The sequence below is a fragment of the Streptomyces sp. GbtcB7 genome (assembly GCF_019091445.1).
In the GTDB taxonomy this organism is placed as follows: domain Bacteria; phylum Actinomycetota; class Actinomycetes; order Streptomycetales; family Streptomycetaceae; genus Streptomyces; species Streptomyces mirabilis.
Genome location: NZ_JAGXJM010000034.1, coordinates 1 through 113,603 on the forward strand (window position 1 = coordinate 1; position 113,603 = coordinate 113,603).

The following is a 113,603-nucleotide window of genomic DNA, read 5'->3' on the forward strand; positions in this document are numbered from 1 at the left end:
CGGGCGCCGGAGCCGCGGGGGCGGCCGGGGCCGGGGCGGCAGCGGCGGGGGCCGGAGCCGCGGGAGCCGGAGCGGCGGCCGGGGCCGCGCCCGGGGCACCGATGACGGCGAGCTTCGCGCCGACCTCGGCGGTCTCGTCCTCGCCGACCACGATCTCCAGCAGCACGCCGGCGACCGGCGCGGGGATCTCGGTGTCGACCTTGTCCGTGGAGACCTCGAGCAGCGGCTCGTCCTCCGCGACCTCCTCGCCGACCTCCTTCAGCCAGCGGGTGACGGTGCCCTCGGTGACCGACTCGCCCAGCGCGGGCAGCACGACGTCGGTACCGGAGGCGCCACCGGCCGGAGCGGCCGGAGCGGCGGCGGGGGCCGGGGCGGCCGGAGCCGCGGGGGCCTCGGCGACCGGGGCGGGAGCGGCCGGAGCCGGGGCCGGGGCGGCCACGGGCTCGGCGGCCGGAGCCGGGGCGGCGGCGGGCGCGCCCGTGCCGTCGTCGATGACGGCCAGCTCGGCGCCGACCTCGACCGTCTCGTCCTCGGCGACCTTGATGGAGGCGAGGACACCGGCGGCGGGGGAGGGGATCTCGGTGTCGACCTTGTCGGTCGACACCTCGAGCAGCGGCTCGTCGGCCTCGACGCGCTCGCCCTCGGCCTTCAGCCAGCGAGTGACAGTGCCCTCGGTGACGCTCTCACCGAGCGCCGGAAGGGTTACGGAAACCGCCATGGTTTCTGTTGCTCCTTACGAATGGTGCGGAAGTCTGTGGTCGTCGTCGCGCCCAGGGGCGACGCGATGACTGAAATCAGCCGGGGACTGGATCAGTCGTGCGAGTGCAGCGGCTTGCCCGCGAGGGCCAGGTGGGCTTCGCCCATTGCCTCGTTCTGCGTCGGGTGGGCGTGGATGAGCTGGGCGACCTCGGCAGGCAGCGCCTCCCAGTTGTAGATCAGCTGAGCTTCGCCGACCTGCTCGCCCATGCGGTCGCCGACCATGTGGACGCCGACCACGGCACCGTCCTTCACCTGGACGAGCTTGATCTCGCCCGCGGTGTTGAGGATCTTGCTCTTGCCGTTGCCCGCGAGGTTGTACTTCAGGGCGACGACCTTGTCCGCGCCGTAGATCTCCTTGGCCTTGGCCTCGGTGATGCCCACGGAGGCGACCTCGGGGTGGCAGTACGTCACCCGGGGCACGCCGTCGTAGTCGATCGGAACGGTCTTGAGGCCGGCCAGACGCTCCGCCACCAGGATGCCCTCGGCGAAGCCGACGTGCGCGAGCTGGAGCGTCGGGACCAGGTCACCGACGGCGGAGATGGTCGGGACGTTCGTCCGCATGTACTCGTCGACCAGGACATAGCCGCGGTCCATCGCGACGCCCTGCTCCTCGTAGCCGAGACCGGCCGAGACCGGGCCGCGGCCGACGGCGACGAGCAGGACCTCGGCCTCGAACTCCTTGCCGTCGGCGAGGGTGACCTTGACACCGTCCTGGGTGTACTCGGCCTTCGAGAAGAAGGTGCCCAGGTTGAACTTGATGCCGCGCTTGCGGAACGCGCGCTCAAGAAGCTTGGAGGAGTTCTCGTCCTCGACCGGGACGAGGTGCTTGAGGCCCTCGATCACCGTCACGTCGGTGCCGAAGGACTTCCACGCGGAGGCGAACTCGACGCCGATGACGCCGCCGCCGAGCACGATCGCGGACTGCGGGACGTGGTCCAGGACCAGCGCGTGGTCGGAGGAGATGATCCGGTTGCCGTCGATGACCAGGCCCGGCAGCGACTTCGGCACGGAGCCGGTCGCGAGCAGCACGTGGCGGCCCTGGATGCGCTGGCCGTTCACGTCGACCGAGGTGGGGGAGGACAGTCGGCCCTCACCCTCGATGTACGTCACCTTGCGGGACGCGATGAGACCCTGCAGACCCTTGTACAGGCCCGAGATGACCCCGTCCTTGTACTTGTGGACGGCCGGGACGTCGATGCCCTCGAAGGTGGCCTTGACGCCGAACTGCTCGCTCTCGCGGGCCTGGTCGGCGATCTCGCCCGCGTGCAGCAGGGCCTTGGTGGGGATGCATCCCCGGTGCAGGCAGGTGCCTCCGACCTTGTCCTTCTCGATCAGGGCGACGTCCAGGCCCAGCTGCGCCCCGCGGAGCGCCGCGGCGTAACCGCCACTGCCACCGCCGAGGATCACTAGGTCGAAAACGGTGCTGGCGTCGTTCGCCACGTCACGTCCTCCATGCATGTGCGCCACGCCGGTCTCCAGTGACCGGTCGGCGGCTGGTGTCCGGCCGCTCTTCTTCGGCCCTGTGGTGGGGGCCCTGTCCTGCCGAGAACCCATCTTCGCACTTGTCCGGAGCGTTCGAGACGCCGGGCCGGTGTGTGAGAAGTCGCACTGTCCGAATACAGGGGGTACCTCCGCGCCCCGACAGGGGGCACGGAGGTACCGCGCGACCGGCCGCGCTTCACCCGCGGCCGTGAAGCACCTCTAGCCGAGATCGCCCGCGGCGGTCAGCTCGGCGAGTCGCACCAGCGTCCGCACCGCAGACCCCGTGCCACCCTTCGGCGTGTAGCCGAACGGGCCGGACTCGTTGAACGCGGGCCCGGCGATGTCCAGGTGCGCCCAGGTGATGCCTTCGCCCACGAACTCCTTCAGGAACAGACCGGCGACCAGCCCGCCGCCCATCCGCTCACCCATGTTGGCGATGTCGGCGGTCGGGGAGTCCATCCCCTTGCGCAGGTGCTCCGGCAGCGGCATCGGCCAGGACTCCTCGCCGACCTCCTCCGCGGCCTCGACGATCGCCGTACGGAACGCGTCGTCGTTGGCCATCACGCCGAAGGTGCGGTTGCCGAGCGCGAGCACCATCGCGCCGGTCAGCGTCGCCACGTCGATGATCGCGTCCGGCTTCTCCTCGGACGCCTTCCACAGCGCGTCGGCGAGCACGAGACGGCCCTCGGCGTCGGTGTTGAGGACCTCGACGGTCTTGCCGCTGTACATGCGCAGCACGTCACCGGGGCGGGTGGCGGAACCGGAGGGCATGTTCTCGGCGAGCGCCAGCCAGCCGGTGACGTTGACCTCGAGGCCCAGGCGCGCCGCGGCGACCACGGCGGCGAAGACCGCCGCCGCGCCGCTCATGTCGCACTTCATCGTCTCGTTGTGCCCGGCGGGCTTGAGGGAGATGCCGCCCGAGTCGTAGGTGATGCCCTTGCCGACGAACGCGAGGTGCTTGGTCGCCTTCGGCGAGGTGTACGACAGCTTCACCAGGCGGGGAGCGGCGGCCGAGCCCGCGCCGACGCCGAGGATGCCGCCGTAGCCGCCCTTCGCCAGGGCCTTCTCGTCCAGCACCTGCACCTTGATGCCGTGCTCCTTGCCGGCGGCGGTGGCGACGGCGGCGAAGGCCTCGGGGTAGAGGTCGTTCGGCGGGGTATTGATGAGGTCGCGGGCGCGGTTGAGCTCCTCGGTCACGGCGGTGGCACGCGCGAGGGCCGCCTTGTACGCCGCGTCCCGGGGCTTGCCGCCGAGCAGGGTGACCTCGGCGAGCGGGGCCTTGCCGTTCTTCGCGTCCTTGCCGTTCTTGCCGTTCTCCTTGTAGGCGTCGAAGGCGTACGCGCCGAGCGCCGCGCCCTCAGCCAGGACGCCCGCGTCGGCGGCGTCGGTGATCGGCAGGGCGAAGACGGCCTTCTTGGCACCGGCGAGCGCGCGGGCCGCGGCACCGGCCGCGCGGCGCAGCGCCTCGGCGCTGAACGTGTCGTCCTTCTCCGGGACGGCTCCCAGTCCGACGGCCACGACGACGGGCGCCTTGAAGCCGGTCGGCGCGGGCAGCTTCGTCACCTCGCCCTCGCCGCCGGATGCGCCGAGGGTCTCCAGGATCCCGGCGAGTGCGCCGTCGTACGCCTTGTCCACGGCCTCGGCACCCGGTGCGACGACCGGGCCCTTGGCGCCCTTCGCGACACCGACGACGATCGCGTCGGCCCGCAGGCCGGACGCCGCGGCGGTGCTGAGAGTCAGAGCAGTCACTGTGGTGAGATCTCGCTTCCATTGTTTTGCTGCGGCCGAGTAGGGATGGGTCGACCGGGCCCTGACGAATGACCCTAGATCCGGCCTCAGGGAGTGTCTTTACCTGGGTGGCACATACTCGGGACGAGCCTACGCGCGCCGCCGGGTTTCGCTCATTCCTACGCTCGCTGGAAGTTCAGCCGAGGGAGAGCGCCACGAGGGCGGTGGTCGCCGCCGTCTCGGCGAGGCCGCCGAAGACGTCGCCCGTGATGCCGCCGAAGCGGCGGGTGCAGTGACGCAGGAGCAGTTCGGCGGTCGCGCAGGCGGCGAGGACGGCCAGGGGGGCGCGTACGAGGTCGTACGTGCCGAGGAGCGCGCCGGCGCCGGCCGCCGCGACGGTGACGGCGAGGGTCACCAGCAGGGCGCCGCGCACGGGCACCGTGCCCGCGACCGCGGCACCCAGGCCCTCGGGGCGGGCCGGGGGCACCCCGGTGCGCGCGGCCAGGGTGAGGGCGAGACGGGCCGCGGTCGCCGAGACGACGGCCGCGAGCACACCCCGCGCCCACGAGGCCTCGTAGGCCTGGAAGAGCGCGGCGACCTGCGCCAGCAGCACGAAGAGCAGGGTGATCACGCCGAACGGGCCGATGTCGGACTGCTTCATGATGCGCAGCGCGTCCTCGGCGGGCTTGCCGCTGCCGAGGCCGTCCGCGGTGTCGGCGAGCCCGTCGAGATGCAGACCACGGGTGAGCGCGGCCGGTACGGCGGCGGTGGCGACGGCGGCCAGCAGCGGGCCCGCGCCCATCGCGAGCAGCGTCACGCCCACCAGGGCCGCGCCCGCCCCGACGACCAGCCCGGCGACGGGGGCGCACAGCATTCCGCCGCGCGCCGCCTCACGGTCCCAGCGGGTGACCGTGACGGGGAGCACGGTCAGGGTGCCGAAGGCGAAGCGGAGGCCGTGGGGGAGAGGGGTCCTGGACACCGGCGCAGGGTACCCGGGGAGGTTGCGGGCCGACCGAGGACGGGTGCGGCGGCCGGGCGTGAGAGCCGCGGATAAAGTGCGCAATATGGGTCATTGGTTGCAGAGGAACATCATCGAACCGGGAAAGCTGCCGCTTCTGCTGGCACTCGCCTCCTTCGTGCTGACCTTTGTGATCACCCGTGTCATCGTCCGCCTCATCCGCGCGGGCAAGGGTCCGTTCGGCAACGTCAAGGCGGGCGGTCTGCACATCCACCACGTCGTGCCCGGTGTCGTCCTGACCGTGATCGGCGGCTTCGGCGCGGTGGCCAGCTCCCGGCACGGCGGCTTCGGCGCCGCCCTGTTCGCGGTGGTGTTCGGGATGGGAGCCGGGCTGGTGCTCGACGAGTTCGCGCTGATCCTGCACCTCGACGACGTGTACTGGAGCGAGGAGGGCCGCAAGAGCGTCGAGGTCGTCCTGGTCACGGCGGCCCTCGTCGGCCTGGTGCTCGGCGGGTTCCTGCCGTTCGGGGTCAACGACATGACCCAGGAGGAACTCCAGGACCGGGGCGGGGTCATCCTGAGCGTCGCCGTGAACTTCCTCTTCGCCCTGCTCGCCCTGAGCAAGGGCAAGGCCCGCATGGCGATCTTCGGCGTGATCGTCCCGTTCGTGGCCCTCATCGGCGCCGTCCGGCTGGCCCGCCCGGTCTCCCCGTGGGCCAAGCGCTTCTACCGCCGCAGGCCGCGCGCCCGGGCCAGGTCGATGCTGCGCGCCTACCACCACGACCGCCGCTGGTTCGGCCCGCGCCGCAAACTTCAGGACTGGATCGGCGGAAAACCGGATCCCGTCCGGCCCCTGCCCGGCCGCCGGTGAAGGCGACGGTGGCGGTGGTGGTGGCGGTGACGCAGGATCGAGATCCCGTACAGCACGAAGACCGCGGCGAGCGCGGCGATGTGCTCCTTGCCCGCGAGGTTCCCCTTGAACGCCACCTCGATCACCATCGCCGCGACCACCCCCCACCCCGTCCAGTAGGCGCGATAGCGCCAGGCGACGAAGACGGCGAGACCGACCACGGCCGCCGAGGGCCCGGTGTCCACGACCTGCGCGTCCGTCACGGGCAGCCCCAGCGGGTTGCCCGGGCTCAGTGAGATCGCCACGCGCGCGTAGAGCGTGCCGGCCAGTGTGGCGGCGTACGCGATGACGAGCATCCGCCACCAGCCCAGACAGATCTCGGCGATCCCGAACACGATGAGAAGTTGCAGCAGCGCGCCCCACACCGGCAGGTCGAGGGCCGGCACGAACAGGGAGAGCGGGGTGCGCAGCAGGGCCAGCCAGAGCGGCTCCTCGGCCCGCACGGAGCCGATGTCCTGCACGAACTGGAAGCCCCAGGGCTGGTTCTGCACGAACTGGAGGATGGCCGTCAGACAGACGGCCCCGAGCGTCACCGGCATCGCCCGCCATCGCTGTCCGGCGAGTGCCTCGCGCACGGTGACGTACAGCAGTCCCCATTCGGCGCGGGCGAGGCGGGCGAGGGTGTTCATGCAGCGGTCCCCATCCGTCCTGCCGTCCCGGTCCCCGTCCGGCAGGCTCTCCCCGTCTGTCCGGCCACCCTCATCGGTGCGACTCCAGGTGCCTGCGGTGCAGCCACTTCGGCAGTCCGGGTGCTTCGAGAAACCCCTCGGCGCGCGCGGCCGCGAGGCCGATGCGCAGCAGGTCCGCGCTCTTCTCGAAGAGCAGGAACCGGGGTTCCCAGATCGGCCGGTACTTGGCGTTGGCCCGGTACAGCGACTCGATCTGCCACCAGCGTGAGAAGAAGCTGAGCAGGGAACGCCACAGCCGCAGGACCGGCCCGGCACCGAGGCGTCCACCTCGTTCGAAGACGGAACGGAACATGGCGAAGTTGAGCGAGACCTGGGTGATCCCGATCTCCTGGGCGCGGCGCAGGAGTTCGATCACCATGAACTCCATCAGCCCGTTCTCGGCGTCCCGGTCACGCCGCATGAGATCGAGCGAGAGCCCCTGCGGCCCCCACGGCACGAAGGACAGCAGCGCCCGCAACTCCCCCTCTCCGTCGGTGCATTCCAGCATCACGCACTGCCCGTCGCCCAGGTCGCCGAGCCGTCCGAGCGCCATGCTGAACCCGCGCTCGGTGGCCCCGTCCCGCCAGTCGTCGGCACGTCGCAGGAGGTACTCCATCTCGTCGGCCGGGATGTCCTCGTGCCGCCGGATGCGCACCTCGTACCCGGCCCGCTTGACCCGGTTGTAGGCCTGCCGGACCGTGCGCATGGCGCGTCCCTCGAGGGTGAACTCGGCGGTCTCGACGATCGCCTCGTCACCGAGTTCGAGGGCGTCGAGCCCGTGCCGTGAGTAGACGGTCCCCGCCTCCTCGCTCGCTCCCATCACCGCCGGGATCCAGCCGTGCGCGCGGGCCTCGGCGAGCCAGGGCTCGATGGCGCCGGGCCACGCCTCCGGGTCGCCGATCGGGTCGCCGGAGGCCAGCGAGACCCCTCCGACGACGCGGTACGCGACCGCGGCTTTGCCCGTCGGCGACCAGATCACGCTCTTCTCCCGGCGCAGCGCGAAGTAGCCCAGCGAGTCGCGGTCGCCGTGCCGGTCGAGCAGGGTGCGCAGCCGTTTCTCGTCGTCCTCGGTGAGCGGGTCGACGGCGCGGCGGGAGCGGAAGGCGGCGTAGAACACGGCGAGGACCAGCAGGGTGCTGAGCACGTTGATGGTGACGTTGACCCAGTTGGCGATCTCCAGGCCGCGGAAGCGGGAGTCGTCGGCGGCGACGGAGACCAGTCGCAGGGCGCCGTAGCGCCAGCGGTCCCAGAAGGTCGAACGGTAGGCGTCCTGCGCGCTGTTGGTGACCGTCACCAGCAGCGCGGCGAGCAGGGAGGCGACGAGCAGTCCGCCGACGGCGACGGCCGCGGCGAGCTTGGGGTTCGACCGGTCGCCCTTCGCGTAGAACTCCCGGCGACCGATCACGAGCGAGACGACGAAGGCGGCGGTCAGGGCGATGGAGACCCAGTTCTGGGCGTACTGGCGGATCTCCGGGAACGTCATCGCGACGGCGAACAGCATCAGGAACAGTCCGCTGAGCACGAAGTTCAGGATCCACGCGGCCCGTTTGCGGCGACGCATCGTGATGGCCAGGAACATGGTGAACACACCCGACGCGAATCCCGCCGTCAGCAGGTACGGGGTGAAGAGGTTCTCGGTGTTGTGGCGCCGTACGTCCTGCCCGAGCGACACCCACGCGGCGCTGAGGAAGTTGATGAACGCGACGGCCCGCAGGTACCAGACCGCGAAGGCGGCGGCTCTGCGGGACGCCGTGGACAGGTGGTCCCCTTCACCCTGACGGGCCGGGACCCGCTCCTGATCAGCGGCAATTCGGGCATCTCCCATAAAGGGCGATGATATGGGGCGGGGTGCGTCGTGCGGGGGAGGGGCGGTACGGGTGATGCGGGCCGGGGATTTGTTGCGGGGTGGGTTTCGCTCCTAGTTCTTTGGTTGCGGGCCGGTGGGGGCTGGTCGCGCAGTTCCCTGCGCCCCTAAAAGCCTCGGGGTGGACGCCGTTCGAGGGCGAGGCCGTTCACTCGTTCTGGTCGGAGACCTCGGGCTCGGGCTCGGCCTCAGGTGCGGGGTCGGGCTCGGGAGTCGGAGTTTCCGGGAGTTCGGCGGAGAGGGCGGCGGCGGCCTGGACGAGGGGGAGGGCGAGGAGGGCTCCCGCGCCCTCGCCGACCGTGACGCCGTGGTCGAGGAGGGGTTCGAGGGCCATGCGGTCCAGGGCCTTCGCCTGGGCCGGCTCGCCGCTGTTCTGGCCGGCCAGCCACCAGTCCGGCGCCCGGAAGGCGACCCGCTGCCCCACGAGGGCACACGCGGCCGAGACGACCCCGTCGAGGATCACCGGCATCTTCCGCACCGCGCTCTGCAACAAGAACCCCGTCATCGCCGCGAGATCGGCGCCGCCCACCACCGCGAGCAGCTGCAGCTGATCCCCGAGCACCGGCCGAGCCCGCCGCAAGGCGTCCCGCACGGCCGCGCACTTGCGCATCCACGCGAGGTCGTCGATGGGCCGCCCGCCCCGCCCGGTGACCACGGACGCGTCGGTCCCGCACAGCGCCGCGACCAGCACGGCCGCCGCGGTGGTCCCGCCGACGCTCACATCGCCGAGCACCACCAGATCCGTACCGGAGTCCGCCTCCTCGTCCGCGACCGCGACCCCCGCCCGGAACGCGGCCTCGGCCTCCTCCGGGGTCAGCGCGTCCTCGACGTCGATCCGCCCCGACCCGCGCCGCACCCGATGCCCTGCGACCTCCGCGGGCAGCTCCTGCGGATCGCAGTCCAGCGCCATGTCGACGACCCGTACCGGCACGCCGAGCCGGCGCGCCAGCACCGCCGCGGGGCTCGCGCCCTCCAGGACCGCCCGCACCAACTGGTCGGCGGTGCCCGCGGGCCGCGCCGACACACCGAGTCCGGCGACCCCGTGGTCGCCCGCGAACAGCACCACACGCGGGTGCTCGATCGGCCGCACCGGCACCGCGGACTGCGCCGCCGCCAGCCACTCACCCAGTTCGTCGAGGCGGCCCAGCGCCCCGGGCGGCACGATCTGGCGTTCCCGGCGCGCCTCGGCGTCCCGGCGCACGCCTCCGTCGGGGCGCTCGATCAGATCGGTGAAGTCGTCGAGATTAAGCGAGCTCATTCGCCGAACAGTACCGGCAGCGATCGAACACGTCCGCGCCACGTCGTTGCGCCCCGGATCACGATCCGCTACGTACCGTTTGTGTCGGATTGTCCTACGGCTCGCTCGCGTGCCCCGCCGTCCCCCCACCCTGCCGTCCCCAGGAGCGTCCATGCCCCCCACGCCACCCCCGAGCGCCGAGCGCCGCGCCGCCTACGCGGCCGAACTCGCCCAAGGCACCGACCGGTTCCACGAACCGCGCCGGGAGGACTGCCCCTGGTGCGGCTCGAAGCGGCTGCGCACCCGGCTGCGGACGCCGGACCAGGTGCAGCGCAAGCCCGGCACCTTCGTCGTCGACGAGTGCGCGGACTGCTCCCACGCCTTCCAGAACCCCCGGCTCAGCGCGGAGGGGCTGGCCTTTTACCACCGGGACTTCCACGAGGGACTCGACGGCCTCACCGACCGGCTCCTGGGCGCCCGCGGCAGCAGAGGGCGCCACCGGGCCGCCGCCCGCGCCCTGCTCCGCCACGCCGAGCCGGAGAGCTGGCTCGACGTCGGCACCGGGCACGGGCACTTCCCGGCCGTCGCCCGGGAGGTCCACCCGTACACGTCCTTCGACGGCCTCGACCCCACCCGGCGGGTCGAGAAGGCACGGGCGGCCGGGCACATCGAGGAGGCCCACCGAGGCCGGCTCACCGACCCCCGGATCATCGGGCGGCTGAGCGCCCGCTACGACGTCGTGAGCATGTTCCACCATCTGGAGCACACCCGCGACCCGCGCGAGGAACTGCGCGCCGCCCTGACGGTCCTGCGGCCCGGCGGTCACCTCCTCGTCGAAGTGCCGGACCCCGACTGCGCGTTCGGCGCGCTGCTGGGCAGGTGGTGGGTGTCGTACGGCCAGCCGCGCCATCTGCACCTGATGCCGCTGTCCAACCTGCTGGGCGAACTGGAGTCCCTCGGCTGCGAGATCGTCGCGACGGACCGCCGCGAACCGCACATCCCGTACGACCTCGCCGGCGCCCTCGCGCTGGCCCTCGGCCGGGTCCTGCCCGACCTCGACGCTCCCTGGCGCCCCACCCCGCCGACCTCGTTCCAGCGCACCCTGCACGCGGTCCTGGCCCGGGCGAGCGTCCCGCTGCTCGCCTCGGCCTCCGCCCTGGACCACGCGATGGCCCCGGTCTTCCGCCGCACCCGCTTCTCGAACGCCTTCCGGATCATCGCCCGCAGACAATCCTGAGGCCCGGTCAGCACTGGTCGGCCCCGGTCGGCTCCGGTCAGCCCCGCAATGCCAGCGCCTGCCCCGCCACCACCAGCAGCACGTGCTCGCACTCCGCCGCGAACCCCGCGTTCAGGCGGCCGAGTTCGTCGCGGTAGCGGCGCCCGGAGGCGGTGGCGGGGACGATGCCGGAGCCGACCTCGTTGGAGACGGCGACGAGGGTGCGGCGCGTGTTGCGGACGGCGGAGGTGAGTTCCTCGACGCGGGCGCGCAGCGCGCGTTCGCCGCCGCCGGCCCACTCCGCGTCGTCCCACGCGTTCACGGAGTCCATCGCGTCCGTGAGCCAGAGGGAGAGGCAGTCGACCAGGAGGGGAGGCCCGGAGCCCTCCAGGAGCGGCACCAGGTCGCAGGTCTCCACCGTGCGCCAGGAGCCGGGCCGCCGCTCACGGTGGACGTGCACGCGCGACGCCCACTCGTTGTCCCCGCCCCGGGACCCGCCCGTCGCCACGTACAGCACCCCGGGGAAGGACTCCAGACGCCGTTCCGCCTCCACCGACTTGCCCGAGCGCGCCCCGCCGAGCACGAGGGTGCGGCGCGGTACGTCGGGTACGTCCTCGTAGACGCCCACGTCCAGCGTCGTCCCGTCCGGCACCGCCCGCGCGCCCGCCGCCGCGAGCCGCCGCCGCAGTTCGGGGCCCGGCGGCACGTCGTGGTCGAGGTGGACCGCGATCACGTCCGTCGTCGGCCCGACGGCCCCGACCGCGCGCAACTTCGCCAGGGCGTCCGGCCGCCCCACCACATCGGCGACCACCATGGCGTACGAGTCGCCGTTCTCCTCAAGTCCCGCGGGCGCCGCGCCCGGCGGCAGATACAGCAGCCGCTGTCCGTCCGGTCCGGTCACCGCGTACCCCGTGCCGGGCGAGTCCATCGGCACCGCCCGCACCCGGTGTCCGGTCAGCAGCGCCAGCTCGCTGCCGTCGGGAACCCGTACGGGCTGCGGGAGCCCGGCCGGCACCTCGACGGCGGGCCCGTCGTGCGGATGCGAGAGCAGCACCTGCCGTACACCGCCCAGCGAGTGCCCGGCGCGCGCCGCGGCGAACGCGGCCCCAGGCGTGAGGTCGAGCAGCAGGGTGCCGTCCACGAGCAGCGCGGTGGCCGCCCGCGCGTCCTCGCCGAGCGCACTCGCACAGGCCGCACAGGGACAGTCGGGACGGGGCAGGCCCTCGGGGGCGCCGGTGCCGAGCAGAGTCAGTTCCACGCCCTGATTTTCCCGTGTCACCGTGGGTGGCGCGCGTTCGGGTACAGCGCCCGTAGGCGCGCGGGGCCGTTCACGACCCGCGACGCGTGCCGCGACTCGCGATCTTCTGTTCCGCACCCGGCTCAGCGCCTAGGCTTCGGACGGGAGCCGGATCTTGTGCGGCTTCCGCTGTGCAGTGTGCTCACACCTGGGAGGCGTACATGGCGGCATGGACGTGGCGGTTCGAGAAGTCCGACGGGACAGAGGTCCAACCCGCGGTACAGCCCGAGGAGTTCACCACACAGGGGGATGCGGAGTCCTGGATCGGCGAGGTCTGGAAGGACCTCCTGGAGGGCGGTGCGGACCAGGTGTTCCTCTTCGAGGACAGCACGAAGATCTACGGGCCGATGAGCCTGCACGCCGAACCGGAGTAGGCCGGCCGGGGTTGCCGGGACCGCTCCCGGCAACCCCGTTCGCCGTGCGTCAACCCCTCGCCGTCGCCTTCACCCCCGTACCTACTGCTCGCCCAGCCGCACGCCGACCGTCCGCTCGGCCGCGCCCCGGACGAAGGTCACCCGCGTCCGCTGGCCCGGCTTGTCGGCCGCGAGCGCCTCGGCGAGCGAGGTGAGGGTGGTGATGTCGTTCGTGCCGATCCGGGTGATGATGTCGCCGGGCCGGATGCCCGCCGTGTCGGCCGCGCCGCCGGGCTTCACCTCGACCACGGCGACACCCGCGGGCGTATAGGTCTCGTCGAGCACGGTACGGCCGGTGATGCCGAGCGCCGCCCGTCCCGAGTCGGTGACCTTGCCGGTCCTGATGATCTGGTCGGCGATCGTCCGCACCATCGAGGCGGGGATCGCGAATCCGATACCGGGCGCCGTGCCGCCCCCGAGGCTCGGGTCCGTCGCGGCCAGCGTGGGAATGCCGATGACCTGCCCGTTCAGGTCGACGAGCGCGCCGCCGCTGTTGCCCGGGTTGATCGCGGCCGACGTCTGCACCATGTTGGCGATGGTGGCCCCCGTCCCGCCGTCGGCGCTGCCCTCGCTGACGGTGCGCCCGGTCGCCGACACGATGCCCTGGGTCACGCTGGACGACAGCCCGAGCGGCGAGCCCATCGCCAGCACGATCTGGCCGACCTCGACCTTCTCCGAGTTCCCGATGGTGGCCGCCTTCAGCCCGCTCGGCACCTTGTCCAGCTTGATGACGGCGAGGTCCTGGCCCGGGTAGGTGTACACGAGCTTGGCCGTCAGCACGTTCTGGCTGTTGGCCGTCGTCACCCTGAACGTCTTCTCGCTCCCGACCACGTGCGCGTTGGTGACGATGTGTCCCTGGCCGTCGTACACCACCCCCGAGCCCAGTTCGTCGCTCGCCTGGATCTGCACCACCGAGGGCAGGACGTTCTTGATCACCTTCAGGTACGCGTTCTGCAGGTCGTCGGCCGCGAGCGGGACGACCGCCTGCGTCGTCCCGTCCTTCGTCCCGTCCTTCTTAGCGGGTGCCCCGGCGTCGGAACAGCCGGAGAGCAGGGCGGCGGCGCAGGCGAGGGCGGTGATGACGAGGGCGGTTATGGGGAGCAGCGGACGCGACACGGGGGCACGGGTGGCAGCCATGTCCCGAGTGTCCCTTTCGCGGCTCTGCTCCGGCTCGCGGTGCAGGGCCGAACAGGGGGCGATCAGGCAGCGATCGGTCTTGTACGCCGCAGGGATCGATCAGCCGCGTACGCCGCAGAGATGCAGCAGGGCCGCCACCCGGCGATAGGGGTCCGTCCGCCCGGCCCGCTCCTCGGCGGCCAGGAGAGTTTCCACGTCCTCGGGGACGGGGGTCCCGTCGGGCGCCGTGTCCGTGAAGACCCGCACGCCGTACCAGGCGTGCAACGCCGCCCCGATCCCCGCGAGCGTCGACGTCAGCGTGGCGAGCCGGTCCGCGCGGACGGCGAGGCCGAGCCGATTGACGTAGGCGTCCGTGTCGAACGCGGCCAGGGTCGCCGTCCAGTCGCCGGACAGGCCCGGCCGCATGGCCAGCGCGTCGGCGTTGCGCACCAGCAGCGAGAGCAGCCCGCCCGGGGCCAGCATCCGCGCCAGCCCCGCGAGGAGCGGGTCCGGCTCCTCGACGTACATGAGTACGCCGTGGCACAGCACCACGTCGAAGCTGCCAGGCAGGAAGTGCACGCCCGTCTCGCGGCCGTCGCCCTCGATGAGCCGCACCCGGCTCCGGATGCCCTCGGGCTCGGCGGCCAGCGCCTCCCGGGCCACGGCGAGCATCTTCGCGTCCTGCTCGAGGCCGGTCACCTGATGCCCGGCCCTGGCCAGCCGCAGCGCCTGCGTGCCCTGGCCCATTCCGACGTCGAGCACCCGCAACCGCTGCCCGACCGGGAACCGGCCGGCTATCTGCTCGTCGAGCTGCCGGGCCACCAGCTCCTGTCGTACGACATCACGCAGCCCGCCCAGCTTGCTCAGCCAGGCATCCGCCGCGCCTCCGGAGAACGATGTCGCGCTCAGGGCCGCTCTCCGCGCTTGACCTGCGGCTTCGGCAGCCGGAGGCGACGCATCTGGAGAGTACGCATCAGCGCGTAGGCGACCGCGCCCTTCTTGGGCACGTCGGGGAAGCGGGCGGCCAGCTGCTTCTTCAGGCGGATCGCGATGCCGATCGAGTCGACCACGATCATCACGATCACCACGAGCCACAGCAGCAGCGCGATGTTCTGCAGCGAGCCCACCCGCACCATGCTCAGCACGAGGATGACCACGGCCATCGGCAGGAAGAACTCCGCGACACAGAAGCGCGAGTCCACGAAGTCGCGTGCGAACTTCCGCACCGGCCCCTTGTCACGGGCGGGCAGATAGCGCTCGTCGCCGTTGGCCAGGGCCTGGCGCTGCTTCTCCATCTGGACACGGCGCTCGTCGCGCTGCCGCTTGGCCGCCTCCTTGCGCGTCGTCGGCGTCTGGGCGACGCTACGACGCTGGGTCTGGGCCTCACTGCGCTTGGGCGTGGGGCGGCCCTTGGGGGCCTGCGGGTCACGGGTCTGCTTGGAGTCGGTCACCTGCGCCTTGTCGGCGGGGGCCTTCTCTTCCTTGGCACGGCTACGGAACACAAAACCCAAGGGTACGGGGTGCGGCGGCATGGACGTCATTCGAGTGGGGAACGATCCGGCAACACCGTACGTCTGTAGTGGGACAGAGGGGACGTTGTGTACGGGTGGACCCCGAGTCCCACCTACTCCCTACGCCGGAGCGGTGCCGTACGCAGTCGTCCTTGGGGATGAGCGCATCCGTCCCCGAACAGTGCGGTAATGGATGCAGGGCCCGTACTGTGGGTTCTGTTGCAGTACCTGGAGCTGGAGTCCGTCAGAAGGGGGCGCGCGAAGCCCATGAGCGGTGTCATGAAGCGTATGGGGATGATCTTCCGCGCGAAGGCGAACAAGGCCCTTGACCGGGCCGAGGACCCGCGCGAAACCCTCGATTACTCGTACCAGAAGCAGCTGGAGCTGCTGCAGAAGGTGCGCCGCGGCGTCGCGGACGTGGCGACCAGCCGCAAGCGCCTCGAACTTCAGCTGAACCAGCTACAGAACCAGTCCACCAAGCTGGAGGACCAGGGCCGCAAGGCGCTCGCGCTCGGCCGGGAGGACCTGGCCCGCGAGGCGCTCTCCCGCCGTGCGGCGCTCCAGCAGCAGGTGACGGACCTGGAGACGCAGCACCAGACCCTCCAGGGCGAGGAGGAGAAGCTCACCCTCGCGGCGCAGCGGCTCCAGGCCAAGGTGGACGCCTTCCGCACCAAGAAGGAGACCATCAAGGCGACCTACACGGCGGCCCAGGCGCAGACCCGCATCGGAGAGGCCTTCTCCGGCATCTCCGAGGAGATGGGCGACGTCGGCATGGCGATCCAGCGCGCCGAGGACAAGACCGCGCAGCTGCAGGCCCGCGCCGGCGCGATCGACGAGCTGCTCGCCTCCGGTGCGCTCGACGACCAGTCCGGTCTGGCCAAGGACGACATCCAGAGCGAGCTGGACCGGCTCTCCGGTGGTACGGATGTAGAGCTGGAACTGCAGCGCATGAAGGCCGAGCTCGCCGGTGGTTCGCCGCAGCAGGCGATCGAGGGCGGCACGGGACAGTCCACGTCGCAGTCCCAGCCGCAGGACACCCCGCGCTTCGACAAGCAGTGACCCACACCTAGGGCGCCTGAGGAGGGCGACATGATCGTACGGATCATGGGGGAGGGGCAGGTGAGGTTGGACGACAGCCACCTCACCGAACTGAACAAGCTGGACGACGAGCTGCTCGCCGAGATGGAGAGCGGTGACGAGGCCGGCTTCCGCCGCACCCTGACCACTCTTCTGGACCAGGTCCGCCGCCTCGGCGCTCCGCTTCCCGACGACGCCCTCGAACCCTCCGACCTCATCCTGCCGTCCCCCGACGCGACCCTCGAAGAGGTCCGCGCCATGCTGACCGACGAGGGCCTGATCCCTGGCTGACGGTTCCCTCCGGGGGTTGAGCGGGGGGAGCTCCTCAGCTCCGGGGCCGCCCGGCTCGCCCACGCAGTTCCCTGCGGCCCTGACCGGGGCTGCGCCCGCGTCCCCCGCCCACCCGAAGTCCTTCGGCTGCGGGCCGTGGGGGCTGGGCGCGCAGTTCCCCGCGCCCCTAAAAGCCTCGGCTCGCCCTCGTTTTCAGCCCGTCCGGCGTTTGAGGACGAGGCCGTTCAGGCCGATGGGGGTCTGGGGGCGGAGCCCCCAGGTGGGACGGGTAAGGGCGGCGGGGGCGAGAAACGTTGGGGTCCGGTGGCGACCGTTCCGCCCCCTGCAAGGGCCCCGTACCGTAAAACGAGTGAGCACTCTAGAGCGCACGAAGTGCAGACTCCGCGCGCATCCGATGGCACTGGACGCCACCCTGGCGGCCGGCGTACTCGTGACGATGATGGCCAGCTCCTTCGTCGACCCCCACGGGGAGAACGGAGCGACCTGGGGCACGCACACCCCGAACGTCCTCAGCCTCACCCTCATGGTGCTCAGCGCCGCCGCCCTGGTGTTCCGCCGCCGCGCCCCCAGAACCATCCTCGCCACGACCGGCGCGTTCTCCGCCGTGGAACTGGTCGCCAGCGACCCCAGAGCCCCGGTGGTGATGTCCGCCGTCGTCGCCCTCTACACCGTCGCCTCGGCCACGGACCGCCCCACCACCTGGCGCGTCGGCCTGCTCACGATGACGGTGCTGACGGCCTGCGCGATGCTGGTCGGCCCCCTGCCCTGGTACGCGCAGGAGAACCTCGCGATCTTCGCCTGGACGGGCATGGCCGCCGCCGCGGGCGACGCCGTACGCAGCCGCCGCGCCTTCGTGCACGCCATCCGCGAACGCGCCGACCGCGCCGAGCGCACCCGCGACGAGGAGGCCCGCCGTCGGGTCGCCGAGGAGCGGCTGCGCATCGCCCGCGACCTGCACGACGTCGTCGCCCACCACATCGCCCTCGTCAACGTGCAGGCCGGAGTCGCGGCCCATGTGATGGACAAGCGCCCCGACCAGGCCAAGGAAGCCCTCGCGCACGTCCGCGAGGCCAGCCGCTCGGCCCTCAACGAACTGCGCGCCACCGTCGGCCTGCTGCGCCAGTCCGGCGACCCCGAGGCCCCCACGGAACCCGCCCCTGGCCTCGCCCGCCTCGACGAACTCGCCGACACCTTCCGCAACGCCGGACTCCCCGTGGAAGTCGCCCGCGCCGACCACGGCAGCACCCTCCCCGCCGCCGTCGACCTAGCCGCGTACCGCGTCATCCAGGAAGCCCTCACCAATGTGCAGAAACACGCCGGCCCGGAGGCGAAGGCCGAGATCAGCGTCGTACGCGTGGGACCGAACGTGGAAGTGACCGTCCTCGACAACGGACCCGGGCAGGACGACGGCCCGGAGGAGGGCGGCGGGCACGGGCTGCTCGGGATGCGCGAGCGGGTCACCGCGCTCGGCGGCACTTGCACGACCGGTCCCCGCTACGGAGGCGGCTTCCGGGTCCATGCGATCCTTCCGGTCAAGAACCGCACCGCGCCCGCCCTGGGGGACTCCGCATGACCATCCGTGTCCTGCTCGCCGACGACCAGGCGCTGCTGCGCAGCGCGTTCCGTGTCCTCGTCGACTCCGAGCCCGACATGGAGGTGGTCGGCGAGGCGTCCGACGGCGCGGAGGCGCTGCGGCTCACCCGGGAGGTCCGCGCCGACGTGGTGTTGATGGACATCAGGATGCCGGGCACCGACGGCCTCGCCGCCACCCGGCTGATCAGCGCCGACCCGGGACTCGCGCACGTACGGGTGGTCATGCTGACGACCTTCGAGGTCGACGAGTACGTGGTGCAGTCGCTGCGGGCCGGCGCCTCCGGCTTCCTCGGCAAGGGCGCGGAGCCGGAGGAACTGCTGAACGCCATCCGGATCGCGGCGGGCGGCGAGGCACTGCTGTCCCCGGCGGCCACCAAGGGGCTGATCGCCAAGTTCCTCGCCCAGGGGGACGGTTCGGACGAGGGCCGGGACTCCGCCCGGGCGGAGCGGCTCGAGGCGCTCACCGGGCGCGAGCGCGAGGTGCTCGTCCAGGTCGCGGGAGGACACTCCAACGACGAGATCGCCGAGCGGCTGGAGGTCAGCCCGCTCACCGTGAAGACGCACGTCAACCGGGCCATGGCCAAGCTCGGCGCCCGCGACCGGGCCCAACTCGTCGTCATCGCCTACGAGTCGGGCCTCGTACGCCCGAGGGTGGACTGATCTCCGCGTTACGGCAGCGCCAGCATCCGCTCCAGCGCCAGCTTCGCGAACGCCTCCGTCTCCTTGTCCACCTCGATGCGGTTGACCAGGTTGCCCTCGGCGAGGGACTCCAGGGTCCACACCAGGTGGGGGAGGTCGATGCGGTTCATGGTGGAGCAGAAGCAGACCGTCTTGTCGAGGAAGACGATCTCCTTGTCCTCGGCAGCGAAACGGTTCGCCAGGCGGCGGACCAGGTTCAGCTCCGTGCCGATCGCCCACTTGGAGCCGGCCGGGGCGGCCTCCAGGGCCTTGATGATGTACTCCGTGGAGCCGACGTAGTCCGCCGCCGACACGACCTCGTGCTTGCACTCGGGGTGGACGAGGACGTTCACGCCGGGGATGCGCTCGCGGACGTCGTTCACCGAGTCCAGCGAGAAGCGGCCGTGGACCGAGCAGTGGCCGCGCCACAGGATCATCTTGGCGTCGCGCAGCTGCTGCGCGGTGAGGCCGCCGTTCGGCTTGTGGGGGTTGTAGAGGACGCAGTCCTCCAGGCTCATCCCCATGTCGCGGACGGCGGTGTTGCGGCCGAGGTGCTGGTCGGGGAGGAAGAGGACCTTCTCACCCTGCTCGAACGCCCACTCCAGGGCCCGCTGGGCGTTGGAGGAGGTGCAGATCGTGCCGCCGTGCTTGCCGGTGAACGCCTTGATGTCGGCGGACGAGTTCATGTACGAGACGGGCACGACCTGCTCGGCCACCCCGGCCTCGGTCAGCACGTCCCAGCACTCGGCGACCTGCTCGGCCGTCGCCATGTCGGCCATGGAGCAGCCGGCGGCGAGGTCGGGGAGGACCACCTTCTGGTCGTCGGACGTCAGGATGTCCGCGGACTCCGCCATGAAGTGCACACCGCAGAAGACGATGTACTCGGCCTCCGGGCGCGCGGCGGCGTCGCGGGCCAGCTTGAAGGAGTCGCCCGTGACGTCGGCGAACTGGATGACCTCGTCGCGCTGGTAGTGGTGGCCGAGCACGAAGACCTTGTCCCCGAGTTTCTCCTTGGCCGCGCGGGCCCGCTCCACGAGGTCCGGGTCGGACGGCGAGGGCAGGTCTCCGGGACACTCGACGCCGCGCTCGCTCCTCGGGTCGGCCTCACGGCCGAGCAGCAGCAGGGCGAGGGGCGTCGGCTGTACGTCGAGCTCCTGGGTCTGGGCGGTGGTCACGACACGCACCCTTTCTGTTCTGCGGCTCGCTTGGATCACGGGGGCGATCCAGCGGGACATTCGGACTAGCCTTTTCGTCGAAATGACGCTATCTATCATAACCGCTTCACGTCATGTTGACGATGCCCATAGTGTCGATGTGACGTGAATCCCGGAGGTTGTCCACAGGCCGCTGTCCGCTCTCCGGCGCGTGTGCGAGCATGGGAGGCGAGAACGGAAAGCCCACGGAAAGGCAGACTCTCGGCCCGGAATGAATCCGCGGCCCCGGCGGTTGCAATCGTCGGCAAGCAGTCTCCGTACAACCCGGGAGAGAAGCAGATGTCCGTATCGGACGAGAAGACCACCGTGAGCGACGGCATCATGCTGTCCGACGCCGCTGCGGGCAAGGTCAAGGCCCTGCTCGACCAGGAAGGCCGCGACGATCTGGCGCTGCGCGTCGCCGTTCAGCCCGGCGGCTGCTCCGGTCTGCGCTACCAGCTCTTCTTCGACGAGCGCTCCCTCGACGGCGATGTCGTCAAGGACTTCGGTGGCGTCAAGGTGGTCACCGACCGCATGAGCGCTCCGTACCTGGGCGGCGCGTCCATCGACTTCGTGGACACCATCGAGAAGCAGGGCTTCACGATCGACAACCCGAACGCGACGGGCTCCTGCGCCTGCGGCGACTCCTTCAGCTGAGTCCCGGCCAACTGCGAACGCGTCACGCGTACGAAGGCGGCGTCCCCCTCCGACAGGGACGCCGCCTTCGCGTATCCGGGGCCCTACGCGGAGCCACCCAGCCCGCTCCCGCTCGCGTGGCTACCGTGCCTGAGGCGTCTTCATCGCGGCGCCGGCCGGCTTGCCCTCCGGGATCGGCGTGCCGTCGGACCCGACGACCTTCCGGTCGCCGAGCGGCTGGTCGAGGTGCACCGTCTTCTCGTACACCTTGGCGATGAGGATGCAGATCTTGCCCTGCCACGGTGTCTCGGTCACCTTGACGGTCACCTTGTCCGTGCTCTCGCTCGCGGAGGCGGAGTAGTCCGCGCACACCCCGCCCGTGAAGCTCACGGTCAGGTCCTTGCCGTCGGCCGTGTAGCCCTGCACCTTGACGTCACGGGACGTCGGCGTCGCGGTGGGCCGCGGGCTGGGGGTGGCCGTCGGCGTCGGTGCCGCGGTCGGCTCCGGCGAGGCCAGGTACTTCGGGGCGACCGCCGGATGCGTCACCGTGAAGGCGGAGTCCGTGCCCGTCGGCCGTACCTCGAACAGCCAGGACGGCACCAGTGTCTGGTGCCCGGACACGAAGTGCGAGGCCAGCCCGAAGACGGCCTTCTCGACGGCCACCGACTCCCGCTTCGGCACCGCTGTCGACGCGCGGCACGGCGTCTCGTCACGGTCCTTCAGCGGTACGGCACTGGCGCAGCCGCCGGGTCCCATGCGCTCGCCGCCCGGCGTCGCGAGAGAGGCCGGGCCGTTCATCAGGTCCAGGGTCTTGCTCGCGCTGATCACGGGATACGTGTCTCCCTCGACCGGCGTCTTCAACTGGCCGTTGCCGCCCACCACCTGGCCGTCCGGGCCGACCTGGACGCCGGTCGTCCAGCCGTACGTGGGCAGGCCCCCGACCTTCGGGTCCGCGTTCACCACCCGTACGGCGCCCATGAGCTGGCTCGCGTCCAGCTTGGCGTCGTCCTGGCCCAGCGCCTTCAGCACGGGCACGGCGGCCTTCTTCGCGGCGGTCTCGGTCACCGCGTGGCTGCTCGGGGAGCCGGGGTCGCTCGTGCACACGGCGCCCTTGCAGTTGTCGGTGCCGGGCGTGTACCGGTTGAACGTCCAGGTCCCGGGGGCCCGCTGGTTCACCTGGAGGCTGGGTCCCGAGCCGTCCTTGTCCTGGCCGACCTTCCAGGTCTCGCCGGTGAGCTTCGGGGTGCCCGCGATGTCCAGGGCCTTCGCGAGGCGGGCCACCTCTGCCGCCGTGACCTCGCCCTTCGCCGCGTAGACGGGCGCGGAGTCCGGGCCGGCGGGCAGGGTGCCGTTCGCGTGGTAGGTCGCGCCGTAGGGGTTGGGCTCACCGGGCGCGATATCGCCCGTACCGCCCGTGCCACCCGTACCGCCCTCGGTGTAGCCGTCCAGGACCAGCGGCGGGGGAGTGCCGTCGGCGCCGGGGCTCGCGGAGTGGTCGCGGTCGCTTCCGCCGCCGGACGCGGTCGCGGCGAAATAGGCCCCGCCGCCCCCGACGAGCAGCACCGCGGCCGCGACGGAGGCGACGGCCGCCGGGGAATGACGGCGGCGCGGCTTCGCCGGCTCGCCGCCGTCCTCGGGGGGCTCGGGCGCTTCGGTCTCGGGTCGCTCGGTGCTCACCGCATCGCTCCTTCTGGTCGTACACCGCATCCCCTTTACGGGGGACAGCGATGGGACGCAGCGGGGGAGCGCACGGTTCCCTGCGGGCGCCGTTCGGGGCCGCCCTTTTCGAGGACCTTTCGGGTCCTGTCAGTCGCCGTAGTCGGACATCGCGTCCAGCAGGCGGGCGGACGCGGGAGGCACGGTCACCCCGTGGATGCGCGACGGGGACACGGGAAGGTCGGGACGGGAGATGATCGGGTCCGGTGCCGCCCAGTCCCGGGCCAAGGCGCCGTCGCCGCGCAGCGACGCCAGATCGCCTTCGAGGTCGTGCGGAGCGGAGCCGTGGACCTTGCGGTTCGTCATGACGGAACCGTATGCACGCCGAGTGTTACGAAGAAAGACCTACTATCGGGTAGTTTTGACCGCTTCAGAGGGCACGTGTCGACCGGGTAGCGTGAACTGTCAATCCCCTTCCGTCGCAGGAGCGTGTCCTCGCCGTGCGTATCGCAGTCACCGGCTCCATCGCCACTGACCACCTCATGACCTTCCCCGGCCGTTTCGCCGACCAGTTCGTCGCGGACCAGCTGCACACGGTCTCCCTGTCCTTCCTGGTCGACAACCTCGACGTACGCCGGGGTGGCGTCGGCGCGAACATCGCCTTCGGCATGGGACAGCTGGGCACCCGGCCGATCCTGGTCGGGGCCGCGGGCTCCGACTTCGACGAGTACCGGGCGTGGCTCGACCGCCACGGCGTCGACACCGACTCGGTCCGGATCTCCGAGGTGCTGCACACCGCGCGCTTCGTGTGCACCACGGACTCCGACCACAACCAGATCGGCTCCTTCTACACGGGCGCGATGAGCGAGGCCCGGCTGATCGAGCTCAAGTCGGTCGCGGACCGGGTCGGCGGCCTCGACCTCGTCCTGATCGGCGCCGACGACCCGGAGGCGATGCTCCGCCACACGGAGGAGTGCCGCTCCCGCACGATCGCCTTCGCCGCCGACTTCTCGCAGCAGATCGCCCGTATGAACGGCGACGAGATCCGGATACTGCTGGACGGGGCGACCTACCTCTTCTCCAACGAGTACGAGAAGGGGCTCATCGAGTCCAAGACCGGCTGGAGCGACGAGGAGATCCTGTCGAAGGTCGGTCACCGTGTGACGACCCTCGGCGCACGGGGCGTGCGCATCGAGCGGGCCGGTGAGGACCCGATCGAGGTCGGCTGCCCGGACGAGGAGCGCAAGGCGGACCCGACGGGCGTCGGCGACGCGTTCCGCGCCGGTTTCCTCTCCGGCCTCGCCTGGGGAGTCTCCCTGGAGCGCGCCGCCCAGGTCGGCTGCATGCTCGCGACGCTGGTCATCGAGACGGTCGGCACCCAGGAGTACCAGCTCCGCCGCGCCCACTTCATGGACCGCTTCACCAAGGCGTACGGCGACGACGCGGCCCTCGAGGTCAGGGCCCACCTGGCCTGATCACCGAGGTCAGGGCCCACCTGGACTGATCAGGACACTCCTCCGGCCGACCGTCTAGGACACCCGGCGGACCACATAGGCGAAGCCGTGGTCCGCCGGCTCCTCCCCGACGTACTCCTGCCCCCGCATCTCGCACCACGCCGGGATGTCCAGCCGGGCGGCCTCGTCGTCCGAGAGGACGCGAACCGTGCCGCCCACCGGCACGTCCCCGATGACCTTGGCCAGTTCGATGACCGGGATGGGGCAGAGCTTGCCGAGGGAGTCCACCACGAGCGCGTCGGAGTCGGAGGGGGACGGGGAGGGTGGCGCCGACGCCGTCGGGGCGCCGAGTTTCTCGCGTACGTCCGCGACCGCGTCCGGCAGCACCGACAGGAACCGGTCGACGTCCTCGGACGGCGTACCCGGTGGCAGCGAGACCCGGACGTTGCCCTCGCTCAGGACGCCCATCGCCTTCAGGACATGGCTCGGGGTCAGCGTGCTGCTCGTGCAGGAGGAGCCGGAGGAGACGGAGAAACCCGCCCGGTCCAGTTCGTGCAGGAGCGTCTCCCCGTCGACGTACAGGCAGGAGAAGGTGACGATCCCCGGGAGACGGTGAACCGCGTCCCCGACCACCTCGACGTCCGGGACCAGTTCGGGCACCCGTACGCGGATCCGTTCCGTCAGTTCCCGCAGGCGCGCGGCCTCCGCGACCGCCTCCGCCCGTACCGCGCGCAGCGACGCCGCCGCGGCCACGACGGCCGGGATGTTCTCGAAGCCCGCCGCCCGCCCCGACTCCCGCTCGTCCACGGGCCCTTGGGGAGCGAACCGCACCCCCTTGCGCACGACGAGCAGTCCGACCCCCGAAGGGCCGCCCCATTTGTGAGCACTTGCCGTCAGCAGGGACCAGTCGCCCTCCACCCGGCGCCAGGGCAGTGACTGCGCCGCGTCCACCAACAGCGGCACCCCCGCCGCCCGGCACGCCTCCGCGACCTCCCGCACCGGCTGCTCCGTGCCCACCTCGTGGTTGGCGGACTGGAGGCACGCGAGCGCGGTGTCGGGGCGCAGGGCGGCGGCGTAGGAAGAAGGGGAGACGGTGCCCGCGCGGTCGACCGGCACCGTCGTCACCGAGCCGCCCGCCGCCTCGTGGACCTCCGCCGAATGGAGTACCGACGAGTGTTCGACAGCTGACACGATCAGGTGGCGTCCGGCGCGCCGGCGGCCCGCCAACGCACCCTCGATCCCGGAGTGCACCGCCCGGGTGCCGGACGAGGTGAAGGTCAGCTCGTCCGGACGGCACCCCACCGCCTCGGCCGCCGCCTCGCGCGCCGCGTCGAGCAACAGCCGGGCCCGCCGCCCCTCCCGGTAGAGCCGCGCGGGATCGGCCCACCCCTCGTCGAGCGAGGCCTGCAGGGCCTGCCGGGCGACGGGATGGAGAGGAGCAGCGGAAGCAGCATCGAAGTAGGCCACACCCCAACGCTAAAGCCCCGCTCACACCAGCGCCCCAAAGGGGCGCGAGGAACGGCGCGACAAGCCACAACGAGCCCGCAGCCGCCGAAGGACCTGGTCGACCGGGCTATGAGGCACCCGAACCCCCCGTCAGAAAGCGACCCAGGGCGGGGCATCCCACCCCTTCAGAGTGACCCGCGGCGCGTTGGGCACCCTCCCCGCGCGACCCCAAATAGCGTCCAGTAGGGTTTGGTCCGCATAAACATCCAAACCCCTGCCCGACGCAGGGCGGCGACCGACCAGCGAGAAGGCCGCAGCCGACCGCGCGGGCGAGACTCTCGGGAAGGCGCTACGTGAGTCCCAACGGCTCCGACCGCTCGCCGCGGCGCCCGATGCGGCGGAAGCTGCTGCAGGCACTGACTGCGGGCCTGGTCCTGGCGACCGCCACCGGTTGCACATACAAGGACTTCCCCCGCCTTGGTATGCCCACCCCGACCACAGAAGAGGGTCCGCGGATCCTCTCCCTGTGGCAGGGGTCCTGGGCGGCCGCGCTCGCCGTTGGCGTGCTGGTGTGGGGCCTGATCCTGTGGAGTGTGTTCTTCCACCGGCGCAGCCGCACCAAGGTCGAAGTTCCTCCGCAGACCCGGTACAACATGCCCATCGAGGCGCTGTACACGGTAGTCCCGCTCATCATCGTCTCGGTGCTGTTCTACTTCACCGCCCGCGACGAGACGAAGCTCCTCAGCCTCAAGACGAAGCCCGACGTCACGGTCAACGTGGTCGGCTATCAGTGGAGCTGGGGCTTCAACTACATCGAGGACGTTCCCGGTGTCACCGGCAACGCCAAGATCGACCCGAACCTGGCCGCGATTCCGGACCGGTTCAAGAAGGACTTCCCGGCGAACGCCGGCGGTGTCTACGAGGTCGGTACGCCGGGTGAGCGGAACCCGCAGACGGGCAACCCCGGTCCGACCCTCTGGCTGCCCAAGGGCAAGACGGTCCGCTTCGTCCTCACTTCGCGTGACGTCATCCACTCCTTCTGGGTGGTGCCGTTCCTGATGAAGATGGACGTCATCCCGGGCCACACCAACTCCTTCCAGGTGACCCCCAACAAGGAGGGCACCTTCCTGGGCAAGTGCGCCGAGCTGTGCGGCGTCGACCACTCCCGGATGCTCTTCAACGTGAAGGTCGTCTCCCCCGAGCGCTACGAGGCCCACCTCAAGCAGCTCGCGGCGCAGGGACAGACCGGTTACGTCCCGGCCGGCATTGAGCAGACGGGCCACGAGAAGAACCGGGAGACGAACAACCTGTGAGCATCCTCAACGAACCTCAGGGTGCCGGGGCAGCCGAAGACTCGTACGAGAACGAGCTGCCGGTGCGGCGCAAGCAGCCGGGCAACGTCGTGATCAAGTGGCTCACCACCACTGACCACAAGACGATCGGCACGCTCTACCTCGTCACGTCGTTCGCGTTCTTCTGCATCGGTGGCGTCATGGCGCTGCTGATGCGCGCCGAACTGGCTCGCCCCGGCACGCAGATCATGTCGAACGAGCAGTTCAACCAGGCGTTCACGATGCACGGCACGATCATGCTGCTGATGTTCGCGACGCCGCTGTTCGCCGGCTTCACGAACTGGATCATGCCGCTGCAGATCGGCGCGCCCGACGTGGCGTTCCCGCGGCTGAACATGTTCGCCTACTGGCTCTACCTGTTCGGCTCGCTCATCGCGGTCGGTGGCTTCCTCACCCCGCAGGGCGCGGCCGACTTCGGCTGGTTCGCCTACAGCCCGCTGTCGGACGCGGTCCGCTCGCCGGGTGTCGGCGCCGACATGTGGATCATGGGTCTGGCCTTCTCCGGCTTCGGCACGATCCTCGGTGCGGTCAACTTCATCACGACCATCATCTGCATGCGCGCTCCCGGCATGACGATGTTCCGCATGCCGATCTTCGTGTGGAACGTGCTGCTCACCGCGGTGCTGGTGCTGCTGGCCTTCCCCGTGCTCGCGGCGGCGCTGTTCGCGCTGGAGGCGGACCGAAAATTCGGTGCGCATGTGTTCGACGCCGCCAACGGCGGAGCCTTGCTATGGCAACACCTCTTCTGGTTCTTCGGCCATCCAGAGGTGTACATCATCGCTCTACCATTCTTCGGCATCATCTCCGAAGTCATCCCGGTGTTCTCCCGCAAGCCGATGTTCGGCTACATGGGCCTGATCGCCGCGACGATCTCCATCGCCGGTCTGTCCGTGACCGTGTGGGCGCACCACATGTACGTCACCGGTGGCGTACTGCTCCCGTTCTTCTCCTTCATGACGTTCCTCATCGCCGTACCGACAGGCGTGAAGTTCTTCAACTGGATCGGAACGATGTGGAAGGGGTCCTTGAGTTTCGAGACCCCGATGCTCTGGGCGGTCGGCTTCCTGATCACCTTCACCTTCGGTGGTCTGACCGGTGTCATCCTGGCCTCGCCGCCGATGGACTTCCACGTCTCGGACTCGTACTTCGTGGTGGCGCACTTCCACTACGTGATCTTCGGTACGGTCGTGTTCGCGATGTTCTCCGGATTCCACTTCTGGTGGCCGAAGTTCACCGGCAAGATGCTCGACGAGCGCCTCGGGAAGATCACCTTCTGGACGCTGTTCGTGGGCTTCCACGGCACGTTCCTGGTGCAGCACTGGCTGGGTGTCGAGGGCATGCCGCGTCGCTACGCGGACTACCTCGCCGCCGACGGCTTCACCGCGCTGAACACGATCTCGACGATCAGCTCGTTCCTGCTCGGCCTGTCGATCCTGCCGTTCTTCTACAACGTGTGGAAGACCGCCAAGTACGGCAAGAAGGTCGAGGTCGACGACCCGTGGGGCTACGGCCGCTCGCTGGAGTGGGCCACGTCCTGCCCGCCGCCGCGCCACAACTTCCTCACGTTGCCGCGGATCCGTTCCGAATCCCCGGCCTTCGACCTGCACCACCCGGAGATCGCCGCTCTCGACCAGCTCGAGAACGCCGGTCACGGTGAGAAGGCCCTCGCTGGTGGCAAGGAGGCCGGCAAGTGAAGGTCCAAGGCAAGATGTTCCTCTGGCTGGCTGCCTTCATCCTCGTCATCGCCATCGTCTATGGCGTGTGGTCGAAGGAGCCGGCCGGCACCACGGCGCTCTTCCTGGCCTTCGGCCTGAGCGTGATGATCGGCTACTACCTGGCCTTCACGGCCCGGCGGGTCGACCAGCTGGCGCAGGACAACGACGAGGCCGATGTCGCGGACGAGGCCGGCGAGGTGGGCTTCTTCAGCCCGCACAGCTGGCAGCCGCTCGCGCTCGGTGTCGGCGGTGCGATCGCCTTCATGGCCGTCGTCTTCGGCTGGTGGCTGCTGTACTTCGGGTTCCCGCTCATCCTGATCGGCCTGTGGGGCTGGGTCTTCGAGTACTACCACGGTGAGAACCGCACCCAGTAGCACGGACGCGGTCCCGTAGCGATCGCTGGACACCCCGGAAGCCCGGATTCTCCTGATGGAGAGTCCGGGCTTCCTCTTTTGCCGCACGGCACATCCCCCACACGGCTCACTCGCCGCGCCATGGTTGACGGGTGTTCATAGCGTGAGTCCATGAATCACGCACCGCGAATCCGCACGGTCGTCAGCCGCACCACGCTGGTGGTCGCCCTCGGCGCGGCCGCCGCTGCCTGCGGCGGAAGCGGCCACCCGCTCTCCGCCAGGCCGTACGACGCGGCGGGTCAGCTCTCCTTCACCGACGTGGTCGGCGACAGCCGCAAGGTCGACCCGGACAAGCCCCTGGAAATCACCTCCAAGGGCGACGACGAGCGCATCACCGATGTGACGGCCGTCGACGCGTCGGGGCGCTATGTGGCGGGCGAACTCGCCGCCGACGGCTCCCGATGGCACAGCACCTCACCACTGGCCGCGGGCGCCCACTACACGGTGCATGTGAGCACGGAGGACGAGGACGGCGCCCCCGGCCGCCAGATCGTCGACTTCGAGACCACCGCGCCCACCACGAACAAGCCCCTGGGCGTGACCCTGGGGCCCGCCTCGGGCGAGTACGGCGTCGGTCAGCCCATCACCGCCGAACTCAGTGCCCCGGTCAAGGACAAGGCCGCTCGCGCGATCGTCGAGGGCGCCCTGAAGGTCGACTCCGTGCCCGCCGTGGAGGGCGCCTGGCACTGGGTGGACGACAAGACGCTGCACTACCGCCCCAAGGAGTACTGGCCCATCCACGCCACCATCCAGGCCCACAGCAACCTCAAGGGCATCAAGGTCGCCGACCGGCTCTGGGGCGGCGACGCGAAGCCCCTGACGCTCACCACCGGGGACCGCTTCGTCGCCGTCACGGACGCCGCCGCGCACTCCATGACGATCTACAAGAACGACCAGGTGATCAACCAGATCCCCGTCACCACCGGCAAGCCGGGCTACGAGACCCGCAACGGCGTCAAGGTCGTACTGAGCAAGGAGCCCTACGTACGCATGCGCGGTACCACCGTCGGCATCGCCGAGGGCAGCGCGGACTCCTACGACCTGCCCGTCTACTGGGCGACCCGGGTCACCTGGAGCGGCGAGTACGTGCACGCCGCGCCCTGGTCGGTGGGGGAGCAGGGGTCCGCCAACGTCAGCCACGGCTGCACCGGGATGAGCACCAGCAACGCCGAGTGGTTCTTCAAGAACGTCCGACCGGGCGACATCGTGAAGGTCCAGAACTCCAACGGCGACGCGATGACCCCGTTCAACAACGGCTTCGGCGACTGGAACGTCGCCTGGAAGGACTGGCGCAACGGCAGCGCCCTGACAGCGGGCACCCCGGAGGGCCCGAAGCCGACGGACCGGGCCCGCCTGCGCCCCGAGTCCGTGTGACCCAGACCCCCGCCACCGCGCCCCGAAAGGGGCGCGGGACTGTGTTCTTCTGCGGCTCCGCGCTCTCAGGCGCCCTGCAAAGCCTTACGACGCAGCAGCGAGGCCAACGCGGAGGCGAACTCGACCGGATCCACCGGAAGGGTCACCGCCGCGTCCGCACGGCTCCACGTGGCCAGCCAGGCGTCCTGAGGCCGCCCGATGAGCACCAACACGGGCGGACAGTTGAAGATCTCGTCCTTGATCTGCCGGCAGACGCCCATGCCGCCCATCGGCACCGCCTCGCCGTCCAGCACACAGACGTCGATCCCGCCCTTGTCCAGCTCCGTCAGGACGGCGGCGGGCGTGGCGCACTCGATGAACTCGACCTGGGGGACGTCGGGGGCCGGTCTGCGGCCGGTCGCCAGCCGCACCTGCCCCCGGGTGTTGGAGTCGTCGCTGTAGACCAGCACCGTGGCGGTCGGCTGCATTGTTCCTCCACGCATCTAAGAAGCACGGCATTGCTCGGGAACTCCTGGTACCGATGGCGCGGATGCTACCCCCTCGAACACCCCGTCAACACCGGTTCGGACAGGGCTTCGATGGGCCATACGGGCTGGACACACCCCATCAACACCCCGAACGGCACCCCCGGGCGTGAGGGCGGGATAAGCGACCGACATAATGTCGGTCGTGGCGACAGCAACGACAGTAGAAACCGGGCACGCGCACCCGTCGGTCAATCGACCGAACCTCACCAGCGTCGGAACCATCATCTGGCTGAGTTCCGAGCTGATGTTCTTCGCGGCCCTCTTCGCGATGTACTTCACCCTGCGATCGGTGACCGGACCGGACCACTGGAAGGAGATGGCGAGCCATCTCAACTTCCCGTTCTCGGCCTCGAACACCACGATCCTGGTGCTCTCCTCCCTGACCTGCCAGCTCGGCGTGTTCGCCGCCGAGCGCGGGGACGTGAAGAAGCTCCGGATGTGGTTCACCGTCACGTTCGTGATGGGTGCGATCTTCATCGGCGGTCAGATCTTCGAGTACACCGAGCTGGTCAAGAAGGACGGGCTCTCGCTCTCCTCCGACCCGTACGGCTCGGTGTTCTACCTGACCACCGGTTTCCACGGCATGCACGTGACGGGTGGACTCATCGCCTTCCTGTTTGTCCTCGGTCGCACCTACGCGGCCAAGAGGTTCACTCACGAGCAGGCAACCGCAGCCATCGTCGTGTCCTACTACTGGCACTTCGTCGATGTCGTCTGGATCGGCCTCTTCGCCACGATCTACATGATCAAGTAACCGGGCGGCGTCCGCGGCGAACCGATCGCACGCGGCGAACCGATCCATTTCCAGAAGCATCGACGCAGAAGATCCTGACACCGGGGTAATCCGTGAAAAAGCTCTCCGCACGACGACGCCATCCGCTGGCGGCGGTCGTCGTCCTACTCCTCGCGCTGGCGGCCACCGGGGGGCTGTACGCCGCGTTCGCACCCGCGAGCAAGGCGCAGGCCGATACGACCGCCCAGTCCCTTGCCATCGACGAGGGCAAGAAGCTCTACTCCGTGGGCTGCGCCAGCTGCCACGGAACCGGCGGTCAGGGGTCCTCCGACGGGCCGAGCCTGGTGGGTGTGGGCGCCGCGGCGGTCGACTTCCAGGTCGGCACCGGCCGTATGCCGGCCCAGCAGCCGGGCGCTCAGATCCCGAAGAAGAAGGTCATCTACTCGCAGGCCGAGATCGACCAGCTCGCGGCGTACATCGCCTCGCTGGGCGCTGGTCCCACGGTGCCTACGAAGAGCCAGGTCAGCCCCGAGGGCGCGGACATCGCCAAGGGCGGCGAGCTCTTCCGTACGAACTGCGCGCAGTGCCACAACTTCACCGGCAAGGGCGGCGCGCTGACGCACGGCAAGTTCGCGCCGAGCCTTGAGGGTGTCGACCCCAAGCACATCTACGAGGCCATGCAGACGGGCCCGCAGAACATGCCGTCCTTCCCCGACACCACGCTGTCGGAGAAGAACAAGAAGGACATCATCGCGTACCTCAACGCGGTCAACGGTGACGACACCGAGAGCCCCGGCGGTCTGGAGCTGGGCGGCCTCGGGCCGGTCAGTGAAGGCCTCTTCGGCTGGATCTTCGGTCTTGGCGCCCTGGTCGCCGTCGCCGTCTGGGTCGCCGCTCGGACCGCAAAGGCCAAGAAGTCATGAGTAGCCAAGACATTCCAGAAGAGAACCTGCCCGCTGAGCAGGTCGACGAGCACGGTCACGGCGCGGTAGCCCTCGCGGACGAGACCAACCCGTTCGCGGACCCGGGCCTGCCGCCCCACGAGCACCGCATCCAGGACATCGACGAGCGGGCCGCCAAGCGGTCCGAGCGCGTCGTCGCCATGCTGTTCACGTTGTCGATGCTGGCCACCGTCGGCTTCATCGCCTCGTACGTGGCGATCCCGAGGGACAAGTCGATCTTCGTCTTCCCGCTCGGGCACATCAGCGCGCTGAACTTCGCGCTGGGGATGACCCTCGGTGTGGCGCTGTTCGCGATCGGCGCGGGCGCGGTCCACTGGGCCCGCACCCTGATGTCCGACGTGGAGATCGCCGACCAGCGTCACCCGATCGAGGCGGAGCCCGAGGTCAAGGCCAAGGTCCTGGCCGACTTCAAGCAGGGCGCCAAGGAGTCCGCGCTCGGCCGCCGCAAGCTGATCCGCAACACGATGTTCGGCGCGCTGGCCCTGTTCCCGCTCTCCGGCGTCATGCTGCTGCGCGACCTGGGCCCGCTGCCCGGCACCAAGCTGCGCCACACGCTCTGGTCCAAGGGCAAGCTGCTCGTCAACATGAACACGAACGAGCCGCTGCGCGCCTCCGACGTCGCCGTCGGCTCGCTCACCTTCGCCAAGCCCGAGGGCCTGGAGGAGCACGACGAGGACTTCCAGCTCCAGATCGCCAAGGCGGCCCTGATGATCGTCCGGCTCCAGCCGGAGAACATCAAGGACAAGCGTGAGCTCGCCTGGTCGCACGAGGGCATCGTGGCGTACTCGAAGATCTGCACCCACGTCGGTTGCCCGATCTCCCTGTACGAGCAGCAGACGCACCACGTGCTCTGCCCCTGCCACCAGTCCACCTTCGACCTCTCCGACGGTGCCCGAGTGATCTTCGGCCCGGCCGGTCACGCCCTGCCGCAGCTGCGCATCGGTGTGAACGAACAGGGCTACCTCGAAGCGCTCGGCGACTTCGAAGAGCCCGTCGGTCCTGCCTTCTGGGAGCGCGGATGAGCACTACCACCACTTCCGGCTCGCGCCCCTCGCGCGAGAAGGCTCCGGCCGGCGAGAAAGTCGCCGACTGGGCCGATGGACGGCTCGGGATCTACTCCCTGGCCAAGTCCAACATGCGCAAGATCTTCCCCGACCACTGGTCGTTCATGTTGGGTGAGATCTGCCTCTACAGCTTCATCATCATCATCCTCACGGGTGTGTACCTGACGCTGTTCTTCCACCCGTCGATGAACGAGGTCACGTACCACGGCAGCTACGTCCCCCTGCAGGGACAGCTGATGTCCGAGGCGTTCAACTCGACCATGCACATCTCCTTCGAGGTGCGCGGTGGTCTGCTGGTCCGGCAGATCCACCACTGGGCGGCGCTGATCTTCCTCGCCGGCATGTTCGTGCACATGATGCGCGTGTTCTTCACGGGTGCGTTCCGCAAGCCGCGTGAGATCAACTGGCTGTTCGGCTTCCTGCTGTTCGTCCTGGGCATGTTCACCGGCTTCACCGGTTACTCGCTCCCGGACGACCTGCTCTCCGGCACCGGTGTCCGCTTCATGGAGGGCGCGGTCCTGTCCGTGCCGATCGTCGGCACGTACCTGGCGTTCTTCCTCTTCGGCGGCCAGTTCCCGGGCGGCGACTTCGTCGCGCGGTTCTACTCGGTCCACATCCTGCTGCTGCCGGGCATCATGCTCGGCCTGGTGGTCGGCCACCTGATCCTGGTCTTCTACCACAAGCACACGCAGTTCGCGGGCCCCGGAAAGACGAACAACAACGTCGTCGGCATGCCGCTGCTGCCGGTCTACATGGCCAAGGCCGGAGGCTTCTTCTTCCTGGTCTTCGGTGTCATCGCGGCCATCTCGGCGATCGCCTCGATCAACCCGATCTGGTCCATGGGCCCCTACCGTCCGGACATGGTGTCCACGGGCGCCCAGCCCGACTGGTACATGGGCTTCTCCGAGGGCCTGATCCGAGTCATGCCGGGCTGGGAGATCAACGTCTGGGGTCACACGCTCGTGCTGGGTGTGTTCATCCCGCTGGTGATCTTCCCGCTGGTCCTGGTCGCGATCGCGGTCTACCCGTTCATCGAGTCCTGGGTCACCGGCGACAAGCGTGAGCACCACATCCTGGACCGCCCGCGCAACGTCCCGACCCGGACCGCGTTCGGCGCCGCCTGGATCAGCTGGTACTTCGTCCTGCTCGTCGGTGGTGGTAACGACATCTGGGCCACGCACTTCCACCTGTCGATCAACTCGATCACCTGGTTCGTGCGCATCGGCTTCTTCGTCGTGCCGGTCATCGTGTTCGTCATCACCAAGCGGGTCTGCCTCGGCCTCCAGCGCCGCGACAAGGACAAGGTGCTGCACGGCCGCGAGTCGGGCATCATCAAGCGCCTGCCGCACGGTGAGTTCATCGAGGTGCACGAGCCGCTCAGCCAGGACGCCCTGCACACGCTCACCGCGCACGAGCAGTACCAGCCCGCCCAGATCGGCGCGACGGTCGACGAGAACGGTGTCGAGCGCAAGGTGAAGGGCTCGGAGAGGCTGCGTTCCAAGCTCAGCGAGGGCTTCTACGGGGAGGACAGCCAGATCCCGAAGCCCACGGTCGAGGAGTACAAGGAGATCACGAGCGGCCACGGCCACCACTGATCCTCCGACCGGTTGACCGGTCTTCACTGATCGCCACGGCGAGAGCCTCCGTCCATTGCCTGGACGGGGGCTCTTTGCCGTCTCCGGGCCTGGATAGGGTGTTCCCATCTACACAAGGCGTCCCTTTGCCGGGACGACGGACCCAGGAGCGGCTTATGAGCGCTGTGAACCCCGCTGGAGGCGACACCGCGGCGGGCCGTTCCTGGCCCGTGGTGCTGAACGGCCTGCTCGAGGGTCGCGACCAGAGCGCGGACGACACGGCCTGGGTGATGGACCGGATCATGAGCGGCGAGGCGACGGACGCGCAGATCGCCGGGTTCGCGGTGGCGCTGCGGGCCAAGGGCGAGACGGTCGAGGAGATCTCCGGTCTCGTCCGGACGATGTACGAGCACGCCAATGTGATCGAGGTGCCGGGGGACACCGTCGACATCGTCGGTACGGGCGGTGACGGCGCGAAGACGGTGAACATCTCCACGATGTCGTCGATCGTCGTGGCCGGGACCGGCGCCAAGGTCGTCAAGCACGGCAACCGGGCGGCGTCCTCCGCGTCCGGTGCCTCGGACGTCCTGGAGAAGCTCGGCGTCAATCTGGACCTGACGACGAAGCGGGTGGCCGAGGTCGCGGAGGAGGCGGGGATCACCTTCTGCTTCGCGGTGAAGTTCCACCCGGCGCTGCGTCATGTCGCGGCGGCGCGAGGGCAGTTGGGGATCCGGACCACGTTCAACGTGCTGGGTCCGCTGACGAACCCGGCGCGGGTGAAGGCACAGGCCGTCGGAGTCGCGGACCTGCGCATGGCGCCGATCGTGGCGGGCGTGTTCGCCGAGCGCGGCAACTCCTCGCTCGTCTTCCGCGGCGACGACGGCCTGGACGAGCTGACCACCACCGCGACGTCCCGGGTCTGGATCGTCCGCGACGGCAAGGTCACCGAGGAGCGCTTCGACCCGCGTGACGTCGGCCTCGAACTCGTCCCCGTGGAGGCCCTGCGCGGCGCCGACGCGTCCTACAACGCGGACGTCGCCCGTCGCCTGCTCAACGGCGAGACGGGGCCGGTACGGGACGCTGTGCTGCTGAACTCCGCGGCGGCCCTCGTCGCCCTGTCCCCGACCGACGCGCCGCTCGCGGACCAGCTCCGCGCCGGGATGGCGAAGGCGGCGGAGGCGATCGACTCGGGGGCGGCGAAGCGAACGCTGGAACGCTGGGTGGCTGCGAGCCAGTCGTAGCTTGGTAGTTCGTCTGCGGGCCGGTGAGGGTTGCCCGCGCAGTCCCCCGCGCCCCTGAAGGGGCGCGGGGAACTGCGCGATCTTCTGGGGGTCTGGGGGCGGAGCCCCCAGGTAGGAATGGGACGGGTAGGGGCGGCGGGGGCGAGGAAACGTGGCGCCGCCTCCCACTCGGCGTCCCGGTATACGGACGCCGGGTTGCGGGTGGAAGATCTTGTGGCAGGATGCCGTATCAGGTCATGAGCGACAGCCATCAGGCCCCGGCCGGCTGTCCGGCAACCCTCCGTCCGTGGCGGGGTGCCCCGGGTGAGGACCAGGCCGTAGGCAGCGAGGTCTACGGCAAGCGCGGACCCCTCGAGAATCCCAGGGGTCCTGGTCGTTCGAGGGAGCCTTCTGTGAGCAAGCGAATGCGATAGGGCGTAGAGCCCCGCCTCCGCACACCCCTTTTGCCTTTCCTCCCTGCGCCGAGCCGTGCAGCCGCACACCCGTACCCCCGTGCACCCGGCCCGCGCAGCGATTCCGCCTGCCTCTCACAGGAGCTCGCCATGTCTGTCTCCACCGCTGCCGCCGACCAGACCGTTTGTGCCCCTCTGCCCGTTCTGGGCCGAGATGTCACCGTCCCGATCGTGACCGGCGGTGAGGTCACCTACGCCGCGCTCGACTACGCCGCCAGCGCCCCCGCCCTCCAGCGGGTGTGGGACGACGTCGCCGCGTACGCCCCGTACTACGGCAGCGTGCACCGCGGCGCCGGGTACCTCTCCCAGCTGTCCACCGACCTCTTCGAGAACGCCCGCAGGACCGTCGCGGAGTTCCTCGACTGCCGGGGCGACGACCAGGTCGTCTTCACCCGCTCCACCACCGACTCCCTCAACCTGCTCGCCGCCACCCTTCCGGCCGGCTGCCAGGTGTTCGTCTTCGAGACGGAACACCACGCCTCGCTGCTGCCGTGGAAGGACGCCCAGGTCACCTACCTCAACGCGCCTCGCACCCCGCAGGAGGCCGTCACGGCCCTGGAGCGGGCCCTCGCCGCCCGCGACCCCCACGGCCCGGCCCTCGTCTGCGTCACCGGCGCCTCGAACGTCACCGGCGAGCTGTGGCCGGTGCGCGAGCTGGCCGCCGCCGCGCACGCGCACGGTGCCCGGATCGTCCTGGACGCCGCCCAGCTCGCCCCACACCACCCGGTGTCGGTGCGGGACCTCGACGTCGACTGGGTCGCCTTCTCCGGGCACAAGCTGTACGCGCCGTTCGGCTCCGGCGTGCTCGCGGGCCGCGCCGACTGGCTGCGCGAGGCCGAGCCGTATCTCGCGGGCGGCGGCGCCAGCCGCAAGGTCACGCGGCGGGTGGACGGCGGCGTGGACGTGGAGTGGCACGAGAGCGCGGCCCGGCATGAGGCCGGTTCGCCGAACGTGATCGGCGCCTACTCCATCGCCTCCGCCTGCAAGGCGCTGACCGAGGCCGGTTTCGACAGGCTCGTCGCCCGCGAGGAGCAGCTGATCGGGGCCGTCCGCGCCGGTCTGGCCGAGCTGCCCGAGGTCCGCGTCCTGTCGCTCTTCGGCGACGACGCCCCGCGCGTCGGCGTCATCTCGTTCGTCGTCGAGGGCTGGAACAGCTCGCACTTCGCGGCCGCGCTGTCCGCCGAGTACGGGATCGGGGTGCGGGACGGTCTCTTCTGCGCCCACCCGCTGGTGCGGACGCTGCTGGGCAGCGATCCGCAGACGCAGGGGGAGTGCGGGGCGCCCGAGGCGGCGCCCGGGGAGAAGTCCCTCAACGCGATCCGCGTCAGCTTCGGGGCCGGTACGCCCGACGAGCATGTGGAGCGGTTCGTGCGCGCGGTGAAGGAACTGGTGCGGAACGGGGCGAAGTGGAACTACCGCACGGAGGGCGGCCGCTGCGTCCCGGCGGTCTGAGACTGGCTCGGGGATGCGTGGGGGCTCCGCCCCCAGGCCCCGTGGTCCTTCGGCTGCCCGCCGGTGGGGGCCGGCCGCGCAGTTCCCCGCGCCCCTGGTGCGTGGCCCTAGCTGTCGAGGCCGATGGCGAACGCCGCCTCCAGGTCGTGCTGGGAGTACGTCCGGAACGCGACGTGGGTGTCCGTCCCCTCGACGCCGGGGATCTTGCTGATCTTGCCGGGGATGACGTCCGCCAGGTCGTCGTGGGCCTTCACCCGGACCATGGCGATCAGGTCGTACGTACCGGTGACGGAGAAGACCTCGCTGACACTGTCCAGCGCGGCGATCGACTCGGCGATCTCGGGGATCCGGTCCACGCTGGTCTTGATGAGCACGATCGCGGTGATCACGGCTGGTTTTCTCCCTCGGGGGCTGCTGCTGGGGTTTTCACTCTAGTCGGCCGCCCGAACCGCACCCACGCGTAGGCGAACCCCAGCGAGAAGCCCACCAGGTGGGCCAGATAGGCGACCCCGGGGCCCGAGGGGCTGCGGCCCGCCGCCAGCCATTGCAGGGTCACCCAGAAGGGCAGCACGACCCAGGCGGGGAAGCGCAGAGGCAGGAAGAAGAGGAACGGGAAGAGACTGGTCACCCGGGCCCTGGGGAACAGGTACAGGAACGCTCCGAGGACCGCGGAGATCGCCCCCGAGGCGCCGACCAGGGTCTGCTCGGAGCCGGAGTTGGCGATCGCGTAACCCAGCAGGGCGAGGTAGCCGCAGACCACGTAGAAGACGGCGAACTGGACGTGGCCCATGCGTTCCTCGGTCATCGCTCCGAAAACGTAGAAGAAGAGCATGTTTCCCAGGAGGTGGAGCCAGCTGCCGTGGATGAACAGGGCCGTGGCCGGGGTGAGCCAGGCGCTCGGGGTCCCGTCGAAGAGCTCGGCGGGGATCACGCCCCAGCGCCGGAAGTAGGCCCGCTGGGCGACCACCAGCGCGTCCCCGGTGCCGAACGACGGATTGAGTCCCGAGGCGGGACCGATCAGGAAGATCAGGCAGCACAGGAAGATCAGCCCGTACGTCACCGGCGCGGACTGACCGCGCATCGTCCTGCCGACCGCCGTACCCCAGGTGCTGATCATGGGACAGAGCATGACGTAACCGGACCGAGGCGCGCAGAATGCCTCGCCGCCATGGACGGCCGAGCGTCGAGTACCCGCCAGGCCGTAGGGTAACGAGCCACACGCGCCGGAGACCGGCGCTGGACGGACACTAGAAGGAAAGCGACTGCCACATGACGGTTCCCCTCCCGACCGCCGAGACTCGCTGGCGCTGCACGCTCTGCGGCAACCTCACGCGATTCGACGTGACCCGCTCGTCCAAGGTCGTCGAGTATGTGCACCTCGACCTGGCCGGTGAGCCGAACGTCGAGGAGCGCAAGGTGGTCAGTGAGACCATCGAGTCGGTGCGCTGTCGGTGGTGCAACGCGGTGGACCAGGTGGAACTGGTGGACAGGCCGGGCGCCGGCTCCTGAGGGAGCGGGCCCCGCACAGGCATTGGGGTGACGGATGGTGGAGACCACAGGCGGGGAGCCGGACGACGGCGCCGCTGAGGTGCTCGACCGTCCGCTGCCCGACGGGGTGCGCCGGCGGGTCGTACAGATCGTGTCGGACAGCTTCGGCGGGCTGACCGTTGCCGAACTGCCCGCCCAATTGCGGCAGTATGCACGGTTCGCCCCCAACCGGCGCGCGAAGTTCGCCGGCAACGCCATGGCCGCCGCGCTGGAGACCGATCCGTTGTTCCGCCAGCGTATCGCCGAGAAGCTCAGAGAGGCGCAGCCGGAGCTCGCCGGCGCCCTCGACTCGGGCGCGCCGCCGCCGGCCGCGGATCCGCTGGACGTGGCGGCCGCGGCCTATGTGCTGCGCCCCACGGGCTGGGTGAAGCTGGTGACCGCCGCGGGCGAGGAGGCCCTGCGGGCGGACGCCGAGCGCGCGGACGAGGAGAGCCGGGCGGAGCTGGAGCGGCTGCGCGAGGAGCTCGCGCAGGCACGTGGTCAGACCAAGGCCGAAACCGAGCGGTTGCGCATGGAGTTGGAGTCCGCGAAGAGAGAAGCGGAATCGCTTCACCGCAAGTTGCGCGGCGCCCTCAGCGACGTCAAGCGGGGCGAGGCCGCGCTGCGCAAGCTGCAGGGCGAGATGGACACCGCGCGGGCGGACGGGCAGGCCCAGGTGTCGGCAGCCGAGAGCGAGACCCGGCGGCTCAAGGCGCGGCTCTCGGAGGCCGAGGCGGCCCTGGAGGCCACCCGCAAGGCGGCGCGCGAGGGTCGCAGCGTCGAGGACATGCGCGTACGGCTGTTGCTCGACACCGTGCTGGAGGCGACCCAGGGGCTGCGCCGGGAGCTCGCGCTGCCGCCCGTGTCCGTACGGCCGGCGGAGACCGTGGACGCGGTCGAACCGGGGCGCATGACGCCCAAGGACATCGCGGCCCGTGCCCTGTCCGAAAATGATCCCGCGATCCTCGACCAGCTGCTCGCGCTGCCGCAGGCGCATCTCGTCGTCGACGGCTACAACGTCACCAAGACCGGCTATCCGCAGATGCCGCTGGAGAAGCAGCGGCTCAGGCTGCTGGGGCAGCTCTCGCAGCTCGCCGCGCAGACCGGGGCCGAGGTGACGTGCGTCTTCGACGGGGCCGAGCTGGCGGCGCCCGTGCTGCTCGCGCCGCCGCGCGGGGTGCGGGTGCTGTTCTCCAAAGCGGGTGTCACGGCGGACGAGTTGATCCGCCAGCTGGTGCGCGCCGAGCCGCCGGGACGGCCCGTCATCGTGGTCTCCACCGACCGTGAGGTGGCCGACGGGATCGCCAAGGCCGGCGCTCGTCCGGTGGCTTCCGTGGTGCTTCTCAAGCGCTTTTCGCGCGGCTGAAACAGTCGTCGGCGATCTGCGCCGCATGTCCCAAAGGGCCCGTACGTCCCATCCGTAACATCCAGGCGTTGTGCCCGAATTGGCGAAACCTTCACGCAACGTAGCGTCAGCCCCACATCACTGCACGTGAGTTGAGTGCAAAGAATGCGCTGGGTGACTAAGAATTTTCAGGTTTGGATTTGAACTGATCACAGGAAGGTCACTAGGGTCTGGGCTCGAACCTCCACTCGGGTGATCACTCATTGGGAGTGACGGTGGGGGGACACCGCCCGTCGGCGTCTCGGCAGGCGGCTGGAGGAAGAAGGAGCTCGCCTTCGTGGCGTCCCACCGTCGACCCAAGCAGCCGAGCCGCACCCGTGTGACCGTGCTCACCACCGCCGCAGCCGCTGCCGTTGTCCTCAGCGCCAACGCCGCCAACGCCGCGCCCAGCGAGAAGCTGAGCAAGGACGAGGTCAAGAGCAAGGTCGACAAGCTTTACGAGGAGACCGAGCAGGCCACCGAGAAGCTCGACGGGGCCAAGGAGAAGCAGGACAAGCTGGAGAAGGAAATCAGCACCCTGCAGGACAACGTGGCCCGCGGCCAGGACGAGCTCAACGCCCTGCGCGACGGGCTCGGTTCGATGGCCAGCGCCCAGTACCGCACCGGCGGCATCGACCCCTCCGTGGCGCTGTTCCTCTCCTCGAACCCGGACGACTACCTGGACAAGGCGTCCGCGATGGACCAGCTGAGCAGTCAGCAGGTCGAGGCGCTGAAGAAGGTCCAGGAGAAGCAGCGTTCGCTCGCCCAGCAGCGGCAGGAAGCCTCCGCGAAGCTCAAGGACCTCGCCGACACCCGTACGGAACTGGCCAAGCAGAAGAAGACGGTCCAGACCAAGCTCGCCGCGGCGCAGAAGCTCCTCAACTCCCTGACGGCCAAGGAGAAGGCGGCTCTCGACGCGCAGCAGTCCCGCGCCACCCGCGCCAGCGAGCGCACCGTTCTCAGCGACCCCGGTACGCCCGCGTCCGGGCGCGCCGGTGCCGCGTTCTCCGCCGGACAGACCAAGATCGGCTCGCCGTACGTCTACGGCGCCTCCGGCCCCAGCTCCTTCGACTGCTCGGGCTTCACCTCGTGGTCGTACGCCCAGGCCGGTGTCTCCATCCCGCGCACCTCGGAGTCGCAGGCGACCATCGGCACCCGCATCTACTCGCAGAGCGATCTGCAGGTCGGCGACCTGGTCTTCTTCTTCGGCGACCTGCACCACGTCGGCCTCTACGCGGGCAACGGCCAGGTGCTGCACGCCCCGCGCACCGGAACCGTCGTGCGCTACGAGTCGATGAGCACCATCGGTGGAGCCTTCCAGTTCGGCGTCCGGGTCTGATCCGGCTCGCCGAACCCTCCGAGATCCTTTCGAGGTCCCCTCGGTATGCCGCCCGAACGGGCGAATCGCGGTAACTCCCGCTGACCCCGCGCCCCGTCGGTGACCTGCGTCTCCGGCGGGGCGCCGCGTTGTGCGCCCCTGGAGTTTTTTGGCCGGTGCGTAGTCGCACGGCTACTGTCTGGCGCGTTTCCCCCAACTCCGGGGGACCGTCAGCGGAAGGGAGAGCGGCTACTCGTGGGGTCCCATCGCCGCCGTCCACCGTCCGGGTTCGACCGGGGCGTCAGCGCCGCGGGCATCGCCGGCATCGCCGTGACCGTGATGTCCGTCGCGGCCGCCGCCCTCGGGGCCGTACCGGCCGCCGCAGCACCGAAGGACGACACCCGGGCCGAGGTGGACCGCCTGTACACCCAGGCGGAGAAGGCAACCGAGGCGTTCAACAAGGCCGACGAGCGCACGGGAGTCCTGCGCGAAGAGGTGAGCACGGCACAGGACCGCATCGCCCGGCAGCAGGAGCGCATCAACACCATGCGGGACGCGCTCGGTTCGCTCGCCGGGGCCCAGTACCGCGCGGGCGGCCTCGACCCCTCCCTGGCGCTGCTCTTCTCCGACAACCCCGCCGAGTACCTCGACAAGGCCGCCGCGCTCGACCGGATCAACGCCCACCAGGCGGGCGAACTCAAGGACCTCCAGCTCGCCATGCGCGACCTCGCCCAGGAGCGCGAGGAGGCGACCGCCGAACTCGCCGAGCTGGAGAAGAGCACCAAGGCCGTCGCCCAGCACAAGCGGACCGTCGAACGGAAACTCGCCAAGGCGCGCATACTGCTCAACTCGCTGCCGTCCGCCGAGCGCGCCGCCTACGACCGGTCCTCCCGCTCCGGACGCTCCGACCTGCCCGAACCCGGCAGTGCCACGCCCGCCTCGGGGCGCGCCGCCGCCGCCCTCGCCGCGGCCCGTTCCGCACTCGGCCGCCCCTACATGTGGGGCGCCAACGGGCCCGGCGGATTCGACTGTTCGGGCCTCATGCAGTGGTCGTACCGGCAGGCGGGCGTCGGTCTGCCGCGCACCTCCCAGGAACAGCGCTACGCCGGACGGCAGGTGCCGCTCTCCCAGGCGCAGCCCGGCGACCTCGTCACCTACCGCTCCGACGCGAGCCATGTCGCGATGTACGTGGGCAACGGCCAGGTGATCCACGCGCCCTACCCGGGTGCGCCGGTGCGCTACGACCCGGTGGGCATGATGCCCATCTCGTCCGTGACGCGGGTCTGACCCCCGCGCCCGGGCGCCGTACGATCGGGAACGTGGCTGGTCGAAGGCGTGCGTCGCGAGCGGGGTGCTCCCTGGTGCTGCTGCTCGCCGTGCTGGTGGGCTGTGGCGGCAAGCCGTCCCCGGACACCGCGTCCGCCGATGTGCAGCGGGTCCTCGACCGGCGGGCGGCCGCGGTCCTGGACCGGAACGAGTCGGCGTACCGGGCCACGGAGGAACCGTCCGGCTCGACCGCGGAGTTCACCCGGCTGCGCGCGGTCCCGCTGGCCGCCTGGTCGTACCGCCTGACGGACCTGCACCGCTCCGGCGACCGCGCCACCGCGGGCGCCGAGCTGCGCTACCGCATCGAGGGATACGACAGGGCGCCCGTCACGGCGGCCCGCACCCTGCGCCTGGTCCGCGAGGGCGGGACCTGGCGGGTCGCCTCCGACGTGCCCGCCGAGCGGGCCACTCAGCAGCTGTGGGAGCAGGGGGCGGTGACGGTGGTACGGGGCGCGCACAGCCTCGTCCTGGGGGTCGGGCAGTCCGGTGAGCGGCTGCGGGCGTACGCCGGCCTCGCGGACCGCGCCGTGCCCGCCGTGACGGACGCCTGGGGCGCGGACTGGTCGGGGCACGTCGTCGTTGTCGTACCCAAGTCGCTGGAGGGCATGGCGGGGCTGCTCGGGGCGCCCGCGTCCGGGTACCGGGGGATCGCGGCGGTCACGACGGGAGAGGCGGGCGGGACGGCCAGGGCGCCCGCGGACCGGATCATCGTCAACCCCGATGCGTACGGCCTCCTCGGCGACTTCGGCAAGCAGGTCGTGCTCACCCACGAGACGACGCACGTGGCCACCCGCGCCCACACCACCGCCGCCACACCCCTGTGGCTCTCCGAGGGCTTCGCGGACTGGGTCGGCTACCGCGGCAGCGACCGTACGGCGACGCAGGCGGCGCCGGAGCTGGAGCGGGCGGTGCTGGACGGGCACGTACCGGCCGCGCTGCCGGACGACAAGGACTTCGGGTTCGCCGGGGACGCGGCGCGGCTGGCGCGGGCGTACGAGGGCGGCTGGATGGCCTGCAGGCTGATCGCCGACCACTGGGGCGAGGTCCGGCTGAACGAGTTCTACCGGGCCGTCGGCGACCACAAGAAGCGGGCGGGGGCCGTCGAGGGCGCGCTGCGGGACGTCCTGCACACGACGCCGGAGAAGTTCACGCAGCAGTGGCAGGCGTACCTGAAGGCGCAGCTCGGCTGAATCGGCTCGCCTGAATCAGCTCGGCTGAATCAGTCCGTCTCCGTGTCCAGTCGGGCGATGGCCTCGGCGAGCCACTCCCGCTCCGCCTCGCCCGTCGCCCGCGCCACCCGCAACATCCCCTGCCGGAACAGGTCGCCGGCCTCCTCCGCCCGTACGGGCTCGCCGTCCCGGTAGAAGAAGCTCGCGGGCGTCAGAAGGAACTCCTGGCGGCGGCGCAGGACCGCGGCCTGCTCCCGCGGGTCCGGGAGGTGGCGCAGGAACGCCAGCAGGGTGTTGAAGCGGACGTGGTCGGTGATCTCGGCCTGCTTGGGGTGGCGCAGCCGCTCCAGGAGGTCCGCACGGCCCTTCTCGGTGAGCGACAGGATGCGACGCGGGGCGGCGCCGCTGCCGGGCTCCGTGTGCTGGTCCAGCTGTCCTGCGGCCACCAGGCGGGTGATCGCCGGGTAGAGCGCGCCGTCGCTGACCGGGCGGACATGGCCGCTGAGCGCCTTGATGCGCTCCTTCAACTCATAGCCGTGCAAGGGCTCTTCGAACAGAAATCCGAGGATCGACAGCTCCAGCATGCGGGGCGCTCCTTGCTTGCGGGTGCCGGACGCCCATGATACCTCTTATCGAGCTACCTCTAAACGAGGTAGCTCGATAAGAGGTAATCAAGGGAAATCAAGGGAATCGAGGAACTCATCGGTGAACGCCCACCGGAAGCAGCTCATATCGCTCGCCCACCCCGTGTACCTCTCCCTGCTCGCCTCCGTCGCCGCCGGGATCATCAACACCGTCTGGGTCTCCCGGCTCGGCGGTCCCGCCGTGGCCGCCGTCGCCGTCGCGACCAACACCGAGAACGTGCTCCTCGGCGTCGCCCTGGTCTTCGCCTCCGGCACGACCGTCCTCGTCGCCCACGCCAGAGGGGCCCGGGACCCGGGCGCGCTCCGGGCGGCCGTACGCGGCGGAGGGGCCCTGTGCGCGGTCGTGACGCCCGTGGTCGCCGTGGGCGGATACCTGCTGCGCGAGCCGCTGGCCCGGCTGGTCCTGGGCGGCGACGGGCGCGCCCTCGCCCTGGCGGTCGCCTACTTCGGGATCTCCCTGCCGGGCATCGCCGTCTTCTTCGCGCAGAACCTCGTCGACGGCATCCTGAAGGGCGCCGGTGACACCCGCACCCCGATGCGCCTCGCCCTGCTGGCCAACGGGCTGATTCTCGGCCTCGACCCGCTGCTCATCCACGCGTACGGCGTCCGGGGCGCCGCCGCCTCCACGGTCCTGTGCCGCTGCGTGGCCCTCGCCGCCGGCCTGCGCGCCCTGCGCCGCAACGCGCCGCTGCGCGAGGCCGCGGCCGTCCGCCCCGCCGAGCCCACCGGCCCCGCGCTGCGCCGCACCCTGCGGACCGGACTGCCCATGTCCGCCGACTTCACCGTGCGCCAGGGCGGGGCGCTGGTCCTGGTCGCGATCGTGGCCCGGCTCGGGGTGACGGCCGTGGCCGCGTACTCCATCGCGTACAAGGTCATGTACGTCGCGACCATGGCCTTCTACGCGGTGCGGCAGGCCGCCTCGATCCACACCGCGCACACCCGGGGCACCGGCCGGGACGAGCGGGGCGCGATCGGGCGGCAGGCGGTGATCGTCTCCGGGGCGGTGGGCCTGGTGGCAGCCGCCCTGCTCGGCGCGTTCGCCCCCTGGATCATGCGGGCCTTCGGAGCCGGGGACGCGGTCGCCCACGACGGCGTGCTGTTCCTGCGCTGCGTCGGCCCGTACCTGCTGCTGATGGCCTGCTTCATCGCGCTGGGCGGGGTCTTCGAGGGGAGCGGGGGAGCCCCGTTGTTGCTGCGGGTGACACTGCTCGGCACCGCGGTCCAGCTGCCCCTGGCGTACGCCCTGTCGGGGCTCGGACTGCCCGGGATCTGCCTGGCGCTGGCGCTGTCCATGGCGGTGCAGTGCACGGCCGTCGGACTGCTTCTCGCCCGCGCCCGCCGCCGTCAGGAGGAGCTCAGGCGCTCCTTGCTGCGGGTGGCCTGAGCGGGCAGGGTCGGGGCCGGGTCGGACACCGTGCTCCACCACAGTTCGAGGGCGGCGAGCAGGGCCGCGACCACCAGCAGGCCGTTGCGCAGGAAGAGCAGGGTGATGCCCAGCCGGTCGCTGCCCACGACGTGCGAGAACCAGATCGGGAACTCCAGGACGGTCACGAAGCACGCGGCCAGCACCAGCCCGACCGGCAGGGTCATCCGGCTGCCCCGGAAGCACAGGCAGACCGCGCCGATCCCGACCAGCCACACCATGTACTGCGGGCTGATGACCCGGCTGGTGGCCGTGAACATCAGCACCGCCACGAACGCGGCGTCGGCGAGCGTGTGCGGCTGGAAGCGCTGGACGCGCAGCCGCCACAGCAGCAGCCACGCGAAGGCGATCGCGGTGAGCGCCAGGGCCAGCCTGCTCACCACGTCGACGTACGGGCCGAGGAACTCCACCGAGCCGTAGTTGAGCAGCACCTGACCGTCCCAGCCGAAGTGCCGGCCCACATGGAAGACGAGGGAGCCCAGCGACTCGACCTCGGTGCCCCGGTCGCGCTGGAAGGTCAGGAAGGAGAAGGCGCCGGGCATCGACAGCCCGAACAACACCGCGATCCCGCCCGCGGTCACCGCCGCCGCGGCCCACGCGCGCCGCTTCACGGCCCCCAGGAGCAGGAGCGCCGGCCACACCTTCACCAGCGCTCCGAAGCCCACGAGAGCGCCCATCACCCGGGGATGGCGGGCGCCCGCGAGGAGCGCCGCGACCGCCACGGCCGTCACCATCACGTCGTAGCGGGCGTAGACGGTCGGTCCGAGCAGCGGGACGCCGATCACCCACACCCAGGCGCCGCGCAGCGTCTTGCCGGGGCGCCGGCCGGCGTAGTGGAGCAGCGCGTACACCACCACGTCGGCGACGAAGGCCAGCAGGAAGAAGGCGTGCGCGTAGTCGAGGAAGGGCAGCAGCCCGGGGGAGAGGATCGCGAGCGCGGCGGCCGGCGGGTACTGCCAGGTCACGTCGTCGAGCGGGAAGGTGCCGGTGCGCAGGATCTCGTACCAGCCCTGATAGATGACCGAGACGTCACTCGTGACGTCCGGTCCCGGGAAGACGAACACCTTGAAGACGAAGAGCAGAAGCAGAAGCCTGGTCAGGCCCCAGGTTCCCAGCAACGCGTACGGAAACCCCGCCCCCCGTGTGCCCTTCATGCTCACCTGACTCTCGTTCGTCGGCTGTCTGTGCGGTGGTGCGGTGGTGACATAGTGCGGTGGTGCGGTTGTGCGGAAACATGATGACGTGCGGGGCTGTGCGAGGCCCATGAAGCGCGGCCGTACGGAGCTGTGACCACCGGTGGAATACAGCTTCGCCGTTGTGGACCGCTCGCGTGGGGATTCGAAGGTTTCGGTAGTGTCGAACTCGATGCACAAGACCTTGATCGTGACCAACGACTTCCCGCCCCGCCCCGGCGGCATCCAGGCGTTCCTGCACAACATGGCGCTACGACTGGACCCCGAGCGGTTCGTAGTCTACGCATCCACCTGGAAGCGGAGCCGGGAGGGCGTCGAGGCGACGGCCGACTTCGACGCCGAGCAGCCCTTCACCGTCGTCCGGGACCGTACGACGATGCTGCTGCCCACACCGGGTGCCACCCGGCGCGCCGTCGGGCTGCTGCGCGAGCACGGCTGTACGTCGGTGTGGTTCGGGGCGGCGGCCCCGCTCGGCCTGATGGCGCCCGCGCTGCGCAGGGCGGGCGCCGAGCGCCTGGTGGCCACCACGCACGGCCACGAGGCGGGCTGGGCCCAGCTGCCCGCCGCACGGCAGCTGCTGCGCCGTATCGGCGAGTCCACGGACACGATCACCTACCTCGGCGAGTACACGCGCTCGCGCATCGCGTCCGCGCTCACGCCCGAGGCCGCCTCCCGCATGGTCCAGCTGCCTCCGGGGGTCGACGAGAAGACCTTCCACCCCGGCTCGGGCGGCGAGGAGGTCCGCGCCCGTCTCGGCCTCACCGACCGCCCGGTGGTGGTCTGTGTCTCCCGTCTGGTCCCGCGCAAGGGTCAGGACACGCTGATCCTCGCCATGCCCCGCATCCTCGCCAAGGAGCCGGAGGCGGTGCTGCTGATCGTCGGCGGCGGGCCGTACGAGCAGGACCTGCGCAAGCTCGCGTACGACACCGGGGTCGCCGCCGCGGTGCGCTTCACCGGCGCGGTCCCCTGGTCGGAGCTGCCGGCCCACTACGGCGCGGGCGACGTCTTCGCGATGCCCTGCCGCACCCGCCGGGGCGGCCTCGACGTCGAGGGCCTGGGCATCGTCTACCTGGAGGCCTCCGCGACGGGCCTGCCGGTCGTCGCGGGCGACTCGGGCGGCGCCCCCGACGCGGTCCTCGACGGCGAAACGGGCTGGGTCGTCCGAGGCGACTGCCCGGACGACTCCGCCGACCGCATCATCACCCTCCTCGCCGACCCCGAACTCCGCCGCCAGATGGGCGAACGGGGAAGGCAGTGGGTGGAGGAGAAGTGGCGCTGGGACCTGCTGGCGGAGGGCTTGAAAGAGTTGCTCTAGGTGCGCGACCGGCCACAAACCACCCGCACTCTCCCCACTCACCGCGGCGCCCCCTGAAAACCCGGCAAAAACCCTAGGCGGAAGCAAATAATCCGCCGATGCTGCGCTCATGACAGAAAAACTGACTCATCATCAGATGAGTAACCGTCAGCTGACAAACCGTCACCTGACGAGACGCCAAATCCTGGGCATGGTCGCCCTCCAGACGGCCGCCGCCGCCGGCCTCACCCGCGTAGGCCTCCAGTCCGCCCACGCGGCGGAGCCCGCCGCGGTCGACACCGCGCCCGCCATCGTCATCGGATCGGGCTACGGCGCCGCCGTGGCCGCCCTCCGCCTCGGCCAGGCCGGCATCCGCACCCTCGTCATAGAGATGGGCAAGCTCTGGAACACCGCCGGCTCCGACGGCAAGGTCTTCTGTTCCACCGCCGCCCCCGACGAGCGCTCGATGTGGTTCCGCACCCGCACCGAGGCCCCGCTCGCCACCTTCCTGTGGCTGGACGTCGTCAACAAGGACATCGGCCTCTACCCGGGAGTCCTGGACCGGGTCCACTACGACAACATGTCGGTCTACGTCGGCCGAGGCGTCGGCGGCGGCTCACTGGTCAACGGCGGAATGGCCGTCACGCCCCTCCAGTCCTACTTCTCCGAGCAGTTCCCCACGGTCGACGCCACGGAGATGTACAACACCTACTTCCCGCGCGCCCGCACCATGCTCGGCGTCAACACGGTCGACCCCACCTGGTTCGAGTCCACGGAGTGGTACCAGTTCACCCGCACCTCCCGTAAGGCCGCCGCCAACGCCGGCCTGAAGACGACCTTCGTCCCGAACGTCTACGACTTCACCTACATGCAGCGCGAGGCGGCCGGCACCGCCACCAAGTCCGCACTCGCGGCCGAGGTCATCTACGGCAACAACTACGGCAAGAAGAGCCTCGACAAGACCTACCTCGCGGCAGCGCTCGGCACCGGCAACGTCACCATCCACACCCTGGAGAAGGTCCGGGCGATCAGCAGGGCCACGGACGGCACGTACACCCTGACCGCCGACCGGATCGACACCACCGGCGCGGTCGTGGAGACCAAGCAGTACAGCTGTACGTACCTCTTCCTGGGCGGCGGCAGCCTCGGCACCACCGAACTCCTCGTCCGGGCCCGGGAGACGGGCACGCTGCCGGCCCTGGACGCGAGCGTCGGCACCGGCTGGGGCACGAACGGCAACGTGATGACGGGCCGCGCCAACCACATCTGGGACACGGTCGGGGCGAACCAGTCGACGATGCCGGTCATGGGCATCGACGACTGGGCCAACACCGCCAACCCCGTCTTCGCCGAAATCGCCCCGATACCCACCGGGTTGGAGACCTGGATCAGCCTCTACCTCGCGATCACCAAGAACCCGGAGCGCGCGTCCTTCACGTACGACGCGACGACGGACTCCGCCAAGCTCGGCTGGACCGCCGCCCAGAGCGCGGTCTCCGTGAGCATGGCCAAGAAGCTCTTCGACCGGATCAACTCGGCCAACGCGACGATCTACCGCTACGACCTCTTCGGCAACAACAAGACCTTCGCCGACGACTTCTGCTACCACCCGCTGGGCGGCTGCGTGCTGGGCAAGGCCACGGACAACTACGGCCGCGTGAAGGGCTACCCGCACCTGTACATCACCGACGGCTCGCTCGTGCCGGGCTCGATCGGGGTGAACCCGTTCGTCACGATCACCGCGCTCGCGGAACGCGGAATGGCGCGGATCCTCGCCGAGGACACCGCGCCATGAGAACCGCTCGGTCGGGCCGTCAGCCCCGGTAGATGGCCTCGATCTCGTCCGCGTAGTCCTTCGCCACCACGTTGCGCTTGAGCTTCAGGGACGGCGTGAGGTGGCCCGACTCCTCCGAGAACTGGGAGGACAGAATGCGGAACTTCCGCACCGATTCCGCCTTCGACACCGCGGCGTTGCCGTCGTCGACCGCGTCCTGGATCGCAGCGATCAGATCCGGGTCCACGCGCAGCGACGCCGCGGTGGAACCCGCCGGCTTGCCGTGCTCCTCGGCCCAGCGGCCCAGGAACTCCTCGTCGACGGTGACCAGCGCGCCGATGAACGGGCGCCCGTCGCCGACCACCATGCACTCCGCGACCAGCGCGTGCGCGCGGATGCGGTCCTCGATCACGGCCGGGGCGACGTTCTTGCCGCCCGCGGTGACGATGATCTCCTTCTTGCGGCCGGTGATCCGGAGGTAGCCGTCCTCGTCGAGGGTGCCGATGTCACCCGTGTGGAACCAGCCGTCCGCGAGCGCCTCGGCGGTCGCGGCCTCGTTGTTCCAGTACTCCTTGAACAGGTGCTCGCCGTGCAGCAGCACCTCGCCGTCGTCGGCGATCCGGATCACGGAGCCGGGCAGCGGCTGGCCCACCGTGCCGATCTTCGTACGGTCCCAGGGGTTGAAGGCGGTGGCCGCGCAGGACTCCGTCAGGCCGTAGCCCTCCAGGACCGTGAAGCCGATGCCGCGGAAGAAGTGGCCCAGACGCTCGCCGAGCGGGGCGCCGCCGGAGATCGCGTACTCACCGCGACCGCCCAGCACCGCGCGCAGCTTGCTGTAGACGAGCTTGTCGAACGTCTTGTACTTGATCTTCAGCCCGAGCGACGGGCCGGAGGGGGTGTCCAGGGCGCGGCTGTAGGCGATCGCCGTGTCCGCCGCCTTGTCGAAGATCTTGCCCTTGCCGTCCGCCTGCGCCTTGGCGCGCGCCGAGTTGTAGACCTTCTCGAAGACACGCGGCACACCGAGGATCAGCGTCGGCCGGAACGCGGCCAGCTCGTCGGTGAGGTTCTTGATGTCCGGGACGCAGCCCAGCTTGATCGGCGCCATCATCGGCGCGACCTGCACCAGCCGTCCGAAGACGTGCGCGAGCGGCAGGAAGAGGAGGACGGAACACTCGCCCGTACGGAACAGCGGGCGCAGCCGCTCCACGATGTTGCCGCACTCCGCGAAGAAGGCGCGGTGGGTGAGGACACAGCCCTTGGGGCGGCCGGTCGTACCGCTCGTGTAGACGATGGTCGCCGGGTCGTCCGCCTTGGCGAGCGAGCTGCGCTCCTCGACGGTGGCGTCGCTGACGTCCTTGCCCGCGCGCCCCAGTTCCTCCACCCCGCCGGCCTCGATCTGCCAGACGTGCTTGAGGGCGGGCAGCCGGTCGCGCACCGACTCCACGGAGGCCGCGTGCGTGTCCAGCTCGACGATGCAGGCGCTCGCGCCCGAGTCGCCGAGTATCCACTGCACCTGCTCGGCCGAGCTGGTCTCGTACACCGGCACGGTGATCGCGCCCGCGCTCCAGATCGCGAAGTCGAGCAGTGTCCACTCGTAGCGGGTACGGGACATCAGGGCGACCCGGTCGCCGGGCTGTACGCCGGAGGCGATCAGACCCTTGGCCGCGGACCGCACCTCGGCGAGGAAGGTGGTGGCGGAGACGTCCGTCCACGTGCCGCCCACCTTGCGGGCGATGACGGCGACGTCGGGATGCTGCGCGGCGTTTCTGCGGACGATGTCGGTCAGATTTCCGTCCGCAGGGACCTCGTACAAAGCCGGAAGGCTGAACTCGCGCAAGACTGCTGCTCCTCATAGGGCGCCGACGCCACGACGGTGTGTGATGCGACGGAGCGGTCCAAGGCTCGGGCAGGTACCCAGGAACATCATTGTTGAAATCCTGAGTACGACTGGACTGCCCGGACGTTACCCACCGGTACGGCTTTTTCGATAGGGGGTCCCGCCGAGATGTTCCCTGCGTCACACAGGTTGGTGCGTCGCACCCGATGGCGTTCCTTCACGCACAGTAGTCCACGCTCTTCTTGCCATGCCAGTAACCGCAGGTCCGACCGCCTCTATTCACGTTTGCCGCACACGCCTACGCTTGATCGTCATGGCACCCACACCAGGCGGTAACCGCAGAACGCGCATTCATGTGGTCAGTGACGTGCACGGCAACGCGCGCGACCTGGCCCGGGCCGGCGACGGCGCGGACGCCCTGCTGTGCCTCGGTGACCTGGTGCTCTTCCTCGACTACGCCGACCACGCGCGCGGCATCTTCCCCGACCTCTTCGGCACCGAGAACGCCGACCGGATCGTCGAGCTGCGCACCGCCCGCCGCTTCGCCGAGGCACGGGAGTTCGGGCGGCGGCTGTGGGACGAGATCGGGATGGACCATTCCGTGGCCATCGAGAAGGCGGTGCGCAAGCAGTACGCCGAGCTGTTCGCCGCGTTCCCGACACCGACGTACGCGACCTACGGCAATGTCGACATGCCCCCGTTGTGGGCGGAGTACGCCGGACCCGGCACGACGGTCCTCGACGGTGAGCGGGTGGAGATCGGCGGCCGGGTCTTCGGCTTCGTCGGCGGGGGACTGCGCAGCCCCATGCGGACGCCCTACGAGATCGACGACGAGGAGTACGCGGCGAAGATCGAGGCGGTCGGCGAGGTCGACGTGCTGTGCACGCACATCCCGCCGGACGTACCGGAACTGGTCTACGACACGGTGGCGCGCCGCTTCGAACGCGGCTCCCGTGCCCTCCTGGACGCGATCCGCCGCATCCGTCCCCGTTACTCCCTCTTCGGCCATGTCCACCAGCCGCTCGCACGCCGGATGCGGATCGGGACGACCGAGTGCGTGAACGTCGGGCATTTCGCGGCGTCGGGCCGCCCGTGGGTCCTGGAGTGGTGAACAGCAGGTGGGGTGGCGATGCTTCGGCGGGCGCGCGGTAGCCTTCACGCTGCACACACGTGCGTACCACCCTCCCTCACCGGACCGCATCTGGAGGAGCCACCGCGATGGCGGAACACACCAGCTCGAGCATCACGATCGAGGCGGCACCGGCTGATGTCATGGCGGTCATCGCCGACTTCGCCCGCTACCCGGACTGGACGGGAGAGGTGAAGGAGGCGGAGGTACTCGCCACGGACGGGCAGGGCCGCGCCGAGCAGGTACGCCTCGTCATGGACGCCGGTGCGATCAAGGACGACCAGACCCTGGGGTACACCTGGACCGGCGACCACGAGGTCTCCTGGACCCTGGTCAAGTCCCAGATGCTCCGCTCCCTGGACGGCTCGTACATCCTCAAGCCCGCGGGCGCCGGCGCCACCGAGGTCACCTACCGGCTCACGGTCGACGTCAAGATCCCCATGCTGGGCATGATCAAGCGCAAGGCCGAGAAGGTCATCATCGACCGGGCGCTGGCGGGTCTGAAGAAGCGAGTGGAGTCGGGCGAGGCGGGCTGACCCCGCTCTGCGGGCCGACGGGCCGACGGGGGCCGACGGCCGTACCCCGCCCCTCAGGGGCGCGGGGAACTGCGCGACCAGCCCCCACTCACCCGCAGGTGACACACCCGCCCGGAGGTCCGGGGGCGGAGCCCCCAGGGACGGGCGGGGGCGGCGGGGGCGCTCGGCGCAGGTAGCGTTCATGCAATGCGCACCATCCTGATCACAGGCCAGGGCGGCACGGGCCGTACGACGGTCGCGGCGGCCACCGCGCTGAAGGCCGCCCGCGAGGGCACCCGCACCCTCCTGCTCACCGCCGACCGCACCGACACCCTCGGCGCCGTCCTCGGCGTACCCACCGGCGCGGAACCCACCGACACCGCGCCCCACCTCACGACCTGGCGCCCCGACGCGAACGCCCGCTTCCGTGAGGACCTCACCGCCTTCCAGGACCGCGCGACCACCGCCCTGGACCTGCTCGGCGCCGCCCGCCTGGACGCCGAGGAACTCACCCCCCTGCCCGGCGCCGAGGAACTCGCCCTGCTGCGCGCCCTGCGCGACGCGGCGACCTCGGAGACGTACGACCTGCTGGTCGTGGACCTCCCGCCGACCCCACAGGCACTCGCCCTCCTCGCCCTCCCGGAGGAGCTGCGCCGCTACCTGCGCCGACTGCTCCCGCCGGAGCGCCAGGCGGCCCGCGCCCTGCGCCCCGTCCTCGGCCGCCTCGCGGGCGTCCCGATGCCCGCCGAGTGGCTGTACGAGACGGCGGCACGCTGGGACATCGAGCTGGCCGCCGTCGCGGCGGTCGTCGAGGACCGCGCCACGACCGTACGGCTGGTCGCCGAGCCGGGCCCGGCCGGCACCGACGCCGTGCACGCCGCCACCACCGCCCTCGCCCTGCACGGGCTGCGCGTCGACGCGCTGGTCGCGAACCGGGTGCTGCCCGCCGCGAGCGCGGACGCCTGGCTGGGCGCCCTCGCCGCCCAGCAGCGCAAGGCGCTGGACGAGTGGCAGGAGACGTACACCGTCCACGAGGTCCCGCACCTCGGCCGCGACCCGCGCGGCACCGACGACCTCGGCGCGCTCCCCGTGCCCGGCGTCAACCGTGCGCCCGTCCCGGTCGAGTGGCCCGTTCTCGACCACCTCGCCGACGACGGCGTCCTCGTATGGCACATCCCGCTGCCCGGCGCGATACGCGAGGAACTGGACCTGATCCGCCGGGGCGACGAACTCGTCGTCACCGTGGGCCAGTTCCGCAGGATCGTGCCGCTGCCGTCCGCGCTGCGCCGCTGTACCGTGGCCGGCGCCGCCCTGCGCGAGGGGGAACTCAGGGTGCGTTTCGCGCCGGACCCGGATCTGTGGCCCCGGACACGGTGAACGGCGTACCCCCGTTCGGGTACCGTCGAAAGGAAGAACCATAGGCAGGAGTCCGCCATGAGCGAAGAGCGCCCCACGTCCGACGCCGCTCAGGAGGCGAACGACGAAGCGCGCGCGAGCGACGCCGACGCCTGGGCGAAGGCGTGCGCCGAGGACCTCGCGGCGGAGAAGGCCCGCCGCCGCGCCCAGTACGGTCCGCCGCCCGGCTCGGCCGCGGAGGAACTGCGCAAGCTGGTCGACGCGGTCGCCGACAAGCTGTCCGGACTGAACTCGCCGCTGTTCGGCGTGGTCGCCTCCGGCACCGCCCAGCAGATGGTCAACCAGGTCGTACAGCAGGCCAAGGCCGCCGTCGAGCCGGTCATAGAGCGCAACCCCGATGTTTTCGATCACCTCGCGGCCGCGGGCAACGAGCTGCTCGCCGCCTACCGCTCGGCCGTCGAGGCCCAGGAACGACGCTGGACCACCCGGGAGCGTGGCCCCCGCGACGAGGGGACCGGTCCGGGGGAGCGGATTGACTTGGACTAAAGGCTGCTCGGGTACGGTTGGCCGTAGCGGGGCTCGACCGAAACTGAGGGATTCATGGGACTCACCATCGGCGTCGATATCGGCGGCACGAAGATCGCGGCCGGTGTGGTCGACGAGGAAGGCAACATCCTCTCGACGCACAAGGTGCCGACCCCCAACACGCCGCAGGCCATCGTGGACGCCATCGCCGCCGCAGTGGAGGGCGCGCGCGCAGGTCACGACATCGTCGGCGTGGGCATCGGTGCCGCCGGATACGTGAACCGCCAGCGCTCGACCGTGTATTTCGCGCCCAACATCGACTGGCGGCAGGAGCCGCTCAAGGCCGAGGTCGAGGCGCGCGTGGGGCTGCCCGTCGTCGTCGAGAACGACGCGAACGCGGCGGCGTGGGGCGAGTACAAGTTCGGCGCGGGCAAGGGCCACCGGAACGTCATCTGCATCACCCTGGGCACTGGCCTGGGCGGCGGCATCATCATCGGCAACAAGCTGCGCCGCGGGCACTTCGGCGTGGCCGCCGAGTTCGGCCACATCCGGATGGTGCCGGACGGTCTGCTGTGCGGCTGCGGCTCGCAGGGCTGCTGGGAGCAGTACGCCTCCGGGCGCGCCCTCGTCCGCTACGCCAAGCAGCGGGCCAACGCCACCCCCGAGAACGCGGAGATCCTGCTCGCGCTGGGCAACGGCACCCCCGACGGCATCGAGGGCAAGCACATCTCGGTCGCCGCACGCCAGGGCGACCCGGTGGCGGTGGACTCCTACCGCGAGCTGGCCCGCTGGGCCGGCGCCGGCCTCGCCGACCTGGCCTCGCTCTTCGACCCCTCCGCCTTCATCGTCGGCGGCGGACTCTCGGACGAGGGCGAGCTGGTCCTCGACCCCATCCGCAAGTCGTACAAGCGCTGGCTCGTGGGCGGCAACTGGCGCCCGGTGGCCGAGGTGATCGCCGCCCAGCTCGGCAACGAAGCCGGCCTCGTGGGCGCGGCGGACCTGGCCCGGGAACCCGACCCGATCATGTAACCGACTTGATCACGCAGTACACACACCTCGCCCGCCGCGCCCTTCAGGGGTACGGCGGGCGAGGTCGTACCGCGCCCCTTTCGGCGGGGGCGCGGGGCTGTGACATCATGCGGCTCCGCCGCGTGGGCGCGCCCAGCCCCCACCACCCCGCAGCCGACAAACCACCCGCAGCGTTCCGGCGCCGCCGAGCAGCGCATCCACGTATGTTGATCCACATGGCGACGACCCCGCTGCCCCGCTCCCACACCGAATCCGACGGCTCCGCCGTCATCCGCGTCCTCAGCTACAACATCCGCTCGATGCGCGACGACACCACCGCCCTCGCCCGCGTCATCCACGCCTGTGCCCCCGACCTGGTCCTCGTCCAGGAAGCCCCCCGCTTCTTCCGCTGGCGCAAGAAGCTGGCCCGGCTCGCTGCCGCGTCCGGCCAGACGATCCTGTCCGGCGGCGCGACCGCCGCGGGCCCCGCGCTCCTCTGCTCCATGCGGGCCACCGTCGAACGCACCGAGGACGTCCTGCTGCCCCTCACCCCCGGCCTGCACCGCCGCGGCCTCGCCACCGCCGTCGTCCGCTTCGGCGCCGCCCGGCTCGGCGTGGTGAGCTGCCACCTCTCGCTCCAGAAGGACGAGCGCTACACGCAGAGCGGCCTGCTCCTCGACCGCCTCGCAGCCCTCGGCACCCCGCACGCCCTCGCCGGCGGCGACCTGAACGAACGCCCCGACGGCCCCACCTTCACCCGCCTCGCCGCCGACCTCCAGGACTGCTGGGCCACCACACCCTGGGGCACGGAGTACACCTCGACGTCCACCGACCCCCACCAGCGCATCGACGCGATCTTCGCCACCCGCGGCATCGAGGTCCTCGGCTGCGGGGTCCCGTACGGCCACCCCGGGGTCACGGAGGCAGACCTGAGGGCGGCCACGGACCATCTGCCCGTGCTGGCCGCCCTCAGAGTGCCCGCCGCGTAGGGCCTGTCCGGCGGATCAGGTCGCAGGAAACGGGCGGCACCTCATCGACGCTGGTGAGCGGGGCTTGGTGCGTCCAGCTGCAAGGCGGAGGAGGGCGTCGACGCGGAGCGTCGGCAACCGACGACAACGCCGCAGATGGGCGTGCCAAGCCCCGCGTCTGCGGCATGATCCGCCGGACAGGCCCTAGGCCGCGTCAGACCACCGCGCCCCGCCCGGGATCGTCCTCGTCCTCGTCGTCGGGCTTCATGCGCGCCACGAGGGTGGCGAAGCCGCCCAGGAAGCCGCCGATGCCGACCGTGGCGAGCCACCACGTCATGTCCCAGCCGAGCAGGATGGCCAGCAGGAGCACGATCGGGCCACCGACGACGGCGAGCCAGGCGAATTTGGCCGTGGTGTCCGCGGTGGGCAGCGGAGGCGGCTCCGGGGGGACGAAGTGGCCCTCGTCGTCCCCGTCGAAGTCGTCCTCGGAGGGCTCGGGCGCCTGGTAGTCGCGCGGACCGCCGACGCCGGGCGCGAAGGAGACGGAGCCGCCGAGGGGCTTCGCCGCAGCGGGCGGCTCCCCGGCCTCGTCACCGGCCCCGTCCTTCTCGCTCGTCCCGACGGTCCCGCCGGTCCCGTCCTTCTTGCCCTTCTCGGGCCTCTCGGGTGCGTCCCCGCCGCCCGGGGCGTCGTTCGTCACCGGGTCGAGGAGCGCCAGGTCCTCGATCGACTTGAACGGCTTCGCGCCCGGCGGATCCGGCGGTTCCTCGCCGTACCCCGCCACGATCGCCTGCCACGCGGCGTCCTCGTCGAACGGCACCCCCTGCTCGTCACCGAGAGGCTCGCCGACGGGTACGCCCTTCTCGTCGGGCTCGCCGCGCTCCGCGTCGTGCTCAGCCACCAGTGGCCGTCCCTTCCTGCTGACCCACCTGACCCGCGTCGGACCGCTTGCCGACACTGGGCGCGAGCCGGGCGATGAACGCGTAGCTCTCCTCGAAGATCCGGTCCGCGTCATGGTCCAACGTCGCCACGTGGTAGCTCTGTTCCAGCAGGATCTCCGTCACGTCGGTGGACGACACCCGGCTCAGGATCCGGGCCGAGTCGACGGGCGGCACCACATGGTCCTGAGGGCTGCGCAGCAGCAGCATCGGCTGGGTGACCTGGGGCAGTTCACCGTCGACCATCCGGTAGAAGTTCCGCATGGAGTGGGCGGCGTGCAGGGGCACCCGGTCGTAGCCCACCTCCGCGACGCCCTCCTTGGCGATGTCGCTGGTGATGCCGCTCACCGTCCGGACGAGGTGGCGGAGCACCGGGAGGGCGTGGGCCGCCGCCCCGTGCACCTTGTTCGCCGGATTGACGACGACGATGCCGCTCACCTCGTCCCCGCGCTTCGCGGCGAGCCGCAGGGTCAGCGCGGCGCCCATGGACAGGCCGAAGACGAACACCTGGGCGCAGCGCTCCCGCAGGGCACGCAGCTCGCGGTCCACCTCCGCGTACCAGTCCTGCCAGCCCGTGAGCTGCATGTCCTCCCAGCGCGTGCCGTGCCCGGGCAGCAGGGGCAGCGCGACGGTCAGACCGTGCTCGGCGAGATACTCCGCCCAGGGGCGCAGCGACTGCGGGGAACCGGTGAAGCCGTGACAGAGAAGGACACCGACCTCTCCGCCCTCGTGGCGGAACGGCTCGGCTCCAGGAAGGACCGGCACCTTCGGTCTCCTGTTCATCAGACGGGCGGAATGCGAGGCGTACTTCACCGTACGCGACGGCACTGACACCGACCAGGGTCGTCGAGGCCTTTGACAGTGCTCCGGGATAAGGTCTGACCGACGACACAGGAGGCATTCGGTTGATCTACGGCGCCATGAAGTTTTCCATCGGAGGGCCGCTGAAGCTTGCCTTCAGGCCCTGGGTGGAAGGCCTCGAGAACATTCCCGCCGAGGGCCCCGCCATCCTGGCAAGCAATCATCTGTCGTTCTCGGACTCGTTCTTCCTGCCCGCGGTCCTCGACCGCAAGGTGACCTTCATCGCGAAGGCCGAGTACTTCACGACGCCCGGCGTCAAGGGCAGGATGACCGCCGCCTTCTTCAAGGGCGTCGGCCAGCTCCCGGTGGACCGCTCCGGCGCGCGCGGCGCGGGCGAGGCGGCGGTCAAGAGCGGCATCGACGTCATCGAGCGCGGTGAGCTGTTCGGCATCTACCCGGAGGGCACGCGCTCGCCCGACGGGCGGCTGTACCGCGGCAAGCCGGGCGGCCTCGCGCGCGTGGCGCTCGCCACCGGCGCCCCGGTCATCCCGGTCGCCATGATCGACACCGAGAAGATCCAGCCGCCGGGCAAGGTGATGCCCAAGCTGATGCGCCCGGGTATCCGCATCGGCAAGCCGCTCGACTTCAGCCGCTACAACGGCATGGAGCACGACCGCTTCGTGCTGCGCGCGGTGACCGACGAGGTCATGTACGAGATCATGAAGCTCTCCGGCCAGGAGTACGTCGACATCTACGCGACGGCCGCCAAGCGGCAGATCGCGGACGCGGCGAAGGCCGAGAAGCAGGCGCTCAAGGAAGCCGAACAGGCGCAGAAGGAGGCCGCGAAGGCGGCCGAAGCCGAAACCGAAGAAGGACGGGCCGGCACCTAGACGCTTGCGTCGGGGGACGGTGGGGGTGGGGGACATGGCCAAGCGCGAGAGAGTCATGAGGATGTCGGTCGAGCAGCCGCTGTGGCGTGCGCTCACCGCCTACCGCGTGCTGACGATGCTGTACGCGATCGGGCTCTTCGCCACCGCGTTCCGCAAGTTCGCCCATCCCTGGGTGGCCATCGGGTACTACGCGGTCCTGTTCGTCTGGACGCTCGCCACCCTGCCCAGGGTGGCGAACGCGGCGAGCTGCACCAAGCGCTTCCTCGCCGTCGACCTGACCATCGCGCTCACCGGCATCATGCTCACGCCCGTCGCGGACACCCACCACCGCGTGGTGACCGGCGGCCCCACACTCCCGTCGATATGGACCGCGGGCTCCGTCCTGGCCTTCGCCATCAAGGGCGGCTGGCGCTGGGCGGCCTTCGCCTCGACGCTCGTGGCGGCCGCCAACCTCGTCGAGCGCGGCGCCCCCACCCGCGACACGGTCCACAACGTGATCCTGGTCTGGGTCGCCTCCATCGCCATCGGATACGTCGTCGAGGTCGCCCGCGCCTCCGAGCTCACCCTCGCCCGCGCACTGGAGATCGAGGCCGCGACCCGCGAGCGCGAGCGCCTCGCCCGTGACATCCACGACGGCGTCCTGCAGGTCCTCGCCATGGTGCAGCGACGGGCCTCCGCGCTCGGCGGCGAGGCCGCGGAGCTGGGCCGGATGGCCGGCGAGCAGGAGGTCGCGCTGCGCAGCCTGGTCTCGGGCGGCCTGGTGCCCGTCTCGCGGGTGTCCGAGGACGCCGCGCTCGGCGCGGTCGTACGGGCCGTCGAGGAACCGGACGAAGACCAGGACTCCCGGGGCCCTGTCGACCTGCGCGCCCTGCTCGCCCCGTACGCGAGCGCGCGCGTGACCTTCTCCGAGCCGGGCGCCCCGGTTCCACTTCCCCCGGCCGCCGCCCGGGAGTTGGCCGCCGCTGTCGGTGCCGCCCTGGACAATGTCCGCAAGCACGTCGGCGAGGACGCCCGGGCCTGGATCCTCGTCGAGGACGAGCCGGACGAGGTGATCGTGACCGTACGCGACGAGGGCCCGGGCATCCCGGCGGGGCGGCTCGCCCAGGCCGAGGGGGAGGGACGGCTCGGTGTGGCCCTGTCGATCCGGGGCCGGCTGCGCGACCTCGGCGGCGCGGCCGAACTGATCTCGGTGCCCGGCCAGGGCACGGAGGTCGAGCTGAAGGTACCGAAGGTTTCCAGGGTTTCACGGGGGAAGGCGGAGCAGCGATGACGGAGGTCACCGACGTGGTGGGGCAGGGTCCGATCAAGGTCATGGTGGTGGACGACCACCCCATGTGGCGCGACGCGGTCGCCCGCGACCTGGACGCGTCCGGTTTCGCCGTGGTCGCCACCGCGGGCGACGGCGAGCAGGCGGTGCGCCGCGCCCGGGCCGCCGCGCCCGACGTCCTGGTGCTCGACCTGAACCTGCCCGCCAAGCCCGGCGTCCAGGTCTGCAAGGAACTGGTCGGCAGCAACCCGGCGCTGCGCGTCCTCGTCCTGTCGGCCAGCGGCGAGCACGCGGACGTCCTGGAGGCGGTGAAGTCCGGCGCCACCGGCTATCTGCTGAAGTCGGCCTCCACGGAGGAGCTGATCGACGCGGTGCGCCGTACGGCCGTCGGCGACCCGGTGTTCACGCCGGGCCTCGCGGGCCTGGTCCTCGGCGAGTACCGCCGGCTGGCTTCCGAGCCCGCCCCCGCCGCGGGCGCCGACGAGCCCAAGGCCCCGCAGCTCACCGACCGCGAGACCGAGGTGTTGCGCCTGGTCGCCAAGGGCCTGAGCTACAAGCAGATCGCCGAGCGCCTGGTCATCTCCCACCGCACGGTCCAGAACCATGTGCAGAACACCCTCGGCAAGCTCCAACTCCACAACCGGGTCGAGCTGGTGCGCTATGCCATAGAGCGCGGTCTCGACGAGGCGTAGACCCAGACGAGTGGGCGGCGTAAACCCTGGTTGACCCACCATCGAGTGAAGGCGAGTGATCAACACCCGCACAATTCACCGGAATTGCCCTTCCGCCCCATGCCGAAGTGACCTGGATCACTATTAGCGTGAGTCCCCTCAGGCAATCGCGGCGAAGGGACTTTTCCATGCGGGTCGGAGTACTGACCGGAGGCGGCGACTGCCCCGGACTCAACGCCGTCATCCGGGGCATCGTCCGCAAGGGCGTGCAGGAGTACGGATACGACTTCGTCGGCTTCCGGGACGGCTGGCGGGGACCGCTCGAGAACGACACCGTTCGGCTGGACATCCCCGCCGTGCGCGGCATCCTGCCGCGCGGTGGCACCATCCTCGGCTCCTCGCGGACGAACCCGCTCAAGCAGGAGAACGGCATCCGCCGCATCAAGGAGAACCTCGCCAAGCAGGACGTCGAGGCGCTCATCGCGATCGGCGGCGAGGACACGCTCGGCGTCGCCGCGCGCCTCACCGACGAGTACGGCGTGCCCGTCGTCGGCGTACCGAAGACCATCGACAACGACCTGTCCGCCACCGACTACACCTTCGGCTTCGACACCGCCGTCGGCATCGCCACCGAGGCGATCGACCGCCTGCACACCACCGCCGAGTCGCACATGCGCGTCCTCGTCTGTGAGGTGATGGGCCGTCACGCGGGCTGGATCGCCATCCACTCGGGCCTGGCCGGCGGCGCCAACGTCATCCTCATCCCCGAACAGCGCTTCGACGTCGACCAGGTGTGCGCCTACGTGACCTCGCGCTTCAAGGCCTCGTACGCGCCGATCGTGGTCGTCGCCGAGGGCGCGATGCCCAAGGACGGCCAGATGGTCCTGAAGGACGAGTCCCTCGACTCCTTCGGCCATGTACGCCTCTCCGGGGTCGGCGAGTGGCTGGCCAAGGAGATCGAGAAGCGCACCGGCAAGGAGGCTCGCACCACGGTCCTCGGGCACATCCAGCGCGGCGGCACCCCCAGTGCCTTCGACCGCTGGCTCGCCACCCGCTTCGGACTGCACGCCATCGAGGCCGTCCGTGACGGCGACTTCGGCAAGATGGTCGCCCTGCGCGGCACGGACATCGTCCGGGTCCCGATCGCGGAGGCCACGGCCAAGCTGAAGACGGTCGACCCGAAGCTGTACGAGGAGGTCGGGGTCTTCTTCGGCTGACGCGCCCCCTCCCCGCGATCCCGTCGGCCGCACGGGCCTCCCGACACCCGTGCGGCCGGCGTCTCGACCACGGCTGCCACGACTAGGGCCTGTCCGGCCGATCATGCCGCAGACGCGGGGTCTGGCACGCACTCCCCCGAGCTCTTCGAGCAGGGGGTACCCCCAGCGGCGTTGTCGTCGGTCAACGACTCCCCCAAGTTCTCGGCTTCGCTCGAACAGGGGGGACCCCCATCGCGTCGCTTCCCTCCTCCGCCTTGCAGCTGCACGCACCAGACCCTGCTCACCGGCACTGCCAAGGCCCCGCCGCTTTTCTGCGACTTGATCGGCCGGACAGGCCCTACACGGAGGGCCGCCGCTCCGACAGCGTGCCGGCGCCCCGCAGCCCACCGACCAGCTCCCGCACGACGGCCGTCCCGTTCAGCGTCAGCACCGACTCCGGGTGGAACTGCACACCCGCGAACCCGGGCCCGCGCAGCGCGTGCACCTCACCGCCCTCGGTGCGGCTGACCTCGATGCCATGGGCCGACAGCTCGGCCGCCGTCTCCTCGTCGCAGTGCGCCACGAAGCTGTTGTAGAAACCGACGGTCTCGGCCCGCCCGAAGAGATCGATCCCCGTCTGCGCGCCCTGGTACGGGACCTCCTTGCGTACGATCTCCAGGCCCAGCTCCGCCGCGATCAGCTCGTGCCCGAGACAGACGCCGAGCACGCCGTGCCCGTGTCCCCCGATCACCTCGGCGGTGAGCTCCCGCAGGAACCGCATCTTGGGATCGTCCATGTCCGAGGGGTCGCCCGGGCCGGGGCCCAGGACCAACGGCCCCACGTGCGCCCGCACCGCCGCCCGCAGCCCCGGCTCGTCGTAGCGCCGCACGGTCACCTCGAGCCCCGAGGACCGCAGCACATGCGCGAGCATCGCCGTGAAGGTGTCCTCGGCGTCCACGACCAGCGCATGGCCCTCCAACTCACGCGCCTGCTCCTGCATCCGCAGCCAGAACGGCGCGAGCGAGGCCCGCCGCCCGTCCAGCGCCGCCCGCACCCGCGGATCGTCGGCCAGCCTCGGCCGTACGCCCTCCACGCGGGCCCCGGCCTCCACGACCCCCAGCGCCGCCAGCACCCCCGCCGCCTTCGCGTGCGTCTCGGCGACCTCGCCCGCCGGATCCGATCCCCGGACCAGGGTGGCGCCGACCGGCACCCGCAGCCGCCCGTCCGCGTCGATGTCGGCGGTCCGGATGAGGATGGGCGAGTCGAGGGTCGGGGCACCGCCCGCGTCGCGGCCGATGAGGGCCAGCGCACCCGCGTAGTAGCCCCGCCCGCCGACCTCGTGCCGCTCGATCACCCGGCACGCGTTCTGCACCGGCGACCCCGTGACGGTCGCCGCGAACATGGTCTCCTTCAGGACCTCGCGCACATCCAGCGAGGACCGGCCCCGCAGCTCGTACTCGGTGTGCGCGAGGTGAGCCATCTCCTTGAGCCGCGGACCGATCACCACGCCGCCCATGTCACCGACCGTGCACATCATCTTGAGCTCCTCGTCGACGACCATCGAGAGCTCCTCGATCTCCTTGCCGTCGGCGAGGAAGCCGAGCAGGTCGTCCGCGGAGGGCCCCTCGACCGGATAGCGGTACGTGCCGCTGATCGGGTTCATCACGACGGTCCCGCCCGACATCCGCACGTGCACCTCGGGGCTCGCGCCCACAAGCGTGCGCTCCCCGGTGTGCACGACGAACGTCCAGTACGCGCCCCGCTCACCGACCAGCAGCCGCCGGAACAGGGCCAGCGCGTCGGCCCGCCCGAACCCCGGGATCGCGCCCTCGTACGTACGCCGGATCACGAAGTTCGCGCCCTCGCCGCGCCCGATCTCCTCCTCCAGCACGCGCCCGACGATCCCCGCGTACTCCTGGTCGTCGACGTCGAAGCCCCCGCCCGTGACACGCACCTCGTGCGCCGGCAGCTCCGTCAGCGCCCGCTCCAGCGGCAGGACGTGCGTCTCCTCGGGGGTCAGCACCGCGAGCGGCGTGCCGTCGTCGCGGACGTCGAAGCCGCGCTCCCTGATCTGGCGGAAGGGGACGAGCGCGAGTCCCTGGTCGGGGAGGTCGGCGAGGCGGTCGCAGGTGCTGACCGGTCCGAGCAGCAGCTCGACGGTGTCGTGATCGTGACCGGGGGTGCGGCGCCGCAGCAGGGCGAACGGACGGGGATCGTCCAGCAGGTCGAGCAGGTGCATCGGTCCTGTTCCTTCTCTCGGATTCTCGGATTCTCGGATTCCCGAAAACTCGGAGAGGAACGGCCCGTGTCCGCAAACACCGAAGGCCGCCCCTCGGGCGGCCTTCGCGAAGTCTTGCGTACGCGCAGTCAGTGGGCCGCCGGATGAGCGGTCCACCACCAGTTCTGGGTCGAGTGCGCGAACATGCGCCGCACCTTACCCGACGTCAGGGGGCGGGCAACAGCGTGAACCGTCCGCGCCCTGCGTTCCTACTGCTCGGTCACCGGCCATGGATGGCATGGCCCAGGAAGCCCGACCGAGGAGACAACCATGTACCCAGCCCGTTCACCCCGGCCCCGCCGTGGCGGCGTCCGAACGCTCACCGTGTGCGCCGCCGCCGCGGCCCTCGCCGCCGGCCCGCCCAGCACCGCACGCGCCGCCGGGACCGACGACACCGTCAAGGTCACCTACCGCGGCCACGAGTTCACCGTCCCCGCCTCCTGGCCGATCGTGGACCTGGAGAAACATCCGGACGTCTGTGTCCGCTTCGACCGGCACGCCGTGTACCTCGGCACGCCCGGCGACCAGCAGCAGTGTCCGGCGGGGGCGAGGGGACGTACCGAGGCGTTCCTGATCCAGCCGTCCGTCGTCAAGGGCCGCACCGTCAGTGAGAACCGCACGGCCCGCACGTTCCGGGTCACCGCCGACCGGATCGCCGTGACCGCCGCGTACGCGCAGGACCGTACGAGGATCCAGGACATCCTGCGCGACGCCGGTCTCCCGGACGCTTCCGCGGGCACCGACGCGACCGCGGGCGCGCCCGCCGCGGCGCCGCTGCCCGCCGACGCGACGTCCTTCCGCGGCGAGGGCTTCGACGCCTGCACCGCGCCGGGCCAGACGGCGATGGACGCCTGGCGGGACGACTCCGACTACGGGGCCGTCGGCGTCTACATCGGCGGGGTCAACCGTGCCTGCGCCCAGAGCAGACTCACCGCCGGCTGGCTGCGGACGCAGTACGCGAACGGCTGGCGGTTCTTCCCGCTGTACGTCGGCCGCCAGCCCACCTCCGACGGGGGCAGCTGCAAAGGCGGCTGCGAGGCGATCACCGACCCCGTGCCGCAGGGCAGCGAGGCCGCCGACGACGCCGTCGAGCAGGCCACCGCGCTGGGCTTCCCCAAGGGCACGGTGATCTACGACGACCTGGAGAACTACGCCCCCGGCTCCACCGTCACCAGCCGGGTGCTGTCGTACCTCGATGCCTACACCAAGCGCCTGCACGAACTGGGTTACCGCTCCGGCGTCTACGGCAACACCTCGTCCCTGGTCACCGACCTGGTCGCCAACAAGAGGCGCGTCACCCTGCCCGACGTGCTCCACTTCGCCCGCTGGAACGGCAAGTCGACGACCACCGACTCGACGATCCCCGCGAACCTGTGGGCCGACCACCAGCGCATCCACCAGTACAAGGGCGACACGACCGAGACGCACGGCGGCGTGACGATCTCCATCGACCGCGACCGGCTCGACGTGGACTAGGGCCTGCCTGCCCGCCCGCTCCGGGCGGCCGCAAGGACCTGCCGTGCGGCCGCCCGGAGCGCGTCCCGATCGAGCGCGGTCCGTCTCAATTGATGGGCATGGGGATGGACGCCCGACACGACCCCGTAATGTTGTCAGGGTGACCGTGAACGCTAAGCCCAGCGCAAGCGCTGGCAACACCTGGCGAGACCTGCCCGCGGCGCAGCAGCCCGAGTACCCCGATGCCGAGGCTCTGCGCGATGTGATCGCGGACCTCGAGTCGTATCCGCCGCTCGTCTTCGCGGGCGAGTGCGACCAGCTGCGCGCCCGGATGGCGTCCGTCGCCAAGGGAGAGGCGTTCCTTCTCCAGGGTGGCGACTGCGCCGAGGCCTTCGACGCGGTGTCGGCCGACCACATCCGCAACAAGCTCAAGACCCTGCTCCAGATGGGCGCCGTGCTCACGTACGCCGCCTCGGTGCCGGTCGTGAAGGTCGGCCGCATCGCCGGCCAGTACTCCAAGCCGCGCTCCAAGGGGACCGAGACCCGCGACGGCGTGACCCTGCCGACGTACCGCGGTGACTCGGTCAACGGCTTCGACTTCGACGAGAAGGCCCGCATCCCGGACCCCGAGCGTCTGAAGCGGATGTACAACGCCTCCGCCTCCACGCTCAACCTGGTGCGCGCCTTCACCACCGGCGGCTACGCCGACCTGCGCCAGGTGCACGCCTGGAACCAGGACTTCGTGAAGTCCTCCCCGTCCGGGCAGCGCTACGAGCAGCTGGCGCGGGAGATCGACAACGCGATGAACTTCATGCGGGCCTGCGGGACCGACCCGGAGGAGTTCAAGACCGTCGAGTTCTACGCCTCCCACGAGGCGCTGCTCCTCGACTACGAGGCGGCGCTGACCAGGGTCGACTCGCGTACGGGCCAGCTGTACGACGTCTCGGGCCACATGGTGTGGATCGGTGAGCGCACCCGGCAGCTGGACGGCGCGCACATCGAGTTCGCCTCGCGGATCCGCAACCCGATCGGCATCAAGCTCGGCCCGACGACGACGGCCGAGGAGGCGCTCCAGTACATCGACCGCCTCGACCCGGACCGCGAGCCCGGCCGGCTGACCTTCATCGTGCGGATGGGCGCCGACAAGGTCCGCGACAAGCTCCCCGAGCTGGTCGAGAAGGTCACGGCCTCGGGCGCGGTGGTGGCCTGGGTGACCGACCCGATGCACGGCAACACCTTCGAGGCGGCCTCCGGTCACAAGACCCGCCGCTTCGACGACGTGCTCGACGAGGTCAAGGGCTTCTTCGAGGTCCACAAGGGTCTGGGCACGCACCCGGGCGGCATCCACGTCGAGCTCACCGGTGACGACGTCACCGAGTGCGTGGGCGGCGGTGACGAGATCTTCGTCGACGACCTCCACCAGCGCTACGAGACGGCCTGCGACCCGCGTCTGAACCGCAGCCAGTCCCTCGACCTGGCCTTCCTGGTCGCGGAGATGTACAGGGACCAGTGACGGGTTCGCCTGTTACACCTGAGTGAAGTGGGGCGCGGATCACATACGATCCGCGCCCCCTCCCACTTTTGCGGTCCCTGAGTGATGGGTAAGGTTAGGTTTGCCTCACCGGTAAACGGGACGGCATCAGACATCAATCCCGCCGGGAGGTGAACCGCGTGTACGTATGCAGCTGCTTCGGCGTCACCGAACAGCAGGTCAAGCAGCACGCGGAGAACGGCGCCTGCACGCCCCGCCAGATAGCCTCCGCCTCCAAGGCGGGCACGGACTGCGGCTCCTGCGTCCGCAGTATCCAGGCGATCCTCGGCCGTGGCACCTGCCCGCGCCGTGAGCTGGCCGAACAGGGCAAGCCGGTGCTGGCCGAGCTGTCCCCGGCACAGGGCCTGGAAGAAGCCGCCTAGCTCTCCGGCTGCTCGATCACCTGGGCGATGTAGAGCGCCTCGCCGAGCTTCTCCACCAGCTCCAGCTGGGTGTCCAGGTAGTCGATGTGGTGCTCCTCGTCCTCGAGGATCGACTCGAAGATGTTCGCGGACGTGATGTCGCCCTTGTTGCGCATCACCTCGATCCCGCGCTTGAGGCGGTCGATCGCCTCGACCTCCACCTGCCGGTCGGCCTGGAACATCTCGGTGACGGTCTGCCCCACCCGGACGTGGAAGAGCCGCTGGTAGTTCGGCAGGCCCTCCAGGAAGAGGATCCGGTCGGTGAGCACCTCTGCGTGCTTCATCTCGTCGAAGGACTCGTGGCGCGTGTACTTCGCGAGCTTCGTCCAGCCGAAGTTCTCCTGCATCTTCGCGTGCAGGAAGTACTGGTTGATCGCGGTCAGCTCACCGGTCAGCTGCTCGTTGAGGAATTCGATGACCTCGGGGTCGCCCTGCATCGCAGAGGCTCCTTCCAAGCGGGGGACTGGGCAGGTTGCGCCGCATCCTTGCATCGGCGTCCCGGGCCGTCCAGTAAGTGCACGCTTAGTATGAGTTGCCCGATTCCGTACTGGGCTGGTCATGTGCACTGTCCCGGGTCTGTCAGGATGGAGTCATGGGTCAGCCGGTGGGACGTGGAACGGGAGAAGCGGCACAGTCGGAGCTTCCGCCGGGGCAGCGACTGCAGCGCGGCTGGCCGGTCACGCACTACGGTCCCGTACCCAAGTTCCGTCCCGAACGCTGGGAGTTCAGGGTCTTCGGCGCCACCGCCGACGGTGAGAAGCACTGCTGGACCCACGAGGAGTTCACGGCCCTGCCGTACACCTCGGTCGTAGCCGATCTGCACTGCGTCACGAAGTTCAGCATGATCGGGGCCGAATGGGGCGGTATCCCGGCGCGCACGATCCTGGAGATCGCCCCGCCCGCGCCCACCGTCACCCATGTCATGGTCTGGGCGGAGTACGGCTTCAGCTCGAATCTGCGTCTCGACGACTTCGCCTCCGACCGCACGATCTTCGCCACCCACAAGGACGGCGAACTCCTCACCGCCGAGCACGGCTTCCCGCTCCGCCTCGTCGTCCCCCACCTCTACGCCTGGAAGGGCCCCAAGTGGGTGCGCGGCGTCGAGTACATGACGGCCGACCGCCGCGGCTTCTGGGAGGAGCGCGGCTACCACAACATAGGCGACCCCTGGCGCGAACAGCGCTACTCCTACCAGGAGGAGCCCGGGGACGGCCCCGAGCTCTGACCCGGCCCGCCTGTTCGGGCGGCGTCAGCCGTCCCTGAGTTTCTTCAGGCGCTCCACGTCCGCCGCGTGCCCCTCCTTCCCGCCCGGCGTCTCGATGACCAGGGGTACGCCCTCGGTGGCGGGGTGGGTCATCAGCGCGCGGAACGGGTCCTCGCCGATGTGACCGGAGCCGATGTTCTCGTGGCGGTCCTTGTGGGCGCCGACCACGTCCTTGGAGTCGTTGGCGTGGATCAGCTTGAGCCGGCCCGCGCCGACCGTGTCCACCAGCAGGTCGAGCGTCTGGTGCATGCCGCTCGGCCCGGTCAGGTCGTGCCCCGCCGCGTAGATGTGGCAGGTGTCGAGGCACACGCCCAGCTTCGGATGGGCGTCCAGCGCCTCGAAGTACGGCCCGAAGTCCCAGGTGCGCGAGCAGAGCGAGGCGCCCTGGCCCGCGGTCGACTCCAGGAGCAGATACGGGTCGTCGTCATGCGTCAGCTCGTCCAGCAGGGGCAGCAGATGCTCACGTACCTGCCTCAGGGCGACGGACCGCTCCCGGCCCCCGGTGGCGCTCCCCGTGTGCACGACCACGCCGAGCGCGCCGATCTCCCGGCCCCGCCGCAGCGAGTGCCGCAGCGACTCCACCGACTTCTCGACCGTCGCCTCGGTGTGCGAGCCGAAGTTGATCAGATAGGGCGCGTGGACGTACGCGGGTATCGACTCGGCGGCACAGGCCGCCCGGAACTCCTCGTCCTGGCGGGGACTGCCGACGGGCGTCGCCCAGCCGCGCGGGTTGGCGACGAAGACCTGGACGGTCTCGGCGCCCATCTCGCGTGCGTAGGTCAGGCCGACGGAGCTGAGGCCGCCGGCCACGGGGACATGGCCGCCGACGGGGTTGCGGAGCTGCTTGCTGGTCACGCCCTTCAGGGTGTCACGCGCTCCCGGACGGCCCGTCGGCGGACCTCACTGCCGTGGTCTCAGCATCGTCGTGGTCTCAGCGGATCACGATGGAGATCGTCGACCCCTTGGGCGCGGTCTCGCCGCCCTTCACCGACTGGCTCTTGACGTGGTCCCCGAACAGCCCGAGCAGCCCGCGGTCCTCGTTGACCTGGAACCCGGCGTCCTCCAGCGTCTTCTTCGCGTCGTCCACGCTGTCGCCCACCACGTCCGGCACCGAGACCATCTCGGGGCCCTTGGAGACGGTCAGCGTGACGGTGTCGCCCCCGGCGACCTGGCTGCCCGCCTTCGGCGACTGCTGGGCGATCTGGCCCTGGTCGAACTCCGAGTTGACCCGCTGGGTGGCGATCTTCACCTTCAGGCCCGCCTGCTCCAGCTCCGAGGTGGCGTCCGCGACGGACGCGCCCGTGACGTCCGCGACCTCCACCGGGCTGCCCTTGCTGACGGTGAGGGCGATGGCCGAACCGGCGTGCCGCTCCGTGCCCGCGCCCGGATCCGAACTGATCACGAAGCCCTTGAGAACGTCCTGGCTGAACTCCCGGGTGACCATGCCCGCGGCGAGCCCGTCCCCCTTCAGGACCTCCCGCGCCTTGAACAGCGCGAGTCCCGTCAGGTCGGGCACCTTCACGGTCTCCGGGCCGTTGGAGATGGTCAGCGTCACGGAGTCGTTGTCCCGGATGCGTGCGCCGGGCGCCGGGTCACTGCTGATCACAGTGCCGCGCTTCACGGTGTCGCTGTAGGCGTGCTTGACCTGCCCGACGTCGAGACCGGCCTGCTCGATCCGCGTCCTGGCCTGCGCCTCGGTCTTCGCCAGCAGCAGCGGGACCTTGGTGAACTGGCCGGAATTGATGTACCAGACGCCCGCGCCGAGCCCGAGCACCAGCACGACCGCGGCGATGATCGCGAACATTCCGCGCCGGGGCCGTGAGCCGCGGCGCGGGGGAGCGGGCGGTCCGGACTCGAACCGGCTGGTCTGCTCGAACCGACTGGTCCGGTTCACCGGGTCGCCGGCGTCGCCGCCGTCCTCGTGGCCCTCGTTCACCGGCAGCAGGCGGGGCACGGAGAGCGAGCGCGGGATCACGCTCGTACGGTCGCCCGCGTTGTCGTGCCCCACGGCGAGCGCCTGCGGGGGTATGGCGTCGAGCTGCTCGGCGGTGAGGCCGGCCCGCGCCTGGAGGACCTGGCCGAGCAGCGCCACCGCGTCGTGCGGGCGCACCTCGGGGTTGCGGGCGGTCGCCGCGGCGACCAGCTCGTCCAGGGCGTAGGGCATCGAGGGCACGGCGGCCGAGGGCGGCGGCACATCCGCGTGCAGGTGCTGGTAGAGCACCTGGGCGGGGGAGTCCCCGGAGTGCGGCTTGCCGCCGGTGAGCATCTCGTAGAGGACGACCCCGCAGGCGTAGACGTCGACGCGGGTGTCCGCGGTGCCGTGCTCGATCTGTTCGGGGGCGAGGTACGACACGGTGCCAAGGACGGCCCCCGTCGTGTTGGTGACGGTGTCCACGGCCCGGACGAGGCCGAAGTCGGCCACCTTGACCCGGCCGTCGTCCCCTATCAGGACGTTCTCCGGCTTCATGTCGCGGTGCACGAACCCGGCGCGGTGCGCGGCGCCGAGCGCGGCGAGCACCGGCTCCAGGACGTCCAGGGCGGCCCGCGGTTGCAGCGCCCCCCGCTCGCGCAGCACGTCACGCAGGGTGCAGCCGGCCACGTACTCCATGGCCAGATAGACGTACGACCCGTCCGCGCCCTGGTCGAAGACCTGCACCACGTTGGGGTGCGCGAGCCGGGCCACCGACTTGGCCTCCCGGATGAACCGCTCGACGAACGAGCCGTCGGCGGCCAGCGTCGGGTGCATCACCTTGAGCGCGAGCACGCGGTCGAGGCGGGTGTCCAGGGCCCGGTAGACCGTGGCCATCCCGCCGACCGCGATCCGTGCGTCGACGCGGTAGCGGCCGTCGAGCACTTGCCCGACAAGCGGGTCCTGAAGGGTCGTATCCACGCAGGCGAGTCTACGAGCCGCCACTGTCACCCCCACCCTTCCGGCCAATTCCGGAGCGGGACTGCAGCCGACCTGTGACGGATCTCGCACGCTTGATCGATCCGGTCCACATGTCGTGCACAGGGGATGTAAGGCAGGCTGCCCCCACCCCGCAGCCACCAACGCCGCCCCACCCCCACGGGCGAGCCCCACTTTCCAGCCGACTGGAAACGGGCGGTGCGCGGGCGGGAGAAAAAGCACACCAGCGCCGGGCGCCTAGAAAGCAGGACGCTCAGGATCCAACCGCGCCAGCCCCTCCGCAGGAGACGACGCGGAGGCGAAGTGCCGCCGAGGAATCCGCCCCGCACGCCAGGCGAGCCGCCCGGCTTCCACCGCGTGCTTCATGCCCTCGGCCATCAGCACCGGCTCCTGCGCCCGGGTCACGGCCGACGCCAGCATGACGCCCGCACACCCCAGCTCCATCGCGAACGCCGCATCCGACGCCGTACCGGCCCCCGCGTCCAAAATCACCGGCACACGCGCGTGCTCCACGATCAGCTGGAAGTTGTGCGGGTTGCGGATGCCGAGACCGGACCCGATGGGCGACCCGAGCGGCATGACCGCCGCGCACCCCACGTCCTCCAGCTTCCGCGCGAGCACGGGGTCGTCGTTGGTGTACGGCAGCACGGTGAACCCGTCGTCGACCAGCGTCTCGGCGGCGTCCAGCAACTCGATCGGATCGGGCAGCAGGGTCCGCTCGTCGGCGATGACCTCCAGCTTGATCAGCTCCGTACCGAGCGCCTCCCGCGCGAGCCGCGCGGTCAGCACGGCCTCGCCCGCGGTGAAACACCCCGCCGTGTTCGGCAGCACCCGGATGCCCAGTTTGTCGAGCACGGACAGCACCGAGCCGTGCGCCGAGGGATTCACCCGCCGCATCGCGACCGTCGTCAGCTCCGTGCCGGACGCCACGAGCGACCGCTCCAGGACGTCGAGGCTGGGCGCACCCCCCGTACCCATGATCAGCCGGGACGAGAAGGACGTACCTCCGAGGACAAACGGATCGTCGGCCATGGTTCAGCCTCCTTGGACTGCGGTGAGGACTTCGACGCGGTCTCCCTCGCAGAGGGCCGTGGACGACCACTGCGTGCGCGGGACGACGGTTTCGTTGAGCGCGGCGGCGACGCCGGAGGGTGCGACGGTGAGGGTGGCGACGAGCGTGTCGAGGGCCGTGTCGGCGGCGACGAGCCGTCGCTCTCCGTTGACGAAGATGTTCATACGGTCTGCTCCGTGAGTGCGGTGCTGAAGCGCCCGGGGGTGAAGGGGCGGGCCTCTTCCGGGAGCTCGCCGGTGGTCAGGACGTGCGCCATGGCGTCCCCGGTGACGGGCGTGAGCAGGACGCCGTTGCGGTAGTGCCCGGTGGCCAGCAGCAGCCCGTCGAGCGCGGTCGGGCCGAGCAGCGGCGCGTTGTCGGGCGACCCGGGCCGCAGGCCCGCGCGCGTCTCGGTGAGCGGCAGCTCGGTGATCCCGGGCACCAGCTCGTGGGCGTCGCGCAGCAGCTCGTAGACCCCGCCCGCGGTCACCGTCGTGTCCCAGCCCAGCTCCTCGCTGGTGGCGCCCACGACGAGCTCACCGTTCTCCCGCGGCACCAGATAGACCTGGCTGCCGCGCACCACGGCCCGCACGGTCCGGCTCAGGAACGGCGCGTACCGCTTCGGCACGGTCAGCCGCAGCACCTGACCCTTCACGGGCCGTACGGGCGGCAGCACGTCGGCGGGCACGCCCGGGAGCTTTCCGCTCAGGCTCCCGGCGGCGAGCACCACCTGCCCCGCCGCCAGCCGTTCGCCGCCCGTCGTGACGACCCCGGCGGCCCGGTCCCGTACGACGGTCAAGCGCTCCGCCCACGTCCGATGGAACTCCACTCCGGCCCGCTCGCACGCCTTGACCAGGGCTTTCGCGAGCCGGCGCGGGTCGATCTGGTGGTCGCCGTCGACCCGCAGCCCGCCGCGCACGCCCGGCGCGAGCATGGGTTCCAGACGGCGGCACTCCCGGCCGCTGAGCCACTCCGATTCGAGCCCCGAGCGGTGTTGCAAGGCATGCAGTTCGCGCAGGTGGGCCCGGTCGTCGGCGTCCATGGCGACGGCCAGCGTGCCGCACCGGCGGTAGCCGAGGTCCTGGCCGCTCGCCTCGGTGAGTTCGGCGGCGAAGTCGGGATAGCGGCGCGCGGAGGCGAGGTTCAGGCCCAGCAGGGTCTGCTCGCCGTAGTGCAGCTCGGTGACGGCGGCGAGCATTCCGGCGGCCACCCGTGCCGCCCCGCCGCCCGGCTCGGGGTCCACGACCGCGACGGTGAACCCGCGCTGCGCGGCCCGCCAGGCGGTCACGAGACCGATGATCCCGCCCCCGATGACGAGGACGTCTGACACACGTGCGTCCGATGACGGCGCATCCGAGGAACGTGCAGGTGTACGCGTAGGCGACATGGGTGTCCAGCCCCTCCCTTCGCCGGCATGACCCGGATCAGGTTCGTACGGTCGGAGGCCGCCAGCCTCCCTCTCAGCCCGGTGCGTCCGGGCTCCCGCGAGTAATCTTTTGTGCTGGGGGTCCGGGGGTCGCCCCCCGGGAGATGCAGCACGTTGGCCACCCTAGCCCGCTGCCGTATGTCTCAGTAAGGGAGCCTCCGTCCATGGCCCGTACGCTCGACGGCCTGGTCCTCGCCCCGGTCGCCGACCAGGCCCCCGGGCAGGTCGGTACGCGCACCCGGTTCACGTACCACGAGAAGGACGGCGAGATCTGGGCCGAGTACGCGGGCGGGGACGTCGCACGCGGTCACCTCGTGGGGACGCGGGAGGGCGACCGCCTCGACTTCCGGTACGTGCAGCTGAAGCACGACGGCAGCACCTCGTCGGGCCACTGCGTGTCCGTGGTCGTGGAGCTGCCCGACGGACGGTTGCGCCTGGAGGAGACCTGGGACTGGGAGTCCCAGGACGGGAGCGGTACGAGCGTTGTGGAACAGGTCACTGCGCACGTCCCCTGACTGACAGATTGTCAGTTGTCTATGGTGATCAGGTGAGCGAGCAGACGCGGGCACAGGTGCGGGCGCAGGGGCGTACGGCACGGCGGGTCGTCATCGTGGGTGCGGGCATGGCCGGCGTACAGACGGCGGTCGCCCTGCGGGAACAGGGATTCACCGGGGATGTGACGCTGATCGGCGCCGAGCCGCACCAGCCGTACGACCGGCCACCCCTGTCCAAGGCGGTACTGCTCGGCAAGGCCGAGGGCTCCGCCTTCGACATCGACTTCGAGGCGCTGGACATCGAACTGCGGCTCGGCTGCGAGGCGCTGGGCCTGCGCCCCGCGGACCACGAGCTGGACACCGAGGCAGGACCGGTGCCCTACGACGTCCTGGTCCTCGCGACCGGCGCGGAACCGATCCAGCTGCCGGGCTCGGAGGGCGTCCCCGGCGTCCATCTGCTGCGGACCCTGGACGACGCCGAGCGGCTGCGCCCCGTGCTCGCCCAGCAGCACGACATCGTGGTCGTCGGGGCGGGCTGGATCGGTGCGGAGTTCGCGACGGCGGCGCGTGAGGCCGGGTGCGCGGTCACGGTCGTCGAGGCCGCCGACCGGCCGCTGGCCGGCGCGCTGCCCGCGGAGGTGGCCGCGCCGATGACCGCCTGGTACGCGGACAGCGGCGCGTCGCTGCGCACCCACGCGCGCGTGGAGCGCGTCGAGCCCGGCGCGGTGGTCCTTGACGACGGCACGCGGGTGCCGGCGGGCGCCGTGGTCGTCGGCATCGGCGCGCGCCCCGCCACCGCCTGGCTGGCCGGCTCCGGCATCGAGCTAGGCGCCCACCGCGAAGTGGTCGCCGACAGCCACCTGCGCACCTCCGTGCCGGACATCTACGCGGTCGGCGACTGCGCCTCCTTCCCGTCGGGCCGCTACGAGGAGCGCCTCCTCGTCCACCACTGGGACAACGCCCTCCAGGCGCCGCGCACGGTCGCGGCGAACATCATCGGCGAGGCCCCGGTGGCGTACGACCCGGTCCCGTACTTCTGGTCCGAGCAGTTCGGCCGCTTCGTCCAGTATGTCGGCCATCACGCCCCCGCCGATACGACCATCTGGCGGGGCGACCCGTCGGGCGCGGCCTGGACGGTGTGCTGGCTCCGCGAGAGCCGCCTCGTCGCCCTGCTGGCCGTGGGGCGTCCCCGTGACCTGGCCCAGGGCCGCCGCCTGATCGAGGCGGGCATGCCCATGAACCCGGACATCCTGGCCGACCCGTCCCGCCCTCTGAAGGACGCCACGGCATGACCGCCCGGTTTCCGTCGCCCGGACGGCGGTCCGGGGGGCGCTCGGGTACCGAGTGTCAGTCCGGGATGGCAGGCTTGTCCCGTGACCGAGATTGACGCAAAGATCGATGCTCTCGTCCCCGCCTGGCTCACCCTCCCCGACATCGCCGAACAGCTCGGCGTCGAGGTGACCCGCGTCCGGCAGTTGGTCAAGGAGGGCCAGCTGATCGCCGTACGCCGTGGTGAGAACCGCGCGCTGCACGTCCCCGCCGCCTTCATCGACGGGGCCGAGCAGAAGGTCGTCAAGGGCCTGACCGGCACCTTGACGCTCCTGCGGGACGACGGCTTCTCCGACGAAGAGATGCTCGAGTGGCTCTTCACCCCCGACCCGAGCCTGCCCGGCACCCCCGCGCAGGCTCTGAGCGAGAATCGCGGCACGGAGGTGAAGCGCCGCGCCCAGGCGCTCGCCGTCTGATTCGAACGACCGTCCGGCGTACGGACCACGGCCGGCCCCGGACCACCCCGGCCGCCGCGGTCCGTACGCACCGCACCATGTCCGTAGGGTGCGTACGACATCCGTACGCACCGCACCACGGGGGACACACGCATGCCCGAGAACGCCGCCCGCACCCGCCTCGCCGACGCCCGCGTCTACCTCTGCACGGACGCCCGCAAGCGCCAGGGCGACCTCGCCGACTTCCTGGACGCGGTCCTGACCGGCGGCGTCGACATCGTGCAGTTGCGCGACAAGGGCATGGAGGCCGCCGAGGAACTGGAGCACCTCCAGGTCTTCGCGGACGCATGCGCCCGCCACGGCAAGCTCCTCGCGGTCAACGACCGGGCGGATGTCGCCCACGCCATCGGCGCCGACGTACTCCACCTGGGCCAGGGCGACCTCCCGGTCCCCGCCGCCCGCGCGATCCTCGGCGACGAGGTCCTCATCGGCCGCTCCACGCACGCCGAGTCCGAGGCCGCGGCCGCCGCCGTCCAGGACGGCGTGGACTACTTCTGCACCGGCCCCTGCTGGCCCACCCCCACCAAGCCCGGCCGCCACGCCCCGGGCCTCGGCCTGGTCCGGCACACGGCCTCCCTCGCCACCGACCGCCCCTGGTTCGCCATCGGCGGCATCGACCTCGGCAACCTCGACGAGGTCCTGGAGGCGGGTGCCCGCCGCGTCGTCGTCGTACGGGCGATCACCGAGGCGGCGGATCCCGGCGCGGCGGCGGAAGAGTTCGCGAAGCGGCTGCGTCAGGTGTAAGTGGCGGCTGCGTCAGGTACAGGCCGTGCCTCCCCGGGCGCGTCGACGGTCCGATCAACGATCGGACCGGTTGTCCCCACAGGTGTCCGAGGGGTGGACAAGAAGTCGACAAATCGGACAATTGGCGTCGGTTCGGTTGGGAGACCGCCGCCCCCTGACTAACCTGCGGGTATGGCCCTCGGATCTGCTTCCACCAGGACTGATCGCGCACGCACCGTGCGCGACATGCTCGCCACCGGCAAGGCGACGTACTCCTTCGAGTTCTCCGCGCCGAAAACCCCCAAGGGCGAGCGGAACCTGTGGAACGCGCTGCGCCGCGTCGAGGCCGTCGCCCCCGACTTCGTCTCCGTCACCTACGGTGCCGGTGGCTCCACCCGCGCGGGCACGGTCAAGGAGACCGAGCAGATCGTCGCCGACACCACGCTCACCCCGGTCGCCCACCTCACCGCGGTCAACCACTCCATCGCCGAACTGCGCAACATCATCGGCCAGTACGCCGACGCCGGCATCCGGAACATGCTCGCGGTCCGCGGCGACCCGCCCGGCGACCCGATGGGCGAGTGGGTCCCGCACCCCCGGGGCCTGACCTACGCCGCCGAACTCGTCCGTCTCATCAAGGAGTCCGGCGACTTCTGCGTCGGCGTCGCCGCCTTCCCCGAGATGCACCCCCGCTCCGCGGACTGGGACGTGGACGTCGCGCACTTCGTCGACAAGTGCCGGGCCGGCGCGGACTACGCGATCACCCAGATGTTCTTCCAGCCCGAGTCGTATCTGCGCCTGCGTGACCGGGTGGTGGCGGCCGGCTGTACGACACCCGTCATCCCGGAGGTCATGCCGGTGACGAGTGTGAAGATGCTGGAACGACTTCCGAAGCTCAGCAACGCTTCGTTCCCGGACGTCCTGAAAGAGCGGATCCTCACAGCCAAAGACGATCCGGCGGCTGTACGCTCCATTGGGATCGAGTTCGCGACGGAGTTCTGCGCGAGGCTGCTGGACGAGGGAGTCCCCGGACTTCACTTCATCACGCTCAACAACTCCACGGCGACGCTGGAAATCTACGAGAATCTGGGCCTGCACCACCCGCAGCAGGCCTAGACCGGTCGCACCCACGTACGACACACTGCGTAGCGGCCACTGGGAGAGGGGCGTACATGGGCTGGACGGTCCTCTATATCGCGTTCGGCATCGTCGCGCTGTGGCTGCTCGGCGAGGTCCTGCTGCAGTACAAGGCGCGGTTGCGCTGGCGCCTGCTCGCGTTCGTGGGCTTCCTCGGTGTCGTCTTCGGCGTGCTGATCCCCTCCGTGATCGTCATCGGGCTCGGCGCGGCGGCCTTCGCGGTCGGCCAGACGTACGTCACCCTGTCGTTCCGCCGCGGTTTCGCGGAGGGCTGGGCCGTGGGCAACCGGCAGGGTGCCGACAGCGGCGCCGGCAAGGGCTTCGGCAAGAGCAAGCGACGCCGCGGTGAGGACCACCAGGACCCGGCGCTGGAGGTCTCCGACCTCGAAACGGCCGAGGGAGCCGAGGCCAGGGCCGAAGGACTGGCCCCAGGCGCGGCGTATTCCCAGGGCGACGACTTCACCCGCGAGGACGACGTGTTCTCGCCCGCGCACTCCGACCGGTTCATGCCGCCCGGCTCCGGCGACCTGACGGCCGCCGAGGCCACCGCCGTGTACGAGCCCCAGCCCCTGCCCGACGACACCGGCTCCTACGGCGTCTACAGCGACACCGCCTACGCTGCCGCCACCGACCAGTCCTACGCCGCCGCGGCCCAGTCCCAGGACCAACAGGCCTACGCGTACGACGGTTACTCGACCGGGTACGACCAGCAGCAGTACGGCTACGACAACGGCCAGCAGCAGTACGCCGCCTACTCCGACCCGTACATCGGCACGCAGACCTACAGCGGCGCCTCGTACGACACGACCTACGGCGGCGGCGACCAGCAGTACACGCAGCAGCAGCAGGGCTACGGCCAGGAGCAGTACGCCACCGGCGGCTACGGCGGCGAGACCCCGGCCGGCGGCGTCTGGGTCCCGCAGCAGCGCAACACCGACGACCCCTACGGCGGCGAACTCCCGCCGGAGCAGCCCTACCCGTACCAGGGCAACGGCAACGGCAACGCCAACGGCGCCGGGTACGACGAGCAGTACCGGTACTGAAGGCCGCCCTCCCCGGGCGGCCTTCGGCGCGCCGGTGCGCTCACTGAGAGCCCCGGAACTGCGGTCCCTCCACGATCAGTCCGGACACCAGGGCGCCCGACATGCCCGCGTGCGGGAGGCCGCCGCCCGGGTGGGCCCAGCCGCCGACCACGAACAGCCCCGGCATACGGGTGGTGTTCGACGCGTGCAGCAGCCGTCCGTCCGCCGCGGCGAGCGCCGGTGCGGGGACGGCGCCGCCGTCCGCGCCCGTCTCTTCCGCGAAGTCGGCAGGAGTGCGGGCCTCGTGCCACAGCAGACGGTCGCGCAGGCCCGGTATCGCGTGCTCGGCGACACCGAGCACCCCCTGCACGTCCGCCTCGGACACCGACAGGCCCGACGGGACCGTGACGCTCAGCGTGACCGCCTCGTGCTCCGTGTCCGGTGCGAGGGCGGGGTCGTCCGGGCGTGACACCGTCACGGTGGGCGAGGAGGAGAACCCCGGAAGCTCACCGAAGAGCCGGTCCAACTCCTCCGTACGGTCCGCCGCGTGCACCACCGTTCGGTGTGCCACCCCCTCGGGACGCCTGCCGCGCAGCGCCAGCAGCACGGTCAGCCTGCTCGGTGCCCCGCGCTGCGGCGCGACCTCGTCACCGCCCCGTAGCGCCGTCCCGGGGACCAGGGCGTCGAGCGCTCCGGGCGCGACACCGGCGACCACGAAGTCGGCGTCCGCGACCTCGCCGTCGGTCAGTTCCACACCCGTCGCCCGGCCGTCCTTCTCGACGATCCGCGCGACCGGGGCCCCGAAGCGGAACTCCACCCTGCGGGCCACGCACCGCTCGTACACCGCGCGCGCCAACTCCCGTATGCCGCCGCGCACATACCAGGTGCCGAACGCGTGCTCCATGTACGGCAGTACGGCCGCGCTCGCCGGGGTGACGCGCGGATCGAGCCCGTGGGCGAGGGCGTGGCTTTCCAGCAGGGCCGTGAGGCGCGGGTCGCGCAACTCCCAGGCGCCGACCTCGGCGAGGGTCGTGGCGCGGCGGGTGCGCAGCAACTTCTTGTGCGGCACCGAGGGGTAGGGCTCGCGCTCGGCGAGCACCGACCAGTTCGGCCACAGCGGCTCCTCCAGGAGCGGCCTGCGGGTGCGGTCCCAGGCCTCGCGTGCCCGCACCAGGAAGTCGCCCCACCGTGCGCCCGCGCCCGCCCCGAGGGCCTCGTCGAGGGCGGTGACGACGCCCGCGCGCGAGGCGTTCGGCAGACCGACCTCCGTGCCCTCGGCGAAGACATGGCGCGAGGACGGGTCCACCTGGACCAGCTCGACGCACGCCTCCAGAGGCTCCTTGCCCGTCTTGACGAACAGATCGCGGTAGACCGCGGGCAGCGGGAGCAGTCCCGGGCCCGTGTCGAACACGAAGCCGTCGCGCTCGAAGCGGCGCACCGCCCCGCCGTACGTCGCCGCGCGCTCGTACACCACCACCCGGTGGCCCGCGACGGCCAGCCGGGCGGCGGCCGCCATCGCGCCCATCCCGGCGCCGATCACCGCAATCCGTCCCATGCCAGCGACTTTATCGGCCGCCACCGACAACCCGGCCCGCGGTCTCAGTCGGGTGGCTGTCCCACCCGCTCGGCCAGGCGTTTCTCCTCCCGGCGCTGGGCCCTGCGGCGCAGGAACCGGCGGATCCGTGAGATCAGGAAGAAGAGCGCCAGCAGCCCCGCGAGCAGCAGCACGCCCGCGACGATCGCCGCGGCCTCGGGGTGGAACATCGCGAACGCCAGGATTCCGGCGACCCCGAGATCCTCGGCGGTGCTCATGACGAAGTTGCTGAACGGCTCCGGCGAGGTGTTGATCGCCATCCGCGTCCCGGCCTTGACCGTGTGGCTCGCCAACGCCGTCGAACCGCCGATCGCGCCCGCCGCCAGATCGGAGAGCGAACCGCTCTGCCCGGCGAGCAGGGCCCCGACCCACGCCCCCGCCGCCGGGCGGATCACGGTGTGCACCGAGTCCCACACCGAGTCCACGTACGGGATCTTGTCGGCGACCGCCTCGCACAGGAAGAGAACGCCCGCTGTGATCAGGATCTCAGGGCGCTGAAGCGACTCCGGGACGTCGTCGCTCAGACCGGTCGCTCCGAAGATGCCGAGGAGCAGCACCACCGCGTACGCGTTGATGCCACTGGCCCAGCCGCTGGTGAAGACCAGGGGGAGTACGGACACGGACGCGATCGTAACCAGTTGACGACGGTGCGTCCTGGGCATGAGTGCGTACGACTGAGTATCCGTACCTAGTGAGTGAGATGAGTACGCGCGCGGATGGGGCCCGACCTGCGCGAAAGAGAGAGTGGAGGCACGGAAGGGGGCGCGGCTCCGGTACCGCCGACACGGGGCGGCGGAACGGTCCTCGCGCCCTTGGCCGCTCCTTCCGCCGACTTTGTCGGCGGGAGCGAGGCACGGGGGAACCCGGGGGACGACCGAACGGGGGCCCAACGGGGAGTACGGGGGAGCACGGGGAAGTACGGCGAAGCGCCGGTTCGAAGTGGCCCGCGGGGGACGCGGCCACCTCGGACCGGCGCTTCGCCGTGCCCCGTTTCCGTACCGAGCCCGGTCAGCTCACCGGTTGCCGCTCACGCGGCCCTGGAGCAGCCGCGACAGCGCCGCGTGGACGTCGTCCAGGGAACGCTCCGGCTGGAAGGCCTGCCAGTCCAGGGCGGCCACCAGGACCATCCCGACCAGCGCGGCGGCCGTCAGCGGAATGTCGATCTCGTCGCTGAGCTCGCCGTTCGCCACCCCTTCGCGCAGCACGCCCTCGACGACCGCGACCGCCTCCTGCCGGACCACCATGAGCGTGGACTGCCAGGCCCGATTGGTGCGCCACAGCTCGGCCACGTAGAGCTGGGTGAAGGCCGGGTAGCGGTTGATGAAGGCGAGCCCGGCCCTGATCATCGCGTCCAGTGCGTCGACCTTGGTGCCACCGTCCCGCTCGGTGCGCTCCGCGGCCTCCCGCAGGGAGGCGGTGAGGAGTCCCACGCCGTGCCGCAGCAACTCCTCGAAGAGGACGGACTTGCTCGCGAAGTTGTAGTAGACCGTGCCTTTCGCGACCCCGGCCCGCTCGGCGATCTCGTCCACGGTGGTGGCGGAGAACCCCTGTTCCGCGATGAGGGTGACCGCCGCCTCGTAGAGCTTCTGCCGGGTCGCCTCGCGACGGCCGCCACCTGCCGTGGTGCTGCTGCTTTCCATGGCCCTGATTGTCACAGGCTCAGCTCGGGGTGCAGACGGTCGAGGGTCCACACCTGCTTGCGGTGTGCCGACAGGGCGGTGAGCGCGAGCGCGCCCGCAGTGAACGCCGTGAGGACGGCGCACGCCTGCCAGACCGGTCCGAGACCGCCACCGGTGATGAGCCTGCGGAGGGCCTCGACGACGTAACTCATCGGCAAGAAGGGGTGGATCGCGTTGAAGAATCCCGGACTGGTCTGGACGGGGTACGTGCCGCCCGCCGAGGTCAGCTGGAGCATCAGGAGGGCGAGTACGAGAATCCGGCCCGCCGCTCCGAAGCGTGCGTTCAGCCACTGCACGAGCGCCGCGAAGCACGCCGTCACCAGGCACAGGAAGCCGACCGTCCCGGCCGCCCGCACCATCTCCAGGCCGATCGCCCAGTGCAGCACGGACATCAGGGCCACCGTCTGGAGCACGCCCAGGGCGGCCACCGGCAGCCAGCCCGCCAGCGCGATGCGCCAGGCCGAGGCACCCACCGCGAGCGCGCGCCGGTTCAGCGGCTGGATCAGCATGTACGCCACCATCGCGCCCACCCACAGGGACAGCGGGATGAAGTACGGGGCGAAGCCGGTCCCGTAGTTGGGCGCCTTGTGCAGGTCCTTGGAGGCGAGCTTCACCGGGTCGGCCATGACCTGGGTGCGCACGTCGCGGTCCTGCCGGTCGTAGTCGGGGATCTGTCCGGCGCCGTCGTGCAGCCCGCCGGCGAGCTGCCCCGAGCCGCCGACGAGCTTGTACATGCCCTCGTCGAGGGTGCTCGCGCCCGTCTTCAGCTCGCCGACACCCGTGTCGAGGTCCGCCGCGCCGGTCTTGGCCGTGCCGAGCCCCGTGCGCAGCTTCTTGGCCCCCGCGGCGACCTTCTCGGCGCCCTCGTTCAGCTTGTTGACCTTGGAGACGGCGTCGGTGAGGTCTTCGGAGAGGTGCGGCGAGCGGTCGGCGAGGGCCTGGGCCTGCTTCTGCAGGGTGCCCAGGTTCTTGTCGAGCCGGTCGAGATCGCCGTTCTGGTCGCCGATGAGGGTGTTCACGTCGTCGGCGACCTCGGCCACGTCCGCGGCCGCCTGCCGGGCCTTCTTCAGATCGGGGCACGCGGCGTCGGGCAACGGCAGGGTCTCGCAGCGTGCCCTGTAGACGGCGCTCAGCGCGTCGGACGCCGTATGGGCGCCCTTGGCGGCGGCCGGGGCCGTCTTCACCAGCGTGTCGAGGTTGTGGCGGATCCCCGCGGCGGAGTCGGCGACGAGCCGGGCCGTGTCGCCGATCGACTTCTCGTTGTCCTTCAGGAAGGGGCCCACCTTGTCCGCGACCCCGTTGACCTTGTCGGCCAGCGCCCCCGTGCCGTCGGCGACCTGCCGCGAGCCGTCCGCCAGGTCGCCGGCGCCCTTGTCGAGCTTCCGCAGGCCCCCGGAGAGCTTGCCACTGCCCTCCTTGGCGTCCTTCAGGCCGTCGGCGAGGTCCTCAGAGCCCTTCCGGGCCCTGGTGATGCCACCGCTGAGTTTGTCGGCCCCCTTGGCGGCCTTCTCGGTCGCCCCGTGGATGTCCGAGAACGAGATGAAGATCTTGTCCAGGAACGACCGGGAGGCCTTCGTGGACGCCGCCGTGCGCACCTCGCCGAACACCGTCCGTGAGATCTGCCCGACGATGTAGTTGTTCGCGTCGTTCGTACGCACCTGGAGGGCGCCCGTCTCCGGAGCCTGTCCGGAGCTGGAGGCGATCCTCCGGCTGAAGTCGGACGGCATGGTCAGCGACAGGTAGTACGTGCCGTCCTCGACACCCCGGCGGGCCTCGGCCGCGCTCACCTCGTGCCACTCGAAGGTGTCGCTGTCGCGCAGCCCCTTGGTGATGTCCTCGCCCGCCGAGAGCTTCTTGCCCGCGACGCTCGCCCCCTTGTCGTCGTTCACGAGCGCCACGGGAATGCGGTCCAAGCGGCCGTACGGGTCCCAGAACGACCACAGGTAGAGGGCGCCGTACAACAGCGGCAGCAACAGGAGCGCGGCCAGTGCGGCGCGCGGGAGTCTGCCCCGGCCGAAGCGCCTGAGCTCAAGAACGGCCAGTCTCGGCGAGCGCATCGGCCGTCTCCTTGTCGTCGGTCTCGATGGTGTGGTCGGTCGGGCGGGTGGACACGCGGACGGCTCCGTCGGGAGCCTCGCCGCACACCGCCACGACCGTGGTGCCCGACTGGGCGATCGACTTCAACAGGGCCCAGACCTCGGCCCGTTCGGCATCCGACAACTTGAGGTCGGTGTCGTCGACGCCGAGCAGCCCCGGGCGGCCGACGAGGGCCAACGCGACGGACAGCCGCAGGGCTTCGAGCCGCTCCAGGTCGCGTACGGCGGTCCGGGAGCCCTTGGGCAGGGCCTCCCGGTCCAGCCCGGCGGCGGCCAGCGCGGAGTCGATCCGCAGCTTCCCCTCGGCCGCCCGCTCGGCTCGCGGACGCAGCGGCCCGCGCAGGGAGTCCTTCAGGGACTCCCCGAACCGCCGCTGCAGCAGCGCCCGTTCGAGCAAGTGCTCCCCGACGGTCAGGGCGGGGTCCAGGTCGGTGACACCCGGGACATGGGCCAGCGCGCTCGCGCGACGCACCGCGGCCATCTGCCGCGGCAGCGTGGCCCCGCCCACGGTGGCCGTCCCCTCGGTGGACCGCATCCGGCCCGTGAGCGCGAGCAGCAGGCACGTACGGCCCGAGCCGGACGGCCCCGCGACCGCGATCAGCGAGCCGGGCCCCGCATCGACACCGACCCCGCGGAACGCCCAGCCGCGAGGGCCCTGGAGTCCGAAGTCCCTGGCCGTGACACCGAGTCCGCGCGGACCGTCCACAGCGTCCCCATCCCCTGAACATTTTTGAACTGACTGGTCAGTGCAAAAACTAACCCGAACCTTCGATCGAAGCAAAGGCCCAGGTCAGAACGGATTGTCAGTGGCATACCTCACGATGGGCACATACGGCCACAGTGCCGTCACACAGACGACAGGAGGTTCGTCATGGCCACCTCTTCCGCAGCCGCCGCCCACCGGCGCCGCGCCACCGGCCCTGCCCCCTCACTGACCGGCCCGGCGAGCGACGTACACCCCGTGCTCCGCCGGGCCACGGCCCCGCCCGCCGCCCTCGACCTGCTCGCCCAGGCCCGCGCCGGCCTCGACGAGGCGACCGCCCTGGAAACACCCAATGAGCGCTACGCGACAGCGCACTTGGCGGCCCTGCGCACCGCCGCCGCCGTCCTCGCCGCCCGGGGCCGCCCGGAGCCCACGCCCCGACGCCGCGCCCGCATCCGGAGCGCCTGGGAAGTGCTCCCCGAGATCGCACCCGAACTCACCGAGTGGAGCGCCCTGTTCGCCTCCGGAGCCGACCGGCGCGCCCGCGCCGAGGCGGGTATCCGGGGCGCGGCCGGCACCCGCGACGCCGACGACCTGATACGGGACGTGGCGATGTTCCTGCGCCTCGTCGAGCGGATGCTGGTGCTGCAACCCGTACTGCCCCAGCCCCGTCGCAACGGAGAGGAGGGGGACGGAGACGGGGAGGGCAGGGAGGTCCCGGACGCGAGCTGACCCCGTGGTCCGCCGCGCGATCCAACGCCTGATCCAACGCCTGATCCAACGCCTGATCCGACGCGTGATCCACCGGGTGAGACAGAGGGTCGGGTGCGACGGCGGAGGCAATAAGGTGGAGGCGCCTGAAGCCTCCTGCCGGGAGGCCCCCCGATCGCTCCGCCGCGCAAGAGGCGGTGCCGCTCCGAGGAGTCAACTGCCGTGCCGGACCCGACGCGCCCTCGCGCTTCTCTCCGTACCGCCGTGGTCTGGGAGGTCCTCAAGGACGCTCTCGACCGCCGGGTCAAGGCCACCGGGCGGGAGTCCCTGGACGTCCTCGACACCGGAGGCGGCAGCGGCAACTTCGCGGTGCCCGTGGCCCGCCTCGGCCACCGTGTCACCGTCGTCGACCCCAGCCCGAACGCGCTGTTCGCGCTGGAGCGCCGGGCCGCCGAGGCCGGGGTCGCCGACCGTGTCAAGGGTGTCCAGGGCGACGCCCACGGCCTCTTCGACGTCGTCGAGCGCGGTGGCTACGACGTCGTGCTGTGCCACGGGGTCCTGGAGTACGTGGACGACCCCGCCGACGGCGTGCGCAACGTGGTGGACGCGCTGCGCCCCGAGGGCGTTCTCAGCCTCCTCGCGGCGGGCCTGGGCGGCGCCGTGCTCGCCCGCGCCCTCGCCGGCCACTTCAAGGAGGCCAAGCAGGCGCTCGACGACCCGGACGGACGCTGGGGCGAGGGCGATCCCGTACCCCACCGTTTCACCGCCGACCAGCTCACCGCGCTCGTCGAGGGCGCGGGTCTGCGCGTCGGCGCCGTGCACGGCGTACGGGTCTTCGCGGACCTGGTCCCCGGCGTCCTCGTGGACACCGAGCCGGGTGCCGTGGAAGCCCTTCTGAAGCTCGAGGAGGCGGCCGCCGAACTCCCCGCGTTCCACTCCGTGGCCACGCAGCTTCATGTGCTCGGTGAGGCGCAGGGGGCCGACGAGGGTTGAGCCGCCTCTCATGTTGCGCCCCTGATCAGGGGCGGGGCGGCAGATGGAGTACGCCACAGGCCACCCGATCGGGCGCTCGGCGCCGTATGATCGAGGGAGACCGTCCGGCATGACGGGCCGGTTGCTGGGGAATGCACGCCTCAGTGAATCGGGGTGCCATGGCGGGTTCCGGTTGGCGAATTGGCGCAGAGGGGCGGGTTTCACGGGGGCGATTCCCTGCCTATCCTGAAGGGGACCCCCGGTCGCCCCGGCGACTGCACGATGAGGAGGACGCCGTGCCGCTCTCGGAGCACGAGCAGCGAATGCTCGAGCAGATGGAGCGAGCGCTGTACGCCGAAGATCCCAAGTTCGCGACAGCGCTTGAGGGAAGCGGGCTGCGTACGTACACCCGGCGACGGGTCTACCAGGCGTTCGCGGGCTTTCTGGTGGGTATCGCGCTCCTCATGGCCGGAATGGTCTCGAAGCAGATCTGGGTCAGTGTGGTGGGTTTTCTCGTCATGCTGGGCTGTGCGGTGCTCGCCGTCACCGGTTGGCGCAAGGCTCCCAAGCCGGGTGAGCAGCCGGCCGCGCCCGGCTCACCCGCCACGCGTCACCAGGGCCGACAGCGCCGCTCCATGATGGACCGCATCGAACAACGCTGGCAGCGACGCCGAGACGAGCAGGGTCAGTAGCCCCGCGGGGTCAGTAGCCCTGCGGGTGCCCGCAGTCGAAGACAACGCGTGAGGGGGTGTCCCCACCCGGGCCGGGTGGGGACACCCCCTCGGTCGTACCTCGACAGGGCGTCTTGCCCGCGCCGACGTGAAGCGCCGATGTGAAGCGCCTGCGTGACGCCGACGGGAACCGAACCTTCGCCCGTGGGACGCCGGCCGGTATCGGCGGGTCGCCACCGGCGGCCTTCGTCCCGGTCGCGCACCAACCACATGTGGCCCGTGTCCCCGGCCGGGGACACGGGCCACATGGTTCAACGCGACGTCAGCTGTTCTGCCCCGAAGGGCGTCGCAGCAGGGACTCCCTGCGTGCCGCCAGCCGGGCCGACAGAGCCGCCCAGTAGGCCGACGCCGCCCAGGCCACCCGGACGGCTGAGCGGGGCGCCAGCAGGGCGCGCAGGCGGGCCGTGCGGCTCGCCCGGGCGCCGAGGGCGTCCGTGACACGACGGGCGTCCTCCGCGAGCCCCGCCGTCAGCCGGGGGTGCGGGGCGTACAGCACCTGCTCGACCGCCGCGGCCAGCCGGTGCACCGCCTCCGACGCCTCGGCTTCGAGGAGCCCGAGTCGCACGATCCGCGCCGCCGCCTTCCGTGGTGTCTGGGACTCGTCCGGCACGATTCCGTGGTCCCACGCCGTATCGGTCACCTCCAGCCACGTCGCCAGCGTGTACGCGGGCGCGTCCGCCTCACCGCGGCCGTGCGCACCCAGCCGCACGGACCGGAGCCGCATCCGCCACAGCATCGGCAGCAGCGGTACGACCAGCAACAGGAGCCCGGCCAGTGTGTACCCCAGGATCTGGAACCACGGAGTGCCGTCGTCCTTCGAGCCCACCGTGGCCAGCGCGGACTGGCTCGGGCACGCCTCCAGCTTCTTCTGCTCGGCCAGGCAGTTGCCGCTGGCCGAGGGAGCGGTGGACGGCGCCGCGGACGCCGACGTGGACGGCTTCGGCACCGTCGGGGAGTCCGACCCGGGCGTGTCCGTCTGGGTGTACTCCGGCACCGAGCCCCGGTTCGGGGTCGGCTCGAAGCGGGTCCAGCCCACCCCTTCGAAGTACAGCTCGGGCCAGGCGTGCGCGTCTCGCAGCCCCACCGACATCGAACCGTCGGACTGCGGGGAGCCGGGCGTGAAGCCCACCGCGACCCGGGCCGGAATCCCCAGCGTGCGGGCCATCGAGGCCATCGCGAAGGAGAAGTGGACGCAGAAGCCCTGCTTGTCCTTCAGGAAGCGCGCGATCGCGGCCGAGCCGCTGCCCACCTGCACCTGGGTGTTGTAGGTGAACCCGCCGTTCACCGCGAAGTAGTCCTGGAGTTTGACCGCTTGCTCGTAGTGGTTCGTCGAGCCCGCGGTGACCTTGCGTGCCGTGTCGGCCACCACCGCGGGCAGCGACGACGGCACCTTGGTGAACTCGCGCTTCAGGGCCTTCGACGGCTCCGGCGCGTTCGCCAGCTGCGCCGCGGTCGGCTGCACGATCAGGCTCGTCACCTCGTACTGCACGCCGCGCGTGTTCTGGCCGTGGTCACCGACGAGCGTGCGCCCGACCGGCTCGTACCGCCAACTGCCGCTGATGTTCACCTTGCTGACCGGGTACGGCATGGGCAGCCAGTCCTGCGCGTACCAGTCGGCCGCCGAGATGCGGGTCTGGATCTCGCTGCGCTGGACATCGGCCCCGAGGCCGATCGGCGTCGGGAACGTGTCCGGCACGTCCTGGATGTGTCGCTGGGCCGGCTTCCACGCCGTGCCGTCGAAGTCGTCCAGGGACACGATCCGCAGATACATGTCCTGGGTGTCTTCGGTGTTGGTGCGGTAGGACATGACCTGGCGGTCCTCGTCCACGTTCAGGCTGTCGCGGAGCGAGACCAGCGGGTTCACCGCGGAGATCGTGCCGCCCCCGGAACCCGAGCCGACGCCCGCCCCAGCGCCGCCCAGCAGACCGCCGTCGAGGGCGGGCAGGGCGAGTGGCACCGCCAGGGCCACGCCCAGCGCGACCACGCCGATGCGCCGCCCCGTGCGGACCGGTGCGACCGTGCCCGAGGAGGCGTCCAGCCCCTGTGAGCGGGGAGCGCCGCCGAAGACCCGGCCCCACTGGGAGAGCCGGTCGCGGCCCTCCGCCAGGAGCAGCATCAGATAACCCGTGGCCGCGAGCAGGAACCACAGCCAGGCCCAGCCGCCGCCCGACAGTCCCGCGGCGACCGAGTACAGCGCGAGCAGAGGGAGTCCGGCGGGGGCCGCGCTGCGGAACGTCACCGCGAGCGTGTCCACCGCGAGCCCGATCACCAGGACACCGCCGATCAGCATCAGGCGGATGCCGTCGGACAGCGGCGCCGGGATCGCGTACCGCCCGACGTCGTCCGTGCCCGCCTGGAGCAGATCGCCGAGGTGCCGGAACGCCTCCGGTCCCGGGACGAAGCCGAGGAGCGCCTGCTGCTGGGCGAAGACCAGCGTCAGCAGCATCAGCGTCACCAGCGCCTGCGCCGCCACCGTCAGCGGCCGGGCCAGCGGAACCCGCCGGGTCAGCGCGCCCACACCGGACTGCAGGGCCAGCAGGAACACCGCCTGGAGGAACCACGTCGCCGGCTTGACCAGCGGCAGCAGCGCGCACGCCGCCATCAGTGTGGCCGCCGCCGAATACAGCGTCAGCCGAGCCCGCCCGCTCATGATCGTCCACCCCCAGCCGTACTCCCCGTCGAGGCGGCACCCGTACGCTGCCGGTCCGCCTGCCGCCACAGATCGGCGAGTTCCGCCCCCCGTGGCACCGTCACGGCGGTCCAGCCCGCCTCGCGCAGCATGCGCAGTCGATCCTCGCTCCTGTCCAACGGGCCGGGGACGTCGGTCGGTTCCCGCACCCAGGTCTCGCTGTCCAGCAGGAAGGCGACGGCCCCGCCGCTGCGCTGGCGCATCTTGGCGAGCACCGTCGCCTGCTCCTCGTCGAGGTCGCCGAGAAAGGCGATCAGCAGCCCTTCGTTGCCCCCACGCAGGACGTCGTAGGCCCGGGAGAGCCCGGCGCCGTCCGAGTGGTCGATGACCGCGAGCGTGTCCATCATCAGTCCGGCCGCGTCCGCCGACTCCTGGCTCGCGCCCGCGAAGCCGTCGGCGCCCTCGCCGGGCACCGAGTTGCCGTCGTCCGTCAGCAGCCGCACCGAGAAGCCCCGCTCGAGCATGTGCACCAGCGTCGACGCCGTGCCCGACACCGCCCACTCGAAGGCGGAGTCCGGGCCGGCGCCCTCGTAGGCGATGCCCCGGGTGTCGAGCAGCACCGTGCAGCGGGAGCGCTGCGGTTGTTCCTCGCGACGGACCATCAGTTCGCCGTAGCGCGCGGTCAGGCGCCAGTGCACCCGGCGCAGGTCGTCGCCGTAGCGGTAGCCGCGCGGGATGATGTCGTCCTCGCCGGCCAGCGCCAGCGAGCGCTGCCGCCCGTCGCCGTACCCCTTCGACTCACCGCTCAGCCGCACCGGCGGCAGCGGTTCCACGCGCGGGATGACCGTCAGGGTGTCGTACGTCGAGAAGGAGCGGGTCAGTTCGCACATCCCGAACGGGTCCGTCAGACGCAGTTGCAGCGGACCCAGCGGATAGCGGCCGCGCAGGTCGGAGCGGACCCGGTAGGACACCTCACGCCGACCGCCCGCCTCCACCCGGTCCAGGACGAACCGGGGCCGCGGGCCGAGCACGTACGGCACCCGGTCCTGGAGCATCAGCAGGCCGGTGGGCAGCCGCGAGACGTTGTCCATCCGCAGATGGACGCGGGCCTCGGAACCGGCCGGCACGCGCCCGGGGGAGAGCCTGCGGCTGCCCGCGACCCGGTAGCGCGTGCGGTACAGCACGGTCGCGCAGACCAGCGGCAGGACCGCGAGGAGCAGGCCGACCCGGAGCAGATCGCTCTGCCCCAGGACGTACGCGCAGATCGCGGCCGCGATGCCGGCGGCCAGGAAGGAGCGTCCGCGGGTGGTGAGACCGGTGAGCGCGGTGCGCAGCCCGCCCTTGTCCTCCTCGGCGTCGCCGGTCCCCCCGGGCGTCATCACAGCCTCCGGGGCGGCTGCTGGCCGTACGCGGGCGCGCCGCGGCCCATCGTGAAGCCCGGCTGCTGCTGGGGTGCCGCGGGAACGGCGGTGTGCTGAAGGATCTCCTGGACGACCTGTTCGGCCGTACGACGGTTCAACTGCGCCTGGGCCGTGGGGAGCAGACGGTGGGCCAGGACCGCCACGGCGAGTGCCTGGATGTCGTCCGGCAGCGCGTACTCCCGGCCGCTGAGCGCCGCGGAGGCCTTCGCCGCGCGCAGCAGATGCAGCGTGGCACGCGGCGAGGCGCCGAGTCTGAGGTCGGGGTGGGTGCGCGTGGCGGCGACCAGATCCACCGCGTACCGCCGGACCGTCTCCGCGACGTGGACCGTGCGGACCGCGTCGATCAGCTTCACGATCTCGTGCGCGTGCGCCACCGGCTGGAGGTCGTCCAGCGGGGAGACCCCGCCGTGGATGTCCAGCATCTGGAGCTCGGCTTCCGCACTGGGGTAGCCGATGGAGACGCGGGCCATGAAGCGGTCGCGCTGGGCCTCCGGCAGCGGGTAGGTGCCCTCCATCTCGACCGGGTTCTGCGTGGCCACCACCATGAAGGGGCTGGGCAGTTCGTAGGTCTGCCCGTCGATGGTGACCTGGCGCTCCTCCATCGACTCCAGGAGCGCGGACTGCGTCTTGGGGGAGGCGCGGTTGATCTCGTCGCCGATCACGATCTGCGCGAAGATCGCACCCGGTTTGAACTCGAAGTCCCGGCGCTGCTGGTCCCAGATGGACACACCCGTGATGTCCGAGGGCAGCAGGTCGGGCGTGAACTGGATACGCCGCACCGAGCAGTCGATGGACCGTGCCAATGCCTTGGCCAGCATGGTCTTGCCGACGCCGGGGACATCCTCGATCAGAAGATGTCCCTCGGCGAGCAGCACGGTCAGCGAAAGCCGTACGACCTCAGGCTTGCCTTCGATCACTCCTTCCACCGAACTGCGGACACGCTCCACAGTGGCGGTCAGATCTGTAAGGCTCGCTCGATCGTCATAGGTCGTCACCCGGCCCTCCTCGGCCCGTTCTCGGGCCGACGCCCTGTGCGGACCGGCCCACCCCGAAACACGGACACCACGCGCGAGTAGTTCCGCGTGACGCCACAACCGCATTCTTGTTGCCGTTACCGGTTCGTGTCACTCGCCTGTGGATAACTGGCTGCGATATGTCAGGTCTTGCGACCCTTTGGGCGCCGGTGGGTCGGGGTTTTTCGTGAAGTGAGGGTCCCATGAGGGCCCCAGGAAGTTTTACGAGGGGCCCGGTGGGAGTGTTCAGGCGGGGTCGATCTCGCGCAGCAGACCCGTCGTCACGTCGAAGACGAAGCCGCGCACGTCGTCCGTGTGCAGGAGGAACGGTGAGGTGCGCACGCGCTGCATCGACTGCCGTACGTCCTGTTCGACGTCCCGGAAGGCTTCGACCGCCCAGGCGGGGCGCTGGCCGACCTCCATCTCCAGGTCGTGCCGGAACTCCTCGGTGAGGGACTCCAGGCCGCAGCCGGTGTGGTGGATGAGAACGACGCTGCGGGTGCCGAGCGCCCGCTGGCTGATGGTGAGGGAACGGATCACGTCGTCGGTGACGACGCCGCCGGCGTTGCGGATGGTGTGGCAGTCGCCCAGCTCCAGGCCGAGCGCGGCGTGCAGGTCGAGCCGGGCGTCCATGCACGCGACCACCGCGACGTGCAGCACGGGGCGCGCGTCCATCCCGGGATCGATGAACGCGCCGGCGTACTGCTGGTTCGCCTCGACGAGACGGTCGGTCACGCCGCCGCTCGTGGTTATGGCGTCTTCGGGCTCTGTGGGTACGGATGCAGAAGTCGTCATAGCTATGACGTTACTGGTCAGGTACGAAGTAGTCCTGCTGTGAGAAGGGACAAAGAACGTCATCGGGTCTTGTTGTGAGGTAACCCACATGGGTGTTTAGAGATCACCTGGATAGGTGATTTTTGCCGATTCACAGCTTCGATCGGGGGTTCGTGGAGGAGTGGTCCGCGACGCGCATGCCGGTTGATTGACCGCGAGACACCGTGGACTAAAGTGACGCGAAGCGGGAGACGAGGCTCTCCCTGCTGGACTGCTTTCCCCTGGAGACCCGGCGACTTTCCGGCGTCTCCCCCCGCGTGCGCGGCGCGTACGTACGGCTCGGCCTCCTCCCGCTCCCGGTCGGCTGACGCCACTCACCCGGCGCCAGCAGGCCTCCCCTTCTCGAGCGGGTGGGGACCCGGCGGTGCGTACGGCTGCGCCGGACCTGAGAGGGCCCCTTGAGCCAGAGTCGACACGTCCCGGTGATGCTCCAGCGGTGCCTGGACATGTTGGCCCCGGCCCTCACCGAGCCGGGCGCCGTGGTCGTCGACTGCACCCTGGGACTCGGCGGCCACAGCGAGGCGCTGCTGACCCGGTTCCCCGAGGCCCGTCTCGTCGCCCTCGACCGCGACAAGGAGGCACTGCGCCTCTCCGGAGAGCGGCTCGCCCCCTTCGGTGACCGTGCCACCCTCGTGCACGCGGTCTACGACGAACTGCCCGAGGTGCTCGACCGCCTCGGCATCCCCCGTGTCCAGGGCGTCCTGTTCGACCTGGGCGTCTCCTCCATGCAACTCGACGAGGCCGACCGCGGCTTCGCCTACGCTCAGGACGCCCCGCTCGACATGCGGATGGACCAGACGACCGGCATCAGCGCGGCCGAGGTGCTCAACACCTACCCGCCGGGCGAACTGGTGCGGATCCTGCGCGCGTACGGCGAGGAGAAGCAGGCCAAGCGGATCGTCTCCGCCGTCGTGCGCGAACGCGAGAAGGAACCCTTCAGCAACAGCGCGCGGCTCGTCGAGCTGATCCGCGACTCCCTGCCGCAGGCCGCCAAGCGCACCGGCGGCAACCCCGCCAAGCGCACCTTCCAGGCGCTGCGCATCGAGGTCAACGGGGAGCTCAGCGTCCTGGAGCGGGCGATTCCCGCGGCCGTGAAGGCGCTCGCCGTCGGCGGCCGCATCGCCGTCCTGTCGTACCACTCGCTGGAGGACCGGCTGGTCAAGCAGGTGTTCGCGGCCGGTGCCGCCACCACCGCGCCGCCCGGTCTGCCGGTCGTGCCCGAGCGCTACCAGCCCCGGCTCAAGCTGCTCACCCGCGGTGCCGAACTTCCCACCGAGGAAGAGGTCGCCGAGAACCGGCGAGCGGCTCCCGCACGACTGCGCGGGGCTCAGCGCATCCGCGAGGACGCCGAGTGAGGCACCAGGAGGGGGCGATCGAGTGAGTAGGAAACCCGAACTCAGGGGGCGGGCCGCCCGGCTCGCCCGGCTTCTCCCCGCCGGCGGGGGCCATGCCGCCCGCACCCCCTTCGTCCTGCTCGTCGTGCTCCTGCTCGGCGGCGGGCTGATCGGCCTCCTCGTGCTGAACTCCGCCCTGAGCGAGGGCTCGTTCCACCTGGACGACCTGCAGAGGGACACCAAGAGCCTCACCGACGAGGAGCAGGCGCTGCAGCGGGACGTGGACACCTACTCCGCGCCCGACGCCCTCCAGCGCCGCGCCCGCGAGCTTGGCATGGTGCCCGGCGGCGACCCGGCCTTCCTCAACCCGGACGGCAGCGTCAAGGGCGTCCCCGGAACGGCCGCCCAGCAGTCCTCCGCACGCAACCCGGTGGTCCGTCCGCCCGAGGTCCTCGCCCTCACGCAGACCACGGCCCCGGCCACCAGCGCCCCGGCGACCGCCGCCCCCTCCGCAGGCACCGCCACACCGCAGACCCCGGCTCCGCAGACCCCGACCCCGCGGATCCCGACCCCGCAGACCCCCGCCCCCACCCCGTCCGCGCAGCCCTCCTCGACCCCCGGCAGGTGACGGAAGTGTCCGACAGGGAACCGCCGCGCCGTCGTGTGCCCGGCCCCGCCAGGCCCGTACGCCCCGGCGGCCAGCGGCGTCCGGGCCCCGGCGCCCGCCCCGCGCGCCGCCCGGGCGCGCCCCGGCCCGGCGGCCCACAGGTCCTGCGGCTGGGCAGCCCCCGTCCCCGGCTGCGCATGGTCAGCCTCGCCCTGACACTGGTGATGATCGCCTTCGTGGTACGCCTGCTCCAGGTGCAGGCCGTGGACGCCAACGCCTACGTCGCGAAGGCCGAGCAGAACCGGTACGTCGGCCGCACCCTGGCCGCCACCCGTGGCGGGATCACGGACCGCAACGGCGTGGAGCTCGCGACGAGCGTGGACGCGTACGACATCACGGCCGACCCCACGATGTTCACGCAGGACACGACGAAGGTGACGGACGCGCCCGAGCAGGCCGCGGCACTGCTCGGGCCGATCCTCGGCCAGGACGTGGACACCGTCGCCAAGAAGCTCCGTACGAAGAACACCCGATACACCCTGCTCGCGCACCGCCAGACCCCCCAGGTCTGGAAGCAGATCAAGGACCTGAGGAACACGCTCGCGGTCAAGGCGGAGACCGACAAGAGCACCGTCAACTTCCTCGCGGGCGTCGTCGCGGTCCCGGCCAGCAAGCGCGTGTATCCGAACGGCGATCTCGCCGCCGGGATACTGGGCTGGGTCAACGCCGACGGCAAGGGCGGCGGCGGAGTCGAGCAGAAACTGAACAAGGAACTCGCCGGCAAGGACGGCAAGATCCGCTACGCCCAGTCCGGCGGCCGTCAGGTGCCGACCGCGGGGTCGACGGAGACCCCCGCCGTGGCGGGCTCCGACGTCGAGCTGACCATCAACCGCGACATCCAGTGGGCCGCGCAGAACGCCATCACCCAGCAGGTGAAGGCGTCCAAGGCGGACCGCGGGTACGTGATCGTGCAGGACGCCCGCAGCGGCGAGATCCTCGCCATGGCGAACTCGCCCGGCTTCGACCCCAACGACCTCACCCAGGCCAACGCGGCGGCCCTGGGCAACGCGGCCCTCCAGGACGCGTACGAACCCGGCTCCACCGCCAAGGTCATGTCGATGGCAGCCGTACTGGAGGAGAACGCCGCAACGCCCGAGACGCACGTGGTCGTGCCCAACCGGCTGCACCGCGGCGACCGCCTCTTCCAGGACGACGTCGATCACGCGACCTGGAACCTGACGCTCAACGGCGTGCTCGCCAAGTCCAGCAACATCGGCACCATCCTGGCGACCGGCCAGCTCGGCAAGACGCAGAAGGAGGCGAACCAGGTCCTCTATTCGTATCTGCGCAAGTTCGGCATCGGCAGCTACACCGGGCTCGGCTTCCCCGGCGAGACGAAAGGCATCCTCGCTCCCGCCGACAAGTGGTCGACCTCCCAGCAGTACACGATTCCTTTCGGCCAGGGCATGTCGATCAACGCGATGCAGGCGGCCTCCGTCTACTCGACGATCGCCAACGGCGGTGTACGCGTCGAGCCGACGCTGGTGCGCGGCATGAAGGGGCCCGACGGCCGGTTCGCCCCGGCCGCCCAGCCCAAGAAGACGAAGGTCGTGAGCGAGAAGACGGCCAAGACCCTCGCCCAGATGCTGGAGTCCGTCGTGGACGACGAGCAGGGCACCGGCGCCAAGGCGCGCATCCCCGGCTACCGGGTCGCGGGCAAGACGGGTACGGCCAACCGCGTGGATCCGGCCACCGGCAAGTACCACGGCTACACCTCGTCGTTCGCCGGATTCGCCCCCGCCGACAAGCCCCGGATCACCGTCTACTGCGCGATCCAGAACGCCACCAAGGGCAGCTACTTCGGCGGCCAGATCTGCGGACCCATCTACAAGCAGGTCATGGAGTTCGCGCTCAAGACCCTCCAGGTCCCGCCCACCGGAGCGGGGGCCGCCAATCTGCCCGTGACCTTCACGCCGTGATCGATTCCGGCCATATCCCCTGATCAGGACTTGATCAGGGTCCGGCCAGGACCCGGACAAGACCGCACGCACAACGGACCAGGAACCAGCTCGTGACAACGATCACCCCGGATTCCGGGAACCACGGCTCGCCACGCCCCTCGCTTCGCTCCGGCGGGGGTGCGCCCGGTACGCTCACCGCCGTGCCACACGCTGATCAGTCCCAAACCACCCAGAAGGGCGTTCCTGTGACATATCCGGGGCCGCCGCGACCGGTCCAGAACTCCGCCACACCCCTCGCGGAGCTCGCCGATCAGCTGGGTGTCACCGCCCCGGCGTCGAGTGCGGAGGTCACGGGCATCACCCATGACTCCCGCGCGGTGCGCCCCGGAGACCTCTACGCCGCGCTGCCGGGCGCCCGCCTGCACGGCGCCGACTTCGTGACGCAGGCGGCCGGTCTCGGCGCGGTCGCCGTGCTGACCGACCCGAGCGGCGCCGAGCGCGCCGCCGCCACCGGGCTGCCGGTCCTCGTCGTCGACGACCCGCGCGGCCTGATGGGAGAGCTCGCGGCCACCATCTACGGCCACCCGGGGCGCGATCTGCTCCAGATCGGCATCACCGGCACCTCCGGCAAGACCACCACGGCCTATCTCGTCGAGGGCGGGCTGAAGACGCTCCGCTCCACCGGCCTGATCGGCACCGTGGAGATGCGCATCGGCGAGGAGCGCATCAAGTCGGAGCGCACCACCCCCGAAGCGACCGACCTCCAGGCGCTGTTCGCGGTGATGCGCGAGCGCGGCGTCGACGCGGTCGCGATGGAGGTCTCCAGCCATGCGCTGGTCCTCGGGCGGGTCGACGGCTGTGTCTTCGACATCGCCGTCTTCAACAACCTCAGCCCGGAACACATGGAGTTCCACTCCGACATGGAGGACTACTTCCGGGCCAAGGCGCAGCTGTTCACACCGCAACGCAGCAAACTCGGCGTCGTCAACCTCGACGACGAGTACGGGCGCAGGCTGGCCGAGGAGGCCACCGTCCCCGTCGTCACCTTCTCCGCCGAAGGACACCCGGACGCCGACTGGCGCGCCGAGGAGGTCGAGGTCGGCCCGATGGACTCGGCGTTCGTCGCGGTCGGCCCCAAGGGCGAGCGGATCACCGCCAAGTCGCCGCTCGCGGGCCCCTTCAACGTGGCGAACACCCTCGCCGCGATCGTCGCCCTCGCCGTCGCCGGGATCGACCCGCAGACCGCCGCCGACGGCATCGCCGCCGTCCCGGGCGTGCCGGGCCGCCTGGAGCGCGTGGACGCGGGCCAGCCCTACCTCGCGGTCGTCGACTACGCCCACAAGACGGACGCCGTCGAATCGGTCCTGCGCGCGCTGCGCAAGGTCACCGAGGGCAGGCTGCACGTCGTGCTCGGCTGCGGCGGCGACCGTGACAAGACCAAGCGGATGCCGATGGGCGCCGCCGCGGCGCGGCTCGCCGACACCGCCGTACTGACATCGGACAATCCCCGCTCGGAGGACCCCCTCGCGATCCTCGCGACGATGCTCGCGGGCGCCGCCGAGGTGCCGGCGCACGAGCGTGGCGAGGTCCAGGTCTTCGAGGACCGGGCCGCCGCCATCGCCGCCGCCGTCGCCCGGGCGCGGCCCGGCGACACCGTGCTGGTCGCGGGCAAGGGCCACGAGCAGGGCCAGGACATCGCCGGGGTGGTGCGTCCCTTCGACGACCGCCAGGTGCTTCGCGAAGCTATCCAGAAGACCCAGGGATGAACTTGTGATCGCCCTCTCTCTCGCCGAGATCGCAGCAGTCGTCGGCGGGCAGACGTACGACATACCGGATCCGGCGGTACAGGTCACCGGACCGGTCGTCAGAGACTCCCGTGAAGTGGAGCCAGGCAGCCTCTTCGTCGCCTTCGTCGGCGAGCGCGTGGACGGCCACGACTTCGCCGAGGCCGTCGTCGCGGCCGGCGCGGTCGCCGTACTGGCCTCCCGGCCCGTCGGCGTGCCCGCGATCGTCGTCGCGGACGTGCAGGCGGCCCTGGGCGCCCTCGCGCGTCACGTCGTCGAACGCCTCGGCGCGACCCTCGTGGCCCTCACCGGCTCCGCGGGCAAGACCAGCACCAAGGACCTGATCGCCCAGGTCCTGCGGAGCAAGGCGCCGACCGTCTTCACGCCCGGCTCGCTCAACAACGAGATCGGGCTGCCGCTGACCGCGCTGAGCGCCACCGAGGAGACCAGGTTCCTCGTCCTGGAGATGGGCGCCCGCGGCATCGGCCACATCAGCTACCTCACGGACCTCACGCCACCGAGGATCGGCCTCGTCCTGAACGTCGGGACCGCCCACATCGGTGAGTTCGGCGGCCGCGAACAGATTGCACAGGCGAAGGGCGAGCTCGTCGAGAGCCTTCCGCCGTCGGAAGCGGGCGGTGTCGCCGTCCTCAACGCCGACGACCCCCTCGTACGCGCCATGGCGTCCCGGACGAAAGCGCGCGTGATCCTCTTCGGAGAGTCCGGCGAAGCGGACGTACGTGCCGAGAACGTCCGTCTCACGGACGCCGGACAGCCCGCATTCAGGCTTCACACACCCTCCGGGTGCAGCGATGTGACCATGCGCCTGTACGGTGAGCATCACGTGTCGAACGCGCTCGCCGCGGCCGCCGTCGCCCATGAGCTGGGCATGTCCGCAGACGAGATCGCCCTCGCGCTCTCCGAGGCGGGCTCCCTCTCCCGCTGGCGGATGGAGGTCACCGAGCGCCCGGACGGCGTGACGGTCGTCAACGACGCCTACAACGCGAACCCCGAGTCCATGCGAGCCGCCCTGCGCGCGCTCGCGGCAATGGGCAAAGCCTCACAGGCACAAGGGGGTCGGACGTGGGCGGTGCTCGGTCAGATGGCCGAGCTCGGGGACGAGGCGCTCGCCGAGCACGACGCGGTCGGGCGGCTCGCCGTCCGACTCAACGTCAGCAAGCTCGTCGCGGTCGGGGGCAGGGAAGCTTCCTGGCTCCAACTGGGCGCATATAACGAGGGTTCGTGGGGTGAGGAGTCGGTGCACGTGTCCGACGCACAGGCGGCTGTCGACCTGTTGCGCAGCGAGTTGCGCCCGGGGGACGTCGTGCTCGTGAAGGCGTCCCGGTCGGTCGGGCTCGAACGGGTGGCGCAGGCGCTGCTCGACGGCGGTGCCGAGGGTGAGGTCGCGGCCCGATGATGAACCAGATCCTGTTCGCAGGAGTCATTGGTCTGTTCCTGACCCTGATCGGGACCCCGCTGCTGATCAAGCTGCTGGCCCGCAAGGGCTACGGGCAGTACATCCGCGACGACGGCCCGAAGGAGCACCACAGCAAGCGCGGTACTCCGACCATGGGTGGTATCGCCTTCATCCTGGCGACGATCATCGCGTACTTCCTGTCCAAGGTGATCACGGGCAAGCCGCCGACCTTCTCGGGTCTGCTGGTGCTCGGCCTGATGGCCGGCATGGGCCTGGTCGGCTTCCTGGACGACTACATCAAGATCGTCAAGCGGCGTTCGCTCGGTCTGCGGGCCAAGGCGAAGATGGCCGGTCAGCTGATCGTCGGCATCTCCTTCGCGGTTCTCGCGCTGCAGTTCGCGGACAACCACGGCAACACCCCGGCCTCCACCAGGCTCTCCTTCGTGGAGGACTTCGGCTGGACGATCGGCCCGGTGCTCTTCGTGGTCTGGGCCCTGTTCATGATTCTCGCCATGTCGAACGGCGTGAACCTGACCGACGGTCTGGACGGTCTCGCCACCGGCGCCGCGACCATGGTCTTCGGCGCGTACACGTTCATCGGCGTCTGGCAGTTCCAGGAGTCCTGCGCCAACGCGCAGACCCTGACCAACCCGGCCGCCTGCTACGAGGTACGAGATCCACTCGACCTCGCGGTCGTCGCCTCCGCCCTGATGGGAGCCTGCTTCGGCTTCCTGTGGTGGAACACCTCGCCCGCCAAGATCTTCATGGGTGACACCGGCTCGCTGGCCCTCGGCGGCGCGCTCGCCGGCCTCGCGATCTGCTCCCGCACGGAGCTGCTGGTCGCGCTCCTCGGCGGCCTCTTCGTCCTGATCACCATGTCGGTCGTCATCCAGGTCGGCTCCTTCCGGCTCACCGGCAGGCGCGTCTTCCGCATGGCACCACTCCAGCACCACTTCGAACTAAAGGGGTGGTCCGAAGTCCTTGTCGTGGTCCGTTTCTGGATCATCCAGGGCATGTGCGTCATTGTGGGTCTGGGCCTCTTCTACGCAGGATGGGCAGCCAAGAAGTGACCGACTGGCAGGGCAAGCACGTCACCGTCGCCGGGCTCGGCGTCTCCGGCATCCCGGCGGCCAAGGTGCTGCACGGTCTCGGCGCCGTCGTCACGGTCGTCAACGACGGCGACGACGAGCGCTCCCGGGCGCAGGCCGCGGAGCTGGAGGCGCTCGGCATCACCGTGCGCCTCGGTGACGGCGCCACCCTGCCCGAGGGCACCGAGCTCATCGTCACCGCGCCCGGCTGGAAGCCGGACAAGCCGCTGTTCGCCGCGGCCGCCGCGGCGGACGTCCCGGTCTGGGGCGACGTCGAACTGGCCTGGCGGCTGAGAGGTCCCGACGCGGCCCCCTGGCTGGCCGTCACCGGCACCAACGGCAAGACCACGACCGTGCAGATGCTCGCCTCGATCCTGACGGCGGCCGGGCTGCGCACGGCCGCCGTCGGCAACATCGGGGTCTCGCTCCTCGACGCGGTCCTCGGCGAGGAGCGGTACGACGTCCTGGCGGTGGAGCTGTCGAGCTATCAGCTGCACTGGGCGCCGTCGCTGCGCGCGCACTCGGCCGCCGTGCTGAACCTGGCACCGGACCACCTCGACTGGCACGGCTCCATGGAGGCGTACGCCGCCGACAAGGGCCGTATCTACGAAGGCAATCGGGTCGCCTGCGTCTACAACCTCGCCGACAAGGCCACCGAGGACCTGGTGCGCGAGGCGGACGTCGAGGAGGGCTGCCGGGCGGTCGGCTTCACCCTCGGCACCCCCGGACCGTCCCAACTGGGCGTCGTGGAAGGCATCCTGGTCGACCGCGCCTTCGTCGAGAACCGGCAGAAGAACGCCCAGGAACTCGCCGAGGTCTCCGACGTCAACCCGCCCGCCCCGCACAACATCGCCAACGCCCTTGCGGCGGCGGCCCTGGCACGCGCCTTCGGGGTGCCCGCCGCGGCCGTACGGGACGGGCTGCGGGCCTTCACACCGGACGCCCACCGCATCGCGCACGTCGCCGACGTGGACGGCGTGGCGTACGTCGACGACTCCAAGGCGACCAACACGCATGCCGCGGAAGCCTCTTTGGCGGCCTACGAGTCGATCGTGTGGATCGCGGGCGGGCTCGCCAAGGGCGCGACCTTCGACGAGCTGGTCGCCAAGTCGGCCAAGCGACTTCGGGGCGTCGTGCTCATCGGCGCGGATCGGGCTCTGATCCGTGAAGCCCTTGTGCGACACGCGCCGGAAGTACCCGTCGTCGACCTCGACCGGACCGACACTGGGGCGATGCACGCGGCGGTTCGGGAGGCGCGGGGGCTCGCCCGCAAGGGCGACACGGTGTTGCTGGCGCCTGCCTGTGCCTCCATGGACATGTTCGCCAACTACAACAAGCGCGGGGACGCGTTCGCGGAGGCGGTCCGCGAACTCGGCGCGAGCGCCTGACGGCGGGTCTCGGACGGTCCGGGCGCGCCCGGGACCCTTGGGAGGGACGCGTGACGCCATTGTGGGGATCCCCATCGCCCTGTGGGACGCCCTCCCGGGGCATGGCGGACGGAGCCGGTGATGGTCAGTAGCCGTACTGGCCGTCCCCCCGTCCAGCGTGCCCCACGGCGCCCCGCCGGACGCCCCCGTCCCCCGCGCGACAACCCTCTGCGCCTGCTCGTCCTGCGCGCCCGCAAGGCCTGGGACCGTCCGCTCACCGCGTACTATCTGATCTTCGGCAGCAGCCTGTTGATCACCGTGCTGGGCCTCGTGATGGTCTACTCGGCCTCGATGATCACGGCGCTGCAGCTGTCGCTGCCGGGGTCGTTCTTCTTCCGCAAACAGTTCCTCGCCGCCTCCATCGGCACCGTGCTGCTCCTGATCGCCATGCGGGTACCGGTGAAACTGCACCGGGCGCTGGCGTATCCGATCCTGGCCGGCGCGGTCTTCCTGATGATCCTCGTGCAGGTCCCGGGGATAGGGATGGCGGTCAACGGCAACCAGAACTGGATCTCCCTCGGCGGCTCGTTCCAGATCCAGCCCAGCGAGTTCGGCAAGCTCGCGCTCGTACTGTGGGGCGCCGACCTGCTCGCCCGCAAGCAGGACAAGGGCATGCTCACGCAGTGGAAGCACATGCTGGTGCCGCTCGTCCCGGGCACCTTCCTGCTGCTCGGGCTGATCATGCTCGGCGGCGACATGGGCACGGCGATCATCCTCACCGCCATCCTCTTCGGACTGCTGTGGCTGGCCGGGGCGCCCACGCGGCTGTTCGGCGGCGTGCTGGCGGTCGCCTTGACCATCGGTTTCATCCTGATCAAGACGAGCCCCAACCGGATGTCCCGGCTCGCCTGCATCGGCGCCACCGAACCCGGCCCGAACGACACCTGCTGGCAGGCCGTACACGGCATCTATGCGCTGGCCTCCGGCGGACTGTTCGGTTCCGGCCTCGGCGCCAGTGTGGAAAAATGGGGACAACTCCCTGAAGCGCACACCGACTTCATCTTCGCCATCACCGGGGAGGAGCTGGGCCTCGCGGGGACGCTGTCGGTGCTCGCCCTCTTCGCGGCTCTAGGCTATGCGGGTATCCGCGTGGCCGGACGCACGGAGGACCCCTTCGTGAGGTATGCCGCGGGAGGCGTGACCACCTGGATCACGGCCCAGGCCGTGATCAACGTCGGTGCGGTGCTCGGTCTGCTGCCGATCGCCGGAGTCCCGCTCCCGCTGTTCTCCTACGGAGGGTCCGCCCTGCTGCCGACCATGTTCGCCATCGGGCTGCTGATCGCCTTCGCACGCGACGAGCCCGCTGCGCGGGCGGCGCTTGCGATGCGGCAACCCCGCTTTGGTAGAAAGCGTGCTGCGGTGAGAGGCTCCGTGGGGGCCGCGGGGCCTCGGAGATGGAACACGATGCGACGGCGTGCCTCGGCGGCGCGTTCGTCCGGAGAGCGGTGAATTTCGGTGCATGTCGTACTCGCCGGCGGGGGGACCGCCGGCCACATCGAGCCCGCGCTCGCCCTCGCGGACGCCCTGCGCAGGCAGGACCCGACCGTGGGGATCACGGCCCTGGGCACGGAACGCGGACTTGAGACCCGGCTCGTACCGGAGCGGGGCTACGAACTCGCGCTGATCCCCGCCGTTCCGCTGCCCCGCAAGCCCACACCCGAGCTGATCACCGTCCCGGGGCGGCTGCGCGGCACGATCAAGGCGGCCGAGCAGGTCCTGGAGCGCACCAAGGCGGACGCGGTCGTCGGCTTCGGTGGCTATGTGGCGCTGCCCGCCTACCTCGCGGCCAAGCGCCTCGGCGTGCCGATCGTGATCCACGAGGCCAATGCCCGGCCGGGCCTCGCCAACAAGATCGGTTCCCGGTACGCGGCGCAGGTCGCCGTCTCGACCCCGGACAACAAGCTGCGGGGCGCCCGCTACATCGGCATCCCGCTGCGCCGCTCGATCGCCACCCTCGACCGGGCCGCCGTACGCCCCGAGGCGCGCGCCGCGTTCGGTCTCGACCCCTCGCTGCCGACCTTGCTGGTTTCCGGCGGTTCGCAGGGCGCACGGCGCCTCAACGAGGTCGTCCAGCAGGCGGCTCCCTACCTCCAGCAGGCCGGTATCCAGATCCTGCACGCGGTCGGCCCGAAGAACGAACTGCCGCAGGTCCACCAGATGCCGGGAATGCCCCCGTACATCCCGGTACCGTACGTGGACCGGATGGACCTCGCGTACGCCGCGGCCGACATGATGCTCTGCCGCGCGGGCGCGATGACCGTCGCCGAACTCTCCGCCGTCGGGCTGCCGGCCGCCTACGTCCCGCTGCCCATCGGCAACGGCGAACAGCGACTGAACGCCCAGCCGGTGGTCAAGGCCGGTGGCGGGCTCCTTGTCGACGACGCGGAACTCACGCCTGCGTGGGTCCAGCAGAATGTGCTGCCCGTGCTCGCCGACCCGCACCGGCTGTACGAGATGTCCCGCGCCGCCAGCGAGTTCGGTCGCCGGGACGCCGACGACCTGCTCGTCGGCATGGTGTACGAGGCGATCGCCTCTCGCCACCGCTAGGACCGCATGAGGGAAGGCAGGGAGCGTGGCCGGACCGACGACCGCCGAGCGCGGTGAACGGCAGAAGTTGGAGTCCGGCCCGCCCCGCCTCAGGCGGCTGCGTCGCCTTCGTATGCTCATCATCCTTTTGATCGCGGTGGTGTTGGCGACGGCAGCCGCGCTCTGGCTGCTCTACGGCTCGCCGTGGCTGCGGGCCGAGAAGGTTTCGGTCTCCGGGGTGCGGGTCCTGACGGACCAGCAAGTGCGTGACGCGGCCGACGTGTCGGTCGGATCGCCGCTCATTTCCATCGATACCGACGCCGTTGAGGCGCGATTGCGCCGGAAATTGCCCCGAATTGACTCGGTTGATGTCGTCCGTTCCTGGCCGCACGGAATCGGGCTGAAAGTGACCGAACGCACCCCGGTGCTCATTCTCAAAAACACCGGAAACGGCGGCAAGTACATCGAAGTGGACGCCAAGGGTGTGCGTTTCGCGACGGTTTCGGCCGCCCCGAGGGGTGTGCCCGCACTGGAATTGGCCGTGTCCAAGGCGGCCGTTCTGCGCCGCTTCCCGGTCGACCGGCTGGTGCGCGAGGCGGTGGGGGTGGCCGGGGACATTCCGGCCGCCGTCCGTCGCGACACCCGGATCGTCAAGGTCCGTTCGTACGACTCGATCTCGCTGGAGTTGAGCGGCGGACGCAGCGTCGAGTGGGGGAGCGGCGAGAAGGGCCGCGCGAAGGCCAGGACGCTCACCGCTCTCATGAAAGCAGCTCCAGGGGCCCGGCACTTCGATGTGAGTGCCCCCATCGCCCCTGCTTCATCGGGGAGTTGACGCACATCAGTGCAGGCCAGCACCCTGGTTGGGCAGCGCTACGGCTGATCACATAGGGTGAAAAGAAAAACGGGAGGTTCGGCGTGTTCGTTGAACGTGCGCCACTTGTCGACTTAGTGTCCTGTTCGGAAGAGTCCAAGGAACAGACACACTGGTAACCCTAAACTTCAGCGTTAGGGTTCGGGTCGGCGTTCGGACCGTCCCATTCGGCATCAGTCGTCGGATCGCGAGCGTGCGAGGCGACGACACGTAACTCGAGGCGAGAGGCCTTCGACGTGGCAGCACCGCAGAACTACCTCGCAGTCATCAAAGTCATCGGTGTCGGCGGCGGTGGTGTCAATGCCATCAACCGGATGATCGAGGTCGGTCTCAAGGGCGTCGAGTTCATCGCCATCAACACGGACGCGCAAGCTCTGTTGATGAGCGACGCCGACGTCAAGCTCGACGTCGGCCGCGAACTCACGCGCGGACTCGGCGCCGGAGCCAACCCGGCCGTCGGCCGCAAGGCGGCAGAGGACCATCGCGAGGAGATCGAGGAGGTCCTCAAGGGGGCCGACATGGTCTTCGTGACGGCCGGTGAAGGCGGCGGCACCGGCACCGGCGGCGCGCCCGTCGTGGCCAACATCGCCCGCTCGCTCGGCGCGCTCACCATCGGCGTGGTCACCCGCCCCTTCACCTTCGAAGGACGGCGTCGCGCCAACCAGGCAGAGGACGGCATCGCGGAACTCCGCGAAGAGGTCGACACCCTCATCGTCATCCCGAACGACCGGCTGCTGTCCATCTCGGACCGCCAGGTCTCCGTCCTCGACGCCTTCAAGTCGGCGGACCAGGTCCTGCTGTCCGGTGTTCAGGGCATCACCGACCTCATCACCACGCCCGGTCTGATCAACCTCGACTTCGCCGACGTGAAGTCCGTGATGTCCGAGGCGGGTTCCGCGCTCATGGGTATCGGCTCGGCCCGCGGCGACGACCGCGCCGTGGCGGCGGCCGAGATGGCGATCTCCTCGCCGCTCCTGGAAGCCTCCATCGACGGCGCACGCGGCGTCCTGCTCTCCATCTCCGGCGGCTCCGACCTCGGCCTGTTCGAGATCAACGAGGCCGCCCAGCTGGTCAGCGAAGCCGCACACCCCGAGGCCAACATCATCTTCGGCGCGGTCATCGACGACGCGCTCGGCGACGAGGTGCGGGTCACCGTGATCGCCGCCGGCTTCGACGGCGGCCAGCCGCCGGCCAAGCGGGACAACATCCTCGGCTCCACCTCCGCCAAGCAGCGCGAGGAGCCCGCGCCGGTACGGGCCGCCGAGAGCCGTCCGTCCTTCGGCTCGCTCGGCAGCGTCACGCCGAAGGAGGCCCCGGAGCCCACCCCGGAGCCGGTCAACGAGGTCCAGGTCGCTCCGCCGGTCCCGCCGTCCCGCGCCTACTCGGACAGCGCGGCCGAGGAGCTGGACGTGCCGGACTTCCTGAAGTGATAGGACATCGCTCCGAAACGAGCACCGTGAGCGGCGCGCACTTCGCCTTCACCGACCGGTGGGGCGGGGTGAGCGCCGTTCCGTTCGAGGAGCTCAACCTCGGCGGAGCGGTCGGCGACGACCCCGACGCCGTACGGACCAATCGTGAACTGGCCGCCAAGTCGCTCGGACTGGACCCGGCCCTGGTCGTCTGGATGAACCAGGTGCACGGGCCGGACGTGGCGGTGGTCGACGGACCGTGGCTCTCCGCGGAGATCCCGTCCGTCGACGCGATCGTGACCGCGCGGCGCGGGCTCGCCCTCGCCGTCCTCACCGCCGACTGCACGCCGGTCCTGCTGGCCGACCCGGTCGCCGGGATCGCGGCCGCCGCCCACGCGGGACGGCCCGGCATGGTCGCCGGGGTCGTCCCCGCCGCCGTACGGGCCATGGTGGAGCTCGGCGCCGAGCCCGAGCGGATCGTCGCCCGCACCGGGCCCGCGGTCTGCGGCCGGTGCTACGAAGTGCCGGACGAGATGCGCGCCGAAGTCGCCGCCATCGAGCCGGCGGCGTACGCCGAGACCAGTTGGGGCACTCCCGCGGTCGATGTGACCGCCGGAGTGCACGCGCAGCTGGAACGGCTCGGGGTGTGCGACCGGGCGCAGTCGCCGGTGTGCACGCTGGAGTCGGACGACCACTTCTCGTACCGACGGGACCGCACGACCGGGCGGCTCGCGGGCTATGTCTGGCTGGACTGATGGGGCATGACGGAACGTAAGGCTCAACTCGCCGGAAATCTGGCGAAAGTGGAAGAGCGCATCACGGCGGCCTGTGTGGCCGCCGGGCGCAAGCGTGAAGAGGTGACCCTGATCGTGGTCACCAAGACCTACCCCGCCGGCGATGTGCGGATCCTGTCGGAACTCGGGGTGCGCAACGTCGCCGAGAACCGGGACCAGGACGCGGCGCCCAAGGCCGCGGCTTGCTCGGATCTGCCCCTCTCGTGGCATTTTGTCGGCCAGTTGCAGACCAACAAGGTGCGTTCTGTGGTCGGTTACGCGGATGTGGTGCAGTCCGTGGACCGTGCCCGGCTTGTCACGGCCCTGTCGAAGGAAGCGGTGCGGGTGGAGCGCGAGGTGGGCTGCCTCATCCAGGTCGCGCTGGACGCGCAGGAGAGCGGCCGGGGTGAGCGGGGAGGTGTCGGAGTCGGCGGAATCGAAGAGTTGGCCGACCTCGTCGCCGGGGCACCCGGGCTCCGACTCGACGGACTGATGACCGTCGCACCGCTCACCGGGGAGTACGCCGGGCGCCAACAAGCGGCGTTCGAGCGGCTGATGGATTTGTCGACTGCTATGCGCCGCACGCATCCGGCTGCGAACATGGTGTCTGCAGGGATGAGTGCGGACCTCGAGCAGGCCGTGGCGGCCGGAGCGACACATGTACGCGTCGGTACGGCGGTACTCGGAGTCCGACCCGGGCTCGGGTAACGTCGCCAAGAAGTCGGACCACAGCAGAAAATATGGTCATTACCGCCACTGGCGGGCATAACGACCTCGTGGATCGCGGGCACTTGGCAATTCGTCAGCCGATCCACCACAGAGCGGAGGACTCAGAGCATGGCCGGCGCGATGCGCAAGATGGCGGTCTACCTCGGCCTCGTGGAGGACGATGGGTACGACGGCAGGGGTTTCGACCCCGATGACGAGTTCGAGCCCGAGCTCGACCCGGAGCCCGAGCGTGACCGGCGGCGGCACGAGCCGCCCCACCAGTCGCATCAGGCACATCAGTCCCAACGGGATGAATCGGTACGAATGGTGCAGCCTCCGGCGCCTCGCGATCCGGTGCCGCATTCCGCTTCGCTCACTGCGGAATCCAGCCGTCCGGCGCGGATCGCGCCCGTGGCATCCATCACACAAGAACGCGCAAGCCTGGAGAAGAACGCACCGGTGATCATGCCCAAGGTCGTGTCGGAACGAGAGCCGTACCGGATCACCACGCTTCACCCGCGGACCTACAACGAGGCCCGTACCATCGGGGAACACTTCCGTGAGGGCACCCCGGTGATCATGAATCTGACTGAGATGGATGACACAGATGCGAAGCGACTTGTCGACTTTGCGGCCGGTTTGGTGTTTGGTCTCCACGGCAGCATCGAGCGGGTGACGCAGAAGGTGTTCCTGTTGTCGCCTGCTAACGTCGATGTCACGGCGGAGGACAAGGCCCGCATCGCAGAGGGCGGGTTCTTCAACCAGAGCTGAGACGCAGGACCGGATCAAGGTACGGAAACAGGGGAGAGGAAAGCGCGGATCATGAGCGTGGTCGGGCAGGTTCTCTACGTCGCGCTGACGTGTTTCCTCGTCGTGTTGATTTTCCGGTTGGTCATGGACTACGTCTTCCAGTTCGCCCGCTCATGGCAACCCGGCAAGGCGATGGTGGTCGTTCTCGAGGCCACCTACACTGTCACCGATCCACCGCTCAAGCTTCTGCGGCGGTTCATTCCGCCGCTGCGTCTCGGGGGCGTGGCGCTCGACCTGTCCTTCTTCGTACTGATGATCATCGTCTACATCCTGATCTCCGTCGTGAGCCGGCTGTGAACGATACGGTCTTGCCGAATGCCGACGACTACGTTGAGGTGAAGAGATGCCGTTGACCCCCGAGGACGTGCGGAACAAGCAGTTCACGACCGTCCGCCTCCGAGAAGGCTATGACGAGGACGAGGTCGATGCCTTCCTCGACGAGGTCGAAGCCGAACTGACGCGACTGCTCCGCGAGAACGAGGACCTGCGCGCCAAACTGGCGGCGGCCACGCGCGCGGCTGCGCAGAACCAGCAGCAGGGCATGCGCAAGCCGCCCGAGCAGCAGGACCAGCAGGGCCCGCCGCAGGGCATGCGAGGTCCCGGCGCCCCCGTACCCGCCGGCATATCGGGCCCGCCGCAGCAGCAGATGGGTGGCCCCATGGGTGGGCCGCCCCAGCTGCCGAGCGGTGCGCCGCAGCTGCCCGCGGGCCCCAGTGCCCAGGGCGGCCAGCAGGGCCAGGGCCCCATGGGTCAGGGTCCGATGGGCCAGGGCCCCATGGGTCAGGGCCAGATGGGCCAGGGCCCCATGGGCCAGG

General features: G+C 70.6%; 106 protein-coding genes and 2 riboswitches (1 of these 108 running past the window's edge). Of the genes, 66 read left to right on the forward strand and 40 right to left on the reverse strand.

Annotated elements, in window-relative coordinates; genetic code table 11:
- From KVT44_RS41130 to KVT44_RS41145, 4 genes are all read right to left on the reverse strand, one after another.
- A partial coding sequence (locus tag KVT44_RS41130; protein ID WP_302832173.1) for a biotin/lipoyl-containing protein occupies positions 1 to 718 on the reverse strand: 718 nt, incomplete at its 3' end.
- Positions 719 to 810: 92 nt separating this feature from the next.
- Positions 811 to 2,199 (reverse strand): dihydrolipoyl dehydrogenase, encoded by a 1,389-nt coding sequence (lpdA, locus tag KVT44_RS41135; RefSeq protein WP_217572995.1) that lies wholly within the window; start codon positions 2,197 to 2,199, stop codon positions 811 to 813.
- Positions 2,200 to 2,460: 261 nt separating this feature from the next.
- The gene (locus KVT44_RS41140) at positions 2,461 to 3,990 is read right to left on the reverse strand and encodes a leucyl aminopeptidase (protein WP_075026455.1); all 1,530 of its coding nucleotides are present in this window, start codon (positions 3,988 to 3,990) and stop codon (positions 2,461 to 2,463) included.
- Between the two features lie 175 nt (positions 3,991 to 4,165).
- Positions 4,166 to 4,948, reverse strand: coding sequence for an adenosylcobinamide-GDP ribazoletransferase (locus tag KVT44_RS41145; RefSeq protein ID WP_075026454.1), 783 nt, complete (start codon positions 4,946 to 4,948; stop codon positions 4,166 to 4,168).
- An 85-nt stretch (positions 4,949 to 5,033) separates the two neighbouring features.
- Here KVT44_RS41145 and KVT44_RS41150 point away from each other — a divergent pair, with 85 nt between their 5' ends.
- On the forward strand, positions 5,034 to 5,798 hold the full coding sequence (locus tag KVT44_RS41150; protein WP_099923067.1) for a hypothetical protein: 765 nt from the start codon (positions 5,034 to 5,036) through the stop codon (positions 5,796 to 5,798).
- On the opposite strand, the gene KVT44_RS41155 is transcribed toward KVT44_RS41150, so the two are convergent.
- The 3 genes from KVT44_RS41155 to cobT form a co-directional block, all read right to left on the reverse strand.
- Positions 5,741 to 6,466: a hypothetical protein gene (locus KVT44_RS41155; RefSeq protein WP_217572997.1), complete on the reverse strand. Its 726-nt coding sequence runs from the start codon at positions 6,464 to 6,466 to the stop codon at positions 5,741 to 5,743. The genes KVT44_RS41150 and KVT44_RS41155 overlap by 58 nt on opposite strands.
- Before the next feature lie 70 nt (positions 6,467 to 6,536).
- On the reverse strand, positions 6,537 to 8,330 hold the full coding sequence (locus KVT44_RS41160; RefSeq protein WP_190170137.1) for a phosphatidylglycerol lysyltransferase domain-containing protein: 1,794 nt from the start codon (positions 8,328 to 8,330) through the stop codon (positions 6,537 to 6,539).
- Positions 8,331 to 8,517: 187 nt separating this feature from the next.
- Positions 8,518 to 9,627, reverse strand: a complete 1,110-nt coding sequence (gene cobT, locus KVT44_RS41165) for a nicotinate-nucleotide--dimethylbenzimidazole phosphoribosyltransferase (protein WP_217572999.1) — start codon at positions 9,625 to 9,627, stop codon at positions 8,518 to 8,520.
- Positions 9,628 to 9,778: 151 nt separating this feature from the next.
- Between cobT and KVT44_RS41170 the strand changes: the two genes are divergently transcribed.
- Positions 9,779 to 10,843 (forward strand): class I SAM-dependent methyltransferase, encoded by a 1,065-nt coding sequence (locus KVT44_RS41170; protein ID WP_217573001.1) that lies wholly within the window; start codon positions 9,779 to 9,781, stop codon positions 10,841 to 10,843.
- Positions 10,844 to 10,880: 37 nt separating this feature from the next.
- On the opposite strand, the gene KVT44_RS41175 is transcribed toward KVT44_RS41170, so the two are convergent.
- A complete protein-coding gene (locus KVT44_RS41175) occupies positions 10,881 to 12,080 on the reverse strand; it encodes a bifunctional adenosylcobinamide kinase/adenosylcobinamide-phosphate guanylyltransferase (protein WP_099923071.1) in 1,200 nt (399 codons plus the stop codon).
- A gap of 200 nt (positions 12,081 to 12,280) precedes the next feature.
- On the opposite strand from KVT44_RS41175, the gene KVT44_RS41180 reads away from it, so the two are divergent.
- The gene (locus KVT44_RS41180; protein ID WP_054231569.1) at positions 12,281 to 12,493 is read left to right on the forward strand and encodes a hypothetical protein; all 213 of its coding nucleotides are present in this window, start codon (positions 12,281 to 12,283) and stop codon (positions 12,491 to 12,493) included.
- Positions 12,494 to 12,574: 81 nt separating this feature from the next.
- Here KVT44_RS41180 and KVT44_RS41185 read toward each other — a convergent pair whose 3' ends face one another.
- The 3 genes from KVT44_RS41185 to KVT44_RS41195 all read right to left on the reverse strand — a co-directional run bounded on the left by KVT44_RS41185 (position 12,575) and on the right by KVT44_RS41195 (position 15,180).
- Complete coding sequence (locus tag KVT44_RS41185; RefSeq protein WP_099923072.1) at positions 12,575 to 13,669, reverse strand: S1C family serine protease; 1,095 nt, start codon at positions 13,667 to 13,669, stop codon at positions 12,575 to 12,577.
- A gap of 99 nt (positions 13,670 to 13,768) precedes the next feature.
- Positions 13,769 to 14,470: a bifunctional 2-polyprenyl-6-hydroxyphenol methylase/3-demethylubiquinol 3-O-methyltransferase UbiG gene (locus KVT44_RS41190; RefSeq protein WP_099923073.1), complete on the reverse strand. Its 702-nt coding sequence runs from the start codon at positions 14,468 to 14,470 to the stop codon at positions 13,769 to 13,771.
- An 83-nt stretch (positions 14,471 to 14,553) separates the two neighbouring features.
- The gene (locus KVT44_RS41195) at positions 14,554 to 15,180 is read right to left on the reverse strand and encodes a DUF3043 domain-containing protein (protein ID WP_079089405.1); all 627 of its coding nucleotides are present in this window, start codon (positions 15,178 to 15,180) and stop codon (positions 14,554 to 14,556) included.
- Positions 15,181 to 15,426: 246 nt separating this feature from the next.
- Between KVT44_RS41195 and KVT44_RS41200 the strand changes: the two genes are divergently transcribed.
- From KVT44_RS41200 to KVT44_RS41215, 4 genes are all read left to right on the forward strand, one after another.
- On the forward strand, positions 15,427 to 16,218 hold the full coding sequence (locus tag KVT44_RS41200) for a PspA/IM30 family protein (protein WP_054231594.1): 792 nt from the start codon (positions 15,427 to 15,429) through the stop codon (positions 16,216 to 16,218).
- A 30-nt stretch (positions 16,219 to 16,248) separates the two neighbouring features.
- Positions 16,249 to 16,527: a hypothetical protein gene (locus KVT44_RS41205; protein WP_054231565.1), complete on the forward strand. Its 279-nt coding sequence runs from the start codon at positions 16,249 to 16,251 to the stop codon at positions 16,525 to 16,527.
- Between the two features lie 349 nt (positions 16,528 to 16,876).
- Positions 16,877 to 18,100, forward strand: coding sequence for a sensor histidine kinase (locus KVT44_RS41210; protein WP_217573003.1), 1,224 nt, complete (start codon positions 16,877 to 16,879; stop codon positions 18,098 to 18,100).
- Complete coding sequence (locus KVT44_RS41215; RefSeq protein WP_099923075.1) at positions 18,097 to 18,780, forward strand: response regulator transcription factor; 684 nt, start codon at positions 18,097 to 18,099, stop codon at positions 18,778 to 18,780. The genes KVT44_RS41210 and KVT44_RS41215 overlap by 4 nt, the downstream gene beginning before the upstream one ends.
- Before the next feature lie 8 nt (positions 18,781 to 18,788).
- Here KVT44_RS41215 and nadA read toward each other — a convergent pair whose 3' ends face one another.
- Complete coding sequence (gene nadA / locus KVT44_RS41220; protein ID WP_054231593.1) at positions 18,789 to 19,973, reverse strand: quinolinate synthase NadA; 1,185 nt, start codon at positions 19,971 to 19,973, stop codon at positions 18,789 to 18,791.
- A gap of 318 nt (positions 19,974 to 20,291) precedes the next feature.
- On the opposite strand from nadA, the gene KVT44_RS41225 reads away from it, so the two are divergent.
- The gene (locus KVT44_RS41225; protein ID WP_054231562.1) at positions 20,292 to 20,648 is read left to right on the forward strand and encodes an iron-sulfur cluster assembly accessory protein; all 357 of its coding nucleotides are present in this window, start codon (positions 20,292 to 20,294) and stop codon (positions 20,646 to 20,648) included.
- 120 nt (positions 20,649 to 20,768) lie between these two features.
- On the opposite strand, the gene KVT44_RS41230 is transcribed toward KVT44_RS41225, so the two are convergent.
- Entirely contained in the window at positions 20,769 to 22,334 is a 1,566-nt protein-coding gene (locus tag KVT44_RS41230; protein WP_217573005.1) for a hypothetical protein, read from the reverse strand.
- 99 nt (positions 22,335 to 22,433) lie between these two features.
- Entirely contained in the window at positions 22,434 to 22,649 is a 216-nt protein-coding gene (locus tag KVT44_RS41235; RefSeq protein ID WP_099923077.1) for a hypothetical protein, read from the reverse strand.
- A gap of 134 nt (positions 22,650 to 22,783) precedes the next feature.
- On the opposite strand from KVT44_RS41235, the gene KVT44_RS41240 reads away from it, so the two are divergent.
- On the forward strand, positions 22,784 to 23,758 hold the full coding sequence (locus KVT44_RS41240; RefSeq protein ID WP_099923078.1) for a carbohydrate kinase family protein: 975 nt from the start codon (positions 22,784 to 22,786) through the stop codon (positions 23,756 to 23,758).
- 54 nt (positions 23,759 to 23,812) lie between these two features.
- Here the strand turns inward: KVT44_RS41240 and KVT44_RS41245 are convergent, their stop codons facing one another.
- Complete coding sequence (locus KVT44_RS41245; RefSeq protein WP_217573006.1) at positions 23,813 to 25,204, reverse strand: cysteine desulfurase/sulfurtransferase TusA family protein; 1,392 nt, start codon at positions 25,202 to 25,204, stop codon at positions 23,813 to 23,815.
- A 332-nt stretch (positions 25,205 to 25,536) separates the two neighbouring features.
- On the opposite strand from KVT44_RS41245, the gene coxB reads away from it, so the two are divergent.
- The 4 genes from coxB (at position 25,537) to KVT44_RS41265 (ending at position 30,037) form a co-directional block, all read left to right on the forward strand.
- Positions 25,537 to 26,496, forward strand: a complete 960-nt coding sequence (gene coxB, locus KVT44_RS41250) for a cytochrome c oxidase subunit II (RefSeq protein WP_099923080.1) — start codon at positions 25,537 to 25,539, stop codon at positions 26,494 to 26,496.
- Positions 26,493 to 28,229 carry a cytochrome c oxidase subunit I gene (gene ctaD, locus KVT44_RS41255; RefSeq protein WP_054231556.1) on the forward strand — a complete coding sequence of 579 codons (1,737 nt, stop codon included), beginning with the start codon at positions 26,493 to 26,495 and terminating at the stop codon, positions 28,227 to 28,229. Before coxB ends, ctaD begins: the two co-directional genes overlap by 4 nt.
- Positions 28,226 to 28,624 carry a cytochrome c oxidase subunit 4 gene (locus KVT44_RS41260; RefSeq protein WP_054231555.1) on the forward strand — a complete coding sequence of 133 codons (399 nt, stop codon included), beginning with the start codon at positions 28,226 to 28,228 and terminating at the stop codon, positions 28,622 to 28,624. The genes ctaD and KVT44_RS41260 overlap by 4 nt, the downstream gene beginning before the upstream one ends.
- A 150-nt stretch (positions 28,625 to 28,774) precedes the next feature.
- A complete protein-coding gene (locus tag KVT44_RS41265) occupies positions 28,775 to 30,037 on the forward strand; it encodes an Ig-like domain-containing protein (protein WP_099923081.1) in 1,263 nt (420 codons plus the stop codon).
- A gap of 65 nt (positions 30,038 to 30,102) precedes the next feature.
- Here KVT44_RS41265 and KVT44_RS41270 read toward each other — a convergent pair whose 3' ends face one another.
- Positions 30,103 to 30,504, reverse strand: coding sequence for a response regulator transcription factor (locus KVT44_RS41270; RefSeq protein WP_067363572.1), 402 nt, complete (start codon positions 30,502 to 30,504; stop codon positions 30,103 to 30,105).
- A gap of 193 nt (positions 30,505 to 30,697) precedes the next feature.
- On the opposite strand from KVT44_RS41270, the gene KVT44_RS41275 reads away from it, so the two are divergent.
- From KVT44_RS41275 to KVT44_RS41300, 6 genes are all read left to right on the forward strand, one after another.
- Positions 30,698 to 31,318: a heme-copper oxidase subunit III gene (locus KVT44_RS41275; RefSeq protein ID WP_054231552.1), complete on the forward strand. Its 621-nt coding sequence runs from the start codon at positions 30,698 to 30,700 to the stop codon at positions 31,316 to 31,318.
- A 92-nt stretch (positions 31,319 to 31,410) separates the two neighbouring features.
- Entirely contained in the window at positions 31,411 to 32,220 is an 810-nt protein-coding gene (locus KVT44_RS41280; RefSeq protein WP_060902038.1) for a c-type cytochrome, read from the forward strand.
- Positions 32,217 to 33,281 (forward strand): ubiquinol-cytochrome c reductase iron-sulfur subunit, encoded by a 1,065-nt coding sequence (locus KVT44_RS41285; protein WP_099923082.1) that lies wholly within the window; start codon positions 32,217 to 32,219, stop codon positions 33,279 to 33,281. Before KVT44_RS41280 ends, KVT44_RS41285 begins: the two co-directional genes overlap by 4 nt.
- Positions 33,278 to 34,918: a cytochrome bc complex cytochrome b subunit gene (locus tag KVT44_RS41290; RefSeq protein ID WP_217573008.1), complete on the forward strand. Its 1,641-nt coding sequence runs from the start codon at positions 33,278 to 33,280 to the stop codon at positions 34,916 to 34,918. Before KVT44_RS41285 ends, KVT44_RS41290 begins: the two co-directional genes overlap by 4 nt.
- Before the next feature lie 155 nt (positions 34,919 to 35,073).
- Positions 35,074 to 36,138, forward strand: a complete 1,065-nt coding sequence (gene trpD, locus KVT44_RS41295; RefSeq protein WP_217573010.1) for an anthranilate phosphoribosyltransferase — start codon at positions 35,074 to 35,076, stop codon at positions 36,136 to 36,138.
- Between the two features lie 232 nt (positions 36,139 to 36,370).
- A riboswitch (SAM riboswitch) is annotated at positions 36,371 to 36,487 on the forward strand.
- Between the two features lie 193 nt (positions 36,488 to 36,680).
- On the forward strand, positions 36,681 to 38,042 hold the full coding sequence (locus KVT44_RS41300) for an aminotransferase class V-fold PLP-dependent enzyme (protein WP_217573012.1): 1,362 nt from the start codon (positions 36,681 to 36,683) through the stop codon (positions 38,040 to 38,042).
- Between the two features lie 107 nt (positions 38,043 to 38,149).
- On the opposite strand, the gene KVT44_RS41305 is transcribed toward KVT44_RS41300, so the two are convergent.
- Together KVT44_RS41305 and KVT44_RS41310 are read right to left on the reverse strand one after the other, a co-directional pair.
- Complete coding sequence (locus tag KVT44_RS41305) at positions 38,150 to 38,431, reverse strand: Lrp/AsnC family transcriptional regulator (RefSeq protein ID WP_054231546.1); 282 nt, start codon at positions 38,429 to 38,431, stop codon at positions 38,150 to 38,152.
- Complete coding sequence (locus tag KVT44_RS41310; protein ID WP_099925728.1) at positions 38,428 to 39,159, reverse strand: rhomboid family intramembrane serine protease; 732 nt, start codon at positions 39,157 to 39,159, stop codon at positions 38,428 to 38,430. The genes KVT44_RS41305 and KVT44_RS41310 overlap by 4 nt, the downstream gene beginning before the upstream one ends.
- A 152-nt stretch (positions 39,160 to 39,311) precedes the next feature.
- Here KVT44_RS41310 and KVT44_RS41315 point away from each other — a divergent pair, with 152 nt between their 5' ends.
- The 5 genes from KVT44_RS41315 (at position 39,312) to KVT44_RS41335 (ending at position 44,787) form a co-directional block, all read left to right on the forward strand.
- Positions 39,312 to 39,551 carry a hypothetical protein gene (locus KVT44_RS41315; protein ID WP_054231545.1) on the forward strand — a complete coding sequence of 80 codons (240 nt, stop codon included), beginning with the start codon at positions 39,312 to 39,314 and terminating at the stop codon, positions 39,549 to 39,551.
- A 34-nt stretch (positions 39,552 to 39,585) separates the two neighbouring features.
- A complete protein-coding gene (locus KVT44_RS41320) occupies positions 39,586 to 40,935 on the forward strand; it encodes an NYN domain-containing protein (protein WP_217573014.1) in 1,350 nt (449 codons plus the stop codon).
- A 316-nt stretch (positions 40,936 to 41,251) separates the two neighbouring features.
- Entirely contained in the window at positions 41,252 to 42,292 is a 1,041-nt protein-coding gene (locus KVT44_RS41325; RefSeq protein ID WP_099923086.1) for an NlpC/P60 family protein, read from the forward strand.
- A gap of 234 nt (positions 42,293 to 42,526) precedes the next feature.
- Complete coding sequence (locus KVT44_RS41330; RefSeq protein WP_217573016.1) at positions 42,527 to 43,558, forward strand: NlpC/P60 family protein; 1,032 nt, start codon at positions 42,527 to 42,529, stop codon at positions 43,556 to 43,558.
- A 32-nt stretch (positions 43,559 to 43,590) separates the two neighbouring features.
- Positions 43,591 to 44,787 carry a hypothetical protein gene (locus KVT44_RS41335; protein WP_217573018.1) on the forward strand — a complete coding sequence of 399 codons (1,197 nt, stop codon included), beginning with the start codon at positions 43,591 to 43,593 and terminating at the stop codon, positions 44,785 to 44,787.
- Between the two features lie 29 nt (positions 44,788 to 44,816).
- On the opposite strand, the gene KVT44_RS41340 is transcribed toward KVT44_RS41335, so the two are convergent.
- Positions 44,817 to 45,350, reverse strand: coding sequence for a PadR family transcriptional regulator (locus tag KVT44_RS41340; protein WP_190170152.1), 534 nt, complete (start codon positions 45,348 to 45,350; stop codon positions 44,817 to 44,819).
- A 121-nt stretch (positions 45,351 to 45,471) separates the two neighbouring features.
- On the opposite strand from KVT44_RS41340, the gene KVT44_RS41345 reads away from it, so the two are divergent.
- Positions 45,472 to 46,794 (forward strand): MATE family efflux transporter, encoded by a 1,323-nt coding sequence (locus tag KVT44_RS41345; RefSeq protein WP_217573020.1) that lies wholly within the window; start codon positions 45,472 to 45,474, stop codon positions 46,792 to 46,794.
- On the opposite strand, the gene KVT44_RS41350 is transcribed toward KVT44_RS41345, so the two are convergent.
- Entirely contained in the window at positions 46,755 to 47,987 is a 1,233-nt protein-coding gene (locus KVT44_RS41350; protein WP_190170154.1) for a glycosyltransferase family 87 protein, read from the reverse strand. The two genes, KVT44_RS41345 and KVT44_RS41350, sit on opposite strands and share 40 nt — an antisense overlap.
- Before the next feature lie 211 nt (positions 47,988 to 48,198).
- Between KVT44_RS41350 and KVT44_RS41355 the strand changes: the two genes are divergently transcribed.
- A complete protein-coding gene (locus KVT44_RS41355) occupies positions 48,199 to 49,341 on the forward strand; it encodes a glycosyltransferase family 4 protein (RefSeq protein WP_217573022.1) in 1,143 nt (380 codons plus the stop codon).
- Positions 49,342 to 49,531: 190 nt separating this feature from the next.
- Entirely contained in the window at positions 49,532 to 51,115 is a 1,584-nt protein-coding gene (locus KVT44_RS41360) for a GMC oxidoreductase (RefSeq protein WP_217573024.1), read from the forward strand.
- A 19-nt stretch (positions 51,116 to 51,134) separates the two neighbouring features.
- On the opposite strand, the gene KVT44_RS41365 is transcribed toward KVT44_RS41360, so the two are convergent.
- Complete coding sequence (locus tag KVT44_RS41365) at positions 51,135 to 52,931, reverse strand: long-chain fatty acid--CoA ligase (RefSeq protein ID WP_217573026.1); 1,797 nt, start codon at positions 52,929 to 52,931, stop codon at positions 51,135 to 51,137.
- Between the two features lie 313 nt (positions 52,932 to 53,244).
- Between KVT44_RS41365 and KVT44_RS41370 the strand changes: the two genes are divergently transcribed.
- The 6 genes from KVT44_RS41370 to KVT44_RS41395 all read left to right on the forward strand — a co-directional run bounded on the left by KVT44_RS41370 (position 53,245) and on the right by KVT44_RS41395 (position 58,453).
- Positions 53,245 to 54,042 carry a metallophosphoesterase gene (locus tag KVT44_RS41370; protein ID WP_079090376.1) on the forward strand — a complete coding sequence of 266 codons (798 nt, stop codon included), beginning with the start codon at positions 53,245 to 53,247 and terminating at the stop codon, positions 54,040 to 54,042.
- A 107-nt stretch (positions 54,043 to 54,149) separates the two neighbouring features.
- Positions 54,150 to 54,596, forward strand: coding sequence for an SRPBCC family protein (locus KVT44_RS41375; protein WP_054231534.1), 447 nt, complete (start codon positions 54,150 to 54,152; stop codon positions 54,594 to 54,596).
- A 186-nt stretch (positions 54,597 to 54,782) separates the two neighbouring features.
- The gene (locus KVT44_RS41380) at positions 54,783 to 55,952 is read left to right on the forward strand and encodes an ArsA family ATPase (RefSeq protein WP_099923094.1); all 1,170 of its coding nucleotides are present in this window, start codon (positions 54,783 to 54,785) and stop codon (positions 55,950 to 55,952) included.
- Between the two features lie 57 nt (positions 55,953 to 56,009).
- Positions 56,010 to 56,477 (forward strand): DUF5304 domain-containing protein, encoded by a 468-nt coding sequence (locus KVT44_RS41385; protein ID WP_099923095.1) that lies wholly within the window; start codon positions 56,010 to 56,012, stop codon positions 56,475 to 56,477.
- A 54-nt stretch (positions 56,478 to 56,531) separates the two neighbouring features.
- Positions 56,532 to 57,485 carry an ROK family glucokinase gene (locus tag KVT44_RS41390; protein WP_217573027.1) on the forward strand — a complete coding sequence of 318 codons (954 nt, stop codon included), beginning with the start codon at positions 56,532 to 56,534 and terminating at the stop codon, positions 57,483 to 57,485.
- 215 nt (positions 57,486 to 57,700) lie between these two features.
- Positions 57,701 to 58,453 (forward strand): endonuclease/exonuclease/phosphatase family protein, encoded by a 753-nt coding sequence (locus KVT44_RS41395; RefSeq protein WP_217573029.1) that lies wholly within the window; start codon positions 57,701 to 57,703, stop codon positions 58,451 to 58,453.
- A gap of 193 nt (positions 58,454 to 58,646) precedes the next feature.
- On the opposite strand, the gene KVT44_RS41400 is transcribed toward KVT44_RS41395, so the two are convergent.
- Positions 58,647 to 59,333: a hypothetical protein gene (locus KVT44_RS41400; protein ID WP_217573031.1), complete on the reverse strand. Its 687-nt coding sequence runs from the start codon at positions 59,331 to 59,333 to the stop codon at positions 58,647 to 58,649.
- Positions 59,326 to 60,135: a carboxylesterase gene (locus KVT44_RS41405; protein WP_217573033.1), complete on the reverse strand. Its 810-nt coding sequence runs from the start codon at positions 60,133 to 60,135 to the stop codon at positions 59,326 to 59,328. Before KVT44_RS41405 ends, KVT44_RS41400 begins: the two co-directional genes overlap by 8 nt.
- Positions 60,136 to 60,275: 140 nt before the next feature.
- Between KVT44_RS41405 and KVT44_RS41410 the strand changes: the two genes are divergently transcribed.
- The 4 genes from KVT44_RS41410 (at position 60,276) to KVT44_RS41425 (ending at position 64,216) form a co-directional block, all read left to right on the forward strand.
- Positions 60,276 to 61,061, forward strand: a complete 786-nt coding sequence (locus KVT44_RS41410; RefSeq protein ID WP_179858141.1) for a 1-acyl-sn-glycerol-3-phosphate acyltransferase — start codon at positions 60,276 to 60,278, stop codon at positions 61,059 to 61,061.
- Between the two features lie 34 nt (positions 61,062 to 61,095).
- Entirely contained in the window at positions 61,096 to 62,331 is a 1,236-nt protein-coding gene (gene macS, locus KVT44_RS41415; protein ID WP_075026835.1) for a MacS family sensor histidine kinase, read from the forward strand.
- A complete protein-coding gene (locus KVT44_RS41420) occupies positions 62,328 to 63,020 on the forward strand; it encodes a response regulator transcription factor (protein WP_054231527.1) in 693 nt (230 codons plus the stop codon). The genes macS and KVT44_RS41420 overlap by 4 nt, the downstream gene beginning before the upstream one ends.
- Positions 63,021 to 63,187: 167 nt before the next feature.
- A complete protein-coding gene (locus KVT44_RS41425; RefSeq protein ID WP_099923098.1) occupies positions 63,188 to 64,216 on the forward strand; it encodes a 6-phosphofructokinase in 1,029 nt (342 codons plus the stop codon).
- Between the two features lie 337 nt (positions 64,217 to 64,553).
- On the opposite strand, the gene KVT44_RS41430 is transcribed toward KVT44_RS41425, so the two are convergent.
- On the reverse strand, positions 64,554 to 66,434 hold the full coding sequence (locus KVT44_RS41430) for an anthranilate synthase family protein (RefSeq protein WP_217573035.1): 1,881 nt from the start codon (positions 66,432 to 66,434) through the stop codon (positions 64,554 to 64,556).
- A gap of 128 nt (positions 66,435 to 66,562) precedes the next feature.
- Positions 66,563 to 66,619, reverse strand: coding sequence for a trp operon leader peptide (locus KVT44_RS61195; RefSeq protein WP_071528813.1), 57 nt, complete (start codon positions 66,617 to 66,619; stop codon positions 66,563 to 66,565).
- Positions 66,620 to 66,743: 124 nt separating this feature from the next.
- Between KVT44_RS61195 and KVT44_RS41440 the strand changes: the two genes are divergently transcribed.
- The 3 genes from KVT44_RS41440 to KVT44_RS41450 all read left to right on the forward strand — a co-directional run bounded on the left by KVT44_RS41440 (position 66,744) and on the right by KVT44_RS41450 (position 69,842).
- Entirely contained in the window at positions 66,744 to 67,949 is a 1,206-nt protein-coding gene (locus tag KVT44_RS41440) for a glycoside hydrolase domain-containing protein (protein ID WP_217573037.1), read from the forward strand.
- Between the two features lie 139 nt (positions 67,950 to 68,088).
- Positions 68,089 to 69,441, forward strand: coding sequence for a class II 3-deoxy-7-phosphoheptulonate synthase (locus KVT44_RS41445; protein WP_054231523.1), 1,353 nt, complete (start codon positions 68,089 to 68,091; stop codon positions 69,439 to 69,441).
- A 149-nt stretch (positions 69,442 to 69,590) separates the two neighbouring features.
- Positions 69,591 to 69,842: a bacterioferritin-associated ferredoxin gene (locus KVT44_RS41450; protein ID WP_099923102.1), complete on the forward strand. Its 252-nt coding sequence runs from the start codon at positions 69,591 to 69,593 to the stop codon at positions 69,840 to 69,842.
- Here KVT44_RS41450 and bfr read toward each other — a convergent pair.
- On the reverse strand, positions 69,839 to 70,318 hold the full coding sequence (gene bfr, locus KVT44_RS41455) for a bacterioferritin (protein WP_054231521.1): 480 nt from the start codon (positions 70,316 to 70,318) through the stop codon (positions 69,839 to 69,841). The two genes, KVT44_RS41450 and bfr, sit on opposite strands and share 4 nt — an antisense overlap.
- Positions 70,319 to 70,473: 155 nt before the next feature.
- On the opposite strand from bfr, the gene KVT44_RS41460 reads away from it, so the two are divergent.
- Positions 70,474 to 71,106: a sulfite oxidase-like oxidoreductase gene (locus KVT44_RS41460; RefSeq protein ID WP_075026414.1), complete on the forward strand. Its 633-nt coding sequence runs from the start codon at positions 70,474 to 70,476 to the stop codon at positions 71,104 to 71,106.
- Between the two features lie 24 nt (positions 71,107 to 71,130).
- On the opposite strand, the gene KVT44_RS41465 is transcribed toward KVT44_RS41460, so the two are convergent.
- From KVT44_RS41465 to thiO, 5 genes are all read right to left on the reverse strand, one after another.
- Positions 71,131 to 72,000 (reverse strand): deoxyribonuclease IV, encoded by an 870-nt coding sequence (locus KVT44_RS41465; RefSeq protein ID WP_217573039.1) that lies wholly within the window; start codon positions 71,998 to 72,000, stop codon positions 71,131 to 71,133.
- Between the two features lie 76 nt (positions 72,001 to 72,076).
- Complete coding sequence (gene pknB / locus KVT44_RS41470) at positions 72,077 to 74,035, reverse strand: Stk1 family PASTA domain-containing Ser/Thr kinase (RefSeq protein WP_308314249.1); 1,959 nt, start codon at positions 74,033 to 74,035, stop codon at positions 72,077 to 72,079.
- Between the two features lie 255 nt (positions 74,036 to 74,290).
- On the reverse strand, positions 74,291 to 75,085 hold the full coding sequence (locus KVT44_RS41475) for a thiazole synthase (protein ID WP_054231517.1): 795 nt from the start codon (positions 75,083 to 75,085) through the stop codon (positions 74,291 to 74,293).
- A gap of 3 nt (positions 75,086 to 75,088) precedes the next feature.
- Complete coding sequence (gene thiS, locus KVT44_RS41480; protein ID WP_099923104.1) at positions 75,089 to 75,289, reverse strand: sulfur carrier protein ThiS; 201 nt, start codon at positions 75,287 to 75,289, stop codon at positions 75,089 to 75,091.
- Positions 75,286 to 76,491, reverse strand: coding sequence for a glycine oxidase ThiO (thiO, locus tag KVT44_RS41485; protein WP_217573043.1), 1,206 nt, complete (start codon positions 76,489 to 76,491; stop codon positions 75,286 to 75,288). The genes thiS and thiO overlap by 4 nt, the downstream gene beginning before the upstream one ends.
- Positions 76,489 to 76,600: riboswitch (TPP riboswitch) on the reverse strand. (Overlaps the previous gene by 3 nt.)
- Positions 76,601 to 76,694: 94 nt before the next feature.
- Here thiO and KVT44_RS41490 point away from each other — a divergent pair.
- The 6 genes from KVT44_RS41490 to KVT44_RS41515 all read left to right on the forward strand — a co-directional run bounded on the left by KVT44_RS41490 (position 76,695) and on the right by KVT44_RS41515 (position 81,711).
- Positions 76,695 to 77,045, forward strand: a complete 351-nt coding sequence (locus KVT44_RS41490) for a hypothetical protein (protein ID WP_217573045.1) — start codon at positions 76,695 to 76,697, stop codon at positions 77,043 to 77,045.
- Positions 77,046 to 77,077: 32 nt separating this feature from the next.
- Positions 77,078 to 78,316, forward strand: coding sequence for an NAD(P)/FAD-dependent oxidoreductase (locus tag KVT44_RS41495; RefSeq protein WP_099923106.1), 1,239 nt, complete (start codon positions 77,078 to 77,080; stop codon positions 78,314 to 78,316).
- A gap of 81 nt (positions 78,317 to 78,397) precedes the next feature.
- The gene (locus KVT44_RS41500; protein ID WP_099923107.1) at positions 78,398 to 78,769 is read left to right on the forward strand and encodes an Rv2175c family DNA-binding protein; all 372 of its coding nucleotides are present in this window, start codon (positions 78,398 to 78,400) and stop codon (positions 78,767 to 78,769) included.
- A 132-nt stretch (positions 78,770 to 78,901) separates the two neighbouring features.
- Positions 78,902 to 79,552, forward strand: coding sequence for a thiamine phosphate synthase (gene thiE, locus KVT44_RS41505; RefSeq protein WP_190170167.1), 651 nt, complete (start codon positions 78,902 to 78,904; stop codon positions 79,550 to 79,552).
- A 171-nt stretch (positions 79,553 to 79,723) separates the two neighbouring features.
- Positions 79,724 to 80,647 (forward strand): methylenetetrahydrofolate reductase [NAD(P)H], encoded by a 924-nt coding sequence (gene metF / locus KVT44_RS41510; RefSeq protein WP_075026407.1) that lies wholly within the window; start codon positions 79,724 to 79,726, stop codon positions 80,645 to 80,647.
- 56 nt (positions 80,648 to 80,703) lie between these two features.
- The gene (locus KVT44_RS41515) at positions 80,704 to 81,711 is read left to right on the forward strand and encodes a hypothetical protein (RefSeq protein WP_217573046.1); all 1,008 of its coding nucleotides are present in this window, start codon (positions 80,704 to 80,706) and stop codon (positions 81,709 to 81,711) included.
- 40 nt (positions 81,712 to 81,751) lie between these two features.
- Here KVT44_RS41515 and KVT44_RS41520 read toward each other — a convergent pair whose 3' ends face one another.
- From KVT44_RS41520 to KVT44_RS41540, 5 genes are all read right to left on the reverse strand, one after another.
- The gene (locus KVT44_RS41520; protein WP_217573048.1) at positions 81,752 to 83,245 is read right to left on the reverse strand and encodes an NAD(P)/FAD-dependent oxidoreductase; all 1,494 of its coding nucleotides are present in this window, start codon (positions 83,243 to 83,245) and stop codon (positions 81,752 to 81,754) included.
- 44 nt (positions 83,246 to 83,289) lie between these two features.
- Entirely contained in the window at positions 83,290 to 83,904 is a 615-nt protein-coding gene (locus KVT44_RS41525) for a DUF4126 domain-containing protein (protein ID WP_217573050.1), read from the reverse strand.
- A 393-nt stretch (positions 83,905 to 84,297) separates the two neighbouring features.
- Entirely contained in the window at positions 84,298 to 84,924 is a 627-nt protein-coding gene (locus KVT44_RS41530; protein WP_054231506.1) for a TetR/AcrR family transcriptional regulator, read from the reverse strand.
- 11 nt (positions 84,925 to 84,935) lie between these two features.
- A complete protein-coding gene (locus KVT44_RS41535) occupies positions 84,936 to 87,020 on the reverse strand; it encodes a YhgE/Pip family protein (RefSeq protein ID WP_190170171.1) in 2,085 nt (694 codons plus the stop codon).
- A complete protein-coding gene (locus KVT44_RS41540; RefSeq protein ID WP_217573052.1) occupies positions 86,992 to 87,765 on the reverse strand; it encodes an ATP-binding cassette domain-containing protein in 774 nt (257 codons plus the stop codon). The genes KVT44_RS41535 and KVT44_RS41540 overlap by 29 nt, the downstream gene beginning before the upstream one ends.
- Before the next feature lie 165 nt (positions 87,766 to 87,930).
- Here KVT44_RS41540 and KVT44_RS41545 point away from each other — a divergent pair, with 165 nt between their 5' ends.
- The 3 genes from KVT44_RS41545 (at position 87,931) to KVT44_RS41555 (ending at position 90,137) form a co-directional block, all read left to right on the forward strand.
- The gene (locus tag KVT44_RS41545) at positions 87,931 to 88,494 is read left to right on the forward strand and encodes an SAV_6107 family HEPN domain-containing protein (RefSeq protein ID WP_217573054.1); all 564 of its coding nucleotides are present in this window, start codon (positions 87,931 to 87,933) and stop codon (positions 88,492 to 88,494) included.
- A 201-nt stretch (positions 88,495 to 88,695) separates the two neighbouring features.
- Positions 88,696 to 89,466, forward strand: a complete 771-nt coding sequence (locus tag KVT44_RS41550) for a methyltransferase (protein WP_099923116.1) — start codon at positions 88,696 to 88,698, stop codon at positions 89,464 to 89,466.
- Between the two features lie 275 nt (positions 89,467 to 89,741).
- Complete coding sequence (locus KVT44_RS41555) at positions 89,742 to 90,137, forward strand: DUF3040 domain-containing protein (RefSeq protein WP_099923117.1); 396 nt, start codon at positions 89,742 to 89,744, stop codon at positions 90,135 to 90,137.
- A 301-nt stretch (positions 90,138 to 90,438) separates the two neighbouring features.
- On the opposite strand, the gene KVT44_RS41560 is transcribed toward KVT44_RS41555, so the two are convergent.
- From KVT44_RS41560 to KVT44_RS41575, 4 genes are all read right to left on the reverse strand, one after another.
- Positions 90,439 to 92,826: a DUF3488 and transglutaminase-like domain-containing protein gene (locus KVT44_RS41560; RefSeq protein ID WP_099925731.1), complete on the reverse strand. Its 2,388-nt coding sequence runs from the start codon at positions 92,824 to 92,826 to the stop codon at positions 90,439 to 90,441.
- On the reverse strand, positions 92,823 to 94,184 hold the full coding sequence (locus KVT44_RS41565; RefSeq protein WP_217573056.1) for a DUF58 domain-containing protein: 1,362 nt from the start codon (positions 94,182 to 94,184) through the stop codon (positions 92,823 to 92,825). Before KVT44_RS41565 ends, KVT44_RS41560 begins: the two co-directional genes overlap by 4 nt.
- Complete coding sequence (locus tag KVT44_RS41570; protein ID WP_099923119.1) at positions 94,184 to 95,221, reverse strand: MoxR family ATPase; 1,038 nt, start codon at positions 95,219 to 95,221, stop codon at positions 94,184 to 94,186. The genes KVT44_RS41565 and KVT44_RS41570 overlap by 1 nt, the downstream gene beginning before the upstream one ends.
- Before the next feature lie 264 nt (positions 95,222 to 95,485).
- The gene (locus KVT44_RS41575) at positions 95,486 to 96,034 is read right to left on the reverse strand and encodes a carbonic anhydrase (RefSeq protein WP_099923120.1); all 549 of its coding nucleotides are present in this window, start codon (positions 96,032 to 96,034) and stop codon (positions 95,486 to 95,488) included.
- Between the two features lie 437 nt (positions 96,035 to 96,471).
- On the opposite strand from KVT44_RS41575, the gene rsmH reads away from it, so the two are divergent.
- The 16 genes from rsmH to KVT44_RS41655 all read left to right on the forward strand — a co-directional run.
- Positions 96,472 to 97,428: a 16S rRNA (cytosine(1402)-N(4))-methyltransferase RsmH gene (gene rsmH / locus KVT44_RS41580; RefSeq protein WP_079064858.1), complete on the forward strand. Its 957-nt coding sequence runs from the start codon at positions 96,472 to 96,474 to the stop codon at positions 97,426 to 97,428.
- Positions 97,429 to 97,450: 22 nt separating this feature from the next.
- Entirely contained in the window at positions 97,451 to 98,035 is a 585-nt protein-coding gene (locus KVT44_RS41585) for a septum formation initiator family protein (protein WP_190170176.1), read from the forward strand.
- Between the two features lie 5 nt (positions 98,036 to 98,040).
- A complete protein-coding gene (locus KVT44_RS41590; protein WP_308314250.1) occupies positions 98,041 to 99,993 on the forward strand; it encodes a penicillin-binding protein 2 in 1,953 nt (650 codons plus the stop codon).
- A 227-nt stretch (positions 99,994 to 100,220) separates the two neighbouring features.
- The gene (locus KVT44_RS41595; RefSeq protein ID WP_190170395.1) at positions 100,221 to 101,741 is read left to right on the forward strand and encodes a UDP-N-acetylmuramoyl-L-alanyl-D-glutamate--2,6-diaminopimelate ligase; all 1,521 of its coding nucleotides are present in this window, start codon (positions 100,221 to 100,223) and stop codon (positions 101,739 to 101,741) included.
- Between the two features lie 4 nt (positions 101,742 to 101,745).
- Positions 101,746 to 103,176 carry a UDP-N-acetylmuramoyl-tripeptide--D-alanyl-D-alanine ligase gene (gene murF / locus KVT44_RS41600; RefSeq protein WP_075026392.1) on the forward strand — a complete coding sequence of 477 codons (1,431 nt, stop codon included), beginning with the start codon at positions 101,746 to 101,748 and terminating at the stop codon, positions 103,174 to 103,176.
- A complete protein-coding gene (gene mraY, locus KVT44_RS41605; RefSeq protein WP_177323990.1) occupies positions 103,176 to 104,246 on the forward strand; it encodes a phospho-N-acetylmuramoyl-pentapeptide-transferase in 1,071 nt (356 codons plus the stop codon). The genes murF and mraY overlap by 1 nt, the downstream gene beginning before the upstream one ends.
- A complete protein-coding gene (gene murD, locus KVT44_RS41610; RefSeq protein ID WP_217573060.1) occupies positions 104,228 to 105,652 on the forward strand; it encodes a UDP-N-acetylmuramoyl-L-alanine--D-glutamate ligase in 1,425 nt (474 codons plus the stop codon). Before mraY ends, murD begins: the two co-directional genes overlap by 19 nt.
- Before the next feature lie 120 nt (positions 105,653 to 105,772).
- Positions 105,773 to 107,140: a putative lipid II flippase FtsW gene (gene ftsW / locus KVT44_RS41615; RefSeq protein ID WP_099923126.1), complete on the forward strand. Its 1,368-nt coding sequence runs from the start codon at positions 105,773 to 105,775 to the stop codon at positions 107,138 to 107,140.
- Positions 107,141 to 107,146: 6 nt separating this feature from the next.
- A complete protein-coding gene (murG, locus tag KVT44_RS41620; RefSeq protein WP_054231490.1) occupies positions 107,147 to 108,238 on the forward strand; it encodes an undecaprenyldiphospho-muramoylpentapeptide beta-N-acetylglucosaminyltransferase in 1,092 nt (363 codons plus the stop codon).
- 25 nt (positions 108,239 to 108,263) lie between these two features.
- A complete protein-coding gene (locus KVT44_RS41625) occupies positions 108,264 to 109,049 on the forward strand; it encodes a cell division protein FtsQ/DivIB (RefSeq protein ID WP_099923127.1) in 786 nt (261 codons plus the stop codon).
- Positions 109,050 to 109,324: 275 nt separating this feature from the next.
- Positions 109,325 to 110,518, forward strand: coding sequence for a cell division protein FtsZ (gene ftsZ, locus KVT44_RS41630; RefSeq protein WP_067363745.1), 1,194 nt, complete (start codon positions 109,325 to 109,327; stop codon positions 110,516 to 110,518).
- Positions 110,519 to 110,544: 26 nt separating this feature from the next.
- On the forward strand, positions 110,545 to 111,252 hold the full coding sequence (gene pgeF / locus KVT44_RS41635) for a peptidoglycan editing factor PgeF (RefSeq protein WP_099923129.1): 708 nt from the start codon (positions 110,545 to 110,547) through the stop codon (positions 111,250 to 111,252).
- Positions 111,253 to 111,258: 6 nt separating this feature from the next.
- On the forward strand, positions 111,259 to 111,978 hold the full coding sequence (locus tag KVT44_RS41640; protein WP_099923130.1) for a YggS family pyridoxal phosphate-dependent enzyme: 720 nt from the start codon (positions 111,259 to 111,261) through the stop codon (positions 111,976 to 111,978).
- A 129-nt stretch (positions 111,979 to 112,107) separates the two neighbouring features.
- On the forward strand, positions 112,108 to 112,749 hold the full coding sequence (sepF, locus tag KVT44_RS41645) for a cell division protein SepF (protein WP_054231485.1): 642 nt from the start codon (positions 112,108 to 112,110) through the stop codon (positions 112,747 to 112,749).
- A 51-nt stretch (positions 112,750 to 112,800) separates the two neighbouring features.
- The gene (locus KVT44_RS41650; protein ID WP_075026383.1) at positions 112,801 to 113,085 is read left to right on the forward strand and encodes a YggT family protein; all 285 of its coding nucleotides are present in this window, start codon (positions 112,801 to 112,803) and stop codon (positions 113,083 to 113,085) included.
- 46 nt (positions 113,086 to 113,131) lie between these two features.
- Positions 113,132 to 113,603, forward strand: partial view of a DivIVA domain-containing protein gene (locus tag KVT44_RS41655; protein ID WP_217573062.1) — the start only. The gene runs 779 nt beyond the window's last position; 472 of the gene's 1,251 nt are visible here — the first part of the coding sequence; it begins with the start codon at positions 113,132 to 113,134; its stop codon lies off the right edge, out of view.

Excerpts from the sequence above, each read along its gene's own strand:
- KVT44_RS41150 (WP_099923067.1), top strand. The coding sequence starts at position 5,034 with ATGGGTCATTGGTTGCAGAGGAACATCATCGAACCGGGAAAGCTGCCG.
- KVT44_RS41155 (WP_217572997.1), bottom strand. The coding sequence starts at position 6,466 with ATGAACACCCTCGCCCGCCTCGCCCGCGCCGAATGGGGACTGCTGTAC.
- KVT44_RS41160 (WP_190170137.1), bottom strand. The coding sequence starts at position 8,330 with ATGGGAGATGCCCGAATTGCCGCTGATCAGGAGCGGGTCCCGGCCCGT.
- cobT (WP_217572999.1), bottom strand. The coding sequence starts at position 9,627 with ATGAGCTCGCTTAATCTCGACGACTTCACCGATCTGATCGAGCGCCCC.
- KVT44_RS41170 (WP_217573001.1), top strand. The coding sequence starts at position 9,779 with ATGCCCCCCACGCCACCCCCGAGCGCCGAGCGCCGCGCCGCCTACGCG.
- KVT44_RS41180 (WP_054231569.1), top strand. The coding sequence starts at position 12,281 with ATGGCGGCATGGACGTGGCGGTTCGAGAAGTCCGACGGGACAGAGGTC.
- KVT44_RS41185 (WP_099923072.1), bottom strand. The coding sequence starts at position 13,669 with ATGGCTGCCACCCGTGCCCCCGTGTCGCGTCCGCTGCTCCCCATAACC.
- KVT44_RS41195 (WP_079089405.1), bottom strand. The coding sequence starts at position 15,180 with ATGCCGCCGCACCCCGTACCCTTGGGTTTTGTGTTCCGTAGCCGTGCC.
- KVT44_RS41200 (WP_054231594.1), top strand. The coding sequence starts at position 15,427 with ATGAGCGGTGTCATGAAGCGTATGGGGATGATCTTCCGCGCGAAGGCG.
- KVT44_RS41205 (WP_054231565.1), top strand. The coding sequence starts at position 16,249 with ATGATCGTACGGATCATGGGGGAGGGGCAGGTGAGGTTGGACGACAGC.
- KVT44_RS41215 (WP_099923075.1), top strand. The coding sequence starts at position 18,097 with ATGACCATCCGTGTCCTGCTCGCCGACGACCAGGCGCTGCTGCGCAGC.
- KVT44_RS41225 (WP_054231562.1), top strand. The coding sequence starts at position 20,292 with ATGTCCGTATCGGACGAGAAGACCACCGTGAGCGACGGCATCATGCTG.
- KVT44_RS41230 (WP_217573005.1), bottom strand. The coding sequence starts at position 22,334 with ATGCGGTGTACGACCAGAAGGAGCGATGCGGTGAGCACCGAGCGACCC.
- KVT44_RS41235 (WP_099923077.1), bottom strand. The coding sequence starts at position 22,649 with ATGACGAACCGCAAGGTCCACGGCTCCGCTCCGCACGACCTCGAAGGC.
- KVT44_RS41265 (WP_099923081.1), top strand. The coding sequence starts at position 28,775 with ATGAATCACGCACCGCGAATCCGCACGGTCGTCAGCCGCACCACGCTG.
- KVT44_RS41270 (WP_067363572.1), bottom strand. The coding sequence starts at position 30,504 with ATGCAGCCGACCGCCACGGTGCTGGTCTACAGCGACGACTCCAACACC.
- KVT44_RS41275 (WP_054231552.1), top strand. The coding sequence starts at position 30,698 with ATGTCGGTCGTGGCGACAGCAACGACAGTAGAAACCGGGCACGCGCAC.
- KVT44_RS41285 (WP_099923082.1), top strand. The coding sequence starts at position 32,217 with ATGAGTAGCCAAGACATTCCAGAAGAGAACCTGCCCGCTGAGCAGGTC.
- KVT44_RS41290 (WP_217573008.1), top strand. The coding sequence starts at position 33,278 with ATGAGCACTACCACCACTTCCGGCTCGCGCCCCTCGCGCGAGAAGGCT.
- trpD (WP_217573010.1), top strand. The coding sequence starts at position 35,074 with ATGAGCGCTGTGAACCCCGCTGGAGGCGACACCGCGGCGGGCCGTTCC.
- KVT44_RS41300 (WP_217573012.1), top strand. The coding sequence starts at position 36,681 with ATGTCTGTCTCCACCGCTGCCGCCGACCAGACCGTTTGTGCCCCTCTG.
- KVT44_RS41310 (WP_099925728.1), bottom strand. The coding sequence starts at position 39,159 with ATGATCAGCACCTGGGGTACGGCGGTCGGCAGGACGATGCGCGGTCAG.
- KVT44_RS41315 (WP_054231545.1), top strand. The coding sequence starts at position 39,312 with ATGACGGTTCCCCTCCCGACCGCCGAGACTCGCTGGCGCTGCACGCTC.
- KVT44_RS41320 (WP_217573014.1), top strand. The coding sequence starts at position 39,586 with ATGGTGGAGACCACAGGCGGGGAGCCGGACGACGGCGCCGCTGAGGTG.
- KVT44_RS41340 (WP_190170152.1), bottom strand. The coding sequence starts at position 45,350 with ATGCTGGAGCTGTCGATCCTCGGATTTCTGTTCGAAGAGCCCTTGCAC.
- KVT44_RS41350 (WP_190170154.1), bottom strand. The coding sequence starts at position 47,987 with ATGAAGGGCACACGGGGGGCGGGGTTTCCGTACGCGTTGCTGGGAACC.
- KVT44_RS41355 (WP_217573022.1), top strand. The coding sequence starts at position 48,199 with ATGCACAAGACCTTGATCGTGACCAACGACTTCCCGCCCCGCCCCGGC.
- KVT44_RS41360 (WP_217573024.1), top strand. The coding sequence starts at position 49,532 with ATGGTCGCCCTCCAGACGGCCGCCGCCGCCGGCCTCACCCGCGTAGGC.
- KVT44_RS41370 (WP_079090376.1), top strand. The coding sequence starts at position 53,245 with ATGGCACCCACACCAGGCGGTAACCGCAGAACGCGCATTCATGTGGTC.
- KVT44_RS41375 (WP_054231534.1), top strand. The coding sequence starts at position 54,150 with ATGGCGGAACACACCAGCTCGAGCATCACGATCGAGGCGGCACCGGCT.
- KVT44_RS41380 (WP_099923094.1), top strand. The coding sequence starts at position 54,783 with ATGCGCACCATCCTGATCACAGGCCAGGGCGGCACGGGCCGTACGACG.
- KVT44_RS41385 (WP_099923095.1), top strand. The coding sequence starts at position 56,010 with ATGAGCGAAGAGCGCCCCACGTCCGACGCCGCTCAGGAGGCGAACGAC.
- KVT44_RS41390 (WP_217573027.1), top strand. The coding sequence starts at position 56,532 with ATGGGACTCACCATCGGCGTCGATATCGGCGGCACGAAGATCGCGGCC.
- KVT44_RS41395 (WP_217573029.1), top strand. The coding sequence starts at position 57,701 with ATGGCGACGACCCCGCTGCCCCGCTCCCACACCGAATCCGACGGCTCC.
- macS (WP_075026835.1), top strand. The coding sequence starts at position 61,096 with ATGGCCAAGCGCGAGAGAGTCATGAGGATGTCGGTCGAGCAGCCGCTG.
- KVT44_RS41420 (WP_054231527.1), top strand. The coding sequence starts at position 62,328 with ATGACGGAGGTCACCGACGTGGTGGGGCAGGGTCCGATCAAGGTCATG.
- KVT44_RS41425 (WP_099923098.1), top strand. The coding sequence starts at position 63,188 with ATGCGGGTCGGAGTACTGACCGGAGGCGGCGACTGCCCCGGACTCAAC.
- KVT44_RS41430 (WP_217573035.1), bottom strand. The coding sequence starts at position 66,434 with ATGCACCTGCTCGACCTGCTGGACGATCCCCGTCCGTTCGCCCTGCTG.
- KVT44_RS41440 (WP_217573037.1), top strand. The coding sequence starts at position 66,744 with ATGTACCCAGCCCGTTCACCCCGGCCCCGCCGTGGCGGCGTCCGAACG.
- bfr (WP_054231521.1), bottom strand. The coding sequence starts at position 70,318 with ATGCAGGGCGACCCCGAGGTCATCGAATTCCTCAACGAGCAGCTGACC.
- KVT44_RS41460 (WP_075026414.1), top strand. The coding sequence starts at position 70,474 with ATGGGTCAGCCGGTGGGACGTGGAACGGGAGAAGCGGCACAGTCGGAG.
- KVT44_RS41475 (WP_054231517.1), bottom strand. The coding sequence starts at position 75,085 with ATGGCCGACGATCCGTTTGTCCTCGGAGGTACGTCCTTCTCGTCCCGG.
- thiS (WP_099923104.1), bottom strand. The coding sequence starts at position 75,289 with ATGAACATCTTCGTCAACGGAGAGCGACGGCTCGTCGCCGCCGACACG.
- thiO (WP_217573043.1), bottom strand. The coding sequence starts at position 76,491 with ATGTCGCCTACGCGTACACCTGCACGTTCCTCGGATGCGCCGTCATCG.
- KVT44_RS41490 (WP_217573045.1), top strand. The coding sequence starts at position 76,695 with ATGGCCCGTACGCTCGACGGCCTGGTCCTCGCCCCGGTCGCCGACCAG.
- thiE (WP_190170167.1), top strand. The coding sequence starts at position 78,902 with ATGCCCGAGAACGCCGCCCGCACCCGCCTCGCCGACGCCCGCGTCTAC.
- metF (WP_075026407.1), top strand. The coding sequence starts at position 79,724 with ATGGCCCTCGGATCTGCTTCCACCAGGACTGATCGCGCACGCACCGTG.
- KVT44_RS41515 (WP_217573046.1), top strand. The coding sequence starts at position 80,704 with ATGGGCTGGACGGTCCTCTATATCGCGTTCGGCATCGTCGCGCTGTGG.
- KVT44_RS41520 (WP_217573048.1), bottom strand. The coding sequence starts at position 83,245 with ATGGGACGGATTGCGGTGATCGGCGCCGGGATGGGCGCGATGGCGGCC.
- KVT44_RS41530 (WP_054231506.1), bottom strand. The coding sequence starts at position 84,924 with ATGGAAAGCAGCAGCACCACGGCAGGTGGCGGCCGTCGCGAGGCGACC.
- KVT44_RS41535 (WP_190170171.1), bottom strand. The coding sequence starts at position 87,020 with ATGCGCTCGCCGAGACTGGCCGTTCTTGAGCTCAGGCGCTTCGGCCGG.
- KVT44_RS41545 (WP_217573054.1), top strand. The coding sequence starts at position 87,931 with ATGGCCACCTCTTCCGCAGCCGCCGCCCACCGGCGCCGCGCCACCGGC.
- KVT44_RS41560 (WP_099925731.1), bottom strand. The coding sequence starts at position 92,826 with ATGAGCGGGCGGGCTCGGCTGACGCTGTATTCGGCGGCGGCCACACTG.
- KVT44_RS41565 (WP_217573056.1), bottom strand. The coding sequence starts at position 94,184 with ATGACGCCCGGGGGGACCGGCGACGCCGAGGAGGACAAGGGCGGGCTG.
- KVT44_RS41575 (WP_099923120.1), bottom strand. The coding sequence starts at position 96,034 with ATGACGACTTCTGCATCCGTACCCACAGAGCCCGAAGACGCCATAACC.
- mraY (WP_177323990.1), top strand. The coding sequence starts at position 103,176 with ATGAACCAGATCCTGTTCGCAGGAGTCATTGGTCTGTTCCTGACCCTG.
- murD (WP_217573060.1), top strand. The coding sequence starts at position 104,228 with ATGGGCAGCCAAGAAGTGACCGACTGGCAGGGCAAGCACGTCACCGTC.
- ftsW (WP_099923126.1), top strand. The coding sequence starts at position 105,773 with ATGGTCAGTAGCCGTACTGGCCGTCCCCCCGTCCAGCGTGCCCCACGG.
- KVT44_RS41640 (WP_099923130.1), top strand. The coding sequence starts at position 111,259 with ATGACGGAACGTAAGGCTCAACTCGCCGGAAATCTGGCGAAAGTGGAA.
- sepF (WP_054231485.1), top strand. The coding sequence starts at position 112,108 with ATGGCCGGCGCGATGCGCAAGATGGCGGTCTACCTCGGCCTCGTGGAG.
- KVT44_RS41650 (WP_075026383.1), top strand. The coding sequence starts at position 112,801 with ATGAGCGTGGTCGGGCAGGTTCTCTACGTCGCGCTGACGTGTTTCCTC.